Raw genomic sequence first — 113,473 nt, forward strand, 5'->3', positions numbered from 1 at the left:
CGTGGTGGTGGATGACCCTAAAACGCGCCTCGGCCTGCCCGAAGTGCGTCTCGGGTTGGTGCCGGCCTGGGGCGGCATGCGTCGGCTGCCGGCGCTGGTCGGCCCGACGGTGGCGCTTGATCTGATGCTTTCAGGGCGCGACGTGTCGGCCCATCGAGCCCGCGCGATGGGCTTGGCCGACGTGTGCGTACCGCCGCGCATCATGGAAAACGCCGGGCGCACGGTCGTGATGTCCGGCCGGCATTGCCGTCATCTGCCGTGGCGCGACGTGCTCAAGGCCACGCTGCTGCGCCGCTTCGTGGCGAAGCAGGCACGCAAGCGCTTGGTCGCGCGAGTGCGTCCGGAGCACTATCCCGCACCCTTCGCCCTGCTCGAGGTGTGGGCGCGCCACGGTGGCGACACCTTGGCCGAGCCGGACGCGTCGCCGGTTTCGGTTGCCGCCTTGCTGCGCTCCGACACGGCGCACGAATTGCTGCGGGTGTTCCGCCTGCGTGAGCGTCTGCGCCGCACGGCGAGTGATATCGCACACGAGATTCGTCATGTGCATGTGATCGGCGCAGGCACCATGGGCGGTGACATCGCGGCGCTGTGTGCTGCGCGAGGCTTCCATGTGACGCTGCAGGATCAACGGCCCGAGGCCATCGCCGCAGCCATCGGGCGTGCGGGGGCGATGGCGCGCGAACGCTATCGCCATGACCCCATTCGCCAGCGCGACCTGCTCGATCGCTTGGTGCCCGATGCCGCCGGGAACGGCGTGCGCCGTGCCGATCTGGTGATCGAGGCGGTGGCGGAAGACCTCGACATCAAACGCGCGCTGTTTGCCGAAATCGAAGCGCGCGCCCGGCCCGATGCCCTGCTGGCCACCAACACCTCGAGCCTTGCGCTGGAAGACATTGCCGCGCAGTTCGCGCAGCCGGCGCGGCTGATCGGCCTGCATTTCTTCAACCCGGTGCAACGCATGCCGCTGGTCGAGGTGGTCGCCAAGGACGACAACGAGCGCGGCGCGATTGCGCGCGCGGCTTCGTTCGTCGTGGCACTGGGCAAGCTGCCATTGACGGTGGCCAGCCAGCCGGGCTTTCTGGTCAATGCGGTGCTGGCGCCCTACCTGTTCGAGGCGCTGCGCTGTGTGGACGAGGGTATTCCGGCTGCCGCCATCGACAAGGCCATGCGCGATGCGGGCATGGCCGTTGGCCCCATCGAACTGGTGGATCGCATCGGGCTTGATGTGGCGCTGGCGGCCGGTCGCGGAATGGGCCTCGAGCCGGTGCCGGCATGCCTGAAAAACGCCGTCGAGCGCGGAGACCTCGGACGCAAGAGCGGGCGCGGGCTGTATGAATGGCGTGACGGCCGGGTGCAGCGCGATGAGCGCGCGAAAGCGCCGCACGGTCTTGCCGAGCGCCTGTTCGAGCCTTTGGATGCCGCAGCGCGCAGCGCACTCGAGCGCGGTGTGGTGGCCGATGCCGATCTGGTCGATGCCGGGCTGATCTTCGGCGCCGGATACCCACCGTTTCTCGGCGGCCCGCTGCGCCGCGCCACCCGCCAACATCACAAGGCTGCCGCATGACCCATCATCCGCCTCGCCCCACCCAGGACGCCCCCAGCGCCTTGCCCGAGCACCGCCAGCCCGAGCTGCGCATGATGACCATGCTCGCCGATACCAATCCGGCGGGCGACGTGTTCGGCGGTTGGATCATGGCGCAGGTGGACGTGGCCGGAGCCATTGCCGCGCATCGTCTGGCGCGCGGTCGGGTGGTCACCGTGGCAGTGAATGCCTTCGCGTTTCATCAACCGGTTTCGGTGGGTGACGTGGTGAGTTTCTATGCCGACATCCAGCGCGTCGGCAGCACGTCGATCACCGTGGATGTCGAAGTGTTTGCCGAGCGTGACCCCGTCCATCCCAAGGTGGTCAAAGTGACCGAAGCCACGCTGACCTACGTCGCGCTGGACGAGCACGGCAACAAGCGCCCGGTGTTTCCGGACGGTCCGCCGGGCTGAAATCGGAGGGCGTCATGAGCCGTCTCGTCGTGCGCAAGGTAGGCGTGTTGGGCGCCGGGGTCATGGGGGCGCAGATTGCCGCGCACTGTGCCAACGCCGGCTGTGACGTCGTGTTGTTCGATCTGCCGGGTGCGGCTGCCGCCGCACTGGAGCGATTGCCATCCCTTTCACCACCCGCGCTTGCCACCGCGCGCGAAGGCCTGCGCATCACCGCCGCGAGCTACGACACGGACCTTGCCCGCCTGCGCGAATGCGAACTGGTGATCGAGGCGATTGCCGAGCGCCTCGACCTCAAGACCACGCTGTTCGAGCGTGTGGCGCCGTTCATCCAAGAAGAGGCCTTGTTGGTCACCAACACCTCCGGGCTGTCGGTGCGTGCCTTGTCAGACGTGCTGCCGTCGCCCCTGCGTGCGCGCTTCTGCGGCGTACATTTCTTCAACCCGCCACGCTACATGGCGCTGGTCGAACTGATCGCCGGGCCGGAGACCGAGCCGGTGTTGCTGGACCGTCTGGAGAGCTGGCTCACCACCCGGCTTGGCAAAAGCGTGGTGCGGGCACACGACACGCCCAACTTCATAGCCAACCGCATCGGCATGTTCGCGCTGCTGGCGGTGATGCGCCACACCGAGCGCCTGGGGCTGCACTTCGACGAGGCCGATGCGCTCACCGGCCCGCTCATCGGCCGGCCGCGCAGCGCCACCTTCCGCACCGCCGATGTGGTGGGGCTCGACACAATGGCGCACGTGATCGGCACATTGCGTGATCGGCTGCCGGACGATCCGTGGCACCCGTGGTTTGGCGAGCCGCAATGGTTGTCGCGCCTGGTGGGGCGCGGTGCGCTCGGCGCCAAGAGCGGTGCCGGCGTGTACCGCAAGGACGGCAAGCGCATCCAGGTGCTGGACGGTGAGACGTATCGCGACAGCCGTGCCGAGGTGGCGCCCGAGGTGGCCGCCATCCTGGCTGAGCGCGACCCGGCGCTGCGGCTGCAGCGTTTGCGGGCCTCGTCTCACCCGCAGGCCGAAATGCTGTGGTCGAGTCTGCGCGATCTTTTTCATTACGCGGCCTTCCATCTATCGGAAGTGGCCGAGAGCGCGCGCGAAGTGGATCTGGCGATGCGCTGGGGTTTCGGCTGGGCGCAAGGGCCGTTCGAACTGTGGCAAGCCGCCGGTTGGCGCGCCGTGGCGCAGGCCATTCAGGCCGACATCGACGCCGGGCTGACGATGGCCGACGTGCCCTTGCCAAAGTGGGTGTTCGGGCGTGATGCCGTGCATGAAACGGATGGTTCGTGGAGCGTGGCCAGTGGCGGGCTTCAGTCACGCATCGCGCTGCAGGTGTATCTGCGCCAGCTCACGCCGGAGCGCGTCTTCGGAGAGGACGGCGCCGCGCCCGGCGAAGAGCTTTGGCACAACGCCGGCGTGCGACTGTGGCGCCGCAGTGACCAGGACCCGCGCATCGGCATCGTTTCGCTCACCACACGCATGCACGTCATCGACGATGCGGTGCTGGAGGGTTTGCTGGAAGTCGTGCAGCGTGCCGGGCGCGATCTGAACGGGCTGCTGATTCATCAGGCTGCGCCATTCAGTGCCGGCGCCGACTTGAAGCGCGTGCTGGCGGGCTGCGAGGCGGGTGAGTTCGCCGCACTGGAGCGCATGATCCACGGTTTTCAGCGCGTGGCGCAGGCCATTCAGGGCTCGGTGGTGCCGGTCGTGGCCGCCATCGAGGGCCAGGCACTGGGGGGCGGATGCGAGTTCGCGATGCGCGCGGCGCACCGCGTGCTGGCCTTCGAGTCGCGTGTTGGTTTGGTGGAAAGCGCCGTGGGCCTGATTCCGGCAGGCGGCGGTTCGGCGGCGCTGGCGGTGGAGGCCGCGCGGCTGGCGCGCCGCGTGGGCGGCGAGGATGTGCTGCCCTTCGTGCGACAGATGTTCCTGCACATCATGAGGGCCACCGTGTCGGACAACGCGCGGCACGCGCAGGGTCTGGGCTACGCGCGCCGCAGCGACGACGTGGTGATGCACCCCCGCGAGCTGCTGTATGTCGCCATCCAGCGCGCACGCGTCTTGCACGATGTGGCGTGGGCGCCGGGGTCGCTGGAGCGCCAGGTGGTGGTGGCCGGGCGTGAGGGCGCAGCGGCATGTGTGGCTGCCCTGGCCGCCCGTCGCGAGCTCGGCCGACACGAGTTGCGTGTGGCGCAGGCCACGGCTACGGCCTTGTGCGGTGGAGACGTGGCGGCCGGGACGCACGTGGACGAAGCCGATCTGCTGGAACTCGAGCGCGCACAGTGCATGGCGTTGCTGCGCACGCCCGAAACACAGGCCCGCATCCGTCACATGCTGGAAACGGGCCGCCCCTTGCTCAACTGAAACGCCACCGAAGGCTCAGCCGGCCGGTGGGATGGTGTCGGTGAAGCTCGCGCGTTCGAACAGGCGTTCGCCCAGCATTTCCAGCTCGGGCCGCCCTTTCTTCCAGTCGAGTTGCGGCAAGCGTAACTCCAGAAAGCCCAGCATCACGCCCACGCTGATGTCGCCCAGACTCATGCCGTCGCCCTGCAGCCAGTGGCGGCCGGTGGCGAGTTGATCCAGGCGGTCGAGGCCGCGTTCGATGGCCTGCATCTGACGTGCCACCACGCTTTCGCTTCGCTGCGCTTCGGGGCGGCGCCCCTCGCGCACGATGACCACGGCAGCGTCGGTGATGCCGTCGGCCAGCGCTTCGAGTTGTCGCACCCTTACCGCTTCGAGCGGGTCTGCCGGGATCAGACGAGGCGCGATCGACAGCGTTTCGAGCCAGCCGGCGATCACCGGCGAATCGAAGAAGGTCTCGCCATCGTCGGTGACGAGCACCGGCACCTTGCCCAGCGGATTGACCTCGGGGACGGTACTGGTCGGCTCCCAGGGCGAATCGACCACGAGTTCGAAGGGCTGATTCTTTTCGGCCAGCATGATGCGGATCTTGCGAGCGTACGGGCTGGTCAGCGATGCAACGAGTTTCATGATGCCTCCTTGGGTGCGAGGGTGATTACAGCGGTGCCCAACTCCCTTCGATGATCTTGCGCAGCACATGCAGCTTGCCGCCGAAGAAGTGATCGGCGCCGGGTACGACCGACACCGGCAGATCCTGTTCGCCGGCCCAGTCGAAGACATTCTGCATGGAGCAGGTGTTGTCTTTCTCGCCGTGGATCAACAGCGTGGGCACGTCTTCGGGCAGCGGGTCGAGATCGTAGAAGCGGTCGGAGCCGATCATCTCGCCGCTCGGCGTGCCGACCAGCACGATGCGGTGCGCGGGCGCCGGAGATTCAGCCAGGCGCTTGGCCACGCGGCTTGCCACGAAGGCGCCGAACGAGAAGCCCGCCACAGCCTGCGGCAACACGCCCCAGCGCGATTGCGCCCAGCTCAGCACCGACAGCATGTCTTCGGTTTCGCCCCAGCCCTCGTCGTGCTCGCCTTCACTGCCACCCACGCCGCGGAAGTTGGGGCGAATGGTGGCGTAGTTGAGGTCGCGCATCGAGCGCGCCAGGGTGTGGGCTACCTTGTTGGTGTTGGTGCCCGAGAACAGCGGGTGCGGGTGGCATACCAGCGCGATGCCGCGCACCTCGTGCGGGACGTCGATCAGCGCATCGATCTTTCCGGCCGGGCCGCGAAGCTCGATCTGTTCGGTCGGAAGGGGACGGTTCATCAGGAATCTCCAAGTTTGAGTCGGGACACCACGCGACCATGGACGAGGTGCTCGTCGATGATCTCGTCGATGTCCTCCTGGTCCACATAGGTGTACCAGACGTTGTCGGGATAGACCACCAGCACCGGGCCGTCGTCGCAGCGATCGAGGCAGCCGGCCTTGTTGATGCGGATGTGGCCGCGGCCCTTGAGGCCGAGATCGCTGACGCGCTTCTTGGCGTAGGCCTGCAGGTCGGACGCCTTGTAGTCGTTGCAGCAGTTTTCGCCGGGTGCGCGCTGGTTACAGCAGAAGAAGACGTGGTGGCGGAAGTAACTCATCGGGGTCTCCGTCCGGCGCCGTGCGCGGTGGCGCAAAGCCGCCGGAGCAAAAGGCAATTATACCGCCGACGCTAGGCCCGGGCGTCGAGGTGGTCGCCGCGCCATAAGCCCAGTGCCGACAGATACGCCAGCGCCAGAAACGGCCAGGTGCCCGAGAGCAGGCGGATCAGGCCGTGGAAATTCTCGAAGTTGCCCGACAGCAGGCGCGAGGTGTTGGCCAGATAGGGGTTTTCGGGAATCAGGTTGGCGAGCGTCGCTGCGCCCAGCAATGCCATGCCGGCCAGCGCGTGCTGCATCACGCGCGGCAGGAAGAGTGCCGCAAGCAGCAGGGCGGTGCCGGCGATCAGTCCGTCGCGCGTGCCGGGGGTGAGCCACAGCCAGGCGTCACCGGGTGCCACGAACACGGCGGTGGCTGCGCTCTTGATGGCGATGCCGCCGAGCAGCAGCGCCACCATCGGCCACACCCGCGTGGTTTGCATCATGCAGCGGGCGAGCAGGCCGACGGCGAGCAGGCTGGACGCCACCATGGCCGCTTCCAGCGTGAAGAAGGCGCCGGGCTGGAAGGGCATCGGCGTGGGGAGCTGCAACAGGCGGCGCAGGTCGCCGGCTTCGAACAACGCACTGTCGGGCATCCATTGCGCCAGCAGCCACAGCGCCAGCAGGATCAGGCCGAGATCGCCGGTGCGCCCGGCAACGATGTTCTCGGCCCGCCAGCGCTGAATGCCGCCACCGCGGTCGAACAGTCTTCGCCCGGCCAGCGCCCCCAGTGCGGCGCCGAGGAAGGCTCCCAGCGTGTTGCAGGCCAGATCGAGGTTGGATGAAACGCGCGTCGGCAGGAAGTTCTGGGTGGTCTCTATCGAGAAGCTGAACAGCGCGCCCATGCACGTGGCCACCACGACGGCTGTAGCGACGTGCCAGCGCCGCGGCAAGGCGGGCACCAGCGCGAAGCCGAGCGGCATGTAGCCGAGGATGTTGACGACGATGTCCTCGGTGCGCAGGTATTTGGGTTTGGGTGCCCACAGGTAGTCGAAGAGCGGCAGCCCGCTCCAAGTCCAGCCGCTGAACGGATACAGGCAGGCGTAGGCGATCAGTGCGAAGCAACTGGCCGCAAGGTAGCGGGGCAGTCGGGGCGTCGTGCCGTCAAAGATCATACGTACGACGCTCTCCGCTGCGCTTCAGTGTGACGTGTGGTGCGTGCCCGCGGCCGCGTGGTGATGGCCGGCGTGCGGACGGTGATGTGTCGGCTTGCCGACGTAACCCCCGATGATCATGCCCAGCGCACTGACGGCGAGCCCGAACAGTTGCGGTTCGATGTCGCCTTCAGGCACGAACAGCTCCAGCATCAGCCAGGTGCCGATCCCCAGCACGATGGCCAGTGTGGCGCCGAGGTTGTTGGCGCGTTTCCAGAACAGGCCGGCTGCCAACGGGACGAAGGCGCCCGCAAGCGTCACGCGGTAGGCGCTTTCAACCATGTGATGGATGGTGGCGTCGGTGGACACGGCATACACCGCCACCAGCACGGCGAAGGCGCACACCGCCCCGCGTGTGCAGGCGAGCAGCTGGCGGTCGCTCATGCTCGGCCAGAAGCCTCGCAGGATGTTCTCGGAGAAGGTCACCGACGGGGCCAGCAGGGTGCCCGATGCGGTACTCATGATGACCGACAGCAGTGCACCGAAGAACACCACCTGGGCGGCGAACGGCATGTAATTGACGATCAGGCTCGGCAGGATCAACTGCGAGTCGACCTCCATGAATTTCTCGACCATCTCCGCGTCGATCAGCGTCGCCGAGTAGGCCAGAAACAGCGGTACGGCGGCGAAGAAGAAATACGCGAAGCCGCCGATGGTGGTGCCCAATACCGCCACGCGCTCGTTCTTGGAAGCGTTCACGCGCTGGAACACGTCCTGCTGCGGGATCGAGCCCAGGGCCATGGTGACCAGCGCGGCAATCCACGCCAGCATGTCGAGCATGTCGAGCGTGGGCAGGAATTCGAATTTGCCTTCGGCCGCAGCCTTGGCAATCACCGTGTTGAAGCCGCCGGCCATGTCGCCCGCAAGATACGTCACGTACAGCAGGCCGAGGATGATCACGATCATCTGCACAAAGGTGGTCAGTGCCACGGACCACATGCCGCCGAACAGCGTGTACACCAGTACCACCGCGGCGCCGATGAAGACGCCCTGGTTGATCGAGATGGCGCCGTCCGACAGCACGTTGAAGACCAGACCCAGCGCGGCCATCTGCGCGCCGACCCAGCCCAGGTAGGAGACGATGATGGCCAGCGACAGCGCGACTTCGGTGTTGCGGTTGTAGCGCACGCGGAAGAAGTCGCCCAGTGTCAGCAGGTTCATGCGGTACAGCGGCCGCGCGAAAATCAGGCCGAACAGCACCAGACACAGCGAAGCGCCGAGCGGATCGGAGATCAGTCCGCGAAAGCCTTCGTCGATGAAGGTGGCCGAGATGCCGAGCACGGTTTCTGCGCCGAACCACGTCGCAAAAACCATGGCCAGCACGAACACGAAGGGCAGATTGCGGCCGGCCACGATGTAGTCGCGTGCGTTGTGCACACGGGTGGCGGCGTACAGACCGATGGCGACGGAAACGGCAAGGTAGGCAACGACAAGCCAGAGCAGCATGGTCAGTTCTTCCGGGAGGTGGTCGGGAAGGGCGATTTTTGTGCGCGCAAGTGTATCAACGAATGTTGCGCGCGCGTGGCCACCCGCTTCGGGTAGGCCGATGGTGCGTCCAAACCATCATGCGCACCCGCCACAAGCACGGAATGAGCCAGTTCGGGGTCAGCCGAAGCGGCCATATATTTCGAGTGCGATCAGCACGGCCAGCAGCACGCCGATCAAGCTCAGCATGCGGCTTTGGCGACGCTGAACCTTGAGGGTGCGCTCGCGCTCGACCAAGCGTGTGCGGCGCTCGTGTTCCTGCTCGGCAAGCGCGGTATGCACCAGTCGGGGGATTTGCGGGAGTGCCGTGGCCCAGTTCGGAGCTTCGGCCTGGATCGAACGGGCGAAGCCGCGCAGGCCGATCTGCTCGCCCATCCAGCGTTCGAGGAAGGGCTTGGCGGTTTTCCACAGATCAAGCTCGGGGTCGAGCTGGCGACCCAGACCTTCGATGTTGAGCAGCGTCTTCTGCAGCAATACGAGCTGCGGCTGCACTTCCATCTCGAAGCGGCGCGCGGTCTGGAACAGGCGCAGCAGCGTCTTGCCGAACGAGATGTCTTTCAGCGGACGGTCGAAAATCGGCTCGCATACGGTGCGGATGGCCGCCTCGAAATCCTCCACGCGCGTCTTGGCCGGCACCCAGCCGGCCTCGATGTGCGCCAGCGCCACGCGGCGGTAGTCGCGCTTGAAGAAGGCCAGGAAGTTCTGCGCGAGGTAGTTCTTGTCCTGCTCGTTGAGCGTGCCCATGATGCCGAAGTCGAGCGCGATGTAGCGCCCGTCGGCGTGCACCAGAATGTTGCCGGGGTGCATGTCGGCATGGAAGAAGCCGTCGCGGAAGACCTGCGTGAAGAATATCTCGACGCCCGCGCGCGACAGCGCCGACAGGTCGGTGCCCTGTGCTACGAGCACATCCGTCTGCGAGATCGGCACGCCGTACATGCGCTCCATCACCATCACGCCGCGACCGCACCAATCCCAGTACACCTCGGGCACGCGCAGCAGCGCTGAGTCGGCGAAGTTGCGCCGTAACTGCGAGCAGTTGGCGGCCTCGCGCATCAGGTCGAGCTCGTCGTTCAGGTGCTTGGAGAACTCCGCCACCACCTCGCGCGGCTTCAGCCGGCGGCCTTCCGGCCACAGCGTGTCGAGCAGCACTGCGGCGCTCTCGAGCAGGGCGATGTCGTGCGCGATGACGCGCTCGATACCTGGGCGCAGGATCTTGATGGCCACTTCCGTGCCATCCGGCAGCGCCGCGAAATGCACCTGCGCTACCGACGCCGAGGCGACCGGCTGACGCTCGAACAGGCGGAAGACCTCGTCCACCGGACGGCCGTAGAACTCTTCGAGCATGGCAACCGCCTGCTCGGTGGGGAAGGGCGGCACGCGGTCTTGCAGCAGCGCCAGTTCGTCGGCGACATCGGGCGGCAGCAGGTCGCGCCGGGTGGACAGCATCTGGCCGAACTTCACGAAGATCGGACCAAGCGATTCAAGGGCGCGACGCAGGCGCACCGCGCGCGGCTCGGAGAAGCTGCGCCAGAAGAAGAACACCTTCCACAGCTTCGCCAGCCTGCCGCTGGCGTCCACATCCAGCACGATGCGGTCAAGCCCGAAGCGGAGGCTTACGACAATGATCCTGGCGAGACGAAAGATGCGCACGGCGGCTCGATGCTGGCGGAAAGCTGCGACTTTAGCCGGAAAGCGGGCAGCGGGGGAAGAACGGAGAGCCGCCGGGCGCGATCAGGTGGCGCCGGCGAGCGTGGCGGTCTTTTTCTTGCGGGCGGGTTTGCCGCCCGGCGGAGGCGGCGTGCTGGCAGCCAGCTTGGCGCGTGCCTCGTGCAGCATGTGCAGCGTGATCTTCTGCACTTCGGCCTTGCTGGCTTCGATGTGTGCGCGCAGGGCAATGGCGGCTTCGGTGGTCTTGCGCTGACGGATCAGGTCGAGAATCTTCTGATGCTCGTCATAGGTAGTCTGGATGCGCCGCTCCGAGATGAAGTCGAGCCTGCGGATGATGCGGATCTTCTCGGTCACGTCCCAATGCACCTTGGCCATCTCGCGGTTGCGGGCGGTGGCGATGATGCTCTGATGGAAGGCTTCGTCGAGCATGTGCACCTGCGGGCCGTCGGTGAGCCGCTCAGTCGCAGGCACGCACCAGATGGCGCGCAGCGGCAACAGCTCATCGGGCTCGCCGGTCTGGCACAGTTGGGTCACTGCGGCCACTTCGAGAATGATGCGCAGGTCGTACAGCTCGCCGAAGCGCTGGAAGTCGAACTGGCGCACGTTCCAGCCGCTGCGGAAAGCCACCTGCAGGTAGCCCTCGCGCTCGAGGCGGTACAGCGCATCGCGCACCGGCGTGCGCGACACGTTGAAACGCGCGGCGATTTCCTGCTCGGTGAAGCGGTCGCCGGGGATGAACTCGAAGTTGAAGATGCTCTGCTTGATCGTCTGGTAGATCTGCTCGGCCAGTGCGTTGGTTTGCGTTTTCACCGTTCGACCTGCTGTGGGAAGTGGGTTTCGGGCTGTGCCTGCGGCGTGCTCAGGCTTGCGTCATGCCTGCGCATGCAACGGACATCGATCATGTCCGCAATGATGCAGCTTTTCAGCGTAGCGGGGGTGCCAGGCGCACGCATCGTGCAATCTATTCGAAGATCTGACGCGGCAGATAGAACGACACGGTCCAGTTCGGGCGGTCGACGATCTGGCTGATGCGCAGGTCACCGGCAACGCTGCACAGCATGTAGGCGTCCATCGGCCGCACGCCGTGCGCCGAGGCAAGCAAGTCAATCATGCCGCGTACCGCAGCGCGGCAGGCTTCCATCAGATCCGGCGCGATGCCGGTGGTGACTTCGTAGCCGCGCGCGTCGTGATGTGCAGACACGGCACCCGGCGTGGTGAAGCGCGGGTACGCCAGCGACGTGCGCTTGATCAGGTCGAACTTGAGCGCCACTCGCATCGGGCTCTCGATGGCGGTGCCGCACACCTCGCCGTCGCCTTGGGCTGCGTGGGTGTCGCCCACCGAGAACAGCGCCCCCGCGACTTCCACCGGCAGATGCACCTCGGTGCCGGCCGACAGGTCGCGGATGTCGAGATTGCCGCCGACGCGTCGCGGCGGGACGATGCTGTGCACGCCGGGCGCGGCCGGGGCCACGCCGAGGGTGCCTGTGAACGGCTTGAGCGGAATGCGTGCGAACGAGCCGAACATTGCCGGCTCGGACAGATCCGGCCGGTAATCCCACACATGCAATGCTGGCTCGGTGAACTCATCGGCCAGCAGGCCGAAGCCCGGAATATTGGCCGTCCACCCCCAGCCGCTGGGCGCGAATTCCAGAATCGACACCTTCAGCACATCGCCGGGTTCCGCGCCGTCGATGAAGATCGGTCCGGTCACCGGGTTGAGCTTGCCGAAGTCCATCGCCGCTACGTCGGCAGCCCTCGAGTGCGGTGTGAATTGCCCGCCGGAGGCTTCCTGCACGTCGAATTCGATGCTGCTGCCGGGCGCGACCCGGACAACCGGTTCAAAAGCATTCGACCAGCCGAAATGGCTCTGATGCTGATGAATGGTGTGCGAGCAATGCGAACAGGACATGGGCGAGGCTCCTTGATGTGGCGGATTACAGAAAGGGCGCCAGCAGCATGCGCAGGCCTACGCACAGCATGATCAGCGCGAACAGCCGGTTGAGCACGCGGGTGGGCGCGATGCGTGTCACGTGCGCACCCAGTTGGGCGAAGGGAATGCTTGCGAGGATGATCCCCAGCAGCGCCGGCCACATCACGTAGCCGGTGGCGCCCGGCGGCAGGGCGGGGTTGCCCCAGCCGACGGCAATGAAGGTTGCCGTGCCGATCAACGCCGTCGGAGCGCCGCAGGCGGCGGCCGTGCCGATGGCCGGCTTCAGCGCCTCGCCGCAGCGCGTCAGCCATGGGATGGTCAGCGTGCCGCAGCCGATGCCGAACAGCGCCGAGGCCGTGCCGATCACCCCGCCGGCGGCCACTGCGCCGGCCGGCGACGGTGGTGCGCCGCGCGCCAGGCGCGGCCAGCCCGACAGGCTGTGCAGCGACAGCAGCACCAGAAAGCTGCCGAAGGCCGCGCGCAGCGCGCTGCCGCTCAAGGCGCTGGCGACGAGCACCCCGACGATGGCCCCGCCCAGCAGGCCAGGCAGCAACTGCCGCAGCCGGTACAGCAACACGTTGCCATTGCGGTGATGGGTGCGTGCCGCGGCGGCGCCCGACACCACGATGGACGCCAGCGAGGTGCCCACCGCCAAGTGCATGGCCACTTCAGGCGACACGTTCTGCAAGCTGAAGATGATCAGCAGCGCCGGGATGATGACGATGCCGCCACCGATGCCGAAGGTGCCGGCCAGCAGCCCCGACAAGGCTCCGATGCCGGCGTAGCCGAGCCAGATCAACGGCAGGGTGGGCAGCATCGTGGCTTACTCCGGCACGCGCAGATGCCAGTCGGTGGCCGACTGGAAGTGGTAGCCGGCGTCGATCAGCCGTTGCTCTTCGCACATCGGCGCGATCAGTTGCAGCCCGGTGGGCAGGCCGTTGTCGGCGAAGCCATTGGGCATTGCCAGTGTCGGCACGCCAAGATTGCTGAAGGGCTGGTTGAACGCAGGCGAGCCGGTGGCGTGCAGGCCGTGCGGCGCCGTGGTGGGAGCCGCAGGCGTGGCGAGAATGTCGGCCTTGTCGAAGGCGCCGGCAAAGGCGCGGCGGTAGCGCAGGCGTACGGCTTGCGCTTCGATGTAGCGCTCGGCCGGAATGGCAAGCCCCTCGCGGATGTATTCGCGCAGGTAGTCGCTGTAGAGTGCGGCGCGCTCGCCGAAATACTGGCTGTGGTAGTGCGCCACTTCCGCCTGCATCACCACGGCGTGCGCGGCGATGCTCTCTTCGAAGCCGGGCGGCGTGGCGATCTCGATCACCTCGTAGCCCATCTCGACGAAGGTCTTCAGCGCGGCTTCGTAGTGCGCCAGTACTGCGGTGTCGGCATTGCGGAAATGTCGGGTGTCGAGCACGCCGATGGTTTTCGGGCCGCTGGCGCGAAGCTGCAGCGGTACCGGCGGCGTCGGCAGCGTGGCCGGGTCGAGCGGGTCGGGGCCGGCCACCGCATTGAAGAACAGCACGGTGTCGGCAATGTCGCGGGTGAAGGCGCCGATGTGGTCGAGCGCAATGCTGGCGGGGATCACGCCGTGCTTGCTGATGCGGCCATAGGTGGGCTTGAGCACGGTCACGCCGTTGAAGGCGGCCGGCCGGCTGAGCGAGCCGGACGTCTGCGTGCCCAGCGCGAAGGGCACCATGCCGCTGGCCACCGCAGCGGCCGAGCCGCTGCTCGAGCCGGCCGGCGTGTGTTCCGGGTTCCAGGCGTTGGTGGTGGGCGGCGGGCCGCCCCAGTTGGCGAATTCGGTGGTGGTGGTCTTGCCCAGCAGAATGGCCTGTTGCTCACGCAGCAGACGTACCACGGTGGCGTCTTCCTGTGAGACTTCCCCTGCGATCACTTTCGAGCCGGCCTCGGTGGGCCAGCCGGCGGCGTGGAAGATGTCCTTGGCGCCGTAGGGCACGCCGAACAGCGGCGGCAGTTCGGCCAAGCGGGTGATGGTGTGGTCGAGCTTGCGGGCGTGCTCGCGCGCCTCGTCGGCGTGCAACTGCGTCCAGGCCTTGACGACCGGCTCCTTGCGTTCGATGACGGCCAGCGATTCCGCGAGCGCTTCGGACGGGCTGATTTCGCGGCGGGTGTAGAGCGTGCGCAAGGCGCTGATGGTGCGGGGAAGCATCGTGCTGTGACTCCAGAGTGAAACGGGCATGTGTCGATCAAGTGCGGCGCACGGGGCGGGCCCGTGCGCCGCGCGGGCTTACTGGCCCATGGCGCTCTTGGCGAAGCTCGGGTCGACCAGGTCGGCGTAGTGCATCTCGCCCTTGATGTTGCCCACGAGCTGCTGCATGCCGATGGCGTTCTCGAAGGCCTTCTCGGTGATCATCACGCTCGGCGGATAGACGTTGCGGTCGATCATGCGCTGCACGGCGGCATTCACCGTGGCGGCGTCGAGGCTGTCGAACTCTTTGCGGGCAACGGCTTTGGCGGCTTCCGGGTTGGCGTGGATCAGCTTGAGCGAGTCGTTGATGGCCGCGACGAAGCGCTTCACCAGATCCGGGTTGGTGTCGATCGTCTTCTGCGCCGTGTTGATGGTGGAGAAGGCGTACTCCGGGTAGTCCTCGGTGAAGTCATGCACCAGCTTCAGCCCCTGCGCCAGGCCTTGTTCGACCAGCGGCTGGTAGGCCACCGCGATGTCGGCGCTGCCGGCCAGTACGGGGCCGAGTTCGAGCATGTTCTGCACCTCGGTCACGCGCACGTCCTTGCCCCATTCAAGCTTGTTGTCCTGCAGGATGCGCTTGAGCAGAGTGTTCGACGTGCCGGGGGCGAGGCCCACGGCGACGCGCTTGCCCTTGAAGTCGGCCGGGCCCTCGAACTTCACGTCCTGCTTGGCCAGCACCCACACCGGCGCGCTGTTGGCCACCGCGCTGATGGCGCGTGCCTGGCCGCCGCGCTCGCGGGCAAAGCCGACATGCTCCGGCCCATGCACCGAGAACTGCGCTTCGCCCGACAGCACCGAGGCCAGCGCCACCGGGCCGGATCCGGCCGAGCGCACCACCGGCACGTCGATGTCGTGCTTGGCGAAGAGCCCCTCGTGGCGCGCCACATACACCGGCAGGTACAGCAGCGAATGGAAGGCCTCGGCGATCAGCACCGTGTCCTTGGCGTGGGCGTTCTGTCCGCCAGCCAGCAGCGGGATGGAAACAAGTGCGGCGCTCAGCAGTTTCGAGAGTTGCTTCATGACACTTACTCCTTGGGAAAAAATCAGTGTTTGGACCAGGCGAAAAGGCGCTTTTCGATCTGGGTGATGAGGAAGTACAGGGTTGCTGCGACGGCCATCAGGGCGAATACGCCTACCCATACGGCATTGAGGTTGAAGAGGTTGCCATTGACGAAGATCAGGCGACCGAGGCCCCGGTCGGAGGCGATGAATTCGCCGCCGACTTCGGCGATGAGGGCGAAGCCGATATTCAGACGGAATGCCGAGATGATCCACGGCATGGTGGCGGGAATGACCAGCTTGGCGAAGATCTGCCGCTTGGTCGCGCCCAGCGAACGCATCATGTTCACCAAGCTTTGATCGATCTGGTGCGAGCCCTGGTAAGCGGTCAGCACGGCCACCACGAAGGTCGCGATGAAGGCCAGTGCGATCTTCGAGAACATGCCCGAGCCGAACCAGATGATGATCATCGGCGCCAGCGCGATCTTGGGCAGGCCGTTGAGCGCGATGAAGAACGGGTCGAGGATGCGCGCCAGGCGTTTGGCGTACCACAGCAGCAGCCCGCACAGCGAGCCCAGAATGCTGCCGCCGAGAAAGCCGGCCACCGTGGCCTGCACCGTGGCGACGGTGTCAGTGAAGAGCTGCCCGGTGCCGATCATGCGCCAGGCTTCAGCGCCGATGCCCAGCGGCGAGCCCATCAGGAACGGATCGATGATCTTGTGATTGACGCCGACCTGCCACAGGAACAGCACCACGGCGATGATCAACAGGCGGGCGAGGTTGTCCTGCAGGAAGACCTGGCGGGCCTTGCGTTTGCGCTCCGAAACGGTCTTGCGCTTGGTGGCGGCGTCGGTGAGGGTGGAAGCTGTGCTCATGGGTGCTTGGCTCCGAGCTGAATGTCGAGGTCGGCCCAGATGGTGTCGAACAGGGCCTGATAGCGGCTGTCGCTGCGCGCCTTGATGCACGAGCCGTGCTCGCGTGAAAGCCCGACGTCGTAGAGGTTCTTGACGGTGGTCGGGCGCTGCGTCATCACCGCGATGCGGTCGGACATGGCAATGGCCTCGCCGATGTCGTGGGTGATCAGCACCACCGTCTTGCCGAACTCGCGCAGGATCGAAACGATCTCGTCCTCCAGCACCAGCCGGGTCTGGTAGTCGAGCGCCGAGAAGGGCTCGTCGAGCAGGATGATGTCGGGGTCGGTGATCAGCGTGCGGATCAGCGCCGCGCGCTGGCGCATGCCTCCCGACAGCGAATGCGGATACGCATTGGCGAAGTCGCCCAGGCCGTAGCGCGACAGGTAGTCCAGCCCTTTGGCATGGCGCTCGGCCTTGCCGATGCCGGCCAACTCAAGGCCCAACGTCACGTTCTCCAGAATCGTGCGCCACGGAAACAGCAGGTCGCGCTGCAGCATGTAGCCGATCTGCGAGCCGCGCTTGCTCTTCGGCCGGCCCTTGCGCAACACGATGTCGCCCGAGGTCGGCTCGAGCAGCTTGGCGATGATGTTGAACATCGTCGTCTTGCCGCAGCCGCTCGGCCCCACGATGCTGATGAACTCCCGCTCCTTGATGTCGAGCGTGATGTCGCGGATGACTTCGACGATGTTGCCCTCGTCATCCTCGAAGGTCTTTTTGAGGCGCTTCAGTGAAATGGCCGTGTCGCCACCGCTTGTGACGGTGTCGCCGGCGTGTGTTGCTACCGCTGCTTGCATGTTGAGCTCCCGCTGGTTCGGTAAGCCCTTACAGCAGGATTGATGCCAATAAGCGCAGCGGTGGGTTGCGATCGATTGTACTTATCGCGGTCACCCATATGGCATTCATGTCGCAGGAATCTGCCCGTCATGGCATGAGTGCTGGACGGCTTGTAATTGCTGCGTGTTGTCTTGGAGGGTGTGAAGGCGAATGCGAAAGATCGTGGCGCCGCCGGTCAATTTCTGAGTGCGTGTGCCGCGGCTGCCCAGTTCGCAGCCACGCCCGTCTTTGGGTCTACTTTCTGGCGCCACGCCCATCTTGTGTGCAAGTTTGTCGGCAAACAAGTGCGCTTGATGCGGCGGGTTGGTGCCGTGTCGTGGGCGGCCTTCACTTGGGCGGGAAGGGCGCGTTCGACGCGGTTTTGCCGGAGAGAATGGGGCGACGCCGGGTCGAGCGGGTGGGTGGGCCCGCGCATGTTTGCCGCGACGCGTGCGCGTTCTCCGGGAGGCTTTGGCGCCGAGGTGAGGCCCCATCGAAATGGTTGCAAATTGCACGCGAGCTCCGGGTTGGGTGCCCCGATCCGCTATAATTGCGGCCTTTTCCATGCATCAGAGTGCCATGAGCGCCGAACCCAGGATTCATCTCGCCGAACTGCTGCGCGCCGCATTGGCGAGCGTTGCGCCCGATCAGGTTGATACGCCCGTACACCTCGAGCGCCCCAAGCAGGCCGGGCATGGCGATTTCGCCACCAATCTGGCCTTGCAGCTGGCCAAGCCTCTGCGCCGCAACCCGCGTGAGTTGGCGACGCTTTTGGTGAAGGAGCTGCCGTCGTCGGATCTGGTTTCGAAGGTCGAGATCGCCGGGGCCGGCTTCATCAACTTCACGCTGGCGTCGGACGCTAAGACCTCGGTGGTGCGCGAAGTGCTCACGCGCGGCGAGGCCTTCGGTCGCGGCGAGCGCAAGAACCAGAAAGTGCAGGTGGAGTTCGTGTCGGCCAACCCGACCGGGCCGTTGCATGTGGGCCACGGGCGCGGTGCGGCGTATGGCGCGTCACTGTCGTCGGTGCTCGATTTCGCCGGCTACGACGTCACCCGCGAGTACTACATCAACGACGCTGGCCGTCAGATGGACATTCTTGGTACTTCGACCTGGCTGCGTTATCTCGCGCTGTTCGATATCGAGGTGCCCTTTCCGCCGAACGGCTATCAGGGCGATTACGTGGTGGCGATGGCGCGCGAACTGCGCGACGCGCACCAGGATCGCTTCGCCAAGGTCACTGCTGACGACGTGCTCGCCGGCACGCCCGGCCTGCCGGACGCCGCCCGCAAGGACGACGAGGCCGGCCGCCAACGCGAGCAGCATCTGGACGCGCTGATCGCCAACGCCAAGCGTCTGCTGGGTGAAGACTACGCCGCCGTGCATGGCTTCGCGCTGAACGAACAGCTCAGCGACTGCCGCCAGGATCTGGGCGAGTTCGGTGTGGTTTTCGAGCAGTGGTTCTCGGAGAAGAGCCTGTTCGACACCGGCTTGGTGGCGCGTGCTGTCGGCGAGCTCGAGCAGCGCGGTCACATTTACGTGCAGAACGGCGCCAAGTGGTTCCGCTCGACCGATTTCGGCGACGAGAAAGACCGTGTCGTGCAGCGCGACAACGGGCAATACACCTACTTCGCCTCGGACATTGCCTACCACCTGAACAAGTACGAACGCGGTTTCGACCGGGTCATCGACATCTGGGGTGCCGACCACCACGGCTACATCGCGCGCGTGACCGGTGCCATCAAAGCGCTCGATCTGCCGCCCGAAAAACTCGACGTGGCACTGGTGCAGTTTGCCGTGCTGTATCGAAACGGCCAGAAGGCTTCGATGTCTACCCGTTCGGGCGACTTCGTGACCCTGCGCGAGCTGCGCCGCGAAGTCGGCAACGACGCCTGCCGTTTCTTCTATGTGCTGCGCAAGAGCGATCAGCATCTGGATTTCGACCTCGACCTCGCCAAGAGTCAGAGCAACGAAAACCCGGTGTATTACATCCAGTACGCTCACGCGCGCGTGTGCTCGGTGCTGGCCCAGTGGGACGGCACCGAATCGGCGCTGCTCGACGCTGATCTGGCGGCCTTGTCGGGTGAGCGCGAACTTGCCTTGTGCGCGCGCTTGGGGGCTTTCGCCGAGCTCGTGCAGAACGCCGCAAACGACTATGCACCGCACCAGATCGCTTTTTACCTCAAGGATCTGGCGGGTGATTTCCACGGCTGGTACAACGCCGAGCGCATGCTCGTCGATGACGAAGCCGTCAAACTCGCACGTCTGGCCTTGGCGAGTGCGGTACGCCGCGTCCTCGCCAACGGTTTGAACCTGCTCGGCGTGACTGCGCCGGAATCGATGTAAACCCACGGGAGGGCCCCATGCCTCGTGAAACCAAGCCCCGCCGCGCACCGCGACGGCTCGTCGCCAAAACGTCCGGCAAAAGCAGCGGCGTAATTGCCGGCCTGCTGGTCGGTCTGGCGCTGGGGGCGGTACTGGCGGCCGGTTCGGCGTGGTACCTGACGCGCACTTCTCCGTTCCAGACACCGGCGCAGGTGATTGCACCGATCAGCACCGAGCCTCTGTCGCTGCCGGGAAAGCCGGGTGACCGCCCTGTCCAGGTACGCGATTTCGATTTCTACACCGTGCTGCCGCGCGGCGATGCCGGCATCGCCGCGCCCACGCCGCCGACCACTCCCACCGGTGAAGCTCCGCCCAAGGCGGAGCGCCTGTATCTGCAGGTGGGCGCCTTCAATGACCCGGCCGAAGCCGACAACATGAAGGCCCGGCTTGCGCTCAACGGTATCGAGGCCGTGGCCCAGCGCGCGCAGCTCGACGATGGCCGCATCGTGCACCGCGTGCGGGTCGGGCCGTTCGCCCGGCCGGAAGACATGACTTCGGTGCGCTCGCGCCTTGCCGCAGCCGGTGTGTCCGGCAACGTGGTGCAGGCCACGCCGTAATTTTCATCACAGGTGGAACCCGTTCAGAGCACCTGCGTCTGAACCCCAGTCCCTGACCCGCTGAGGAAGTTGATCGCCATGAATCGCCGTCTCATGCTCAAGAGCACCGCCGCTTTTGCCGCCCTGTCCGTCACGCCGTCGCTGCTGCTGGCGGCCGACCCGTTCGAAGTACTGGCCACGCCGGTGCCGCAGGATTCCAGCGGCAAGATCGAAGTGCTGGAGTTCTTTCACTACGGCTGCCCGCATTGCCGCAATTTCTATCCCTTGATTCAGGAATGGAAGAAGTCGTTGCCGGACGACGTCCGTTTCAGCGCCGTGCCGGCCATCTGGGGGCGTGAGCAACTGCGCGCTTTGGCACGGCTGTACTACGCCGCCGAGGGCATGGGTGTGCTCGAAAAGGTCGAGCCGGCCGTCTTCGTTGCTATCCAGGACGAGAAGAAGCCGCTGTTCACCGAGGCTGAAGTGCGTGCGTGGATCGGCAGCACCGGGGTCAAGGCCGACGAGTTCATGGATATCTACAGCTCGTTCGCCGTACAGGGGCAAGTCCAGCGTGCCGACCAGCTCGCTCGCACCTATCGCGTACAAGGCGTGCCCACCGTTGCTGTCGGTGGCCGTTACCTCACCTCTGCCTCGCTCAGCGGCAGTCATGCCAACACCCTCAAGGTGGTGGACCAGCTCGTGGAGCGAATCCGCAAGGGTGCGTGATACGTCTGCTTGCACCGCAGGCACGTCGTTTTGCTACATTCCTGACACAGGAGCGCTGAAGATCCGGCGCCCTTTCTCATCATCCGGGCTGCGGCCACCCGCCTGCAACCAACAGGAGTGAACATGGCTGAAGGCGGCACCGAAAGCGCAGGCGAGCGACGCGGCAGGCAACGTTTCGTCGCCTTGCGTCGCGGTAGTGAGTGTTTCTGGGCCGTCTTCGACGAGCAGCGTGAGGCGCTTACCGATCTGTCGCTGGAGGGCTTCGGCATGCCCGGGGCCTTCGAAGTGGGACGCTGCTTCAACGTCGTGCTGCACCGTGCGGGAGTGCCCGATCAAATACGTGGTACGGTGCGAGTAGCCAACTGTTTCAAGGGCGCAGACGGTGTGCAGTCCGGTTGCGTGTTCGAATCCTTCGCTGGCGACGGCAAGGAGCGACTGCGAGACTGGTTGATTGCCCACGTGATCGCCAACGCCACCATCCCCATCACTGAAAAGGACGCCGAGCGCATCGTTTCGGGCCCTTCGCTGATTTGAGCGGTGAGCCCCGCGCCGGCCCAAACCCGGAGCGCGTATGACCCGACGCAGTGACATCCCCACGGCGGACCAGACCGCCGAGCTGTTCCTCAAGACCCTTCCCGAAGCTGAGCACGAATCCGCCGAGCGCTTGCTGCGCGCGTGGTTCGACGGCTTTTCAGACAACGATCTAAGCGGCCGCAGCGCGGCCGATCTGGCCGGCGCAGCGCTCGCGCTTTGGCGTGCGATCAAGCAACGCCCGCCCGGCAAGCTTTCCATTCACGTCGAAGAGCCGTCAGCCGACTCCCATGGCTGGTCTTCGCCCCATACCGTACTGCGCATCGTCAATGACGACATGCCCTTCCTGGTCGATTCGGTCGGCATGGAGCTGAGCCGCCGCGGCCTCAACGTGCACCTGTTCATTCACCCGGTGCTGCGCGTGCAGCGTGATGAGGAGGGCGATCTGCTGCGGTTGGGTGACGCCGCCGCTCCGCTCGAATCGATCATGCACATCGAGCTGGATCGCCTGGGTGACGCCGTGGCGTGCACCGAGCTTGCGCAAGGCATTGGCGCGGTACTCGACGACGTGCGCGCGGCGGTGAGCGACTGGCCGGCCATGCGCGCACGCGTAGCCGAGGTCGAAGCCGGCATTGATGACGCTTCGGACGAGGCAGAAGAGGCGCGCGCGCTGCTGAAGTGGTTGCAGGCGAACAACTTCGTGATTCTCGGTTGCCGCGATTACACGCTGGTCGGGGAGGGCGAGCGCCTCGACATCGTCCCCGGCTCCGGCCTTGGGGTGTTGCGCGAACGTAACGGACCGTCGGCCTCTGCCGCCTTTGCCGCGCTGTCGGACGAAGTGCGCGCGCGCGCCGCCGATGCGCCGCTGCTCGGCATCACCAAATCCACTTCGCGCTCCACGGTGCATCGCACGGGCTATCTCGATCACATTGCCGTGCGCACCTTCGACGCGCAGGGCAATGTCAGCGGCGAGCGGCGCATTCTGGGCTTGTTCGCTTCCACCGCGTACAGCGCCCATCCGTCGAGCATTCCGGTACTGCGCCGCAAGGTGGAGCATGTCATCGAGCGCGCCGGCCTGCTACCGGGCAGTCATGCGGACAAGGCTCTGAAGGTGATTCTCGAGCAGTACCCGCGCGACGAGTTGTTCCAGATCGAGCCGGAGAAACTCCTCGAGCACGCCATCGGCATCTTGCGACTCGGCGAGCGTCAGCGCACGCGGCTGTTTCTGCGTCCCGATCCTTTCGGGCGCTTCGTTTCATGCCTGGTGTATGTGCCCCGCGAGAATTACGACACGGCGCAGCGCAAGCGCCTGCAGGCGGTGCTGATGGAGGCCTTCGGCGGCGTCTCGGCCGAGTTCGACGTGGTGTTGTCCGATTCCCCGCTGGCGCGTATCCAGTTCACCGTGCGTACCGAGGGCAGCATTGCGCCGCACGATCCGGCAGAGGTCGAGCAGCGTGTCGTCGAGGCTTCGCGCCGCTGGCAGGACGCCTTGCGCGAAGCGCTGATCCTGCGTCACGGCAGCACGCGCGCGCTGACACTGTGCAAACGCTGGGGCGAGGCCTTCCCGGCGGGCTATCGCGAGCGCTCGAACGTTGCCGAAGCGCTGGTCGATCTCGACTTCCTGGATGGCCTTGAAGGCCCGGACGACCTCGCCCTGCAGTTGCTGCGCGTGCCGGGAGATGGCGATACGCGCCTGCGCTTCAAGCTGTACCGGGCGATCGCGCCCTTGTCGCTGTCACGCAGTCTGCGCATGCTCGAACGCATGGGCGTGACGGTGACCGACGAGCAGCCCACGCGCCTGACGCGCTCCGATGGCGAGCCGGCGTGGATTCACGATTTCGGTCTGGATGTGCCGGCCGACGCCGTGCGCAACGTGGACAGCCTGCGGCCGGTCTTCGAAGAAGCCTTCCGGCACATCTGGCGGGGCGATGCCGACAACGACGAATTCAATCGCCTGAGCCTGCTGGCCGGCTTGTCATGGCGCGAGGTGGCCGTGCTGCGCGCCTATGCGCGCTACATGCGGCAGGCCGCCTTTCCGTTCAGCCAGACCTACATCGAACAGGCGTTGGCCGCGCACCCAGGCATCGCCAAAACGCTGGTGGGATTATTCGTGCGGCGCTTCGATCCAGCCGCTGACGCCGGTCGTGAACAGGCCTGCAAGCAATTGCAAGGCGAGGTGGTGGAGGCGCTCGACAAGGTCGAGAACCTCGACGAAGACCGCATTCTTCGTCAGTTCCTGGCGCTGATCGGGGCCACGCTGCGCACCAACTGGTTTGCTCGTCGCGAAGACGGCCCGCCGCGGCCGGTGCTGTCGTTCAAGCTCGATCCGCATGCCGTGCCCGGCCTGCCCGAGCCACGCCCGATGTTCGAGATTTTCGTGTCGTCGCCGCGCGTCGAGGGCGTGCACCTGCGCGGCGGCAAGGTCGCACGCGGCGGGCTGCGCTGGTCCGACCGCATGGAAGATTTCCGCACCGAGGTGCTCGGGCTCGTGAAGGCCCAGATCGTGAAGAACTCGGTGATCGTGCCGGTCGGCTCCAAGGGCGGCTTCGTGGTGCGCAACCCGCCGACCGAAGGTGGGCGCGAGGCCTATGCCGCCGAAGGGCTGGCGTGCTATCGGCTGTTCCTGTCCGGCCTGCTTGATCTCACGGACAACCTGGTGGACGGTGCAGTGGTGCCGCCGTCGGATGTGGTGCGTCATGACGAGGACGATCCCTACCTGGTGGTGGCGGCAGACAAGGGCACGGCGAGCTTCTCCGACCACGCCAATGCGGTGGCCGCCGAGTATGGCTTCTGGCTGGGTGATGCCTTTGCTTCGGGCGGTTCGGCGGGTTACGACCACAAGAAGATGGCCATCACGGCGCGTGGCGCGTGGGAATCGGTCAAGCGTCATTTCCGCAGCATGGGGCGCGACATCCAGCGTGAGGATTTCACCGTGGTCGGCGTGGGCGACATGTCGGGTGACGTGTTCGGCAACGGCATGCTGCTATCAAAGCACATCCGTCTGGTGGCCGCCTTCGACCACCGCCACATCTTCATCGACCCGGAGCCGGACGCGGCACGCTCGTGGGACGAGCGTTCGCGCCTGTTCGATGTGCCGCGTTCGAGTTGGGACGACTACGACAAATCACTGATCTCCCAGGGCGGTGGCGTGTGGCCGCGCAGCGCGAAATCGATTGAGTTGTCGCCCGAGGTGCGCGCCGTGCTCGACGTGAATGACGAGCGTCTGACGCCGGCCGACCTGATCCGGGCCATCCTGCGTGCGCCCGTCGATCTGCTCTACAACGGCGGCATCGGCACCTACGTCAAGGCGGGGAATGAGACCGACCTCGACGTGGGCGATCGCAACAACGATGCCGTGCGCGTCAATGGCGGCGAACTGCGCTGCCAGGTGGTGGGCGAGGGCGGCAACCTCGGCTTCACGCAGCGCGGGCGCATCGAGTACGCGCTGCGCGGCGGGCGCATCTTCACCGACGCAATAGACAATTCCGGCGGCGTGGATTGCTCCGATCACGAGGTGAACATCAAGATCCTGCTCAGCGACGTGATGCGCTCGGGCGAGCTCAGCCGTGAGGATCGCGACGTCCTGCTCGAAGAAATGACCGACGAAGTGGCCGGTCTGGTGCTGCGCGACAACTACGGTCAAGGCCAGGTGCTTGAACTGATGCGCAGCGGCGCAGCGGATGTGCTCAACGAGCATGCCGGCACGCTGCGGCGCCTTGCCGGGTCAGGTCGCCTCAACCGAAAGCTGGAGTTCCTGCCCTCCGATGAAGATCTCACGGTGCGCAAGGCCGACGACCGCGGGTTGGTGACGCCCGAGCTGGCGGTGTTGCTGGCCTATTCGAAGATCGAGCTGTACGACGAGGTGCTGGCTTCGCAGGTGCCGGACGACGCATTCGTTGCCGGTGCATTGTGGCGCTACTTCCCGCAGCCGCTGCGCGAGCGCTATGCCCAAACCATCGGGCAGCATGCGCTGCGGCGCGAGATCGTGGCCACGCATGTCGTGAACACCATGATCAACCGCGTGGGTGCAAGCTTCGTTGACCGCATCTGCGACGAGACCGGCCATGCTGCGCACGAGGTGGTGCGAGCCTGGCTGATCGTGCGCGAGGTGTTCGCGCTGGTGCCCTACTGGCGCCAGATCGAGGCAGTCGACAACCTTGCGTCGGCAGAGCGCCAGAATGCGCTGCTGCTCGAAGCACTCAAGCTGTCGCGCAGCGCAACGCTGTGGTTGCTGCGTAACCCCGCGTGGTTGGAAGACATCGGCAGCACGGTGGAGGCTTTCGGACCGCGCGTGAGCGCACTGGCGGCTGCCTTGCCGGAGTTGCTGGCGCCCGCCGATCACGAGGCGCTCGAAGCTGTTGCCGGGGAGCATGCCGCGGACAGCGTGCCGACAGAGCTTGCGCAGCGTGCGGCGGCCATGCGCTGGATGCGTCCCGCGCTGGACATCGTCGAACTCGCCCAGAGTGGCCAGCGTGACGAATGCGCGGTGGGGCGTATCTATTTCGCCTTGGCCGCCGCGCTGGAGTTGCCGTGGATTGCAGCGCAGATCGATGCCTTGCCCAGCGACGCACGCTGGTCGGCCTTGGCGCGGGGCGCCTTGCGGGTGGATCTGGCCACCGAGGCGCGTCGCCTCGTGGCGCAAGCGCTCGAGCACGGCGACGATGCCGACACCTGCGTGGCCGCCTTTGTCGAGGCGGGTGGGGAGCGACTGGCGCGTTACCGCGCGCTGGTGAGCGAAGCGCGCGGCATCACGCCCGACGTGGCCAGCCTCTCTGTGCTGCTGCGTGAATTGCGCGGCCTGGGCTGAGCCTCAGGCCGCTGCGGCCCGTGTGCGCTCCCGGCGCATGCGGGCCAATTGCATCCACACCACCAGACCGAGCAGCAGCATCGCAGGAATGTAGATCCAGTCCTTGCTCGGGCGGTCTGCCGCGGGCACTTCGATGTGGGTGATGTTGAAGCCCTGTTCAAGCCCCAGTCGCTCGGCCGCGCTGCCGAAGCGCACCATCGAAACCTGCACGTTGCCGGCGAAATCCATCACGTTGACGCCGGCTGCGGCGAGCCGCTCTTGCGCGGTGGCTGCAGGGGCGCCCAGCGGCAGCAAGACGCCACGCGACACGTCGTTGCCTTCGATCGAGATGCCTTCTACCCACACACGCAGGTTGGCGTTGGGCGGTGCCTCTTCGACCATGCGCGTCAGCTCTGTGGCCGGGTATTCGTCATACGGCGGGTAAATCTGATCCATCCAGAAGCCGGGGCGGAACAGACTGAACGTGATGAGCACCAAGAGGGCGGCTTCGTACCAGCGGTTGCGGGTCATGAACCAGCCCTGGGTGCCGGCAGCGAAACACAGGCTGGCAATGGTGGCCATCGAGATGGTCAGCACGAGGTGCCAGATGCTGGTGATGCCGATCAGCAGCAACTCGGTGTTGAAGATGAACATGAACGGCAGGATGGCCGTGCGGATGCTGTAGCCGAAGGCCGTTACGCCGGTACGGATCGGATCGCTGTTGGCGATGCCGGCGGCGGCATACGATGCCAGACCGACAGGGGGTGTGACGTCCGCCATCAGGCCGAAATAGAACACGAACAGATGTACGGCGATGAGCGGCACCAGCAGCCCGTTCTGTGCCCCCAACGCGACGATGACCGGGGCCATCAGTGAAGACACCACGATGTAGTTTGCGGTGGTCGGCAGGCCCATGCCGAGCACCAGACAAAGCAGTGCCACCAGCACCAGCATCACCAGCAGGTTTCCGCCCGACAGCACCTCGACCAGTTCGGTCATCACCAGGCCGATGCCCGTGAGCGTGACGGTGCCGACGATGATGCCAGCGGCGGCCGTTGCAATGGCGATGGCCACCATGTTGCGGGCCCCGGTGACCAGCCCGTTGAACAGGTCGATGAAGCCTTGCTGCACGGTGCCGGCGATGTTGCCGCCGTGGCGGAACAGAGCGAACAGCGGGCGCTGGGTGACCAAGATGAAGATCAGGAACAGCGTGGCCCAGAACGCGGACAGCGCAGGTGAGAGCTGCTCCACCATCAGGTTCCAGATCAGCGCGGCAACCGGCAGCAGGAAGTGCAGACCTGATTTCAGCGTCGGACCGATTGCGGGCAGGTACTCGATCGGCTTTTTCGGATCGTCCATCTGCAGCTCGGGGAAGCGCGCCGAATAGCGCACGATGCCCACATAGCCGGCCAACAGCAGTGCCCCGATGATCAGCGCCGAGGCATCGCCGGCGACGGTTTTAATCCAGCCGAAGCCCCAGTAAACGATGGCCGCGAAGATGATCAGCCCCGAGATCGTCAGCGTGGTGGATACCAGCACGTTCTTCAGCAGCAGCTCTTCGCGCCGCGGTAACCCCTTGAGATCGGCCTTCATGGCTTCGAGGTGCACGATGTAGAACAACGCGATGTACGAGATCAGCGCCGGCACGATGGCGTGCTTGAGCACCTGCGTGTATGGAATGCCGACGTATTCGACCATCAGGAAGGCCGCCGCGCCCATCACGGGGGGCATCAACTGGCCGTTCACCGAGGATGCCACCTCTACGGCTGCGGCCTTGTCGGCGCGATACCCCACCTTCTTGATCAGCGGAATGGTGAAGGTGCCGGTGGTGACCACGTTGGCGATGGATGAGCCCGAGATCACGCCGGTGGCGGCCGAGGCCACCACCGCGGCCTTGGCCGGGCCGCCACGCAACTGCCCGAGCAGCGCAATGGCGGATTTGATGAAGTAGTTGCCGGCACCGGCGGTCTCGAGCAAGGCACCGAACAGCACGAACAAAAAGATGAAGCTTGCCGACACGCCGATGGCCACGCCGAATACGCCTTCGGTACCCAGCCACAGGTGTGTCATGCCCTTGTTCAGCGACGCGCCACGGTGGGCAATCATGTCCGGCATGTAGGGGCCGAAGAAGATGTAGACCATGAACACCACGGCCAGAATCACCATCGGCAGGCCGAGCGCGCGGCGGGCCGACTCCAGCAGCAGTATCAGGCCGGCGACGGCGACGAACAGATCCAGGTCGGTCGGCAGGCCGGGGCGACGCGACAGTTCGGCGTAGAACAGAAAGAGATAGCCCGCGCAGAAGGCCGCGGCGAGCGCCAGCAGCCAGTCCGTGACCGGCACGCGGTCACGTGGGGATCGTTTGCAGGCGGGATACACGGCGAAGGCCAGGAATGTGGCCAGCGCCAGGTGGATGGAGCGCACCTCGGTGTCGTTGAAAACCAGCACGCCCAGGCTGAAGGGCAGCGGTGAGGCCACCCAGAGCTGGAACAGCGACCACGTCAGCGCCACCGCAACGATCAGGCCGGCGGCAATGCCGGTGGGGCGCCTGCCCCCGGTGTCGGCCTCGGCGACCAGGTGTCGCAATTCTTCGTCGTTGAGGGGCTTTTCGGTGGCGGCGGTGTGCTGGTCGACCATGCTTGCGTTTCCGTGTGGGCGGGCGCGTTGGCGGGGTGGCCGACTCGCATCCGGGTTGCATCAACACAAACGGCGGTCGGGGTTGCCCCGCCGCCGTCTGTGAGAACGTGACGCGCCGCTGTGCCGGCGCGTCAGGCGGGGATTACATCAAGCCTTTTTCCTTGAAGTAGCGCGCAGCACCGTCGTGCAGCGGAGCCGACAGGCCGTTCTTGACCATGTCCTTGGCTTCGAGGTGAGCGAAGGCCGGGTGCAGCTTCTTGAACTCTTCGAGGTTGTCGAACACCGCCTTGACCATGGTGTAGACGACTTCGTCCGAAACCTTGGCGGAAGTCACGAAGGTGGCCAGCACGCCGTAGGTCGGGGTGGGGTTCGGGTTGTTGGCATACAGCCCGCCCGGAATGTCGACCTTGGCGTAGTACGGGTGATCGGCCACCAGCTTGTCGACGGCTGCGCCGGTCATCGGAACCAGCTTGGCGCCGCAGGTGGTGGTCGGATCCTGGATGTTGGCAGACGGGTGGCCCACGGCGTAGAAGAAACCGTCGATGCGGTTGTCGCACAGTGCGGCACCGTGCTCGTCCGGGCGCAGCTCGGAGGCCAGCGAGAAGGCCGAGGTGTTCCAGCCCAGCTCGTTCAAGTACTGGTCGAGCGAGGCCCGCGTGCCCGAGCCCGGGTTGCCGACGTTGAAGCGCTTGCCCTTGAGGTCTTCGAACTTGGTGACGTTGGCTTCCTTGCGGGTCAGCACGGTGAACGGCTCCGGGTGCAGCGAGAAGACTGCGCGCAGATCCTTGTCGGCGCCGGCGTCCTTGAAGCTGCTGCTGCCGTTGTAGGCGTGATACTGCCAGTCGGACTGGGCCACGCCGAAGTCGAGCTCGCCCGCGCGGATGGTGTTCAGGTTGTAGACCGAGCCGCCGGTGCTTTCCACCGAGCAGCGGATGCCGTGGTCACGACGGCCCATGTTGATCAAGCGACAGATGGCACCGCCGGCCGCGTAGTACACACCGGTGACACCGCCGGTGCCGATGGTGACGAAGTTCTGCTGGGCAGAAGCCGGGGCCGCGGATAGGCTTCCCACGACGGCCAGTGCAGCGGCCAGTGCAGTGAATTGCTTCATGTTCGTTCTCCTGTCGGGTCATAAAAGGCGATCGTCGCCGGGTTGAACGCAAAACGATATGCCAGAAGATAACTCCGTTTTTCGAGAGCCGCCAGTACGGCCGCATGCAAGCCTCAATGGAGAGGCTGAGCCGTCATGCCGAGTGCCTGCGCAACCTCTTCGTGCAGGATGGCTCCGTCATGTACGTTGAGCCCCGCGCCCAGGTGCTTGTTGCGTGCGCAGGCTTCGCGCCAGCCCTGATCGGCCAGCGTCAGAATGTGGGGCAGGGTGGCGGCGTTAAGGGCCTGGGTGGCTGTGCGCGCCACGGCGCCGGGCATGTTGGCCACGCAGTAATGCACCACGCCTTCCTCGATGTAGGTCGGCGCGTCGTGCGTCGTGGGGCGCGAGGTTTCGCAGCAACCGCCCTGATCGATGGCGACATCCACGATGACGCTGCCTGCGGCCATGCCGGCAACCATTGGCCGCGTCACCAGCTTCGGCGCCGAGCCGCCAGGAATCAGTACGCCGCCGATTACCAGATCGGCTGATTCGAGCGAGCGGGTGATCGCATCCTGGTTGGAATGCAGCGTGGCCGCGCGTCGCCCGAAACGCTCGCCAACGCGCCGTAGGGCATCCAGGCTGCGGTCGATCACGGTGACGCGCGCGCCCATGCCGAGGGCCACCTCGGTGGCATTCAGCCCGACCATGCCGGCGCCGAGCACCACCACATGCCCGGGCTCCACCCCCGCCGCGCCGCCAAGCAACACACCGCGCCCGCCGGCGGCCTTTTCCAGGCAGTGCGCACCGGCCTGAATGCTCATGCGCCCGGCAATCTCGGACATCGGCGCAAGCAGCGGCAGGCTGTTGCCCGGCCCGGTGACGGTTTCGTAGGCGATGGCGGTGACGCCGCTGGCAAGCAGGTCGTGGGCTTGCTCCGGGTCGGGGGCCAGATGCAGGTAGGTGAACAGCACCTGGCCGCGGCGCAGCCATTTGCGCTCGCCCGCCTGGGGCTCTTTAACCTTGATGATCAGCTCTGCCTGCTGAAAGACTTCCTCTGCGGAATCGACGAGGCGCGCGCCGGCTCGTTCGTAGTCGACGTCCTCGGCACCGATGCCGGCACCGGCGCCGCGTTCGACGAGCACTTCGTGGCCGCGTGCGGCCAGTTCCTGTACGCCAGCAGGCGCGAGCCCGACGCGGTATTCGTGGTTCTTGATTTCGCGGGGGATGCCGACGCGCATGTGGCGCTCCATGAGGCTAGAGGTAAAGCCAAGTATGGGTGAGTGGGGTGGAGGCGGCAATCCTGTGGTGGGGCTTTTCGTGCTCTGGTGGTGAGAGTGTGGCTCTCTAATCCTTCAACCCGGATGCAGATTGCTGCTGCCTCTGGATGCGCTGGGTGGGGTGATGTTTTTCGTTGTTTTGGGGTGAGTTCGTTGTGTTGGCCTTGACCGGCCGGGACTCGCCCCGGCGGGCGACCTTCTTTCTTGTTTCACGACAAGAAAGAAGGCAAAGAAACGTGCCCCGCATCCGCGGCCCTTCGGGGTTCCCTCGCTTCGGGGGATTTCGCCGGCCGGTCCTGAACTCGCTTCGCTCGGACAGCAGGACCGGACTGCCCCGGCGAAATCCCCCTGCGCTCGGCGCTTCTGAGGGGAGGATGGGTGCGCGCGGTGCTGCCCGTTTTTGGTTCGGATTGCTCGGGTGCTCGGAGTTGGAGTGCCGGGTGTGCTGCGGGCACACCGGTTCTACCGTCATTGCGAGGAGCGAAGCGACGCGGCAATCTCGCAGCCTTTCCAGATTGCACAGTCGCGAGATTGCCGCGCTGCGCTCGCAATGACGGGTAGAGGCGCAGCGCCAACTAAAGAAGCCGCGGCCTCAATGCACGCCGTGTGTCCAAACCCCTTCTGAGCCGCTGAGCGTAGAGTGCTCACGGCGGGGCCTTCCGGCCTTGCTGTTTGAGCGGAACGCGAGTTTGCAAGGCCGGCCGCCGGGAGTGCTCGTAGCGAAGGGACCCCGAAGGGGCGGTGAGGAGGGCGCGTTTCTTTGCCTACTTTCTTGCCGCGCAGCAAGAAAGAAGGTCGCCTGCCGGGGCGAAATCCCGGCCGTTCAAGGTCAATCAAACGAACTCGCGCCGCACATGCGCGAACGTCTAATAGCCGCCGCAATGCGACAGCTGTTTCTCCCCTCGACGGTCCAGCGCAACGGTTACGAAAACCCCCCACCGTTGCTTGTCCCAAATGGCGGTGGCGCTCGAGCAGCGCCGGAGCAAATCAGCCCATCAGCCCGCTGAGCACGCGGTCTGCACCGCCGCATCCACCACCGCTGCCGCCAGCTCCGCACTGACGGCCTCCGGCGTCCGCACCCGGAACAGGTGCCGCACTAGGCTGTGCCGGTCGGTGCGCAGCAGCGCCTTGTCACGGCTGATCAACAAGGTGGCCCCGGCGTCGCGCGCAAGCTCCAGAAACTTCTGATCATCCGCATCACGGCAACGTGGCAGCGGCGCGGGCTCGTCCGCCGACGCAGGGGCCGCCGTGCAGCGTTGCCGATACTCGGCAAGCAACGCCGCCTGACGCTCCGGCGGAATGGAGAACTGTCGGTAGGCCAGCACGTGGGTAAGCTCGTCCAGCGTATCGGCACGCGCAACCGGACGAAAATCGCCCGCTTCGAGGGCGCGGGCGAGGGGGGCGAGTTTCGGATCCTGCCACCACCACAGTGCCATCACCGTGTTGGTGTCGAGGACCACCAGCGTGGTGCCAGTGCTCACGCAGCGGCCTTGCCGGTGCTGTCGAGGCGCTGCTTCACGTAGCTGCCGGGGGCGTCTTCCAGCGCCTTGAGCGGCCCCGCGGCGGGGTCGCGTGCGGCAACCTGAGCCTTATCCTGGCCGGTGATCCAGGCCTGCCAGTCATTCCACCACGAGCCGGGTTGGGCGGCGGCTGCGCTCAGCCAGTCGTCAGGGCTTTCGGGCAGGGTTTCATCCTGGCCGAGCCAATAACTGTATTTGTTGGCCACCGGCGGATTGACGATGCCGGCGATGTGGCCCGAGCCGCCGAGCACGAAGCGCACCGGGCCGCCGAAGTGGCGTGCGCCGGTGTAGGTGCTCTTCCACGGCGCGATGTGGTCTTCGACGGTGGAGATGAAGTAGCTCGGGGTCTTGATCTTGGTCAGGTCGATCTTGACGCCGTCGATCTCGATGCCGCCGGGCTCGATCAGGCAGTTCTTCATGTACATGTTGCGCAGGTAGAAGCTGTGCATCTTGGCCGGCAGGCGGGTGGAGTCGGAGTTCCAGTACAGCAGATCGAACGGGAAGGGGTCTTTGCCGAGCAGGTAGTTGTTCACCACGAACGACCAGATGAGGTCGTTGGCGCGCAGCATGTTGAAGGTGGTGGCCATCTCCGAGCCTTCGAGGTAGCCGCGCTCGCTCATCTTCTTCTCGAGGTTTGAGACCTGCTGCTCGTCGATGAACACGCCCAGTTCGCCGGGCTCGGCGAAGTCGGTGAGGGTGGTCAGGAAGGTTGCGGCGGCGATGCGTTTCTGGCGCTTGGCGGTGAGCCACGCCAGTGCGGTGGCGAGCAGTGTGCCGCCCAGGCAGTAACCGACGGCGTTGACCTGCTTCTCGCCGGTTTGCTCTTCGATGGCGTCGATGGCGGCCAGCACGCCTTCGCTCAGGTAGGCGTCGAAGCCGAGCTGGGCGAGCTTGGCGTCGGGGTTCACCCACGAGATCACGAACACCGTGTGGCCCTGATCCACGCACCACTTGATGTAGGAATTCTTCTCGCGCAGGTCGAGGATGTAGAACTTGTTGATCCACGGCGGCACGATCAGCAGCGGGCGCTTGAGTACTTTGGAGGTGGACGGCGCGTACTGGATGAGCTGCATCAGCTGGTTCTGGAACACCACCTTGCCGGGGCTGGTGGCAACGTTCTTGCCGAGCTCGAAGGCCTCGGTATCGGTCATGCGGATGCGCAGTTCGCCGTTGCCGCGCTCGATGTCGCCGAGCAGGTTGTTGAGGCCGCGCACGAGGTTCTGACCGCGGCTGGCAACGGTTTCGCGCAGCACTTCGGGGTTGGTCATGGCGAAGTTCGACGGGCTCAATGCGTCCACGTACTGGCGCGTGAAGAATTCGACCTTCTTCTGCGTCTGCTCATCGAGCCCCTCGACGCTGGATACGGTGTCGTGGATGTTGCGGGCGGTGATCAGGTAGGACTGCTTGATGAAGTCGAACAGGAAATTGTCTTGCCACTCGTCGTCCTTGAAGCGCTTGTCGCCTTTGTCGGGGGTGACCACGGGTGAGGCGGGGGCGCCCATCATGCGCAGCATCGAGTTCTGCCACAGCGCCATGTAGTCGCTGGCGAGCTTCATCTGCGCCTGAACGAGGGCGTAGGGGTTGGCCATCATGTGCGTGAGCATGTCCGAGAAGGCCTGCGTCACGCCCAGCTCGTCACTGGCCGGTTGCACGCCATTCTTCAACTGGCGCTGCATGTAATCCTGCAAGAGCGCCGAGGCGCGCTGGGCGACTTCGGCGTAGTTCGCGGCGATTTCAGCCGGGTCAGGCTGGGTGACGGGATCCTGCGGGGTGGTCGTGGCCATCGGCGAAGCTCCTGTATGTCAGCGGGTGCGCGCGAATCGGATGCTGCCGTCGGCCTCCAGAATGCGGCGGAGGCTGCCCCGGTGGTGCAGGTGGTTGAGATGGGCGATTGCTTCACCCATCGCGAACATCACCTGATGGTTGTCGAGCTCGCGCAGAAACAGCGTAGGCAGCAGTTCGGCGGCGCTCATGGGGCGGTCGAGAGCAGCGATTAGTGCGCTGCAGCGATCCGCGTGGTGCGCTTCAAGTGCATTGATTCGTGAGCGAATTCCGCGGAAAGGCTTGCCATGTGATGGTAGCACGAGCGTGTCGTCGGGCAAGTTCGTGATGCGGTGCAGCGAAGACAGGAACTGACCCAGCGGGTCGTCGTCCGGGCTGGCCGCCTGCACGCTGACATTGGTCGAGATGCGGGGCAACAGCATGTCGCCGGAGATCAGCACGCCCAGCTCGGCGCAGTACAGGCTGGCGTGTTCGGGCGAATGACCGTGGCCGACGATGATCTCCCAGGCACGGCCGTCAATCGTCAGGTGGTCACCGTGCAGCATGCGTCGGTGCTGCTGCGGCAGCGCGATCACGCCGCGCTTGTAGGTGTTGCCGCGAGCATCCAGCGCGGCCAGCCGGGTCTCGTCCAGACCGTGCTGGCGGAAGAAGGCGGTCATGTCGGCCGAGGTGTGGCCGGGTACTGAATGCCACACCACTTTCGCTGCCAGATATTCCGCCTCGGTCATGAACACCGGGGCCCCGTCGCGCTCGGCCAGCCAGGCCGCCAGGCCGAGGTGATCGGGGTGAAAGTGGGTCACCACCATGCCCGAGATGCGCCGCCCGTCGGCCTGCAATATCTGCTCCCAGAAGGCCTGTGTCTCCGGCGTGCCGAAGCCGCTGTCGACGATGGCGATGTCGTCGCCGTCCTCGAGCAGCCACAGGTTGATGTGGTCGAGCGCGAAGGGCAGCGGCATGCGCACCCAGCTCACGCCAGGGGCGATTTCCAGTGCTTCGCCGGGGGCAGGGAGTTCGTCGAACGGGTAGTCGATGGTGTCGGGCTGCTTCACGCGCGGTGCTCCGCTGGTTTCAGACTGTCCGCATGGTAGCCGCGAAGCCCGGCAAGGTGTTTCCCCAAGGCGCACGCGATGGCTGTTCACGGGCCGAGATGGCAAACTGTCGTGTCTGCCAATCACCCCGCAAGGAGCCTGCGCAATGAGCGCTGCGATCGATTTCTGGTTCGATTTTTCTTCGCCGTATGCCTACATGATGTCCGAGCGCATTGATGCGCTTGCGGCCAAGCACGGGCGTGAGGTGAAGTGGCGCCCGTTCCTGCTCGGTGCGGTGTTCAAACATACCGGCAGCGTGCCGATGCCGTCACAGCCGCTGAAGGGCGAGTACAGCAAGAACGACCTGCTGCGCAGCGCGCGCTTCCTCGGCCTGCCGTGCCGCATGCCCGATGCCTTTCCGATTTCGACGCACCAGGCCTGCCGCGTCTATTACTGGCTGGAGTCGCGTAATCCGCAACTGGCGCATGATTTCGCGCAGGCAGTATTCCGCGCCTACTTCACCGAAAACCGCGACATCTCGCAGGTCGATGTGCTGCAGGATATCGGTGAGAAGCACGGTATCGAGCGTGATGCCGTGGTGGCCGCAACCGGCGACGATGCCGTGAAAAACCACCTGCGCGAAGTGTGCGAGGCGGCGATTGCCGGCGGCGTGTTCGGCGCGCCTTACGTGGTCATCGACGGCGAGCCGTTCTGGGGTGTCGACCGTTTGCCGCAGATCGAGCGCTGGCTCGAAACCGGCGGGTTCTGAGCGTCATGTACCCGCAGCGCGTGCGCATCGTCGAGGTCGGCCCGCGTGACGGCTTGCAGAACGAGTCGCAGCCGGTGTCGGCGGCCATCAAGGCGGAGCTGGTGGCGCGTCTGGCCGATGCCGGGCTGCGCAGCATCGAGACCACGGCCTTCGTGTCGCCCAAGTGGGTGCCGCAGATGGCCGACGCGGCCGAGGTCATGGGGCGTGTCAATGCCGCTCGCCGGGCTGGCGTTCGCCATGCCGCGCTGACGCCCAATCTGAAAGGCTTCGAGGCCGCGCTGGCCGCGGGGGTGGATGAAGTCGCGGTGTTTGCCGCCGCCTCGGAAGCCTTCAGTCAGCGCAACATCAATTGCAGCATTGCCGAATCGCTGGAGCGCTTCACGCCCTTGATGGCGGCCGCCCGCGAGGCCGGCATGCCGGTGCGCGGCTATATTTCCTGTGTTGTCGGCTGCCCGTACGAGGGGGCCGTGGAGCCGCAGGCGGTAGCAGACATTGCTGCGCGCTTGATGGACATGGGCTGCTACGAGGTTTCGCTGGGCGACACCATCGGCAGCGGCAATCCGGCCAGCGTGCGCGCCATGCTGGATGCCGTAATGCGCGCCGTGCAGACCGACAAATTGGCCGGCCATTATCACGACACTTGGGGTATGGCGATTGCCAACATCCTGGTGTCGCTCGAAGCGGGCATCGCTACCTACGATGCGTCCGTCGGCGGGTTGGGCGGTTGCCCGTATGCGCCGGGTGCCTCGGGTAACGTCGCCACCGAAGATGTGCTGTGGTTGTTGCAGGGGCTCGGCATCGAGACCGGCGTTGATCTGGCTCGCCTAGTCGATACCGCGACGTGGATAAGCCAGCAGTTGGGCCGCCCGCCGGCATCGCGCGTGGCCCCGGCATTAAAGGCACGTGAGGGCGCGAAATGCGCGAACTGAAGCAGCCTCCGGTTGCCCAAGTCTCCATGAACTCTTTACTGGACCAGTCAATCATCGAATCGCCCTGCGTGAGGCAATGCTGCATCGATGAAACTACCGGGCAGTGCGTAGGCTGCGCGCGCACTCTGGATGAAATCACTGCGTGGAGTCGGTTGGAGAATGCGGAAAAGCTGCGCGTGCTGGCCGCCGTGGAACAACGCAAAGCGGGCAGGGGAGCGAGTCGTGAGCGGCGCTGACTCGGGCTGTCTCGGTCTATGCGATATCGACTGGGATCAGGGGCTGTGCCTCGGTTGCGGGCGCAGCACGGATGAAATTTACGGCACTTCGGCGGACGAAAGCGCAGCGCCACCTGCCGATGAAGCCGCGCAGTGACATGGAGAGAGCCATGCAGGTCGTTTTGATCAGCGGATTGTCCGGGTCGGGCAAGAGCGTGGTGCTCAAAGCGCTGGAGGATTACGGCTATTTCGCGGTCGACAACCTGCCGGTCATGCTGCTGCCGCAGTTGGTCGAGCACTTGCGCGATGCCGGCCACAAGCATGTGGCGGTTGCCGTGGATGTGCGCTCGGGCTGGAACCTCGTTGATCTGCCGGCGCAGATCGGCGCCACGCGCAAGCTGGTGGGCGATCTGCGTCTGGTGTTCCTGAACGCGCGGGATGAAACGCTGATTGCGCGCTTTTCGGAAACGCGTCGCCGCCACCCGCTGGCGAACGACGACGTGACGCTGGCCGAAGCGATCCAGCGCGAGCGCGAGGCGCTGGGCGATATTGCCGAGATGGCGCACAACTTCGATACCAGCGATCTGCTGCCCAATACGCTGCGTGAGTGGATCCGCGATTTCGTCGGCATCGAGCCCACGCAAGGGCTGACGCTGCTGTTCCAGTCCTTCGGTTTCAAGTTCGGTATTCCGCTCGACGCCGATCTGGTGTTCGACGTGCGCAGCCTGCCCAACCCGCATTACGACCCTTTGCTGCGCCCTCTGACCGGGCGTGACCAGCCGGTTATCGACTATCTGTCGCGGGTGCCCGACGTCAATCGCATGGCGGACGACATCCAGCGCTTCGTTGCCGACTGGCTGCCGAGCTTCGTGCGCGACAACCGCAGTTATCTGACCGTGGCCATCGGCTGCACGGGTGGGCAGCACCGTTCGGTGTATCTCACCGAGCGCCTCGCGCGCGAGTTCCGGGACGAGGTGCAGGTGCTTGTGCGCCATCGTTCCATCAAGCAGAGCACGGCGGCCAACAAATGAAGTTCGCGCTCACCGCCGAATGGCGGGCGTTGATGCGCCCCGGCGATTACGCCACGCTGGGGCTGGCAGCGGCGGTGTGCGTGGTGTCGGTGTTGACCTTGTGGCGCGGCGGCGCGCCGGACAAGGTCGTGGTGCGCGCCGGTGGTCAGGTGTTCGCCGAGGCTTCGCTTGCACGCGCTTCGGTGATCGAAGTGCCGGGCCCGCTTGGCACGACGCTTATCGAAATCGAGCCGGGGCGCGCCCGCGTGGCCGAAGACCCCGGCCTGCGCCAGTACTGCGTGCGTCAAGGCTGGCTGACGCGCTCAGGGGCGACTGCCATCTGCGCACCCAATCAGGTCAGCCTGTCGCTGGCCGGCGGTTCGTCCGAATTCGATTCCCTCAATTACTGATGCGCAACCGCAGCGTGGCTCGCTCAGCGCGCCACGGCAATGCGGTTGCGTCCGCCCTGTTTGGCTTCGTACAGCATGGCGTCCGCCTGCTCGACCAGGATCAACTGCGATTCAGCTTGCTGCGGTTTGAGGGTGGCCACGCCGATGCTGACCGTCACGCTGGATGACGCTTCCGGTGCGATGTGCGGCAGTCGCAAGGCCTCGACGGCCAGTCGGACCTTCTCCGCGATCAACTGCGCGCCGCCGTTGCTGGTGTTGGGCAGGATCACCGCGAATTCCTCTCCGCCGTAGCGCGCAGGCAGATCCGACGGGCGGTTGCATACTTCGGCGATGCAGGTGGCGATCTCACGCAAGGTCTTGTCGCCCGCGACATGGCCGAAATGGTCGTTGAAGGCCTTGAAGTAATCCACGTCGATCATCAGCAGCGAAACCTGGTCGCGCGTGCGGATCGCTCGACTCCATTCAGCGCGCAGGCTCTCATCGAAGTGACGGCGGTTGGCTACGCCAGTGAGCGCGTCCGTGCGCATCATCTGCTGCAGCATCAAGTTGGTTTCGCTGAGTTGTCGCTGGCTCTCGCGCAGCGCGCGCAGTGCCTCGTCGCGCTCGGAAATCGCGCGGTAGGCTGCCGTGTGATAACGGATGCGGGCGATCAACTCGATGCTGTCGGGGAGTTTGACGAGGTAATCGTTGGCGCCGCGAGCGAATGCCTGACTCTTTACCGATGAATCCTCGCGCACCGACAGCACGATGACCGGTACATTCTCCAGTTGCGGGCAGCGGCGGTAATCGCTTAGCAGGTCCATGCCGTCGATGCCGGGCATCACCAGATCCTGCAGGATCAGCGAGGGTTGCAGCTGTCGTGCGGCGGCAAGTGCTTCGCGGCCCTCCGCGCAATAGTGGAAGTCGATGCCTTCTTCATCCTTGAGGGCCTGGCTGATGGCTTCGGCGATGATGGCTTGATCGTCGACGAGCATGACCATGACCGGAGTGGCCTCCGAAGGGTGCTCGGTCAGCGTGGTTTCGTCGTTCACGTCGTTCTCCATAAGGTGTCGGCTGATCGCTCAGCTGACGAGTTCCACAATGCGTTTCCCGATGCTGTCGAGGGGCAGTACTTCGACCGCGGCGTCGAGTGCCGCCGCCGCCTTGGGCATGCCGAATACGGCGCTGCTGGCCTGATCCTGGGCGATGGTGATGAACCCACGTGCGCGCATGCGCGCCAAGCCGACGGCGCCGTCGCGCCCCATGCCTGTCAGCAGCACACCAATGGCCCTGCCGCGCCAGTGCTGCACCACGCTGTCGAAGAAAAAGTCGATTGACGGGCGATACACGATGTTGCGGGGCGCCTCGGCATACTCCAGATTGCACTCGGGGGTGAGCCGCAAGTGGCTGGAGCCGGCGGCCATCAGCACGGCGCCGCGCTGCGGGCGGTCGCCTTCGACGGCCAGTCGCAACGGCAGGTTGGACACCGAGGCCAGCCAGTCGGCCATGCGTGCGGAAAACACATCGGAAATGTGTTGAACCAGAATGATCGAGCCGGGGAAGTCGGGGCGGAACTGCCCCAGCAGATTGCCCAGCGCCTGCGGCCCGCCCGCGGAGGCGCCGATTACCACCAGCGGTGGGCCATCGTCCCGTACGCCTTTCTCGTTGCGTGTAGCGTCCTGGCGCCGCGCTGCGCTGCTGCGCACGTTGCGCAGGCGCGCAGCGAGCACCGACGCATCGATGCGCAGGGTCTCGCCCTCGATGTTCGCCGGCACCACGTCGCGTGCACCGGCACCGGTGGCTTCGAAGACCCGCGCAATGTCCGACTCGGTCTCGGTCATGGGCATCAGCGCCAGCACGGGGCAGGCCATCTCGTGCACGATGCTGCGCACGAACTCCATCATGCTGCCCCAGCGGCGTGTGACCACCAGGTCGACCAACACCACGTCCGGGGTGTCATCGCGCGTGCGCCTCAGGGCAAAGCCGGCATCCGACTCGCACCAGATCACTTCGTGACCCGCGGTGCGCACCGCACGCCGCAGAACCGACTCGAACGTCGGATCGGACAAGGCTATTCCGACCCTCATGCATCCTCCTTGCCCAGCAGCATGCGCACTGCCTGCAACAAGCCGTCGTCCTGGAAGCTGGACTTGGCGAGATAGTAATCGGCACCGGCTTCGAGGCCGCGCAGGCGGTCCTCTTCACGGTCCTTGTACGAAAGAATCATCACCGGCAGGCTGGCAAAGCGCGCTTCGCGGCGCAGCAGGCGCACGAACTCGATACCGTCCATGCGCGGCATGTCGATGTCGGTGATGAGCAGATCGAACTCCCCCGCCCGCAGTGTGTTCCAGCCGTCCATGCCATCCACCGCCACTTCCACATCATAGCCATGGCTGGCCAGCAGCTTGCGCTGCAGTTCGCGCACGGTGAGTGAATCCTCCACCACCAGCACGCGTTGGGCGCGTTGCCCGCTGCCTGCGGCCACAGCCCGGCCGAGCGATTCCACATGGCCCTCGCTGAGCAGTTTTCCGATGGAGGCGTTGATGTCTTCGATGTCGAGGATCAGCACCGGTGAGCCATCGTCGAGCAGAGCGCCTGCGGCCACGTCCTGGATCTTGCCCAGCCGGGCGTCGAGCGGCACCACAGCCAGCATGTGCTCGCCGGCGAACGCTTCGACGACGATGCCGTGAAGGCCGTCGGCATCGCGCAGCACCACGACCGGAATGCTGTCGGTGGCCGGTGTGCCGGGCGGGCGTTGCAGCAGTTGGGCGGCCGATATCAGGCCCACATGTTGGTCGTCGTGCCAGAAGTGCTGGCGCCCCTCGAGCTCGACGATGCGCGAGGGATCGAGGCGCAGCATGTGTTCGATCTGTGCCAGAGGGAAGGCGTAAGGCTCACCGCCGATAGTGGTCACCAGACTGCGCACCATCGAAAGCGTCAGCGGCACTTCAAGGCGGAAGGTGCAGCCTGCGCCGGGGCGCGACTCAAGGCGCACGTTGCCGCGCACCTGACGCAGATCGTGCTGCACTGCATCCAGCCCCACGCCGCGCCCCGAGACCTCGGTGACGGTCGTGCGCATGCTGAAGCCGGGCAGGAACAGGAACGTCAGCAGCTCGGCTTCGCTCAGGTGCGCGGCCGTGGCGGCGCTGGCGAAGCGGCGCTGCACCACCTCGTGGCGCAGCGCCTCGAGATCGATGCCGGCGCCGTCGTCGGACAGGTCGAGCAGCAGCATGCCGGCACGCTGGCGGGCGCTCAGCGTGATCACGCCTTCCTCCGGTTTGCCGGCGGCGCTGCGGGCTGCGGGTGTTTCGATGCCGTGGTCGACGGCGTTGCGCAGCAGGTGGGTGAGCGGCGCATCGAGCTTGTCCAGCACCTCGCGGTCCACCGGTGTGTTGCTGCCTTCGATCACAAGACGCACCTTCTTGCCCAGTGTGCGGGCCAGGTCGCGCGCCATGCGTTCGCGCCCGCCGAGCAGATCGGAGAACGGACGCATGCGCGACTTCTGGGCGGCTGCGAGCACCGCCTGGGCGCGTTGCGTGTTGCTCCAGGATGCGGCCTCGAAGGTGTGCAGGTGGGCATCGATCTGGCGTTGGCTCTCGGCCACCTGCTCGCGCAGGTCGGTGAGCAGCGCACGCGAGCGCAGGTCGAGCGCCAGCGTCAGCAATTGCTCCTGCAGCACGTCGAGCGCCCGTCGCGTGCGCATCTTCTGGCGTTTGAGGCGTTGCAGGTCGCTCCCTAGATTGCGCAGGCGGTGCGCTCCGATCACTGCCTTGCCGGAGGCGTCGAGCAACTCGGTGATGCGCCCGGCGGAAATGCGGATCCAGTCGCTGCCGCTCCCCGTGCCGTCGGATTCGGGCAGCGCGGGCGGTGCAGAGGGCGGCACGTGGAGGTCGGTCTGCGCTGCGGCGCTTGAGTGCTCAGCGGTATGCGCGGGCTGGGTGTAGGGCAGCAGGGTTTCGAGCCGGCCGATCAGGGGGCTGATGTCTTCGCCGCTGAAACTCGTAGGCTGTGCGCCGAGACGGCGCATCTGGTCCGTAGCCTCGAACAGCGTGTCGATGCAGCGTCGGTCGAGCGTCAGTTCGCCGTTCTGGGCGGCCACGAACACGTCTTCCATGGCATGCGCGATGAGCACGCCGGACTCTACGCCAACCACGCGCGCTGCGCCCTTGAGCGAGTGTGCTGCGCGCATGCACGCCTCGAGCTGGGTGGCGTGTTGCGGCTCACGCTCGAGCACCAGCAAGCCGTCGTCCAGCGCGGTGGTCTGGGTCTCCGATTCCTGGCGGAACAGTTCGAGCAGCGTGGTGTTCATGGCTGCGGCTCCGTCATCCGAAACAGGCGTTGATACGCGCTGCGAGTTGCTCGGGGTCGATCAGCGTCACGCTGCGCGGGCCGCAGCGGGCGACCCCCAGGGCCACGGCTTGCAGGGGCTCGGCGGTGTCTTTGCCCGGCGCCTGGATGTCGTCGTCCGCGATGCGCGTGATTTCGGCCACTTCATCGACCGGTGCGGCCACCCGGCCGTGCTCTCCGCCGAGAATCAACACCTGCGCCACGGTTCGCCCGCGCGTGTCGTCTTGCACGGCGAGGGCGATCTCGAACAGCCGCTTGAGGTCGAAACACGGTGCCAATGTGCCATTCACGTTGGTGACACCCAGCAAGGCATTGGCGCGTGCGTGCGGCAATGCGTGCACTGGTGAGGGCTCGATGATGGCGTCGAGCGCGCGCGTGGGCAGTGCCAGCCATGCGTCGGCCAGGCGGAAGATAGTGTAGCTGCGGCCCGTTGCAAGTGCTGGAGTGGAGAGGTCGCTGACTTCCGCTTCGATTTCCACGCTCAGGCGGTCACGCTGGGCTGCCGCCGCGACCTCGAACACCGGACAGTTGCGGCAGTGCACGTATTCCGTCAGGCGTTCGCAACTGCGATCACCCCGTACGCCGATGCGATTCCAGCAATCGTCGATCGGGGCGTCCGCTGCGGCGTTGCGCATGCCGTCATGCCTCATGTGCAGGGCCTCCGCTGTTGGAAGCGTCGTTGGCTCTCAGGCGCAGGGCGCGGGCACCGGCGTGGTCGCCGCGTGCGGCCAGCAACAGCGCCAGATGGCCCATGGCCTCGACATGGCTCGGGTCGAGGTAGAGCGCCTTGCGGTAATAGTCCAGGGCCAGCGTGGCGCTGCCGTTCTGGTCGTGCAGCAACCCGAGCCAGAAATACACGGTGGCGGACGGGCCGAGCACCAGCAAGGTTTCGAAGGCTTCGCGCGCGCCGCGCGCATCGCCGGATTCGGCCAGTGCGATGGCTGCGGCCAGCCGCTCCTCGTCGTTGGGCGCTGCCTGCGGCATCGTCGGTGCTGCGGGCGGGCGCGCGCGCGCGGCAAGCGGCCGCACTTCACGCTTGGGCGCGGCCGGTGCCGTGGCGGGCTTGCGGATGGCCGCGGCGATGGGGGCCGGCTGCGGGCGCGCGTGGGTGAAGGTCACGGCCTGGCGCGGGCCGATGCTGTGCAGGCCGGCCTCGGTCAGCAAGCCAGCCTCTGCGGGTGCTGCAAACAGGATGCCGTCCGGGCGCAGCATGCGCTTGAGGGCGTCGATGGCCGCGCTGCGCGTGGGCGCGTCGAAATAGATCAGCAGGTTGCGGCAGAAGACGATGTCGAAGGTCGCACCCAGTGCCGCGGGCAGCGCAGGGTCCAGCACGTTGCCCAGGTGGAAGCTGACACAGTCGCGTGCCTGGGGGTTGAGTTCGTATTCGCCCGCACTGACCGAGAAGTGGTGAGCGCAGCGTGCGTCGTTGCCGCGAAACGCGCGTGCCGGATAACGCGCGGCCTCGGCGATGCGCAGTACGCGCGGGCTGATGTCGAGCGCGTCGATGCGGATGCGTGTGGCCGGCAGGCCGGCATCGAGCAAGGTCATGGCGATCGAGTAGGGTTCTTCGCCGGTGGCGCACGGCAGGCTCAGGATGCGCAGCGGCGCGGAGTCCCGGCGGCTGCTTGCATGCTCGGCCAGCGCCGTGAACGAGTCGGGGTAACGGAAGAAACTGGTCTCCGGCACCACCACGGCGTCGATCAGTGATTGCTGCTCCTCGGGCTCGGCGTTGAGGCGCCGCCAGTACGCCTGCTCGTCCGTCAGGCGCGTGTCGCGCATGCGCATACGCACCGCGCGAGTGACCGCCGAGCGGCCGATCGAGGGTACATGCAGGCCGATGCGCTCGGTCAGGAAGGCCTCGATGTGTTCGATCATCGGGTGGTCTCGTGACGATCGAACAGGCGCGCCCGCACGTCCGGCGGCAGCAGCGCGTCCACTTCGATGCGCTGGATGAGGGCCTCGCCCTGACGCGCGACTGCACCCAGATACTCGCCCGGGCGTGGAGGGATGGGCGGCTCGCGGAAGGCTTCGTCGTCGAGCACCATCGTGCCGCTGACGCGCTCGAGCAACAGCCCGAGCGGCCCGCCTTCGCTGTCGACCAGCACGATGCGCGTGGCCATGCGATTGGCCGCCGGCTGGCCGGTGGTGCGCTGCACCAGATCGACCACCGGAAGCACCTCTCCGCGCTGTTCGATCAGACCGGCCAGCCATGCGGGCTCTTCGGGCAAGGCCTTGATCTTGCGCAGCGCAAGCACCTCGCGTACCTGGGCAGCGCGAATCGCATAGCGGTCATCGCCGAGCTTGAATACGAGGTGGAGCAGGCCGCGTCGGGCAGACGCGGTGCCCGGTTCAGGCTTGCTCATCGGTGTTGATCTTGAAACGCCCGACGCCCGCGCGCAGGCTGCCGGCGACTTCGCTCAGATCATCGATGGCCAGGCCGCTCTGGCGCAGCGATTCGACGGTCTGCTCGGTGGCCTCGCCAAGCTGTTCGAGTGCCAGATTGATCTGGCCGGCACCGGCCGCCTGGGTGTGCATGCCGCCACGCACCGATTCCATCTGCGGAGCCAGATCCTGCACGTCATGCAGGATGCGGGCGAGCTGATCGCCGAGTTGCGTCATCTCGCGGTTGCCGCGCCCGACGTCGTCGGAGAATTTCTCCATGCCCATGACGCCGGCGGAAATGGCGGACTGCACCTCGCGGATCATCTGTTCGATGTCGTAGGTGGCTACGGCGGTCTGATCGGCCAGACGGCGTACTTCGGCCGCCACCACGGCAAAGCCGCGCCCGTGCTCGCCGGCCTTCTCGGCTTCGATGGCGGCGTTGAGCGACAGCAGGTTGGTCTGGTCAGCCACCTTCACGATGGTGGTGACCACCTGGTTGATGTTGATGGCTTTCTCGTTGAGCAAGGCGAGTTTGGCGTTGACCACCTCGGCGGCGTCGGTGACGCGGCGCATCACGTCGTTCATGCGCTCGAGCCCGGCCTGGCCGGTCTCGGCGAGCGAGGCCGTGTCGTCGACGACCTTGGAAACCTCGTCCAGCGTGTGCGCCAGTGCCTGGGCGGTGTTGGAGATGTCGCGCGAGGTCTCGCCGATGGTCTGCGCGGTGGAGGCGGTTTCGGTGGCGGTGGCCTGCTGTTCGGTGGAGGCGGCGGCCATCTGCGCCACCGACGAGGTCATGCGCACGGCCGAGCGTTGCGACTGCGCCACCAGCCGCTTCAGATCCGCTACCGTCGAGTTGAAGCCTTGTTCGATGGAGGCGAATTCGTCGTTGCGGCCGAGGTCGATGCGGGCGGACAGGTCGCCGGTGGCGAGCACGCGCAGCTTGCCGACGATCTGTTCGATGGGGGCGGTCATGCTGTGCAGCAACGAGCGGCCGCTCAGCAGCGCAATGAGCACTACCAGCACGACGGTGACGACCAGCATCACTTCGACCCAGATGACTTCGTTGTCGATGTCGAGAATGGCGACATCCACGGCGGCATTGTTGTCCGCCACCAGACGGCCGAGAATTTCACGCCCGGCCTGCCAGGCGGGCAACAGGTCGCGCCGCCCGAGCGTCAGCGCTTCGGCAAGCTGACCGCGACTGGTCAGGTCGAGTACGCGGTCGAACACCACGAAATACGATTCGTAGGCCACCTCGAAGGCGTTGGCGTCGAGCTTGACAGTGGTTGCGTTGGCGGCCAGATAGTCACGCCAGGTGTCATCCATCTGGCGGGTGATGGAGCGCAGACGCAAGGTACGCTCTTCAAGCTCCTGCGCGGGGATGGCGGCTTCGTCGCGGAGCAGGAAGAGGCGCTGGGTCTCGAGCAGGTGGTCGGCCCAAAGCACGCGCATGCGGGCGGCGCTGAGCATGCCCGGCGTGGCCGATTCGCGCACTTCGGTGACCTGGCGATCGATGGTGAACATCATCGCGAATACGGATGTGGCGAGGATCAGGAGGATCGCGATGATTGCTGCAAAGCTCGCCAGAAGGCGCTTTCTGACGGTCCAGTGTTTCATGCCATTCTCCCGATGGGTATGCCGCGCGATTCAGTTTGCTACAAAGTGTGGCCGACTTTAACCACACGCAGCGAGGCGAGCAAGCACAGTCCGGCGGGCGTCGGGCGGAGGTTTCGTTTCAGTGGCGCGGAAGCTGCCGGTTGTGGCGCCGAGCGGCGGGCCGGGTGTGCTCAGCTCGACGTACGGTCGTCGCTCGGGTCAGGCAAGCTGGTATGTGTGGTGATGGTGTTGCGGCCCTTGCGCTTGGCCGTGTAACACGCGAGATCCGCGGCCACCAATGCGTCTCCCGACGAGGCCAGGTGGCCGTCGAGTGCGACCAGTCCGATGCTCACGCCGACCGTGAAGGTCTGGTCGCCCCATTCGAAGCGGTCGTTCGCCACGGCGTGGATCAACCCTTCGGCCACATGATGCGCTTCATCCAGCTCACAGCCACGCAGGATCAGGCCGAATTCGTCTCCGCCGATGCGGCACAGCAGGTCGCCGCTGCGCACGCGGTGGCGGATCAGCTCGGCGATGCGCGCCAGCAAGGCATCGCCGGCGGCATGGCCGGCGGTGTCGTTGACGATCTTGAAGCGGTCCAGGTCGAGGAAGCACAGCACCGATGCGTCGCTGGCCCGGCGGGAGGCCGACACCGCATCTTCGAGCGCCTGCTCGAAGGCGCGGCGGTTGGGCAACTTGGTGAGTGGGTCGTGGGTGGCCTGATAGGCCAGTTGTTGGGTGGCTTCGTCGATGCGTTGCTGCATGGTGTGCTGCGAGTCGGCAATAGCCGAAGCCATGGTGTTGAAGCCGTTCTGCAGGGTGCGCAGTTCGACCAGGTCGGCGTTCGGTGAAACCCGCGTGTCGAGCCGGCCTTCCGACATGTCGCGTACGGCTTCGGCCAGACGGCTCAGCGGGCGCGACACGGCGCCCGACAGGCCCAGCGTCAGCAGCAAGGTCAGGAAGATCACCGTGGACGTGATGGCCAGCGTGGTGTTGAGCATGGCTTGCTTGTGCGCGGCGAGCGTTGCCGTGTCGAGTTCGACATGCACCCAGCCGACGATAAGCGACTGCTCGACGAATGAAGGCGGGCTGCTTTCATCGAAGCGGGCAGGAGCCAGCGACACCGGGGCGACAGCGGCCACCCGCCCGTTGTCGAGGCTGAGCACCTGTGCTTGCGTGTGGCGGTCATCCCGCGTCAAGGCCTCGGTGTCGAAGCCGCGCCGTCCGCTGCTGGCCAACACGAAGCCGTCGGAGTCGATGATGCTGGCCGCAGCCACGTCACGTTGCTCCAGAACCGCTTCGAGCAGGCTCTGCAGTGCAAACACGTTGCCCGAGATGACGCCGTATTCGGCAGCCGGGGCGAGGAAACTGACGATGGCCTGGGCGCGCTCGCGCAGTGCTGCATCCGCCTGTGCGTTGCTGTGTCGTAGCAGGAAGCTGCTCAGGCCAGCCGCTAGCAGCACGGCCGGTACGAGCACCATCAGCACCAGGCGTTGGCGCAGGGAGAGTCGGTGCATCACGGCTGCCTCCCGGCGGCAACGGCCGCGCGCAAGGTGTCCTCATCGGGCACGGTCAGGTTGAGTGCACGCGCAACGCGCGTATTGACGGCAATATCGAAATGGCGCGCGTTGCGCGGCGCCGGCAGGCGCTGGGTGTCGGTCAGCCCTTCCAGCCACTCGATCAGGTCGCGCGTGGCGGTGGCCGGTGTGGAGAACACGGCAGCCAGCGCTCCCGCCTCGACCCACGCGCGCGAGTAAGCAAACAGCGGGCGCTGCATGCGGTAGCTGGTGAGCAGCAGTGCTCGCGCCACGGTGGGGTTGGAGACCACCGCGTCCGGCAAGGTCAGCACGGCATTGCAGCGGCCAAGCATGCGCTCGATGACTGGCAGCACGTCGCGCGCACTGGCGGCGAAGTCCGTGCGCAACGCAATCTCCAGGCGGCTGGCAGTGGCCTCGAAGCTGGCCTGCGCGCCTTGGCTTTCCGGCCCGAACAGCACACCAAGGCATGTCGTGCGTGGCATCACGGCGCTCAGCAGGGCAAGGTGACGTTCCGGGGGTTGATCCAGATACAGCGCGGTGATCGGGGCTTGAGGCCCGGCCGCGCGAATGCGCGCGAATTCGTTCTCCGTGACCAGGGCTGCCAGCACTGGTGTGCTGCCATGCATGACCGTCTGCGCGGCATTCGCGCCCAGGGCGATGATCAGGCTGCTCGTCTTGAGTGCCGCGCTGTCGATGCCGTGCTCCGCGTCTCCTGCCAGGAACAGTCGGTGGCGTGTGTTGGCCGCAAGGATGGAGTCAGCCACTTCACGCTCCAGCCCCTGGGCGCGCGAGGTGATGACGGCGATGTCGTGGGCCAAGGCGCTCGAGGCGGACAGCCAGATGAGCAAAATCAATACAAGCGGCTTCCACAGCCGTGACGAGATGAACTTCAACGCGAGAAGGCGTCGAGTCACCATGAAGTGCGCACACTGGCGAAGAGGCGGGGTTCGTGGCGGAACTTCCCGCCGTCGAACTCCGGATAGCGCCCGCCCAAGCCCTGGAAAGTCAGGGCGAATTCGTTGTCGCTGCCCGGCGGGCCGAAGCTGCGCGCCAGCTTCAGGTCGAAGCGATCACGCTTCTTCATGGCGCCGCCATCGTTCAGCCAGTGCACTGCATGTTGATGGTAGTAGCCCAGACTAGCCCGCCAGCGCTGGGGGAGATCCTTGATGAGTAGCAGTGAGGTGGAAGAGTAAGGCGCACTGTTTTGAAGGTTTTCTTCCTCTTCGACGTTAGTGCGTATATCGGTAAAAGCCTGCGAGAGGATTACGCGACCCCAGCCCGGCCGCTTCCAGTCGACGGTGACTTCGCCTCCACGCACGGTCGTGCTACCAAGGTTGAGGAAGTAATACATTGAGCGCGACAAACGCTGATTCGCAAGCACCGTGTCCGGTGGCACGACAAAGTTAGTGCTGCCGCAGAAGTCGCTGTTGGTGCCGTTGCGTGGGTAACGGCAGGCTTCGTCGTCGAGGTAGCCATCGTACCGATCATGGAAAACACGTGCATCAATTGACAGGCCGTGATTCGGGAGCCGAGCGATGTAGCCGATTTCAATGTGCCTGACTTCCTCGGGATCAACATCTTGAGCAGCGGTATAGAGCATGCGCACGATCTGCCCTTGATACCGAATGGTTTCCTTCGCGTAAGACTCCATTAATGAAGGGGCCCGGTAGGACTTACCCATCGAAAGGCGAAGCGCTGAGTTGGAGTCAATCGCGTAATTGAGCGCCAAGCGCGGCGAGAACAGTTTGCCGCTGTAGTCGTGTTGTTCGTATGTGCCGCCGATATTGATGGAGAGCGGTTCGAGCGGGCGCCAAGTCAAGCTGCCAAAGGTGTGCCAATAGTTGGCTCGCAGCGTTTTGTCGGTATCGAAATAGCGTTGTGACTGCGCGGTGTCTTGTCGGGCGCCAGCGCCAGCCAGGAAGCCCAGGCTCTGACCAAGCATGCCGGAGTACTGCATTTCAATGCTGTGACGGCCGGTGTCTGTATCAACATCCGTGTGAATCGGTCGAGCGTCCTCGGTGATCACCCAGCCAGCGCGTCGGCGATGGGCCTGATGGTGGTACTGCACGGTGAATTCGCTATCAGGGGTGAGCGTGCGCGTCCAAGCCGCATGGATCGAGTAAGAGCGAATTTTTTCGTCGCGGATTGGCCATTCGGCGGACTCATCCGACGTGGTGGGATAGCCGCGATCATCGATGCCCTGCACTAAGCCGACTTGAAGGCGCAGTTCATCCTGCACGGACACCTGCGTCGCGGCTTTAAGGTTTACGACCGTACGGCTGATTGACTCTTGGGAGTAGACATCGATGTCGCCTCCGTCGATGGCGGTGTACGGTTTGAAGTTGCGTGCTTCGCGTTTCGATGCGCTCAAGCGCCAATCGATGGGCGAGCCCAAAACACTGTTAAGGCGCACGCCGTGGTCGTAAAAGCCATCCTTCCCAAGGCGGGAAATTACCGTCATGCCGTCTTCAGTGGCCGGAGTGCGAGTAATGATGTTGATGACGCCTTGAAAAGCGTTGGCGCCATAGGCCGCACCGTGGGGGCCTCGCACGACCTCAATGCGGTCAATATCATCGACGCGCAAAGGTAGGTCTTGCCAGAGTGTGTTGCCCCACAAGGGGTCGTTCACCGTGCGACCATCCACGAGGACCTTGATGCGCCGATCAAATGCGTCCCCCATGCCGTGGTTGGCCACGGTGGGTGAGCCGTTGGGCCAGTCGGCGACCAGAAAGCCGGGCACCAGCCGCATCAGGTCGTGGACTTCGGTGAAGCCTGAGGCGTTGATCATTTCGCGGTCGATGATGGTCACCGGTGCCGGTGCGTCGAGCGGCGACTGGGCCAGGCGCGAGGCGGTGAGCACGACCGGCAGCGGGTCGAAGAAGCTTTCCTGGGCCCATGCATCCAGTGTTGCCAGCGTGGCGCATGACAACAACAGTGCTTGGTGTGGAGCAAGACGCATCTTCGGGACCTGACAGTGATTGCTCGCGATTATGCCTGTGTCACTGATTTTCTCGGGATGGGTATGTGCGCAAGCGAGAAGGATTTCTCAGCCGTGTTGCACAAAGCTGACGAGGGCGGTGCAGGGGTTACACTGGCGCCTCTTTGAACACCTTCCGTGCGTCCGCATGAGCGCAAGCGCTTTTCACATTCAGCCCACTGCCGACGACGGCCGCATCGCCCGCCTGGCGGCTGCGGCCATCGTGCTGTCGGTGGCCGAGGCCGCCATTCCCTTACCTTTGCCGGGGGTCAAGCCGGGGCTGGCGAACATCGTCATTCTCATCGTGTTGCTGCAATGGGGCTGGCGAGATGCGGTGTGGGTGGCTTTGTTGCGCGTGTTTGCTGGCAGCCTGCTGATCGGGCAGTTTCTGGCGCCGGGCTTTTTTCTGAGCTTTGCCGGGTCGATTACCAGCCTGGTGACGCTGGGCTTGGCCGTGCATCTGCCGCGCCGCTGGTTCGGCCCGGTAACGCTGTCGGTGCTGGCGGCGTTTGCGCACATTGGCGGGCAACTGGTGCTGGCGCGCGTGTGGCTCGTGCCGCACGACGGCATCTTCTATCTCTTTCCCGTATTTGCCCTGGCGGCCATGGTGTTCGGGCTGGTGAACGGGCTGGTGGCCGCACGCTTGCTGCGCGACATGCCGCCCGCACGGTCCGTCTCGTAAGGCAGTGCCTCGCTTTGCGCGAGGCGCCGTTCAATGCATGCCGTGCTTGCCCATCCAGTCGCGGAACGCGTCGATGCCGTCATCGCCCTCGCGCAGCCGCTTCATGTGCAGGATGAGGTTCTCGACCATGGTGTGAGCGGCGATGGCTGCCATCATTTCCAGTCGCTCTTCGGGTTCCAGCCCGTGTGCGACGAGGCGGCGGTCAAGTTCGCAGAAGTGGCTGGCCATGAGCTCACGGGCGTTGGCTTCGTCGATGGCCAGATCACCAAGGTCCACCGGGTCCTCTGCTTCGAGATCGGCGATCAGCTCTGCAAGCGATTGCGGATTCATGCCTTGTCCTCCTGTGGGGCGTGACGAAAACTTCGACCGTGAAAACGCGGGAAGGTGCTGCCTTGTCTGCCCTTAGCGACGACCTCCGAATAGCGATCCGAGCACGCCGCGGACAATCTGCCGCCCCAGCGCGCTGCCGATGGTGCGCGTGACCGTCTTGGCAGCGATCTGCACCAGCCCGTCGCGCTTGCCACCGCGTGGGCCGGTGGAGCCGAAGATGACGTCAGACATGCCGCCGCCAGCCCCCGCCGGGGATGTTTTCGGCGCCTCGGCCAGGCGCGCCTCGGCCTGCGCGCGCAGCAGCTCGTACGCGGATTCGCGATCCACCGCCTTCTCGTAGTGACCGTGCAGCAACGAGCCCTTGATGAGGGCGTCGCGCTCGGCGGCCGTGAGCGGCCCGAGGCGCGAGTTGGGGGCGATCACCGATGCGCGTTCGGTGATGCCGGGTCGGCCTTTTTCGTCCAGGAATGAAATCAGGGCTTCGCCCACGCCGAGTTCGGTGATGACCTCGGCCGCCTTGAAGGCCGGGTTGGGGCGCATGGTGTCGGCGGCGCTCTTGACGGCTTTCTGGTCGCGCGGGGTGAAGGCGCGCAGGGCATGCTGCACGCGGTTACCCAGTTGGCCGAGCACGGTGTCCGGCACGTCGAGCGGGCTTTGAGTGACGAAGTAGACGCCGACGCCCTTGGAGCGAATCAGGCGCACCACGTGCTCGACCTTTTCGATCAGCGCCTTGGGCGCGTCATTGAACAGCAGGTGGGCTTCGTCGAAGAAGAACACCAGTTTGGGCTTGTCCGGGTCACCGACTTCGGGGAGCTGTTCGAACAGTTCGGACAGCATCCACAGCAGGAAGGTGGAATACAGCTGCGGCGAGTGATAGAGCTTCTCGGCGGCCAGCACGTTGATCACGCCCCGCCCGGAGGCGTCGGTCTGGATCAGGTCGGCAAGGTCGAGCATCGGCTCGCCGAAAAAGCGGTCACCGCCCTGCGCTTCGAGGTTCAGCAGGCCGCGCTGGATGGCGCCAACCGAGGCGGCGGAGATGTTGCCGTACTCGGTGGTGAATTGCTTCGCGTTGTCGCCCACGTGCTGCAGCATGGCGCGCAAGTCTTTGAGGTCGAGCAGCAACAGGCCGTTGTCGTCGGCAATGCGGAACACGATTTGCAGCACGCCGGCCTGGGTTTCGTTGAGGTTGAGCAGGCGCGCCAGCAGCAGCGGGCCCATGTCGGAGATGGTGGCGCGCACCGGGTGGCCGAGCTCGCCGAAGACGTCCCAGAACACCACCGGGTTGGCGCGCGGCGTGAATTCGGTGATGCCGATGGCGGCCAGCCGCTCGAGCAGTTTGGGCGATGCCGTGCCCTCTGCCGCAACGCCCGACAGGTCGCCCTTCACGTCGGCCATGAACACCGGCACGCCGATGGCGGCGAAGGACTCGGCCATTTTCTGCAGCGTCACCGTCTTGCCGGTGCCGGTGGCGCCGGTAATCAGCCCGTGGCGGTTGGCAAGGCGCGGCAGCAAGGCCACATCGACGGTGCCCGCGCGGGCAATCAGCATGGGTTCGGGCATGGGTTTCCTCAGCGTTCGGTAGTGCCACACGCCGCCACGCAGCGTTCGTTGGCGGGCATGCAGGCCGGGCAGTCAAGACTGTTGCAGGTGCGGCGCTGGCACTGCAGCAGCGCGTCGCCGCAGCGATGCACGCACATGTTCCAGCCATCGCGGGCGGGGGAGGGCCGTGCGGGAATGCGCATGTTGCGGTCGGCTCCGCCGCGCAGGCACGAGGGCAGGTCGATGTCGCGCCTTGGGCCGGGCAGTGCGGCCCATTCTGCATCGCCGGGGCGGAGCTCGTCTTGCAGTTGCGCGATGGTGTCGCGAGTGACCAGGCCGGAGCCGAGCAGTGTGTCGAGCGCACGACAGTCGGCTCGCCAGGCATCACCCACAGAGCGCATGGAGCCGGCTTCCCGGCTCAGTCCCAGACGGGCGCACTCATGAGCGTAGAAAAAAGTGCGAGCCCGGTCGGAGAGCGTGGTCGGCACGGCGGCGTTGTAGAGAATGACGGGCGCGCCATGCTCGATGCGGGTTTCGAAGGCCACGGCCAGTGCCGGGTCGGCTACCGCGCGCACATTGTTGCCGTGCGCGTCGGTGCAGCCCTGGAATACGAGCTGCGTCTGCGCGGACACTGCGCCTGCACACAGCAACACCATGCACAGCAGCGTGCAGATTTTCCGGATCATGCTATCCCCCGCAGGCGCCTTCGCCCGTTTCGCATGAATTTATCAGACCGCACGCCTGACGGTGCAGCCGCCGATGAATCCGTTGCGCGAAGAACGCCATTTGCTCATCGACCCACTTAGGAACGCGGCGGCTTCGAGGTAAAATCGCGTCTTTTCACGAATCACTAATCAGAGAGCAGCCATGGCCGGACACTCAAAATGGGCCAACATCCAGCACCGTAAAGGCCGTCAGGACGAGAAGCGGGGCCGCGTCTTCAGCAAGCTGATCAAGGAAGTCACGGTGGCCGCGCGCATGGGCGGCGGTGACCCCAACTTCAACCCGCGCCTGCGTCTGGCGGTCGACAAGGCCAAGGGCGAGAACATGCCCAGCGACAACATCGACCGCGCCATCAAGCGCGGCACCGGTGAGCTCGAAGGCGTGAGCTACGAAGAAGTGCGCTATGAGGGCTACGGCATCGGCGGCGCGGCCGTGATGGTCGATTGCCTCACCGACAACAAGACACGCACTGTCGCCGACGTGCGCCATGCCTTCTCCAAGCATGGCGGCAACATGGGTACCGACGGCTGCGTGGCCTTCCAGTTCAAGCACTGCGGCCAGCTCATGTTTGCCCCCGGCACCAGCGAGGATGCGCTGATGGAAGCGGCGCTCGAAGCCGGCGCGGAAGACGTGCTGACGCATGACGATGGCTCGATCGAAGTCATCACGGCGCCGTACGAATACACCGGCGTCAAGGAAACGCTCGAAAAGTCCGGCTTCAAGGCGGAATTCGGTGAAGTCTCGATGAAGCCCGAGAACGAGACCGAACTGGCTGGCGACGATGCGGTGAAGATGCAGAAGCTGCTCGACGCGCTGGATGCGCTGGACGACGTGCAGGAGGTCTACACCTCCGCGGTGTTCGACGAATAAGCTCACTTTCGCTGGTGGCATCAAACCGCTGGCGGATCTCGCCGGCGGTGTCCGCGCCGACCCCTTGAGGAGTTTCCGCCATGCCCAGCGCCATGCTCACTGCCGCGATGCCCTTCCTGTTCGTGGTGCTGTGGAGCACGGGTTTCATCGGCGGCAAGCTCGGTCTGCCGTATGCCGAGCCGCTGACCTTTCTTTCGGTGCGCTATGCACTGGTGCTGGCACTGATGTTGCCGCTGGTGTGGCTCACGCGTGCGCCGTGGCCCACCGATCGCCGGCAGATTCTGCACATCGGCGTGTCCGGCCTGCTGGTGCACGGGCTCTATCTTGGCGGCGTGTTCTCGGCCATCGGGGCTGGCCTGCCGGCTGGCATCGCGGCGCTCATCGTCGGCATGCAGCCCTTGCTCACCGCCTTGGGGGCGGGGTGGCTACTGGGCGAGCGCGTCGTCGGGCGGCAATGGGTTGGCCTCGCGCTGGGCTTCATCGGCGTGGCCATGGTGGTGGCCAGCAAGGGCACGGATGCGGCCTTTGCCGATCATCTCGGCGCCATGCTCATCCCGGCGCTGCTGGCGTTGGCCGGCATCACCGCCGGCACGCTGTACCAGAAGCGCTACTGCCCCAGCTTCGATCTGCGCACCGGCTCGGTCATCCAGTTCATTCCGGCGTTGGTGGTCACGGCGCTGGCCGCCTGTGCCACCGAAACCATGCACATCGAGTGGACCGGCGAATTCATCTTCGCGCTGCTGTGGCTGGTGGTGGTGCTGTCGCTGGGGGCGATCTCGCTGCTCAACGTTTTGATCCGCATCGGCGGGGCGGTGAATGTGGCCAGCCTGTTCTATCTCACGCCGCCCACGACGGCGGTGATGGCGTGGTTGCTGTTCGACGAGCGTCTGGCCGCGTTGGCGTTGGCCGGCATGGCCGTGGCCGTGGCCGGCGTATGGCTGGCGCGGGCGCGCTGAACACAGCACAATCCGCCCCATGACATCGGCCACCCAAATCACCGCCACGCGCATCCTGGGCCTCGATCCGGGGCTGCGCATCACGGGCTTCGGCATCATCGACCAGCTTGGCAACCAGTTGCGCTATGTCGCGAGCGGCACCATCCGCACCAAGGATGGCGAGTTGCCCGGCCGCCTCAAGACGCTGCTCGATGGCGTGCGTGAGGTGGTGGCCACCTATTCGCCCGATCAGGTCGCGGTCGAGAAGGTCTTCGTCAACGTGAACCCGCAATCCACGCTGCTGCTGGGGCAGGCGCGCGGCGCGGTGATCTGCGGCGCGGTGTCGTGCGATCTGCCTGTGGCCGAATACACGGCCTTGCAGGTCAAACAGGCGGTGGTCGGCTACGGCAAGGCCGACAAGCTGCAGGTGCAGCACATGGTGCAGCGTTTGCTGTCACTGGATGGCGACCCCAGCGCCGACGCCGCCGATGCGCTGGCCTGCGCCATCTGCCACGCCAACGGGTCGTCCGGCGCGCTCGGCGCATTGGTCGGTGGCCGGCGTGCCGGCCGGTTGCACGCGCTGCGCTGAGGCTCGACATGTCTCGCATGCTGGCGCTCGCGCTACTGTGCCTGCTGCTGGGCTACGGCTTCTGGGTCAGCCCGGATTTCAAGGAGATTGCCGCCGGGGTAGCCATCTTCCTGTTCGGCATGCTGGCGCTGGAGCAGGGCTTCAAGACCTTCACCGGCGGCACGCTGGAACGCATTCTGCAGTTCTCCACCAACCGGCTCTGGAAGAGCGTGCTGTTCGGCATGGCCGCCACCACGCTGATGCAGTCGAGCACGCTGGTGTCGGTGATCTCCATCTCCTTCCTGTCAGCCGGCCTGCTCGGGCTGGCGCAAGGCATCGGCATCATCTTCGGTGCCAACCTCGGTTCCACCACTGGAGCGTGGCTGGTGGCCGGCTTCGGCCTGAAGGTGGATATCGCCGCCTACGCCATGCCGATGCTGGCCTTCGGCGTGATGTTCATGTTCACCAAGTCGAACACGCTCAAGGGCCTCGGTCAGATTCTCGCGGGCGTGGGTTTTCTGTTTCTCGGCATCCACTACATGAAAGAGGCCTTTGAGGCCTTCGGCCAGTCGCTGCAGTTGTCCGACTACGCCGTGCCGGGCATTCGCGGCCTGCTGCTGTTTACGCTGTTCGGCATTGTCGCCACGGTGGTCATGCAGTCGAGCCACGCCACGCTGGTGCTCATCATCACTGCGCTGGCGGCACAGCAGATCACCTACGAGAACGCGCTGGCGCTGGCCATCGGCGCCAACGTCGGCACCACGCTGACGGCCATCGTCAGTTCGCTCGGCGCCAACGTGCAGGGGCGCCGCCTGGCCGGTGCACATCTGGTCTTCAACGTCGTCACGGGCTTGATCGCGCTGCTCTTCATCCGTTTTTTCATGGAGGCGGTGGAAGTGGGCGCCGGGTGGCTCGGTATCGCTGAGGACGACTGGACGCTGAAGCTGGCCTTGTTCCACACGCTGTTCAATCTGGCCGGGTTGGCGCTGATGCTGCCGTTCACAAAGCACCTCGTGACATGGCTGGAGAAGGCCTTGCCGCAAAAGCCGGTCAGCGTGGTCACGCCGAAATTCATCAGCCCGACGCTGCTCGAAATGCCCGACGCAGCGGTGGAGGCTGCGCGCAAGGAATTGCAGCACCTCTACGCCAACGTTTTCGACGTGATGGCGCTGGCCTTGCACACCGACCCGGCGCGTTTGCGCCGTGGTGAAGATCTGGCACTGCTGGAGCAGGCGCCGGAGCGCGTACGCCCCATCGACATCGACGATTACTATCAGCGCCGCATCAAGCCGCTGTACGGCGAGATTCTCGATTTTCTCGCGCAGATCCGAACGCAGGACGGGCAGGCCGCGCAGGCGTTCGCGCTGCGCAATGCCGGACAGCAGATGATCGAAGCGCTCAAAGACCTCAAGCACATGCAGAAGAACCTGCAGCGCTACCTTGGCGCCAACACGCTGCACCCGCGCGCCGAGTATGTGGCGCTGCGGCGCGATCTGGCGCTGCTGCTGCATGCCGTGCATCGCATCGGCAGCGAGCCAGAGGGTGATGTCGATGCGGCGCTCGCTCGCCTCAAGGCGCATGCCGCCAGCAGTGATCTGGCGGCCAGCGGCGCCATCGACACCTTGATGCGCGAACGCCGCATCGCACCTGAGCAGGCCAGCTCGCTGATGAACGACAACGCCTATGCGGTGGATATCGCAGACTGCCTGATCACCGCCGCACACCTGCTCTTTGCGCCGTCGCTGGCGCCGCACCCGCTTGAGCATGCTCTGCAGCCTATGGTGCCGTCGGCTTCGGGTGAGGCGCTGAACGCCGCCAAGTGAACAGGTGCGGGAACATCCAGTGGCATATCATTGTCTGCTAACGCTGCATGCCCGCTCGGGCATCGTATAACAATGGCTCGGGACACACCCGTAGCACTCAGGAGACGCCAACAATGAAAACCTGCTCCCAATTCGACAGCCTGATGCCGTCGGCCAAACTGAACCGACGCAGCTTCGTCACCACCATCGCGGCCGCCGGCTTTGCGCTTGCCGTTCAGCCGATTCACGCGCAGACCGTGATCACCACGGACGCCAACGGCCTGGATACGGGCGATGCCTCGATCGACGTCGAGGGCGGCAAGCTCCCGGTGTATTACGCCCGCCCGGAAGGCGGCAAAAACCTTCCCACCGTGCTGGTGGTGCAGGAGATATTCGGCGTGCATGAGCACATCAAGGATGTCTGCCGTCGCCTGGCCAAGCAGGGCTATCTGGCGATTGCCCCGGAACTGTACTTCCGCCAGGGCGACCCGCGCACCATCGACAACGTGGCCGAACTGCTGCAGGCCATCGTGAACAAGGTGCCCGACGCCCAGGTGCTGGCCGACCTCGACGCCTGCGCCGCGTGGGCCGCCAAGAATCATGGCGACGCCGACAAGCTCGCCATCACGGGTTTTTGCTGGGGTGGCCGCATCACCTGGTTGTACGCCGCACACAATCCAAAGCTCAAGGCCGGCGTGGCCTGGTATGGCCGCCTGGACAGCCCGCCGAGCGATCTGCAGCCCAAGCACCCGGTCGATCTCGCCGGCGAACTCAAGGCGCCGGTGCTGGGCCTGTACGGCGGTGCCGACCAAGGCATTCCGTTGCACGACGTCGAGTTCATGCTCGAAGAGATCGAGCGCGCCGGCGCGAATAGCGAGATTCACGTCTATCCCGACGCTCCGCACGCCTTCAACGCCGACTACCGCCCGACTTACCGCAAGGACGAGGCCGAAGACGGCTGGAAGCGCATGCTGGCCTGGTTCGAGCGCAACGGCGTGTGAGCTTCGCGCAATGAAAAAGGGCGGCTTAGGCCGCCCTTTTTCGTTTAGGGGCGCCAGCGCCCGATGATTTCCAGCCCGTCCCCGCGCGCCCGCGCCACCACCGCCTCACCCATCGATGGCACTTCGCCGGTCAGTGCGGTGATGTTGACCTGATGCGTCACCCACACCCAGGTCTGATCGGCCGGAACGTGTTGGAGCGCTGCCAGTGCATCGCGCGTCTGTTGTTCGCTGCTGCCTTGCCCGGCGAAGAAAGAGTCCAGCGGCTGCCAGTGCTCCACGCCCAGTTGCTCGCCGAAAGCCAGTTCGGCCGTATCGACGCAGCGGCACCATCGGCTGGTGCGTACCTGGGTCACCGGAATCTGCAGCTCGCGCAGGCGTTGCCCGAAGCGGCGCGCCTCGTCGCGGCCGGCGGCCGACAAGTTGCGCTGCGAAGCGCAGTCGGCCAGCGTGAAGCCGGGCGGGTCGCCAATGCCGGGGTCGGTGCGCGCATGCCGCAGGAGAATCACCACGCCGCCAGCGCGCATGCGCTCTTCAATACTTGTGGAATCAGCGGGCGCTTGTGCCACCGCCGGTGGTGCGGCCAGCAGCGCTGTGAGAAGCCATGTCCTGAGTGTTGTGATGTTCATGCTATGGGCCTCGTGGGGATGAGGCATAGAGGTGTGTCGCGGGAAGGGGTTCCCGTGTTTTGGGGTGAGTTCGTTGTGTATGCCTTGACTGGCCGGGACTCGCCCCGGCGGGCGACCTTCTTTCTTGTTTCACGACAAGAAAGAAGGCAAAGAAACGTGCCCCGCATCCGCGCCCCTTCGGGGTTCCCTCGCTCCGTGGGATTTCGCCGGCCGGTCCTGAACTCGCTGTCGCTCGGACAGCAGGACCGGAGTGCCCCGTCGAAATCCCCCTGCGCTCGGCGCTTCTGAGGGGAGGATGGGTGCGCGCGGAGCGGCACGTTTTCTTCGAGTAGGTAGGTTGGGCTTTGGGTTCGTTCTCAGTGCCATTCGGAAGCGTCGAGGTGCCTTGGGCACAACCGCTCTACCGTCATTGCGAGGAGCGCAGCGACGCGGCAATCTCGCAGCCTTTCCATATTGCACAGTCACTGGATTGCCGCGCTTCGCTCGCAATGACGGGTAGAGGCGCAGCGCCAACTGAAGAGGCTCCAGCCCCAACGCACGTCGTGATTACCCATCCCTTCTGAGCCGCTGAGCGTAGAGCGCTCACGGCGGGGATGTCCGGCCTTGCTGTTTGAGCCCGACCGTAGGGCGCAATAAGCGAAGCGCATTGCGCCGTATTGGCCGAACATCCGGCGGATTACGCTGCGCTAATCCGCCCTACGGGAATGGCTCTGCCATTCTGGAGGGCACCCCTTTCTGAGCCGCTGAGCGCAGAGTGCTCACGGCGGGGTCTTCCGGCCTTGCTGTTTGAGCGGAACGCGAGTTTGCAAGGCCGGCCGCCGGGAGTGCTCGAAGCGAAGGAACCCCGAAGGGGCGGCGAGGAGGGCGCGTTTCTTTGCCTACTTTCTTGCCGCGCAGCAAGAAAGAAGGTCGCCCGCCGGGGCGAAATCCCGGCCGGTCAAGGTCAATCAAATGAACTCGCGTCACACAACCGCAAACATCCAATCGCTGCCTAACGAACTGCACGCGCACAGGCAGCAGCCCGACAGACGTCGGGCGCACGGGAGGTGCTGAAGCCTCAGCCCTTCGCCAACCCCAGTCGGCGGCAGATTTCGATCGCCGGGCCGTCCTGGTTCATCGAGTAAAAGTGCAGGCCAGGAGCGCCATCGGCGATCAGGTCTTCGCACAGTTCGGTGACCACATCCAGCCCGAACGCGCGAACGGAGGCGGCGTCGTCGCCGAACGACTCGAATTTGCGACGCATCCAGCGCGGGATTTCGGCGCCGCACATGTCCGAGAAGCGCGCCAGCTTGGAGAAGCTGCTGATCGGCATGATGCCCGGCACGATGGGGATGTTCACGCCCAGTGCCTGCGCTTCGTCGACGAAATGGGAGTACGCGTCGAGGTTGTAGAAATACTGCGTGATGGCCGAGTTGGCGCCGGCGTCGACCTTGCGCTTGAAGGCCAGCAAGTCGTCGCGCGGGCTCTTGGCCTGAGGGTGCCACTCGGGGTAGGCGGCGACTTCGATCAGGAAGCGGTCGCCGGTTTCCGCGCGGATGAATTCCACCAGTTCGTTGGCGTAGCGGAATTCGCCGCTGGCTCCGGCGCCCGAGGGCAGGTCGCCACGCAGGGCGACGATGCGGCGGATGCCGCTTTCGGCGTATTCGTCGAGGATGGCGCGCAGCTCATTGCGGGTGGAGCCGATGCACGACAGGTGCGGCGCGGCCTCGCTGCCGCTGGCAGCGATTTCGCGCACGGTGTTGAAGGTGCGCTCGCGCGTCGAGCCGCCGGCGCCGTAGGTCACGGAGAAGAATTGCGGGCTCAGCGTATCGGCCAGGCGCTGGCGCACGCCGCGCAGCTTTTCGGCGCCCTCGGGGGTTTGCGGCGGGAAGAATTCGATTGAAAGTTCAGTGGTTTGCATGGTGCATCCAGTGGAAAAGGGGCGCTCTTTCGCGCGCCAGCGTGCCGCCGTCAAAAATCTTCAGGAGTGAGTGCAAGCCGCGTGTCTTTGGCCAGACGTTGAGAGGCTTTGGTGAGCGCTTCCGTGCCGCAGCGCACGCGGCCGGCAGCAAGGGCCGCCTGTGCCTGGGTGCGCGAAGCCACGAGCCCTTGCTGCACCAGTAGTGCGTCCACACGCATCAAGCCGTCGTCGGTCGCAGCGGCCGGCACGCGGCGGGGTGCTACGGCCGGGCGCTGGTTGCGGTTGTGGAAGGAATTCATCGACATGGCGCGTCAGCTGACTTCGATGATCTCGACCGGGTTGTCGTACACGTCGTGGCGCTTGTCGTAGAGCGGGATGGTGGTGCCGTTCACGCGGTTGTGCGTGAGGTTGTCGATGCTCACGTCGGCGATCACGATCTGCTCCAGGTTGGCCGTGCCTTCGGCGGCAATGCCATCCCGCGCAAACGGAAAGTCGGACGGCGTGATGATGCTGGCCTGGCCGTAATGCACGCCCAGCCCCTGCACCGGCAGGTTGCCGACGGTGCTGGTCATGGCGACGTACACCTGGTTTTCGATGGCGCGTGCGTGGCAGCAGTAGCGCACACGCAGAAAGCCCTGGCGGTCGTCGGTGCACGACGGCACGAAGAGGATGTCGGCGCCGGCTTCACAAACCATGCGTGCAAGCTCGGGGAACTCGATGTCGTAGCAGATCAGGATGGCGATCTTGCCGTAGGGCGTGTTGAACAGGCGCAGTTGGTCACCTGCTGCGGTGTCCCACATCTCGCGCTCCCAGCGCGTGCGGTGGATCTTGTCCTGCTCGAAGATCTCGCCTTCGGGGCTGAACAGATAGGCCGTGTTGTAGAGCTGCCCGTCGCGCATCGTCGGGTGGCTGCCGCCGATGAGGTACACGCGGTGCTCCTGCGCCAGCTCGCGCATCAGGTCGAGGTAGCGCGGCGTGTAGTCGTGCATGTTGCGCACGGCTTCCGGCATGTCGCGCGTGTCCATGAACGACAGCAACTGCGTGGTGAAAATCTCCGGCAGCAGCACGAAATGCGGGCGGTAATCCCCCGCAGCCTGCATGACGAAACGGCACTGGTTCTCGAAACCCGACCAGTCGTGGATCTGGCGCAGCAGATACTGCACCGCGGCGATGCGTACGATCACAGGGCAATCTCCTCGGTTGTCCGGGTGGGGGCGCCCGGGTCGTAGTCAGGGTTGAGCCACACGATGAGCGATGCGTTCCCCAGCGACTCGCTGTCGTCGGGCAGGTAACCATGCACGATGCCACAGTAGCTGAAGCCCTCGTGCAGCTGGAAGCCCAGCACCGGGTCGCTCAGATCGCCCCAGATCACGCGCTTGGCGTATTCCTCGGCGGTCATGCGGTCGGCGAAGCGGTGGTAGCCCGGCATGCGCCCGCAGGCGATGATGCGCTTGAGGTTCATCTGCCGGCACAGGCTGCGGCGCCCCTCGTACAGAGCGTGGCCCACGCCGCTCCCGCGCAACTCGGGGTTCACGAACACCTCGGCGCCGTACAGCGTGCGGCCCATCGGGTTGTGGCTGCCGAAGTGGCCGCCGTCGGTGATGTCATCCCAGGTGTGGTGCTCGCCCCAGTCGTCCCACAGCACGATCAGCGAACTTGCGCAGCCGGCAAATTCGCCATCGACTTCGGCAATCAGCTGCCCTTGCGGAAAGACCTCAAGCTGATGACGCATCTGCTCGGCGGACCACGACGGAATGTCGGGGTACACGCGCTGCTGCAGCGCGATCAGCGGTTCGATGTCTTCCGGGCGGGTGTGTCGTACCGTGGCCAGACTCATGTTCATCCTCGTGAAACCGCGCCCGACGGTGGCCGGGCGCGGGGGCTCATCAGTAGCGGTAGTGCTCGGGCTTGTACGGGCCTTCCTTCGGCACGCCGATGTAGGCCGCTTGCTCGCTGGTGAGCTCGGTCAGTTGGGCGTTGAGCTTCTTCAGTTGCAGGCGCGCGACTTTCTCGTCGAGGTGCTTGGGCAGCGTGTACACGCCCACCGGATAACGCTCGGGGTGCAGGAACAGCTCGATCTGCGCAATCGTCTGGTTGGCGAAGGAAGAGCTCATCACGTAGCTCGGGTGGCCGGTGGCGCAGCCCAGGTTCACCAGGCGGCCCTTGGCCAGCAGGATGATGCGCTTGCCATCCGGGAAGATCACGTGATCCACCTGCGGCTTGATCTCTTCCCACTCGTACTGCTCCAGCGCGGCGACTTCGATCTCGTTGTCGAAGTGGCCGATGTTGCACACGATGGCCTGATCCTTCATGCGCTTCATGTGGTCATGCGTGATGACGTGGAAGTTGCCGGTGGTGGTCACGAAGATGTCGCCGTGTTCCGCGGCGTACTCCATGGTCACTACGCGGTAGCCTTCCATGGCGGCCTGCAGTGCGCAGATCGGGTCGATCTCGGTCACCCATACCTGTGCCGACAGGGCGCGCAGCGCTTGCGCCGAGCCCTTGCCGACGTCGCCGTAACCGCACACCACCGCGACCTTGCCGGCGATCATCACGTCGGTGGCGCGCTTGATGCCGTCGACCAGCGATTCACGGCAGCCGTAGAGGTTGTCGAACTTGCTCTTGGTCACCGAATCATTGACGTTGATGGCCGGGAAGCGCAGCTCGCCGCGCTGATGCATCTGGTACAGGCGATGCACGCCGGTGGTGGTTTCTTCCGTCACGCCCTGGATCTTGTCGAGGCGTGTGGAGTACCACTTCGGATCGGCCGACAGGCGGCCCTTGATCGAGGCGAACAGCTCGCGCTCTTCTTCCGAGCCGGGTTTGGAAAGCACCGAGGCGTCCTTCTCGGCGCGCGCGCCCAGGTGCAGCAGCAGCGTAGCGTCGCCGCCGTCGTCGAGGATCATGTTCGAGTAGCCACCGTCGGACCACTCGAAGATGCGGTGGGTGTAATCCCAGTAATCGGCCAGCGACTCACCCTTGACGGCGAACACCGGCACGCCGGTGGCGGCGATGGCCGCTGCGGCGTGATCCTGCGTCGAGAAGATGTTGCACGAGGCCCAGCGCACTTCGGCGCCCAGCGCGGTCAGGGTTTCGATCAGCACCGCCGTCTGTATGGTCATGTGCAGCGAGCCGGTGATGCGCGCGCCCTTGAGGGGTTGCGATGCCGCGAACTCTTCGCGGATGGCCATCAGGCCCGGCATTTCGGTTTCCGCGATGCGGATTTCCTTGCGTCCCCAGTCAGCCAGCGACAGGTCGGCGACGACGCAATCTTTCAGATCGGCCACAACAGTCATTTGAAGCTCCATGCTTGGAGCCAGGCGGGGAGGGGTGATGCGATGCGTGCTCACCCGTGCAGCCCCAACCCGGCGGGTTGGACAGGTGAGCGCGGTTGTGGCGATGCCGTATCAAGCGGCTTCCGAGCCTGGGGCCGGGCGGAAACCCGACGCCTTGCAGCGCTCCTCGGAACGTCGCGAAGTATACCGCAGAGCGGGGCGGTGGTCAGCCGCCGGCTGAGTCGCGCCCGGTGCGCCCCTGATGGCGCATCAAACTGACGATCAGCGCGATCACGGTGATCGGCATGACGTAGCCCAGCATCGCCGTCGAGAAGGCCGGCACGATGGGGTGGCTCTGCGCCGACAGCACCAGCCAGGCGGTGTAGGCCGCGTAGTAGCCGATGAACACGCCGCCTTCCCAGCGCGAGATTTCGCTGTTGGTGAGCATGATGGGCACGCACGCCAGAGCCACGGCCAGCATCACCCACAAGTCGAAGCTGCGTGCCGCTTCCGACACTGGAATGCCGCCGGCGTTGACCAGCCCCGTGGCGCCGATCACCGCGAAGATGTTGAATATGTTCGAGCCCACCACGTTGCCCACGGCAATATCGCGCTCGCCGCGCAGGGCAGCGACGATGGAGGTGGCCACTTCAGGCATCGACGTACCAACCGCCACCACCGTCAGGCCGATCACCAGATCACTGACGCCGAAGGCTTGGGCAAAAACAATGGCCGAATCGACCAGCCAGTTCGAGCCCACGACCAGACCCACCAGCCCGACCACGATCAGCCCGAGCTGCACGCTCCAGTGGCGATCCCAATTCGAGTCAGCCGGCATCTCGGCGGCGAATTCGTCGGCCAGTTCGCGCGATGCCTGACGCGACTGACGGATCAGGAACACCGTGTAGCCGACGACCAGCGCGAACAGCGCTCCGGCTTCAATCCGCGTGATGGTGCCGTCGAGCGCCATCACCACCATCAGCACCGAGGCGCCGATCATGATGGGGATTTCCTGCCGGATGATCTGCTGATTCACCAGCAAAGGCGTGATCAGCGCCGAGATGCCCAGAATCAGCAGAATGTTGGCGATGTTGCTGCCCACCACGTTGCCGATGGCCAGATCCGGGGTGCCGCCAAGCGAGGCGCCCACCGACACCGCCAGTTCAGGGGTACTGGTGCCGAATGCCACCACGGTCAGGCCCACCACCAGCGGCGATACGCCGAACGACAGCGCCAGTTTGGAGGCGCCGCGAACCATCAGTTCGGCACCGACCACCAGTGTGGCCAGGCCAAGAAGGAAAAACAGAGCGTGCGTGAGCATGATGGAACCGGAGGTGTGGATGGTGTGCGGGCCGCACGAGGCAATCGCCCGTACGGCCCGTTTCGGTGTTGCCGATTATAGCCAGCGAGGCGCTTTTTACAGACCCGCATCCGCACGCAGCGCGGCGGCTTTGGTGGTGGCCTCCCAGGTGAACTCCGGCTCGTCGCGTCCGAAGTGGCCGTAGGCAGCCGTCTTCGAGTAGATCGGGCGCAGCAGGTCGAGGTCCTGAATGATCGCCTTGGGTCGCAGATCGAAGTGGCGACTCACCAGCTCGGCAATTTTCTCGTCGCTGATGCGGCCGGTGCCGAAAGTGTTCACCAGCAGGCTCACCGGTTTGGCCACGCCGATGGCGTAGGCCACCTGGATCTCCGCGCGCGAAGCCAGGCCGGCAGCAACGATGTTCTTCGCCACCCAACGGCCGGCATACGCAGCCGAACGGTCGACCTTGGACGGATCCTTGCCCGAGAACGCGCCGCCGCCGTGGTGTGCCGCACCGCCGTAGGTGTCGACGATGATCTTGCGGCCGGTCAGGCCGGCGTCGCCGTGCGGGCCGCCGATGACGAAGCGGCCGGTGGGGTTGATCAGGTAGCGCACCTTGTCGTGCAGCAGCTCTTTGGGCAGCACCGGCTTGATGATTTCCTCGATGACCGCCTCGGTGATCTGTGCGTGCGTCACGTCTTCGGTGTGCTGCGTCGACAGCACCACCGTGTCGATGCCCACCGGCTTGCCGTTCACGTATTTCACCGTCAGCTGGCTCTTGGCGTCCGGGCGCAGCCACGGCAGGCGGCCGTCCTTGCGCAGCTCGGACTGGCGCTGGACGATGCGGTGTGCGTAGTAGATCGGCAGCGGCATCAGCGCTGGCGTTTCGTCGCAGGCGTAGCCGAACATCAAGCCCTGGTCACCCGCACCCTGGTCAAGGTCGAGGCCCTGGCCTTCATTCACGCCCTGCGCGATGTCGGCGGACTGCGTGTTGATGGCCGTGAGGATGGCGCACGATTTGTAGTCGAAGCCGGCTGCGGAGTCGTCGTAGCCGATGCGGCGGATCACGTCTTGCGCCACTTCACGGTAATTCACGTGGGCCGACGTGGTGATTTCGCCCGAGATGACCACCAGCCCGGTCGATACCAGGGTTTCGCACGCCACACGGCCGCGCGGGTCGCTTGCAAGAATGGCGTCGAGCACGCCATCGGAAATCTGGTCCGCTACTTTGTCGGGGTGGCCTTCGGATACCGATTCCGAGGTGAAAAGAAACTCAGTGCTCATTCAAAGACTCCCAAAAACAAAAATCCCCGGTTGCTCCGGCGAGGCCGGCTCCGGGGATTCGAGCGGCGACGCTTTAGCAGAATTTGGTGCCGCGCGCGTTGCGCTGCGGCGTTCGCCCTGCAAGTTGTCGTGTTAACTCGGCGATGCGCAATAATATCGCGGTTTCGGTTGCGGTCAAATCGGGATATCTTCGAGCCTGAAGTTGCCGCCAAACTATTCGAGCCCATGCCTCTCTCCCTGCCTGTTCCTGATTTCCCCTGCCGAATTGCAACCCCCGTGCCCGAGGCCGGCGCATGAAGGGAAAGCTGCTGATTGCCTTGCTGTGGCTGCTGCACTGGTTGCCGTTGCCGATTCTGGCCTTCGTCGGCAGGGCGTTCGGCTCTGTGCTGTATCACACCGTGCGTGGGCGGCGGCGCGTGGTGCAGGTAAACTTGGCGATGTGCTTTCCCGAGCTCAATGCGGCCGAGCGGCGGCGTTTGGCCAAAGACCATTTCAAGGCACTCGGGCGCAGCCTGCTGGAGCGCGGCCTGCTGTGGTGGGCCAAGCGAGAGCGCCTCGAGCGCATCGTGCGGGTGGAAAACGCAGAGGTGATCTCGCGCCTGCTGGCCGAGGGGCGGCCGGTGCTGCTGCTGGTGCCGCACTTCGTCGGGCTGGACGCCGGCGGCGCGGCGGTGGCCATGCAGTTCGATTCGGTGTCGATTTACGCCCGGCAGAGCGACCCCACGGTGGACCACTGGCTGCACCACGGGCGCAGCCGCTTCGGTGATCAGATACTGCTGGCGCGTGATGCCGGCCCGCGCGCAACCGTGCGTGCCATGAAGAGCGGCCGCCCGTTCTATTACCTGCCGGACATGAACTTCCGCACCAAGGATTTCGTGTTCGTGCCGTTCTTCGGCGTGCCCACGGCCACCATCACCGGCCTGTCACGCCTGTCCAAGCTGGCGGGCGCCGCTGTGGTGCCGTGCCCCACGCGCATGCTGCCCGGCGGCAAAGGGTATGTGGTCGAGATCGGCGAGGCGTGGGACAACTTCCCCACCGATGACCCGCTCGCCGACACCGCCCGCATGAACGCGTGGATCGAATCCACCGTACGCACCATGCCCGAGCAGTATTACTGGGTGCACCGCCGCTTCAAGACACGCCCGCCGGGTGAGAAAAAGCCGTACTGAAGAGGTCTCTCAGGTCACGTCAGAGCGTGCTTTTCGGCTGCCCGTAGTCCGCGAAGCGCTCAATCACATCGGCCATCTCCGCATCGCCCAGCAACACCGGAGCGCCCAATTGCAGCACGCGCCAGTACTGTTCGCACAGCGTTTCAAGCTCTATCGCGATGTCCAGCGCATGCGTCGGGTCGCGCCCGAAGGCCAGCATGCCGTGGTTGGCCAGCAGGCATGCGGTGCGCCCCTGCAGCGCCGTCTGCACGGCGTCGGAGAGTGCTTGCGTGCCGAAGGTGGCGTAAGCGGCGCAGCGCACGCTGCTGCCGCCAAAACGCGCAATCATGTAATGGAAGGGCGGGATTTCCAGCCGCTGACAGGCCAGTGCCGTGGCAAACGGCGAGTGCGCGTGCAGTACCGCACCGGCCTCGGGGCGGTGGGCATAGACGTCCAGATGCATGGGCCACTCCGACGACGGCGCCCGCGCGCCGTGCGCTGCGCCCTGCTCATCGACGAAAACCATGTCTTCGGGCGTGCATTGCTCGGCCTTGAGCCCGGTCGGGGTGATCAGCATGCCGCCCGGGCAACGCACGCTGGCGTTGCCCGAGGTGCCGACGTTCAGCCCGGCCGCGGTCATGCCGCGCGCGGCCTCAAGCAGGTGGGCGCGCAGTGCATCCGGCGGCGCGGTGTTCTCAAGCATGAGCGCCTCCGGGGCGGTTGGCGGCAAGTTCGCTCGGGCGCCATACGCCGGTTTCGGTGATGAGCGCGTCGATCAGGCGAGCCGGGGTCACGTCGAAAGCCAGATTGGCGGCGGCAACCTCAAGCGGGGCCAGGCGCACCTGCACAGCCTTTCCCTCTGCATCCACGCCCGAAATGCAGCGCACCTCCTCCACGCTGCGCTCTTCGATGGGAATCGCGGCCCCGTCCCCAGCGGCGAATTCCACGGTGGAGTACGGCGCAGCGATCCAGAACGGCACCCGGTTGTCGCGCGCGGCCAAGGCCTTGAGATAGGTGCCCACTTTGTTGGCCGCGTCGCCGTTGGCCGCCACGCGGTCGGCGCCGGTGATCACCACGTCCACCTCGCCGCGCGCCAGCAAGATACCCGCCGCGTTGTCGACCACCAGCGTGTGCGGCACGCCGGCCTGGCGAAGCTCCCACTCTGTGAGCAGGCCTTGGTTGCGTGGCCGGGTCTCGCTGACCCATACATGCATGTCCACGCCTTGGGCATGGGCTTCGAAAACCGGTGCCAGTGCCGTGCCCGCGCCACAGGTGGCCAGCCAGCCGGCGTTGCAGTGGGTCATCACGCGCACCGGGCCGCTGCGCTGCGCCGCAATGCGCGCGAGCAGCGCAGCGCCGTGTCGGCCAATCGCCGCGCAGGTGTCATGGTCGTGCTGCTGAATGGCCTCGGCCGCTTGCCATGCCGCCGCCAGCCGCTGTGCCGGGGCTATTGGCTGCAGATGCGCGCGCATGCGCTCGATGGCCCAGTGCAGGTTCACTGCCGTGGGCCGGGCGGCGCCCAGAACCCCGCAGGCGTATTCGAGGTGCGCATCGTCGGTGCGCTGGCGCAGGGCAAGGGCGATGCCGTAGGCCGCCGTAACACCGATCAGCGGTGCACCGCGCACCTGCATGTGGGCGATGGCGTGCGCGGCTTCTTCGAGTGTCTCGATGCGCACGCGCGAAACGGCGTGAGGCAAGCGCGTCTGATCGAGGGCGATCACGGCGTCGCCGTCGCGCTCCAGGGTGGGTATGGGCTGGCTGAATGGCATGGGCGAGATTCTAACGCCGCGCCACGCGCGCATCGCATGCGGGCCGGGTGTCGTCAGCGCCGCGCAAAACACGCTGCAGGCTGCGTGCTAAACTCGATTCCGCCTTCATTTCGGGTAATTCAGTCGTGCGCCTGTTGCTGATTCTGATTCTTGTGCTGGTGATTGGCTGGTGGGCCAGTCGTGCTCTCGAGCGCCGCTCCCGGCGGCCGAAGCCGGCCCGCAAAAAGGCCGCCCCCGAACGCATGCTGGCCTGCGATCACTGTGGCGTGCATATCCCCGAGGGAGAGGGTGTGCGCAGCGAGGCAGGCTTTTTCTGCTGCGACGAGCACCGGCGGCTCGGCAACAGCCGGCAATGACCGCTCCCGCGTCTGCGGCCAATAACGACGCGCTGCGCGCCGCGCCGCGCCGCATCTTCAACGTCTTCCGTCTGATTGTTGCCGGCTTGCTGGTGGTGGCCGGCAATCAGCTTGGCCTGGGCGGCGAACACCCCGACATCTTCGTGCTGACGGCCTCGGCGTATGCCGTCTTCGCCTTTTTGTCCGGCTTTCCGCTGGCTGCCCGCTTGCTGGGCGTCGGCGCCTTGCTGCGACTCCAGTTCGTGGTGGATATCGCCGCACTCACTGTCGTGCTCGGTGTCAGCGGTGGTCAGGTCAGCGGCGTGGCGGTGCTGATGATGGTGTATCTGGCGGCCGTCGGCGTGCTGGTCGAAGGGCGTTTGCCCATGTTCTATGCCGCGCTCGCCACCCTAGCGGTATTGGGTGAAAACGGCTGGCGCTATCTGACCACTGCCAACGCCTTCGACTGGGTGCGCATCGGCGTGGTGTGCATGGCCTTCTTTGCCATCGCCGTCACCGCACGCTGGCTTGCGCTGCGCGCACGTACGCAGGAAACCTTGGCCGAAGAACGCGGTGAGGCACTCGACCGTCAGCAAGCCATCAACGAGCGCATCATCGAAGACATGCCCGACGGCGTGCTGGTGTTCGATGGCGATGGGCGCGTGCGGCAGCTCAACCCCACCGCCGCCGCGCTGCTTGGTGACGACGCGCGGCCCGGAGGCTACATGCCCGAGTTGGCGATGCTGGTTTCGGCCTGCCGCATGGGAGGTGGGGCCGACAGCTTTCAAGTGCGTCTGGAGCGCTCCGGCAAGTACGTGCGCTGTCGTGCCGTGCGCGCCAACCTTGCCGAGGGGGCGGCCGGTGACGTGGTGGTGTACCTCACCGACCTCGACGAGGTGCAAAAGCAGATCCAGCAGCAAAAGCTCGCCGCGCTGGGCCGGCTCACCGCCAGCATGGCGCACGAGATCCGCAACCCGCTCACCGCGGTGACGCAGGCCGCCGACCTCATTGGCGAAGAAAAGCGCGCCGAAGTGCAGGCGCGCCTGGTGCGCATCATCCGCGACAACTCCCGCCGTATCGATCGCATGGTGCGCGACGTGCTGGCGCTGGGGCGGCGTGATGAGGTCGTGCGCGAGGCGCTGGTATTGGCGCCGGCGCTCGCCGGCATCGTCGAAGAGCTGGCGCTGGCGGGCGGGGCCGAGCACGCGATCTACGCACTGGAGGTGCCGGCCGGCGTCACGCTGTACATCGACCGCGCGCATTTCCATCAGATCGTCGTCAACCTGCTGACCAACGCCCGGCGTTACTGCTCGGCCGCGCCGGGGGCCATTCGGGTGCAGGCCGTGGCCCAGCCGTCGGGGCAGGTGGCGTTGCATGTGCGCGACGATGGGCCTGGCGTCGAGCCCTCGCGTCACAGCGGCGTCTTCGAGCCGTTTTACACTACCGACCCGAAAGGCACCGGCTTGGGGCTGTACATCGCCCGTGAGCTGGCCGAAGCCAACGGCGCGAGTCTGGAAATCGCCCCTGACGGCCCCGGTGCCCATTTTGTGCTGAGTGGAAGGAGTCACCCATGAGCACCGCTGCGTGCCGTGCCGATGTTCTCGTCGTCGATGACGAGGACGACATTCGCGAGCTGATCGAGCTGTCGTTGCTGCGCATGGGCCTGAGTTGCGACACCGCCGCCAATGTCGGCGAAGCCATGCAGCGCCTCGAGGCTGGCCGCTACCGCCTGTGCCTAACCGACATGCGTTTGCCCGACGGTGACGGGCTCGACGTCGTCGCGCGCATCCAGCAGCATCACGCCGGCCTGCCGGTGGCCGTCATCTCGGCATTCGGCAGCGTCGATACTGCCATCCGCGCGCTCAAGCTCGGCGCCTTCGATTTCGTCACCAAGCCGGTCGAGCTGCAAGACCTGCGTGCGCTGGTGCAGCACGCCTTGCGCCTCGACGAAGCGCCGGCCCCCCTCGACAACGAGCGCCGCCTGATCGGCCGTTCGCCCGCCATCGAGCATCTGCGTGGCCAGGTGGAGCGTCTTGCGCGCAGTCAGGCGCCGGTGTTCATCCGCGGCGAATCCGGCACCGGCAAGGAGGTCATCGCGCGCATGATCCACGGCCAGGGGCCGCGTGCCAAAGGGCCGTTTGTGCCCGTCAACTGCGGCGCGATTCCTCCTGAACTGATGGAGAGCGAATTTTTCGGGCATGTGCGTGGCAGCTTCAGCGGCGCCACGTCCGACAAGCCGGGCCTGTTCCGCGCTGCGCAGGGCGGCACGCTGTTTCTAGATGAAGTGGCCGAGCTGCCGCTGGCCATGCAGGTCAAGCTGCTGCGTGCCATTCAAGAGCGCGCCGTGCGCCCGGTGGGCGCGCATGCCGAAGAGGCGGTGGATGTACGCATCCTCTCCGCCTCGCACCGCGACCTTGCCGCGCTGGTGGCCGAAGGCCGCTTCCGGCAAGACCTTTTTTACCGCATCGATGTCATCGCGCTGCACGTGCCGCCGCTGCGCGAACGCCCGGAAGACATCGAAGCACTCACATCCCACATCCTGCAGCGCCTTGCCGCGCGTGATGGCGGCCCGGTACGTGCTCTGGCCCCCGAGGCGCTGACCTTCCTCAAAAGTTACGCCTTCCCCGGTAACGTGCGCGAACTCGAAAACCTGCTCGAACGCGCCTGCGCCCTGTGTGACGGCGAGCACATCCTGCCCGAGGACCTCACTCCGGACGCTCCGCCCAGCTTTCTTCCGACAGCAGATCCCTCCGCCCCGTGCGACGACCCGCTCGAGCGCGAGCGCATCCTCCGCACCCTCGACGAAACACGGTGGAACCGCAGCGAGGCTGCACGCCGCCTGGGCATGACCTTGCGCCAACTGCGCTACCGCCTGCAGAAGTGGGGGCTGGAGTAAGGCCGGATATTCAAGGGGCAAAGTGCGTGGAGCAACGCGGAATGTCACCGCTGCAGGCCCCAGCCGCCGCAGGCCGTAATTCGCCTTCGGCCCCACACGACATGCGGTCGGGCTAGGCCTGCAGCGGTGACGGTGAAGTAGGTCGTGTTGAGCGCAGCGAAATGCGACGCCAGCGTCATCGCAGGCACGCTCCTCACGTCTCGCGGCAAGCCCGTTCGTGCACTGCCGTGGCGGGGTCGTTGCGCAGTGAGCGACCCGCACGAGGGAGGCGCCTGAAACGCCATGTCGTCTCCGGCGAGTCTCCGCAGCCGGCAAGCGCTGCCAGATTGCCGCGTCGCTACGCTCCTCGCAATGACAGTAATGACGGCACGTCCTCACGTCCCTCCGCGGCTCCCTTGCCTGTCATTGCAAGCGAAGCGCGGCAATCTGCGGCCTTTACAATCTGAGCTGGCTGTGAAGTGCCCCAGCGGCCGCGGCCCTCGCAACGGCAGGCGAGGGGTAAGACCTGTGACGGTGCTGTTTCCGGTCAGGCGATTCAGGTCTGGCGTTTGAGCGCCAGCCTACAGCCGCAAATCCGATTCGCCTCGCGCGAGGATGTACTTCAGGTCATACAGCACGTGCTCCGGCTTGCCCAGCGCACGAATCTGCTTCGCCCCCAGCGCGCGAAAGGCGTCGTGCGCCACGGCCAGCACAATCCCGTCGTAGCTGCCCGCGGCAGGCTCGGTCACCAGTTCCAATCCATACTCGCGTCGCGCATCGTCCGGTGCAGCGAGTGGGTCGTGCACATCGGCACAAATGCCGTAGTCCGCCAGCTCACGCACGATGTCCACCACTCGCGTGTTACGCAGGTCGGGGCAGTTCTCTTTGAAGGTGAGGCCCATCACCAGCACGCGAGCCCCATCCACCTCGATGCGGCGGCGGATCATCGCCTTGACCAGTTGCGAAGCCACATAGGCCCCCATGCCGTCGTTCAGGCGCCGCCCGGCCAGGATGATCTCCGGGTGATAGCCAATCGCTTGCGCCTTATGGGTGAGGTAGTACGGGTCGACGCCAATGCAGTGACCACCCACCAACCCAGGCCGGAAAGGCAGAAAATTCCACTTGGTGCCCGCCGCTTCAAGCACCGCCTGGGTGTCGATGCCCATGCGGTTGAAGATGATGGCCAGCTCGTTGATCAGCGCAATGTTCAAGTCGCGCTGTGTATTCTCGATGACCTTTGCCGCCTCAGCCACGCGAATGCTCTCGGCCTTGTAGGTGCCCGCGGTGATGATGCGCGCGTACAGCGCGTCCACCCGCTCCGCAGCAGCGTCCGACGAGCCGGACGTCACTTTGCGAATGCCCGATATGCGGTGCGCCCGATCACCGGGGTTCACCCGCTCGGGGCTGTAACCCACATCGAAGTCGGCATTCATGTGCAAGCCCGAGCGCGCCTCCAGAATGGGCACGCAGGCCTCCTCGGTGGCGCCGGGATACACCGTCGATTCAAATACCACCAAATCGCCACGCTTCAATACACCGCCCACCGTCTCGCATGCCGCAAGCAGCGGGCCCAGGTCCGGCCGCTTGTGCGCGTCGATGGGGGTGGGGACGGTAACGATGAAGGTGGTGCACGCAGCCAGGGCCGCCGCGTCGTGCGAGAACTGCAGGCGGTCAGCGGCGTGCAAATCTACATCCGAAACTTCGCACGTGTCGTCCCGGCCGCCTTGCAGCCGCTCAATGCGCTGCCGTGAAATGTCGAAGCCAACCACATTGGCGTGGCGCGCAAACTCCACGGCCAGCGGCAGCCCGACGTAGCCGAGGCCAATGACGGCAATGCAAGGGGGAGTTGGTGTGGGCATGCAGAGTAACGTCAGAGGCGGTGGGTTGGGCGAGCACGCAGTATAGAGGCACTTTCAACGTACATGACGCTGGCAATGTGGTGCGCATAGGTGCTGTGAAATGTACTGATGTGACAATTTACGGCTGTAAAATTGTCAGTAGTTGACATGCCGCTGTAAGCGGCCTGTTGCATGCGGAAGACATTTCCCGGAAATATTTGGCAATGACTTGTGTTTGCGTGACTTGCGACGGATGATGCTCTCGCACTGCAGGCGGGCTTTCAATGGCATAAGTATTGCTTGAGAACGTTCAGCCGGGTCATCCGCGACTGATTCACAAGGAGTGTTCTCATGAAGAAGGCTGTTCAAAAAGGTTTTACCCTGATCGAACTGATGATCGTCGTTGCGATCATCGGCATCCTCGCTGCCGTTGCGCTGCCGGCATATCAGGACTACACAATCCGTGCCCAGGTTTCGGAAGGTATGTCCCTGGCCTCTGGTGCGCGCACTGCGATGGCCGAGTACTACAATGATCGTGGCCAATTCGCGAGCGACAATGCTTCTTATGGCCTCGAGGCTCCGGCAGCAATCACCGGCTCCTATGTGTCTGGCGTCGATGCTGGAACTGAGCCCGGTGTCATCAGCGTTGCTTTCAATACTACCCGTGCAAACGCCAATATTCGCTCTGCCACGCTGGAGTTTTCGGCTATCACCTCGGCTGGTTCGATGGCTTGGACCTGCAAGGCCGGCGACCCGTCGACGATGCCGAATAAGTATTTGCCGAGCAGCTGCCGTACGAACTGATTCAAGTTGTTGGCTTGTTGCAAAACACCCCGCATTGCGGGGTGTTTTTTATTGAGATGCAGCATGCGAGAGGGGCTCGCCTCTGGTGGCTGATGGTGCCTGTGCTACGTTGCTGTAAGCTTCTTTGCCCTCTTTATTCGTCTACGGAGAGCGGGAGCCGCCGCACATCATCTGCAGTTTGATTGCGTTTGTCGGTTATCTTGCGCGCTGACATGGCTGCTCCTCGTTTCCTGTATCTTCTCGGCCTGCTGGCCGTCTTGACGATCCTGTTGTACTGGCGAGGGTTGTCAGGCGGCTATGTGTTCGATGATTTCCCCAACATCGTTCACAACGATGGGCTGCAAATCCAGCATTTTGCTTTTGGTGAATTGCTCCAGGCTGCCTTTGCTAGCGGCTCCGGCCCGCTCTCTCGTCCGTTGAGCATGCTCAGCTTTGCCGTTGAGCGGTATCTTTTTGGCCTTGACCCCTTTTTCATGAAATTGACGAATGTGTTGATTCACATCGTCAACGTAGCGTTGCTGTTCGCCTTGCTGCGGGTGGTGCTGATGCTTTTCCAGCAGCGGCGCCCGACAGTTGCGCAGTGGATTGTGCCGCCGCAAACGCTGGCGCTGCTGGTGGTTGCGGCTTGGGCTTTTGCGCCCGTCAACCTCACCTCCGTGTTGTACGTGGTGCAGCGCATGGAGAGCTTTGCCACTTTATTCATGCTGGCGGGCTTGTTGGGGTATGTGCATGGCCGGCGGCACATTGAGGCTGGGCGTGAGGCTCGCGGGTGGGGCTGGCTGCTCGGTGGCCTGCTTGGTGGGCTGTTGTGCGGTGGGCTGGCCAAAGAGACGGCGGTCATGCTGCCCGTGCACGCCTTGCTCATCGAGTGGCTGGTGTTTGGTTTCGGGGCGCAGCGTGCGACGCGCCATCAATTACTCGGTTTATACGCGCTGATACTGGCTCTGCCCGCTGTAGTGGGGGCAGTGCTTTATATGCCCGGAATTTTGTCAGGCGCGGCATATGCCAGCCGGCCGTTCGGGCTTGAAGAGCGGTTGTGGACGCAGGCGCACGCGCTGTGGCACTACCTAGGGTGGATTGTGCTGCCAATGCCTGGCGGGCTGTCGTTCTATCACGATGCGTTTCCCGTAGCCAAAGGTTTGCTCTCACCATGGACTACCTTGCCGGCCGTGCTCGGGCTGGTTGGGCTGGTGACCGGTGCCGTATGGCTGCGCCATCGTGCGCCGGTGGTGAGTTTTGGCGTGCTGTGGTTCTTCATCATGCATTTGCTGGTTTCGTCGGTTTTCCCGCTCGAGCTGGTATTCGAACATCGCAACTATCTTCCCTCTGCTGGCATTCTTCTAGCCGTATTCGCGCTTGTGCTCAGAGGCCGACCCGATGGCGAACTGGCCGGCGTGCGCGTGCTTGGCGTGGTGGTGCTGATCGCCTTTTATGCCTTTGTTTGTTTTCTGCGTGTGGGAGAGTGGTCTGATCCACTGCGACAAGCGTATTTCGAGGCGACGCGTCAGAGCGAATCCCCGAGGGCCCAGCACTCGTTGGGGCTGATGCTTGCAGTCATCTCTCCTGGCCCCGATTCGCCGCAGTTTCAGGAGGCCATGCAGCGCTTTGAGTACGCCGCAAACCTTCCATGCAGCACCCTGACGCCTTGGCAGGCACTGTTGTTCGAACACGGCCGCCATGGCCTGCCCGTGCCCGCGGAGGGGTGGGCTCGCATGCGGGAGCATGTTCGCACCCAGCCACTGGTCGCCCAAGATCTAAGTGCTTTGCGGCGCTTGCTTGAGGCTCACCTCACAGGCGTGATTCGCCTTGATCCGGCAGAGTTGGGCGCTCTGTTGAGAGAGGCGCAAGAGCACCATCCCAGGCGGTCACAACTCATGGCGCTCTATGGGCGCTATCTGTTCAATGTTGCAGGCGACGCAGAGCAGGCCGGGGTGTGGCTGCAGCGCTCTGTGACCTTGTCTCCTGGGGCGGCTATTCGTTGGAACGAGCTGATTCACTATCAGCTTGCAGTCGGGCAGTACGCTGAGGCGGAGCAAAGCCTTGAGCGTCTGCGTGAGCTCAACAGCTTCGGCCGGTGGAGTGGCGCCATTGCCGAGATTGAGCAGCGCTTGGCGCGTACCGCTACGCAGCAACAGCGGAGGGGGCTGTGACTATACGCGCTTGCCTGAGCGGGCAGCCGCGGGGCACGGCTGGCGCTTCGCTGTGCCTCTTGCTGGTAGTGGCATATGTGGCGTACTGGCCTGGCCTTTCCGGCGCATTCCTGTTTGATGATTTCAGCAATCTGGAAGTGCTCGGCTATTACGGCCGCATCGATAACCTGGAAGCACTCTGGCTGTATCTGTTGTCGGGCTTCTCCGGCCCCACGGGGCGGCCCCTTGCGACGCTGTCTTTTCTGATAGACGCTCGAGATTGGCCGGCAGACCCGTGGTCGTTCAAGCACACCAATGTGATCGTGCATCTCCTGGTGGGGCTGGCACTGTATCTACTGACTCGGCAAATTGCACGCGCGCTCGATTTCGAGTCGTCCCGGGCGGTACGCTTTGTGTTGCTTGCTACGGCGTTGTGGCTGTTGCACCCGTTCTGGGTGTCTACCACGCTATATGCCGTGCAGCGGATGGCGCAGCTCTCTACGCTGTTCGTGTTGCTCGGGTTGTGGTTGTATTTGCGGAGCCGCCTAAATCATCCCCGCGCCTTGAGTGTCTCGGCAGTGTTGCAGAGCGCGGTGGGCATCGGCCTGTGTGGTTTGCTGGCAGTATTGTCCAAAGAGAACGGCGCTTTGTTGCCTTTGCTCGCCCTCGCGCTTGAGGCCACTGTGCTGGCCGCACGCCAAGCGCATAGCGGCATCGCCCCGGCTCGGGCGTGGTGGTGGTGGCGCGTGCTATTGCTCGGTGTGCCTACGGTGCTGCTGTTGCTATACATGGCGCAGACCCTGCCGGCCCTGTTTGCCGGTAACCCTGGTGCACGTAGTTTCACACCCGGCGAGCGTCTGCTTGGTCAGAGCCTGATTCTTTGGGATTACCTGGGGCATTTGCTGTTGCCACGCCCGGCGCCGGGCAACCTCTTCAACGACCACCTGCATACGCCGTCGTCCTCCGGCGAGATCATTCTCGCAGGTCTTGCATGGGCTGTGCTTGTGGGCGGGGGAGTGTTGGCTTGGGTGTTTCGGGCTCGTGCGCCACTTGCCGCTCTGGCGTGGCTGTTTTTTCTTGCAGGGCATGTGCTCGAGTCGACGTTCATGAACCTTGAGCTGTATTTCGAGCATCGCAATTACTTGCCTGCAGCACTGCTCTTCCTTCCCGTTGCCGATCTGCAGACCCGGCCAGGTCGCGCCATGACGCCGCGGGCTGGTGTTGCCATAGGCTTGCTGATCGCTTTGGCGGCCCTGACCTGCATGCGCGCAGACCTGTGGGGCAAGCCTTTTCAGCAGGCGTTGGCGTGGGCGCGAAGCGTGCCTGACTCGCCCCGGGCCCAACATTATCTGGCTTCACGTTGGGGCGAGACCGGCAACCTTGCAGAGGCCGACCGCCTCAATCAGCGGGCCATTGCCTTGGCTCCGAATGAGCTGCCATGGCTGATGACGCAAGTTTCGCTGGATTGTCGGCAAGTGCGCGACCCCGCAGCCTCGATTGCCCGCGTAGAGCAGCGCGTGGTCTCGCTGCCGGCTGTGAATGCCGTCAGCCGGGAGCACATCACGCGTTTTCTTGATCTGATGCTTCAGCTTCCGTGTGACGGGCACACCGGGCCCAAGCCCACGCTGGCGTTGATCGAGCGAATCGAGCGCAGTGCGACCGCCCCCGGTGCGCTGCATGTTCTGCTTAACCAGCGCGCAGGCATCGCGCACCTCATGCAGGGTCAGGTAGGGCCGGCTTCTCAACGTTTTGCGCAGGGCTTGCGCGGCAATACGGATGAAGGTGTGCGCTTGCGCAATGCGGCGCTGCTGGCAAGTCATGGGGGTTACGAAGAGGCGCTGGCACTGCTCGACGATCATGTCGATATGCAGCCGCGGGGCGGTGGATGGTCAGTGACCAGCGCCCGGCGTCACTATGTCAAACAGGCAGAGTACTATCAGCGCGAGCGCGAGCACCTGCGTGCCCGGATTATTGAAAGCATGAGCAGCCCGGCTGCGGACGGAGAGCATGAGCGTACATCCCCAAGTCAATGAGTCGATCAGCGTGGTGCTGCCCGCCAAGAATGAAGCGGCCAGCATCGGTGCTGTGGTCGCAGGTATTCGTGAACAGTTGCCGGATGCGGAGATCATCGTAGTGGATGACGGCTCGACCGACTCCACTGCCGCAGTGGCCCGAGGTGGCGGTGCGAGCGTGGTTTCTCACCCCTATTCAATGGGCAACGGCGCGGCCATCAAGACGGGTGCCCGGCAGGCTTCGGGCAGTGTGCTGGTGTTCATGGATGCAGACGGCCAGCACGACCCGGCCGATATCTCGCGAATGCTGGCGCGTTTGGCTGGCGGCTTCGACATGGTGGTCGGGGCGCGGCAGAGGGGCTCGCAGGCCAGCTTGAGTCGAGGGCTGGGGAATGGTTTCTACAATCATCTGGCGAGTTACATGACCAACCAGCGAGTCGAAGACCTGACCTCGGGTTTCCGTGCGGTGCGAGCGGACAAGTTTCGAGAGTTTCTTTATCTGCTTCCAAACGGTTTCTCATACCCGACCACCTGCACCATGGCGTTCTTTCGTGCTGGGTACGCGGTGGCCTATGAGCCCATCCACGCCGCTCGTCGTATCGGGCAGAGCCATTTGCGTATCGTGAAAGATGGAATCCGCTTTCTGCTGATCATCTTTAAGGTGGGTACTTTGTATTCTCCGCTCAAGCTGTTTGCTCCCGCCGCAATGGGCTTCTTTGCTTTGGGGTTACTTTGGTACGCCGTCACGCTCGTGGCTCAAGGCCGTTTTACCAACATGAGCGCGTTGATGTTCACGACCAGCGTGATTGTCTTCATGATCGGTTTGGTGTCAGAGCAGATTACGGCGTTGATGTACAAAGATTCCGGTGACAAGCGCGGCTAATGATCCACATTGTCATTGGGACGAAAGCTCAACTCATAAAGATGGCTCCGGTCATGGCGGCACTTGAGCAGAACAGCGTGCCATATCGTTTCATTTGGACCGGCCAGCACCGTGACACTACGCAGGACATTCTCGATAACTTCGTTTTGCGGAGGCCGGATCATGTCTTATACGACGGCCCCGACATCACATCGATTGCCGCAATGGCGCGATGGAGCATACGCATACTTTGGCAATGCCTGAAAGATCAAAGCACGGTATTTGATCGTAACGGGCCGGGCTTGGTGCTTGTTCACGGAGATACGTTCTCGACCTTCCTCGGTGCTTTGATGGCGCGTTTAGCCGGCCTTCAGGTGGGGCATGTGGAATCTGGCTTGCGCTCGTTCAGACTATTTCATCCGTTCCCGGAAGAACTGACTCGCTTGCTCACATTCCAGCTGACGAATGTGTATTTCTGCCCGGACAAGATCGCTCTGCAAAACGTATCCCGATATCGTGGCGACAAGGTGGAGACGGGGGGGAATACCCTCTTGGACGCCTTGCGGTGTGCCCTCGCTGTGTCACCGCCGCTTGATCTCGATGTCCCGCAGTCAGCCTATGCAATCGTGACCTTGCATCGATTCGAGAACTTCAGCACCCATAAAGCGACGCTGCGCATTGTTGAAATAGTCGAGCGGATCGCAGGGGCGATGCCCTTGTTGTTCATTCTTCACAAGCCGACCGAGAAGGCCCTGCGGCGCTTCGGACTCTTCTCACGTCTCGCAGACAATCAGCGTATTCAGTTGCGCCAGCGCTACGACTATTTCCGGTTCGTCCGGTTGCTTCAGCCAGCGGAGTTCGTTGTCAGTGACGGCGGAAGCAACCAGGAAGAGTGTAGTTATTTGGGGAAGCCAATTTTGCTGCTGCGTAAAGCCACTGAGCGAGCGGAAGGGGTGGGGCGCAATTGTGTGTTGAGTGAATATCGTGGTGATCTGATTGATGGATTTGTCCGTGGTTATGCCGGCCTGCGCGCGGACTCAGAGTTGGCTGGCCGTCACCCATCGCAGGTGATTGCGAACTACTGCAAAACTCACTCCGCCAACGTAGTGCAATGAAAGTTAACCGCAGCAACCCCGTTCATTGGCTTTACCTTGCCGCGTTTTCACTGAATGTGCTCTGCGCGCTACTGCTGCGACGTCTGCCTACAAAGCGCAGCCACGACATCGTGCTTTACGGCCACAAGTTCAGTGGCAACCTGAAAGCGCTTTACTCTCAGCTAAATAGCTCGCAGGGCTTGAACGGGCGTGTCACGTATCTGTCGCTAGACCCCGCACATGTGGCGCAGTTGAGAAGGCGGGGCGTCAATGTGGTGAGCGCGGTGGGGCCGGCTGCGTCGCTGTTACTTGCTCGTTCGGCCGCGATAATCACCGACCACGGTCTGCACGTGATGGAGCCTTTGCTGCGTTTCACGGATATCCGGTTTTTTGATGTCTGGCACGGCATCCCTTTCAAGGGCTTTGATGCGGAGGATTTCAGAGTCCAGCGGCAGTACGAAGAGGTCTGGGTGGCTTCGCCTCTGCTGGCGGACTTGTATGCAAGCAAGTTCGGCTTCGAACCCGCCCGCGTAGCCGTCACTGGGTACGCACGCACGGACCGCTTGGCTTGCCCTGCCGAGAGTGTCATCGATATCCGCCGGAAGATCGGCGCCCCCTCAACTGGCCCACTCGTCTTGTTTGCCCCCACATGGGTGCAAGACGATCAAGGGCGTAGCCTGTATCCGTTCGGATGTTCAGAAGCAGGGTTTTTGCAGGCCATCTCAGAGGTTGCAGCACGCCATGGTGGCACTGTGCTCATGCGTGCGCACCTCAACAGTGGCGTTGTGGGGGATGGTTGGCCGAATGTCTTGTCCGTGCCCCAGTCGCTTTTCCCGGATACCGAAGCTGTGCTGTTGGCGGCCGATGTGCTGGTGTGCGACTGGTCGTCAATTGCGTTCGATTATCTTGTGCTCGAGCGGCCCACCATATTCCTCGATGTGCCTGCTCCTTTCGTCAAGGGGTTCTCTCTCGGGCCCGAGTACAGGTTCGGGCCCGTCGTGCCGTCACTGGCTGAGCTTGTTGTTCACCTCGACCGTGTGCTGGGCTCGCCAGAGCACGTTCACGCCGAGCTTTTGCCTCAGTTGAAAGCCGCAAAAGAGGCCGTTTATGAAGGCTATGCCGACGGGCTTTCTGCGCAGCGGTGCGCTGAGCGGCTGATCAAGAAGCTGCCTACAGCCTGATCTTTTCAATCACCGCTGTTGTTGATACTGCGGGTGTACGTTCGAAGTACACCACTTGGCAGATATCCGAGAACTCATCGAAGCGCCCCTTCCAGTCGTCGCCCATGGCAAGAACGTCCGCTTTGTAGTGCTTCAGGTACTCGCGTTTCCGCTCAAGTGACTCTTCGTAAAACGCTTCGCTCACGCACCTTAGCGATTGCACGATGCACAACCGCTCCTCTTGCGGAAAGACGGGTGCCCGGCCCTTCTTGGAAAAATTCAGAGCATCGGTAGAGACTCCGACGATCAGGGTGCTTCCAAGCGAAGCGGCCCGTTCGAGCAAATTCAGATGCCCGACATGAAAAACGTCAAAGGTTAAAACGATCTTATGCATAGAGGGGAGGAGGGCCTCTGGTTAGAAGGTATCCAGATCAATCGTGCCATGCGCTGTGACACCGGCGGCGATGAGCGTGTCTTGCATCTGCTTTAAGCTGGTTACGAGACCTTTGGTGGTAAGAAGGTGATTCCGAATACGGTTGCTCGTTCCGAGATTCAACTGGGCGGAACTGCAAAATCCGTATAAGTCGATGCTCTTGTACTTGCTGCACAAGTCGACTACGACCTCTTCAGCAATCATGTCGGTATCGATCATCTTCACCCCGAATTCTTCCCGCACTCGTGCGCGTGGGTGCGGCAGAAAGAAGACCTCTCCTTGAAGTTGCTGAGCGAATCTATTGATGCTTGTCAGTACTTCTGAAGCAGGTCTCGATGGCACTGAGCTTTCAAATACGGTCCCAAGAATGAGGGAGCAAGAGCGGTCTGTGCTCGGATCTAACACCGGGCTGATGATCGATATGGGCGTGGTTCTCTGCGATATGTTGTTTTTGGCGTCAGGGTAGAGAGTGTAGTGAAGCCGGGATTCCTTGCGTATTCTTTTAAGGCTGTATCTATTTCCAAATAGCGCTAATCCAAGCGCTTTTTTTATGCTTAATCCGTAAGTTGACGCGTAGAGGCTGGTTGAAGAAATATTTGCGGTTCCGTCATCAAAAGTTGTTATTTTTACACCGCCTTTTTTGCTGAGGGCTATAAATACAAAATTGCTGATTGCGGAGGCAAAGTAGACTTCTTGATAGTCGACGCCTGAAAATATTTTCTTTGCTTGGATTGCAAGTTTTGGAAAGGTGTTGTCGCAGCAATGGTAGTGAGTTCCTTCGAAAAGGTGTGATATTTTTCTAAAAGCCCTTTCGTATTTAGGGTTGCTGTTGTACGTGTAGAAAAAAAGGTGGCAATCTTTTTTTTCTATGCCCTCTGTTTCTATGATTCGCTGTATCAATAAAGACTGGAGCGGGGTTCCGCAGATGAAGAGCTTTCGCGAACGGCTGGGTGCGGTTTGGTGTTCGTTAAGTTCACCTCTCTCTCTATCTTCTTTCATTTTTTTATAGAAAGGTTAACGGCTTTGAATGGAGGTGGTGGGGAGGGGCGGTGCGTAATCAGCACGATCGTCCTTACTTTATCAAGCAGCCTAAGCGCATCCAGGGTGATGGTCTCTGTTGCCGAATCGAGAGCGTTTGTTGCTTCATCCATGAATATAATGGATGGACCGTTGTATAGGGCTCGCGCTATGCCAACTCTCTGGCGCTGTCCGCCTGACAGACGTATGCCTCGATCCCCGATTTTGGTGTTGTATCTGGAATCCAGTTCGTTGTTTATAAACTCATGGATTTGCGCTGCTTTTGCGGCATGCTCAACAGCATCCATGTCGATATCTTTTTTTGGAATGCCGAAAGCAATGTTTTCCGCTATAGATGCGTCTGCAAGATAAACGGTTTGCGGAACATAGCCGATGCTCCGCTGCCACGAGTTTACGTTTTCTGACGTGATCTTGACCCCGTCAATGCTTAGCGTGCCGGTTTGAGGTGTCAGTAGCCCCAGAAGGATGTCCATCAGCGTGCTTTTCCCCGCCCCACTTTCGCCGTGGATCGACATGAAAGTGCCTGGGGGTATGACTAAATCGAAATTGTCGAAGACCGGCTTGTGGGGCGACGACGGATATGCATAACGGACCCCTGATAAGCGGATTTCTTTTTTGAACGGGATTGAGTTCGTGGCGGGGTTTGTGAGGTGTTGGGGGAGAGTCAAGTCACGATGTAATGAATTGAGCGCGGTCGTGGATGAGCGCATTTGGGCGAAACCGCGGTACATGATCTGAGCAGCCGGTAGCATCCGGTAGGCGGCAAAGCCGTAAAGCCCTAGCGCCGGCAATACCTGCGCAATGTCGTTGCCGCGTGTCAGCAGCGCGAGCGCAATCAGGATGAGGCCGGAATAACCAACAGCCTCGACCAGATACAGCGGGGATTGGCTTAGCGTTTCGCTGGTTGCGAGGTGTCTGGAGAAGTCGCGCGAAGGCTTCGCAAACCTCTCTAAGTAGGCGTCGTGAGAGTGTGTGACCTTCACCTCTTTGATTCCGCCCAGTGCCTCATTGCACGCCTGATAGCGCATGGCGTTGGCGGTTTGACGCTCATGCCCGATGCGCAGCAGATGTTTGCGCACTGCGCCATAGATGACGCCGTACATCAGTGCCAGAACCGCGACGATGCAAAGGGCTGTGATTGGGTCGTAGATGAAGATGAGTAGCGCCATGGCCACGACAATCATGCCGTAAGCGATCAAGCGCGAGAGCGGTTGCAGCAAGCCGAGCACAAGTTGATCTGTCTCCGACAATACGTTTTTTGCGAGTACGGAGGGATTGTGGTGCAGGAAGAATTCGTAGGGCTGATTCAGATAGCTCTTGAGCAGTCGGGTGCTGAGTGAGTGCCGCGTCAGGTTGGTGAAGCGGTTCAGCGTGTGCAGGGTGATGGTCTTGAAGGCTGAAGCGGTGATGACGGTGGTGATCGACGCTACGCCCAGGCCAACGATGAAGTCGCGAGTGCTGCTGAAGCCAAAGTATTCATATGCGGCTTGCAGCCATTGATTCTCGTGGATGAATTCCGGGCGGGCGAGGGCGGACAGGAAGGGCATGATCGAGAGTACGCCCAGGGTCTCCACGGCGGTCATCATGACCACGAGCAACAGCATCCATGGCAGCTTGCGGCGCTCTGCGGGGGATAATGCGCCCCACAGTTTTGTCAGCGATTCAGTCATCCGACATCCGGGTTCGTTGCGGGTGGCGGCGGACGTTGCAGTGAGTCCGCGGCGCCAATTTTCTGGATTGTAGTCTCGGTCGTGGTGTGAAAGTGGCTTGATTGGGTGGATTGCGCCATCAGTTTGGCTGGCGCGGAATGTGCGGGCGGATTGCCAAGATTCGAGTGAGGAGAGTGCGGTGGTGAGAGTGAGTGCGGCTGGGTGGCTGGTGGAGGCCGGGCGTTGCTGTGCCTCTGCTAACTTCGATGCGCGTCAGTCGGGGGCTGAGGTCGAGTTGATCGTCATCCACAACATCAGCCTCCCTCCCGACGAGTTTGGCGGGCCAGGGGTGGAGCAGTTGTTCACCAACTGCCTGAATCCCGACGAGCACCCGTACTATGCGCAAATTGCTGGCTTGCGGGTGTCGGCGCATTTCTTCATCCGGCGGGATGGCGAGTTGATCCAGTTTGTGTCGACTGAAGATCGAGCTTGGCACGCGGGTGTTTCCTCGTGGCGCGGGCGGGAACGTTGTAACGATTTCTCAGTCGGAATCGAGCTCGAGGGGTGTGACACACAGCCCTTCGAAGCCGCGCAGTACGAGCGCTTGAATGAGCTGATTTTGGCGCTGAAAGCGCGGTATCCGATCCGTGACGTGGTGGGGCATTCCGACATTGCGCCGGGGCGTAAAACCGACCCTGGGCCTTGCTTTGATTGGGGGCAAATCGGGCTTGTGCGTGACTAGGGCTGGTCCCCTAAATTGACAAGTTGCGGATTCGTTGGAATAATTCTCGAAATTTTGTGCGCGCAGCCTCGGTTGCGTGTGTTTTTATACAGGTGCGGCGCTGGTCTGAATGACCGGCGCAGTCAATTGGCCGCGCGCACCGCGGGACTCGCTGTCTGGTTGCGGCGGCGAGTTTGACAACCTCTGTAATCAGCGTTGGTGAGCCCGGTTTTTCGGGCGCACGGTTGGCTCGGTAGTTCGGGCTGGCTCCAGGCGGGAAGTTGCAGGCAGGAGGAACCATGAATCACGCAACTCGCGCTCAGGCGCTGGCAAAGAATGTTTTCCAGCGAGTGGCGCAGGCAACGCACGGATTACTGTTTGTCTCGGCTTTTGCTGCAATTCTGCTGCTGGGCGGTCACTACGCGCGCGGTCAGGCTGCTGTTGAGCAGCCTTCGGCTGAGATGCTTGTGGCTTCCGAAGTAGGGCAGGTTGCGCTTGAAGAGCCGCAACTGTCTGACGAGATGCAGAAGGTGCGCGACTGGGTGGCGCGCCGTTATCGCGTGTCTTCCGAGGCGCTTGAGCTTGCATTTGTCGAGGCCGAGCTGAGCGCCCGCGAGGCCGAGCTGGATCCGCTTTTGATCGTCGCCATGATGGCGGTGGAGTCCAGCTTCAATCCCGCAGCCAAGAGCCACGCCGGTGCGTTGGGCTTGATGCAGGTGATCCCGCGCTGGCACATGGACAAGATCGGCCCCGATAACGACTACACCGCCTTGTTTGACCCACGCATCAATGTGCAGGTGGGCACGCTGGTGCTGGTCGAGGGCATGCAGCGTTATGGCTCGCTGGAAGCGGCCTTGCAGTATTACAACGGTGCGCGGCACGACCCCGAAATGCGTTACACGAAGCGCGTGATGTCGGTGAAACGCCAGTTGCAGGATGTGCTGGCGAAGTCGTCCGGCGCTTGAGTTTTTTCGCGCGTTGCAATCAAACGGCCCTTCGAGGGCCGTTTTGTTTTTGTGGGCGACGGTCTTAGGGGAGATCGCGCGGGTAGGGGGTGAGGGCTCGTTTGGCGTCCTTGCGGGGTGTGGCCGTGGGGCTGTCGTTGCGAGCGCAGCGCGGCAATCTGCTGAGGTGCTGTCTGCAGGCGCTGCGAGATTGCCGCGTCGCTGCGCTCCTCGTAATGACGGGTTACGTGGTTGGGTTTGGGTTGGTCGTGTTGAGCCGCAGGCGAAATTCGACAGGGGGGGCTTGTCATGGGAGTGGGTTGTCGGAATTCGCTGCGCTCATCCCGACCTGTGGGTAAGCGCCTGAGCTTTCGAAGATCCCGCCCTGCTGCTCAGCGCAGCAGAGCGTGCATGCGTTCTGCGGCTTCGAGCAGGCGTTCGCTGCGGGTGGTGTAGGCCAGGCGCAGGTGTCGGGCGGGGTGGTGGTTGCCGAAGTCGATGCCGGGTGTGGTGGCGACGCCGGCTTCTTCGATGAGGCGGCGGGCCAGAGCTTGGCTGTCTTCGGCCACGGCGGATATGTCGGCGTAGATGTAGAAGGCGCCGGTCGGGGTGGTGTCGATGCGCAGGCCGAGTTGGCGCAGGGCGGGCAGCAGAGTGTTGCGACGCAGGGCGAATTCGCCGCGTCGGGCTTCAAGAATTTCGCGGGTGTCGGGGCTGAATGCTGCGAGTGCGGCGTGCTGCGCGGTGGTTGGCGCGGAGATGAAGAAGTGCTGCGCGAGCTTTTCGATTTCACCCGCCCAGTGGCGCGGCGCAACCAGCCAGCCCAAGCGCCAGCCCGTCATGCCGAAATACTTCGAGAAGCTGTTCACCACGAACAGCCGGTCGCACGCCGCGCATGCGGCATCTTGCAGCACCGAGCAGGCTTCACCGCTGTAGTTGAGTCCCTGATAGATCTCGTCGACCACCAGCAGGCCATCGCGTCGGGCGGTGGCGGCGCGCAGTGCAGCCAGCTCGGCCACACCGAGTTCGGTGCCGGTGGGGTTGGATGGGCTGGCGACGATCAGCCCCAGCGTGTTGGCTTGCCAGTGCTCGGCCAGCAGTGCCGGCGTGGGCTGAAAGCGGGTGCTCGCATCCACTGGCAGTGCTTGCGGTGTGCCTTCGAAGCTGCGCACCAGGTGGCGGTTGCACGGATAGCCGGGATCGGGCAGCAGCCAGCCATCACCGGGATTTGTGGAGGCGGCAAGAATCAGCGTAAGCGCGCCCGAGGCGCCAAGTGTGACGATGATACGCTCGGGCTCGACATCCGCACCGAAGCGGTCGTGGTAATGGCGGGCGATGGCCTCGCGCAGCGCGGGCAGCCCAGCCGCCGGGGTGTACTGAACCTGCCCGCCGGCAATGAAGCGCTGGGCCGCTTCGACAATGGTCGGCGGGGTGGGGAAGTCCGGCTCGCCCACCTCCATGTGGATGATGTCGCGCCCTTGTGCCTCCAGCGCGCGGGCGCGGGCAAGCAATTCCATGACGCGAAACGGCGCAATGTCGGCCATGCGGTGAGCGAAGCGGGGTGGTGTGGCGGACATGGCGGGCGGCTGCATGCTGTGTGGAAAATACGACTGAAGACCACCGTGTGGGCTGTCTATGATTGTGCCATGGCGCCGCACGTCGGGCGCCCCGAGCGTGCCTGCGGGCGTGTTCTCATTTGTGTTGCTGGTGTGACTTCGCGGGTGCTTTCCGCGGCGTCGGGCCGTGCGGGCCCGAGTTGATGTGCCGGCGCCGCAAATGAGTGCGTGTCGCGCGGGCTTCGCGAGGGGCGCTTGTCGTGTGGCATCATCTTTTGATGGCCGGAGCGCCTGCTCCGGGGTCCGCACGTACGGAGGTTTCATGGACAAGCAGCTGCGCGAAGCCGCGCTCGAATATCACCGCCATCCCCGTCCGGGGAAAATCTCGGTGACGCCCACCAAGGTATTGTCGAACCAGCGCGATCTTTCTCTGGCCTATTCCCCCGGCGTTGCAGCGGCGTGTCTCGAAATTGCCGAGCACCCGCACGAGGCCGCCACGCTCACCGGCCGCGCCAACCTGTTGGCCGTCATCACCAACGGCACGGCCGTGCTGGGTCTGGGCAACATCGGCCCGCTGGCGTCCAAGCCGGTGATGGAAGGCAAGGCCGTGCTGTTCAAGAAGTTCGCCGGCATCGACGTGTTCGACCTTGAGGTCGATGCGCTCGACCCCGATCGCTTCATTGAGGTGGTGGCTGCGCTGGAGCCGACCTTCGGCGGCATCAACCTCGAAGACATCAAGGCGCCCGAGTGCTTCTACATCGAAGAGAAGCTGCGCGAGCGCATGAAGATTCCGGTCTTCCATGACGACCAGCACGGTACGGCCATCGTGGTGGCAGCAGCGATCACCAACGGCCTGCATCTGGTCGGCAAGGAGTTCAAAGACGTCAAAGTGGTTACGTCGGGCGCTGGTGCGGCCGCGCTGGCGTGCCTGTCGCTGCTCGAAAAGCTCGGCGTGCAGCGAGAGAACATCTGGGTGACGGATATCGAAGGCGTGGTCTACGAGGGCCGCACCACGCTGATGGACCCGCTCAAGCAGCGCTACGCGCAGAAGACCGACGCGCGCCGTCTGGCCGAGGTGATCGAAGGCTGCGACGTGTTCATGGGTCTGTCGGCCGGCGGCGTGCTCAAGCCCGAGATGGTAGAGCGCATGGCCGCCAAGCCGCTGATTCTGGCGCTCGCCAACCCCGAGCCCGAAATCACCCCCGATGCCGTGCGCGCGGTGCGCCACGACGCCATCATGGCTACGGGCCGGTCGGACTTCCCGAACCAGGTCAACAACGTGCTGTGCTTCCCGTTCATCTTCCGCGGTGCGCTGGACGTGGGCGCCACGGCCATCACCGACGAAATGAAGCTCGCCGCGGTGCAGGCGCTGGCCGAACTGGCGCGCGCCGAGCAGAGCGACGTGGTGGCTACGGCGTATGCGGAGCAGGTGGGTGGCTTCGGCCCGGAATACATCATTCCGCGCCCCTTCGACCCGCGCCTGCTGGTGATGATTGCCCCGGCGGTAGCCAAAGCGGCAATGGATTCGGGCGTGGCAACCCGCCCGATCACCGATTGGCACGCTTACCGCGGCCAGCTCAACAACGTGGTGTGGCATTCCGGTCTGCTGATGAAGCCGGTGTTTGCCGAGGCACGCAAGGCACCCAGCCGCATCATCTTTGCCGAGGGCGAGTCCGAGCGCGTGCTGCGCGCGGCGCAGACCGTCATCGACGAAGGCCTGGCGTGGCCGATCCTGGTCGGCCGCCCGGCGGTGATCATGCAGCGCATCGAGCGCTTCGGCCTGCGCATGCGGCCGGAGGCCGATTTCGAGCTGGTTAACCAGGATTCCGACCCGCGTTTCAAGGAGCTGTGGTCCGATTACCACCGCCTGATGGAGCGCCGCGGTGTGTCGGTGGAGTACGCCAAGAAGGAGGTGCGCCGCCGCACCACGCTGATTGGTTCGCTGATGCTCAAGTTGGGCTACGGTGACGGGCTGATCTGCGGCACGTACGGCATGTTCCCGGTGCACCTGGGGTTCATCGAAACGGTGCTGGGGCGCGAAGAGGGCGTGAATCACTTCTATGCGCTCAACGTGCTGGCGCTGCCCGGCCGCACGCTGTTCCTCGCCGACACCTACGTGAACGACAATCCGACGGCAGAACAGATCGTCGAGATGACGGCGCTGGCGGCCGAGCAAGTGCGCCGCTTCGGCATCGAGCCCAAGGTGGCGTTGCTGTCGCACTCGTCGTTCGGCAGCGGTGATTCAGCCAGTGCCGCCAAGATGCGCGAAGCGCTCGAAATGCTGCACCGCGACCACCCCGAGCTCGAAGTCGAAGGGGAAATGGGCGGCGATCTGGCGCTGGACGTGCAGGCGCGGCTCGATCTGTTCCCCAATGCGCACATGCGTGAAGAAGCCAACCTGCTTATCTTCCCGAACCTCGATGCGGCCAACATTGCCTACGGTTTGCTCAAGAACGGCGCAGGTCAGGGCGTGACGGTGGGGCCCATTCTGTTGGGTGCGTCCAAGCCGGTGCACATCCTCACGCCGGAGTCGACGGTGCGCCGCATCGTCAACATGACGGCCCTTGCCTCGGTGGAGGCCGCACTCAAAAACGGCTGAGGCAAAATCGCAAGGTGAGTGTGTAACAGGCTGTTCACCTCTCGCAAAACTTGCGTTAGTCTCATCACATCGGAGCCGCCTTCGGGCGGCTCCGCCTATTTCTGAACGAGAAAATTGCGTGATAAATCACGGGCTTTGCGTGTTTTTTTGGCAACATCCTTAAAATAAGCTTGCTATCCGCCTGGTTTGATTACGAAAATAGACCCTGACGAAGCCGTGGGGTTTCTCGCAGCATGAGCCGGGCACGATGATGCGTACAGCCATAGTTTTCCTTTCCCTCTGCACCATGTGGTCGGCCGCCGTTGCCGCCCCGCCTGCAGTTGATCTCAACCCCGCCGGCCTGCCGCAACTTCGATCTGCGGCGTACATCATCGTCAGCGAGCGCACTGGTGAGGTGCTGTTCGAGCAGCACAGCGAAAAGGCCGCCCCCATCGCTTCCATCACCAAGCTGATGACGGCCATGGTGATCCTCGATGCCCGCCAGCGTCTGACGGACCAGCTCACCGTCACCTCCGAAGACATCGATCAGTTGAAAGGCACTGGCTCGCGTCTGAGCGTCGGCACCCGCCTGTCGCGCGAAGAGATGCTCAACCTGATGCTGATGTCGTCCGAAAACCGCGCCGCTTCGGCGCTGGCGCGTCATTACCCCGGCGGCCGCAAGGCCTTCATTGAGGCCATGAACATCAAGGCCCGCATGCTGGGTCTCAAGCACACCCGCTTTGCCGACAGCAGCGGCCTCGATCCGCGCAACATCTCCAGCCCGCGCGACCTCGTGCGCATGGTTTCGGCCTCGGCCTCGTATCCGCTGATTCGCGAGTTCTCCACGCAGTCCGAGCGCTTCGTGCGCCTTGGCGGCCGCATGGAACGCTTCGGCAATTCCAATCCGCTGGTGCGTGACTCCGAATGGAAAGTCGGCCTTTCGAAAACCGGCTTCATCCGCGAGGCCGGCCGTTGCCTGGTGATGCAGACCTGGGTGCGTGGCGAGCCTGTGGTAATGGTGCTGCTCAATTCCGAAGGTACCTGGACGCGTACGGCCGACGCCAAGCGCGTGCGCACTTGGCTTGAAACCACCGGCTCCGACCGCCTCATCGCGCTGGCCTCCGGCCGCGGCGGCTAAGCCGCACCTCTCATTCCCCTGTTTCACCCGGCCCGAGTCGCCGTCCCCCGCTGGACGGTGACGGCGCTGTGGGCGAGAATCGCGCCAACGCCCTTCAGGCCCGACTCCCGGAAATTCCCATGCAGTTGCGTTTCACCAAAATGCACGGCCTCGGTAACGACTTCGTCGTGATCGACGCCACGCGTGCGCCCGTGCTCCTCACGCCCGAGCGGGTCCGCGCCATTGCCGACCGGCATTTCGGCGTGGGCTGCGATCAGCTTTTGGTGGTCGAGCCGGCCACGCAAGCCGATGTGGATTTCCGTTACCGCATCTTCAACGCCGATGGCGGCGAGGTGGAGCAGTGTGGCAATGGCGCACGCTGCTTCGTGCGCTTCGTGCACGAGAAGGGCCTGACCACCAAGCGCAGCATCCGCGTGGAAACGCGCTGCGGCATCATTGCGCCGCGACTCGAAGACGACGGGCTGGTGACGGTCGACATGGGAGTGCCCGTGCTCGAGTCGGCTCGTGTGCCGTTCGTCTCCGATTCCGACGAGGTGCTGCAACCGCTTGAGCTTGAAGATGGCTCGCGTGTCGAGATCACCGCGGTTTCCATGGGGAACCCGCATGCGGTGCAGATCGTGGCGGATGTGGATGCCGCGCCGGTGACCACCTCCGGGCCGCTGATCGAACACCACGCACGCTTCCCCGCGCGGGTGAACGCCGGCTTCATGCAGGTGATGGACGCCAGCCACGTGCGCCTGCGCGTATTCGAGCGCGGCGCAGGCGAGACGCTGGCCTGCGGCACCGGCGCTTGTGCCGCGGTGGTGGCCGGAATCCTGCGTGGGGTGCTCACCTCGCCCGTACGGGTGGCCACGCGCGGCGGCGAACTTTCGATTGCATGGGGCGGCCGTGGGCAGCCCGTGTTGATGACGGGCCCGGCCGTGACCGTGTTCGAAGGTGAAATCACGCTGGCCGACGACTGAGCGTCGCGTCTGCACACAGGAGTGACTTGATGGATGCTGAACAGGTCGCGCAGTACCTGCGCGAACACCCGGATTTCTTCGTCAAGCACGGCGATATCTTCGTCGAAGTGACGGTGCCGCACCCGCACGGTGGGCAGGCCATCACTCTGGCCGAACGCCAGTTGCATGCATTGCGCGACAAGATCCGTCTGCTAGAAGTGAAACTCACCGAACTGATTCGTTTCGGTGAGGAGAACGACGATATCGGTACCAAGCTGCAGCGCCTGATGCTTGCCATGCTGGCGGCCGAGGACTTCACCACGCTGCATCAATCCCTGCTGCAGAGTCTGCGCGATGATTTTCGCGTGCCGCACACGGCCTTGAGGCTGTGGAATGTTTCCGCCGCTTCCGACGAAGGGGTGTTCGAAGCCGTGAGCGAGGAGCTGCGCTTTCAGGTGGCCGAAATGCGCCACCCGTACTGCGGTGCGCCGGCCAACCTCGAAGCACTTGCGTGGTTCGGCGAGCCTTCGTCGCACATCCGCTCGGTGGCGCAGATTCCGCTGCGCTGCGATGGGCAGGTGGTTGGCCTGCTGGTGCTGGCCAGCGAAGAGGCAGAGCGCTTCTACCCTGATATGGGCACGCTCTTTCTCGCACGCCTGGGTGATGCGCTGGCCGTAGCCGCGCGACGCGTGCTGGGCTGACGTGAGCTCGCCCGACGTCTCTGCCTTGCCGGAAGACGTCGAGGCCTGGCTGGGCTGGCTGACCAGCCAGCGCCGGGCCGCACCCCTGACCGTCGAGGCCTACCGTCGCGATCTTGCCCGTTTGGTGGAGCTTGCCGCGCCGCGCAGTTTGGCGGAGTTGGCGGTGCACGACATCCGCCGCATGGCTGGCCGTCTGCATGCGGCGGGGCAGGGTAGCCGTTCCATCGCACGTGCCTTGTCGTCGTGGCGCGGCTTTTATCGCTGGATGACGCGTTACCGCGGCCTGGCCACCAACCCCGCCGAAAGCGTTCGTCCCCCGAAGGCGCCCACACGTTTGCCCAAGGCCCTGTCGCCCGACCAGACGGCGGCTTTGCTCGACGGCGCGCCGGAGGACCCGCTCGAAGTGCGCGATCGCGCGATGTTCGAGTTGTTCTATTCGTCCGGTTTGCGTTTGTCCGAGTTGACCTCGCTCGACGTCGAGGCCGGCCTCGATCAGGCCGACGCCATGGTCACCGTGTTGGGCAAACGCGGCAAGACGCGCATGGTGCCGGTCGGCTCGTTGGCGTTGTCCGCCATTCAGGCCTGGCTTGCCGAGCGTCCCAATTGGGCTTCTGCGGATGAGCCGGCGCTGTTCGTTACCCGCAGCGGCACCCGCATGACCCCCAGTGCCGTGCGCACGCGTCTGGCCCGCTGGGCGCGGCAGCGCGGGCTGGGCGTGCACGTGCATCCGCACATGCTGCGGCACAGTTTTGCCAGCCACGTGCTGCAGTCGAGCGGTGATCTGCGTGCCGTGCAGGAGCTGCTCGGCCACGCCAGCATCCGCAGCACGCAGGTGTATACCCATCTGGATTTCCAGCATCTCGCCAAGGTGTATGACGTGGCGCATCCGCGGGCGAAGCGGAAGTAGCCTTGTCGGCCGAGACGCCGAGACGCCGAGATCGGTTTGCCTGCTTGAGCCGTGCTGCGACGCGGCGCTGAATCCGTGGGACGTGTGTGGGTGGCTGAGTTCTCATTTCCGGCTTCCGGCTTCCGGCTTCCGGCTGAGGGCTTCTGTGCTCTGTTTCTTTGGTGTTATCGCTGTGCGTTGTTTCGAGGGGAGTTCGTAGGGTGGCCTTGACCGGCCGGGACTCGCCCCGGCGGGCGACTTCCTTTCTTGCTGCGCGGCAAGAAAGGAAGCAAAGAAACGCGCCCCGCATCCGCGCCCCTTCGGGGTTTCCTCGCTTCGGGGGATTTCGCCGGCCGGTCCTGAACTCGCTTCGCTCGGACAGCAGGACCGGACTTCCCCGTCGAAATCTCCCTGCGCTCGGCGCTTCTGAGGGGAGGATGGGTGCGCGCGGTGGGGCCCGTTTTTTAACTTGGTGGGTTGGGCTTTGGGCTCATTCGCAGTGCCATTCGGAAGTCCAGAGGTATCGAGGGCACAACCGCTCTACCGTCATTGCGAGGAGCGCAGCGACGCATCAATCTCGCAGCGCTTGCTGGCGGCACCCCGGTGGATTGCCGCGCTGCGCTCGCAATGACGGGACGAAAGGCTGTGCCCACCTCTGAGGTCGATACTTCCACGTACGTGTGTACTGTCTGTCATCTGGTCGGTGGGTCGGCTAGTGCGGTAGTGCTGGATCAGAGGGTGACGATGCCTGCCGAGCCGCGTAGCAACGGCCATGATTGTTCCCGCTTCAGCAACGCAACCACCACCCCGCGCCTGCGGTAGACTCGCGCCCTCGAATACAGCTGGAATCCACCATGGCACGTCTGATCCTCAACCCCGGCAAGGAACGCTCCGTGATGCGGCGTCATCCGTGGATTTTCGCGGGTTCGGTCGATCGGCTGGACGGGCGGGCGCGGCCGGGGGATACGGTGGAGGTCGTCAATGCCGAGGGCAAGTTCTTCGGGCGGGCGGCGTGGTCACCTGAATCGCAGATCCGTGCGCGGATGTGGACGTTCAGCGCTGACGTGACGATCGATCACGCCTTCTTCAAGCGTGCCGTGGCGGCTTCGGTGGCGCGTCGCAAGGCACATCCCTTGCTCAAAGGTGAGGAGGGCGTGCGGCTGATTCACGGCGAGTCCGACGGATTGCCGGGTGTGATTGCGGATCAGTACGGTGACGTGGTGGTGCTGCAACTCACCAGCGCCGGTGCGGACAAGTGGCGCGAGGCGATTGTGGCCGGGCTGGTGCAGGCCACGGGCTGCCGCGCGGTGTATGAGCGGTCGGATTCCGACGTGCGTGCACTCGAAGGCCTGGGGCCGGTGACCGGCTGTGTGCATGGCGAGTTGCCCGAGCAACTCGGCATCGTCGAGAACGGCGTGCGCATGGGTGTGGACGTGGTCGGTGGCCACAAGACCGGCTTCTACCTTGATCAGCGTGACAACCGCCTGCTGACCGGACGGCTGGCCGCTGGCCGGCGTGTGCTCAACTGCTTCTGCTACACCGGCGGCTTTTCGCTGCAGGCGCTGGCGGGGGGCGCTACCTCGGTTCTGTCGATCGATTCCTCCGGCCCGGCGCTGGAGGCGGGGCGTGTCAATTTGGCGCAAAACCCCCAGCTGGACGCCGACAAGGCGCAATGGCGACAGGCCGACGTGTTCGAAGCCTTGCGCGAGTTGAAGGCGGCCGGTGAGCGCTTCGACCTGATCGTGCTTGACCCGCCCAAGTTCGCACCGTCGGCCGCGCACGCTGACCGTGCCGCGCGCGCCTACAAGGACATCAACCTGTTCGGTTTCCGCCTGCTCGCACCGGGTGGAATCCTGATGACGTATTCGTGCTCCGGTGGCATCGGACACGAGCTGTTCCAGAAGATTGTCGCCGGCGCAGCGGTGGATGCGGGCGTCGATGCGCGCATTCTTCACCGCCTGTCTGCGGGTGCGGACCACCCGGTCGGGCTGGCTGTGCCGGAAGGCGAGTACCTCAAAGGCTTGGCTGTGCAGATCGATTGAAGGGAGCAGGGCGCAAGCTTCCGTGCGGGCCGCTGACGCTGCGAGATTGCCGCGTCGCTGCGCTCCTCGCAATGACGGTAGAGCGGGTGTGCGTTCGTTCGGGGGGTGTCACTGCTTGCTGCGGGTAGCCCGTTTGTCGTCACCGGCCTCTCTGGCAACTTTCGTGTTGAGTGCTCCGGCTTGTCGCCGCGCCTATACCCGTCATTGCGAGCGTATCGCGGCAATCTACTGAGCATGTTCCTGCACGTGCCAAGAGATTGCCGCGTTGCCGTGCTTCTCGCCATGGCCGCGTGCTGAGCGCCGCGACTTACGTAGTGGGTGCTCAGCGTTGCTGTGCTGCGCTCGATTCCGGGTTCTGCACGATTTCGCCCTGCCAGATGGCGGCGGCGATCAATCCGACGGCAATCATGGCCAGCGCGAAATAGGCGTACTGCCATTGCTGGCTGGCAATGCCGCCGCGGCGAGCCTGTAGCACGGCCATGATGCCGAGGCCGGCGGTGGCGAACAGGCCGGCGCCAAGCAGGCGTGCAGTGGTGCCGGTGAGGTGCAGCGCCAGAGTGGGGTCGCCGCGTGCCGGCCAGTAGAAATCAGCCCCTTGCCACAACCACGCCCCGCCAGCGACGCAGGCCACGATCGCAAAGGCGAGGAAGAAGCGCATTTCAGCTGGCGGTGAACAGGTCGTCGTCGCGCCCGGGGCGGGCGAGGCCGAAGTGGCGCCAGATCGCGGCAGTGGCGACGCGCCCGCGCGGCGTGCGCTGCAGATAGCCTTGCTGGATCAGGTAGGGCTCGAGCACGTCTTCGATGGTGTCGCCGGCTTCGCCGATGGCGGCGGCGAGGTTGTCGAGCCCCACCGGGCCGCCGTCGAACTTCTCCAGCATGGCGCTGAGCAGCTTGCGGTCCATCATGTCGAGGCCGAGTTGGTCGACTTCGAGCATCTGCAAGGCCGCATCGGCCACCGGCGCAGTGATGTTGCCGCCGGCTTTCACTTCGGCGTAGTCACGCACGCGGCGCAGCAGGCGGTTGGCGATACGCGGCGTGCCACGCGAGCGGCGGGCGATCTCGAATGCACCGGCGTCGTCGATCTCGACATTGAGGAGGCGGGCCGAGCGCCCCACGATGTAGCTCAGCTCTTCGGGCGTGTAGAACTCGAGCCGCGAGACGATGCCGAAGCGGTCGCGCAGCGGGTTGGTGAGCATGCCGGCGCGCGTGGTGGCGCCGACCAGCGTGAACGGCGGCAGGTCGAGTTTGACCGAGCGGGCGGCAGGGCCTTCGCCGATCATGATGTCGATCTGGTAATCCTCCAGTGCGGGGTAGAGGATCTCTTCCACCACCGGCGAGAGGCGGTGAATCTCGTCGATGAACAGCACGTCGTGTGGTTCGAGATTGGTCAGCAGCGCCGCCAGATCACCGGCGCGCTCCAGCACCGGGCCGGAGGTCTGACGCAGGTTCACGCCCATCTCTGCGGCGACGATGTGCGCCAGGGTGGTCTTGCCCAGGCCCGGGGGGCCGAACAGCAACACGTGGTCGAGCGCTTCGTTGCGGTTGCGTGCGGCGGCGATGAATATCTCGAGCTGCTCGCGAATGCGCGCCTGCCCGACGTACTCGGCCAGCCGTTTCGGGCGCAGGGCGCGCTCGATGGCGTCTTCCTGGCGGTCGGATGGCGCGGCGGATACGAGGCGCGGTGCCGCGCCGAGTTTGTCGGTTTCGATCATGGGTGGAGTTTAGCGGGTTCGGCGCGCATGCGCCGCCACTCGTGGGGCGCGGCGGGGTGTCGGCGCAGTGCCGCAGGAGGAGGTTTTAGAGGGCGCAGCGTCGCAATTCGCTGCGCTCATCGCGGCCTACGGGGGCTGAGTTTGGAGAGGGCGTAGGTCGTGTTGAGCCGTAGGCGAAATGCGACGAGCGGAGCTTCAGCAAGCGCAGCGTCGCAATTCGCTACGCTCATCGCGACCTGCTGGCGAATCAGGCCTTTCCGAGCAGCTTCAAGGCCTGACGTATGCCGTCGGATACGGAAATGTCTTCAGCCAGGCCCTTGGTGGCGGACAGCGCTTCGCGCTCGTTGTAGCCGAGGGCGAGCAGGGCGTTGAGGATGTCGCTGCGGTCGTTGCCGGGCGCGGCGGTCGGGCTGCCGATGGTGGCGGCGAGCGAGGGCAGGGCCTTGCCGAGCTTGTCGCGCAGCTCGAGTACCAGGCGTTCGGCGGTTTTCTTGCCGATGCCGGGAATCTTCACCAGCCGGCCGACTTCCTGCATGGCGATGGCCTGCGCCAGATCATTCACTGACATGCCCGACAACACGGCCAGCGCCATGCGTGCGCCAATGCCGGAGACCTTGAGCAGTTGGCGGAAGGCTTCGCGTTCGTCCGAGGTGGCGAAGCCGAACAGCAGGTGGGCGTCTTCACGCACCACGAACTGGGTGAATAGCGTCACTTTCTGCCCGGTGGCGGGCAGGCCGTAGAAGGTGCTCATGGGTACGTCGATCTCGTAGCCCAGGCCGCCCACGTCCACCACGATCTGCGGCGGGGTTTTTTCGAGCAGGGTTCCGGTGATGCGTCCGATCATGGCGATGTCCGTTCAGAAAATGGGCCAGCGATGAGCCAACAGGAATGCGCCGACAAGCAGCGCACCGTGGGCGACCGCGGCGAATAGGGTGAGGCGTGTAGCGCGCGCGAGTTCGTCCGCGTCGTCGAAGTCTTCGTGCAGGATGCGCACGGCGCGCAGCGAGAAGATCAGCGACACCGCTGCCGCGCCGCAGGCCTGTGGGAGTGAATCACGCCCGACCTGCAGCACCAGCCACAGGTAGGCCGGCAGCGACAGGCCGAACAGCCACAGCTTGGCGTTCATCGGACCGATGGCCGTGGCCAGCGTGTTGCGGCCTGCTGCCAGATCGGCTTCGCGTGCCTGCAAGGCGCGCATCAGCGGCACGCCACCGGCCAGCAAGGCAAACGGCAATCCGGTGGCGAAGGATGACCAGCTCCAGGTGCCGCGCACGAAATGGTCGGTGCCGCTCGTCAGCACCAGCAGAAACAGCATCGGCAGCACGATGGCGAAGATCAGTTCGGTGACGGCGTTGCCGGCGTCACCGGCCACGCGTGCGGTGGTGCGCTGAAAGCCCATGAAGGCGGGCGCAGCCAGCAGCAATGCGGCCACGGCCTTGAGCGGGTCGAGTGCAACGCCATCGGCGTGCGCGGCGGCCAAGCCGATGGCGGCGGCCAGCACGGCCAACAGCGGATCGGCCCACGGCAGGGTGCGTGCGGCCGTGCTCATAGCAGCACGATGTCGAACTGTTCCTGCGTGTAGCTCGCCTCGGGGTGCAGCGAGATGTTCTTGCCGATGAAGTCGGACAGCATGGCCAGCGCCTGCGACTCTTCATCGAGGAACAGATCGACCACGTTGGGCGCGGCCAGCAGGCGGAACTCGCGGGCGTTGAACTGGCGCGACTCGCGCAGCAGTTCGCGCAGGATCTCGTAGCACATGGTGCGTGCCGTCTTGACCTCGCCGCGCCCCTCGCAGGTGGGGCAGGGCTCGCACAGCAGGTGGGTGAGCGATTCGCGCGTGCGTTTGCGCGTCATCTCGACCAGGCCGAGGCCGGTGAAGCCGTTGACGCTCATCTTGGTGTGGTCGCGCTGCAGCGCCTTCTGCAACTCGTCGAGCACCTGGTTGCGGTGCTCGAGGTTTTCCATGTCGATGAAGTCGATGATGATGATGCCGCCCAGGTTGCGCAGGCGCAGCTGGCGGGCGATGGTCTGCGCGGCTTCGAGGTTGGTCTTGAAGATGGTGTCGTCGAAATTGCGCGCGCCGACAAAGCCGCCGGTGTTCACGTCGATGGTGGTCATCGCCTCGGTCTGATCGAAGATCAGGTAGCCGCCGGACTTCAGGTCCACGCGCCGTGCCAGCGCCTTCTCGATTTCGACTTCGACGTTGTGCAGGTCGAACAGCGGGCGCTCGCCACTGTAGTGCGCCAGCAGCGGCAGCACCTTCGGGCTGTACTCCTGCGCAAAGGCCAGCAGGCGCTGATAGTTCTCGCGCGAGTCCACCAGGATGCGCCCGACCTGGTCGGTGACCAGGTCACGCAGCACGCGGTGCGCGAGGTCGAGATCCTGGTACAGCACGGCGGGCGGGCGCGAAGCCGTGGCGCGGTTGCGTATCTCGGCCCACAGCTTGCGCAGGTAGTTGATGTCGGCGGCCAACTCTTCATCGGTGGCCGCTTCGGCCACGGTGCGCACGATGTAGCCACCCGTTTCGTCTTCGGGGATCAGCGCGGTGAGCCGTTCGCGCAGGCGCTCGCGCTCGGCTTCATCCTCGATGCGCTGTGAAATGCCGATGTGCTTTTCTTGCGGCAGATACACCAGCATGCGGCCGGCCAGACTGATCTGCGTCGACAGCCGCGCGCCCTTGGTGCCGAGCGGGTCTTTGAGCGCCTGCACGGTGATGTTCTGGCCCTCGGCGAGCAGGCGTTCGATGCTGCGCACCGGCTCGCCGTTGCTGCGTTCGTTCCAGATGTCGGCGACGTGCAGAAAGGCGGTGCGCTCGAGGCCGATGTCGATGAACGCCGACTGCATGCCCGGCAGCACGCGCACTACGCGCCCCAGATAGACGTTGCCGACGATGCCGCGGTTGGCGGTGCGCTCAACGTGCAGTTCTTGCACCACTCCTTGCTCGGAGACAGCCACGCGCGTTTCCTGCGGCGTGCAGTTGATGAGGAATTCGATGCTCATGGACAACGCTCAATGGGGGATTCGAAATGCCGGCGCGCCGTGCATTGCGGATGACCCATCGGGGGCGCAAATTCGGAGAGGCGGGCGTGTTTCGGGCGGCCCGCCGGCAGCGCGTGTTGGGCGGCATGCCGTGCCGAGCCGGCACAGCTGACATGGTAAATGAGAAAGCGCCCTGCGGCTTAGAGTACGGGCAAGCCGAAGCGGGTTAGCAACTGCGCCGTTTCGAACAGCGGCAAGCCCATGATGCCCGAGTGGCTGCCGCGGATTTCAGCCACGAAGGTCGCTGCGCGCCCCTGGATGCCGTAGGCGCCGGCCTTGTCCATAGGTTCGCCGGTGGCCACGTAATGCTTGATCTCGTCGCGCGAGAGTTTGCGAAAGCGCACGTCGCTGATGCTGGTGAGGCACTCGCTGCGGTAGTCATCAGCCAGTGCGACGGCGGTGAGTACCCGATGGCTGCGGTCGGACAGGCGTTCGAGCGTGGCTTGGGCCTCGTCGCGCGAGGCCGGCTTGCCGATGATCTCGCCATCCACTTCGAGCGTGGTGTCGGCGCCGAGAACGGGGCGGCGCAGCAGGCGGCGCATGCTGATGCGCCGGGCACCGGCTTGCGCCTTCATCAACGCCAGCCGCCGCACGTAATCCTCGACCGGCTCACCCGGGTGGGGCGTTTCATCCACGTCGGTGTCGCTGCGTTCGTTGTCGCGGAACAGCAGCATGTCGAAATCGACATCGATCTGACGCAGCAACTCGCGGCGGCGAGGGCTTCGGGAGGCAAGGTAGATGCGGGGTCGGTTCATAAGGCATGTGCCGCTGCACGCACGGCTTTCTTTAGGAAGGTTTACGTCATTCTCGATGATACGGGTGATTGCGGGTTACGCTCCAGGCTCTGTACAGCGCTTCGGCCAGCAAAGGGCGCACCAAAGCGTGAGGCAAGGTCAGGCTGGACAGCCTCATGGTCTCGTGGGCGGATCGTTTGATCGATTCGGCCAGGCCATCCGGCCCGCCTATGATCAGGGCGATGTCTTCGCCCGATTCGCGCCAGCCCTCGAGGCGAGTGGCCAGTGCGGTGGTGGTCAGGTCGCGGCCGTGCTCGTCGAGAATCACGCGGCGGCAGCGTGCCGGCAGTGCAGCCTCGATGCGGCTGGCCTCGGCGGCCTGCATGGCCTCGACGGTCTTTCCGGTGGTGCGCGGCTCGGCCTTGATCTCGATCAGCTCAAGCGGCATCTCGCGCGGCATGCGCTTGGCGAATTCGTTGAAGCCGGCGTCCACCCAGCCGGGCATGCGAGTGCCGACGGCCACCAGCAGCAGCTTCATCGCGTCACCCCGCGCGGGCGCATCAGCCCCGGCTGGCGGGTCGGCGCGGTGCGGACGGCGTGGCCGACCACAATTCCTCGATGTTGTAGTAGCTGCGAATAGCCGGCTGCATGATGTGCACGACGATGTCGGCCAGATCGACCAGCACCCATTCGCCGCTTTCTTCGCCTTCGACGCTGATGACGTCGCCGCCGGCCTCTTTCACCTTCTCCTGCACGTTGCGTGCGAGGGCGCGGGTCTGGCGGTTGGAGTCGGCGCTGGCGACGATGACGCGGTCGAACAGTGGCGTGAAGCGGGAGGTATCGATGACCTCGATGTCGCGCGCCTTGATGTCTTCGAGGGCGTCGACGACGGTTTTCTGAAGTTCTGTGAGGTCCATTAGGGGGTCAGCGATACAAAGAGTGGGCGGCAATATAGTCGACAACGGAATCCGGGAGCAAATAGCGCGGGCTGCGGTCTTCCCGCACCAACGTACGGATTTCCGTCGCAGAAATGGCCAGTGGCGTCATGTGGAACCGTACCACTTCGCCGGCCGGGCTGGAAAGAAGGCGGCTGCGGTCGGTGCTGATACGGTGTGCCAGCGCGGCGCCGAGTGCCTCGGGCAGTTCGTCGGCCGCATGGCCCGGCCGGTCTGCCACGGCAATGTGGGCAAAGCCCAGGATTTCTTCCCAGCGGTGCCAGCTTGCCAGCCCTAGAAAGGCGTCGGCGCCGAGCATCAGCACCAGCGGGCGGGCGCCATGCTCGGCGCGCAGGCGTTCGAGCGTGAGCACCGTGTAGCTGCGGCCGGCGCTGCGCACTTCCGAGTCGTCGCAGCAGAAGGCCGGATTGCCGGCGATGGCGTGTTGCACCATGGCTAGCCTGTGTTCGGCGGCAGTGCGCGGCGTGTCGCGATGCGGCGGGTTGCCAGCCGGGATGAAGCACACCGCGGCAAGGCCCAGCGCCTCGCGCGCTTCTTCAGCCAGGCGCAGGTGCCCGGTGTGGATCGGATCAAACGTGCCGCCAAAGAGCCCGAGCGGGGCGGCCTCAGCCTGCGGGCGGGACATCTCGGTTCCAGCCGAACACGTCGCGCGCGTTGGCATAGAAGCTGGCGAAGGTGATCGGCAGCAGCACCAGCGGCAGCAGCATGGTCAGGATGCTCGCAAACAGCGGCGAGATCAGGCCGGCGAAACTGATCAGGATGCGCGGCACCAGCCCGAGCATGAGCAGTAGCACGATGCCGAACAGCACGTGGGCACGCCAGTTCTGCAGGCAGGCGTAAAAGCTGAAGAACATGGCCTTGGCTGCCGGCACGCGCCACCAGCCGGCCAGAATGGGCGCAAACCAGTAGGTGGCCAGCACCGGCAGCGACAGCACGAAGGCCACGGCCAGCGCCGTGCCCAGGTTGGGCAGGTCGTCGGCGGGGTCGAAGGGCTCGCTGCCGGTGAGGATGCGCATCAGGCTGCCGTCGTCGAAGAACGAGGTGACGAACAGCACGATCATGCTGCCGATCAGATACATGCCGCCGATCGCCATCAGGTTGGGCACATTGCTGCGGAAGCCCGAGAACAGGATGTCGGGCCCGGCCTTGCGCCCTTCATCCACCGTGCGGCAGGTGTTGAGCACACCGAGCGACATCACCGGCATCAACAGATAGGCCACGGCCTGCCCGATGAACGGAATCGCACCCAGCAGCAAAAGCAGCAGCATGTAGGTGAACGAGGCAAAAATCAGAATGGCCGGGCTGCGGCGATACAGGCGGGCGCCTTCGGTGACCCAGTGCCAGCCTTGTTTCATGGGAAAGCGTCGTGCTTGCATGTTCCGGTGTGTGCTTCCTGTCGGAGAGTGGTCGCGCCGTCTCAGGCGTTGGCGGGAAGTGCATGCGCGCTGGTGATGCGCCAGCGCAGGATGTTGCGGAATTCATCGGGGTTCTTGACCTGCACCATCTCGCCGCCGCGCGGCAAGTGCAGGTCTTCGAGCCGTGACAGCCAGAAGCGCAGCGCCGCGGCGCGCAGTGCCGCCGGCCACAGCTCACGCTCGGCTGGCGTGAAAGGGCGCTCGGCCGCGTAGGCCTGCAGCAGGGCGTCGGCGCGTTCGGCGTCGAGCCGGCCGTCGGCCATGGTACACCAGTCGTTTACCGTCACTGCCACGTCGAACAGCAGGGCGTCGTTGCCGGCGAAATAGAAGTCGATGACGCCGCCGATCAGATCACCATCCCACAGCACATTGTCGCGAAACAGGTCTGCGTGAATCACGCCTTGAGGCAGCGCAGTGAAGTCCTGCCCGGCTTGCCAGTCAAGCTCGGAGCGGAGCAGCTCGGCTTCGTCAGGCGGCACATGGCTGACCACCCGCTTGCCGGCTTCGGCACGCCACGCGGCGCCGCGGGCGTTGGGCTGGCGGCGCCCGTACGACAGCCCCGCGCGGTGCAGGCCGGCCAGCATCGCGCCCACGCGGCGGCAGTGTTGCGCCGTGGCTTCGGTGATTGAACGCCCGGACAGGCGCCGCACCAGCGCGGCGGGGCGGCCGGACAGCGTGCCCAGATACTCGTTGTGCCGATTGGCCACCGGCGCAGGCACCGGCAGGCCGTGGTGCGCCAGATGCGCCGTGAGGTACAGGTAATAAGGCAGGTCCGAGCGCGGAATCGACTCGAACAGGGTCAGCACGTAACGCCCCAGCGTGGTCGTTACGAAGAAGTTGCTGTTTTGCACCCCCGCCGCGATGCCCTCGAACTCAACGAGGCGGCCGACGGCAAAGCTGTCGAGCCAGCGGGCGAGGTCGTCATGACTGACGGCCGTGAATACCGACATGTACGGGCGTTTCCCTTCGACTTACCAGGACTTGATGACCCACATCGGCACGGACAGCTCGGGGCGCTGGTCGTGGCGGATCATCACGCCGTCCCCCTTCTGGTCGATCAGGTAATACGGCACGCCGTGCGCAGGCGTGACCTTGACCATGTACAGGCGGCCGTTGGAGCGATACTCCTCAACCTGATCGCCATCGCGCTGCATGATGGTGACTTCGGGCTCGGCCGGGTCGTCGGTCATGCCTTCGGGCGGCGGCGGGGGCGGCGGAAGCGGCTCGAGAATCTGGGCGGCGACCGGCATCGAGACGGCCAGCAGCAGGATCATGAGAAAGCGGGGCATGTTCGATCTCCGTTGGATACGTGCATTCTAGCGTCTTACGGTCAGGCCGTCCGGGGTGGCGTGGCGGAATGCAGCGTCAGCGCGGTTACAAGCTCAGCCACCGCGCGTTGCCTTTGGTTTGGTCGGTCGTCTACGGAGGCCCCGGCGCTTCCCCGTAGGTCGGGATGAGCGCAGCGAATTCCGACAACCCACGCCCATGACAACCCCGCCGTCGCATTTCGCCTGCGGCTCAACACGACCTACGCACACCCGACACCCCCCAAACCCGTCATTGCGAGCGCACCGCAGCAGATTGCCGCGCTGCGCTCGCAATGACAAAAGCCTCGACTGCCCCCCCGCCTTCCGCCTTGGCTGGCTAATACCGCACGCGTGCCGACGATTTACAGGTTGAGCATCAATTCGTGCTCTTCCGGCAGCGGCTCGAAACCACGTGTCTCGTAGTGCTTGAAGATGGCCGCCACGATTTCCGCCGGGTCGTCGATGATCTGCACCAGGTTCATGTCGTCGGGGTTGATCATGCCCTCGTCGATGAGGCGGTCGCGGAACCAGTCGAGCAGGCCGCGCCAGAACGGCTCATGCACCAGAATCACCGGAATGCGGCGGCTCTTGCGCGTCTGTATCAACGTCAGCACTTCGAGCAGTTCGTCCAGCGTGCCGAAGCCGCCGGGCAGCACCACGTAGGCCGCGGCGAACTTCACGAAGCAGTACTTGCGCGCGAAGAAGTGCTGGAAGGTCTGCGAGATGTCCTGATACGGGTTGCCGTGCTGCTCCATCGGCAGGCGGATGTTCAGCCCTACCGACGGGCTCTTGCCGTGGTAGGCGCCCTTGTTGGCCGCTTCCATGATGCCGGGGCCGCCGCCGGAGATCACCGAGAAGCCTGCGTTGGAGCACTGCTTGGCGATTTCCTCGGCCAGAACAGAGTAGGGGTGGTCGGCGCGCGTGCGGGCGCTGCCGAAGATCGACACCGCCGGGCGGATGGCGTTGAGCCGCTCCGTGGCCTCCACGAACTCTGACATAATCCCGAAAATCCGCCAGGATTCGCGGGCGTTGAAGTTATGCGCGTCGCTGCCCGGCACGCTGCGGGGAAGTTTCTCTTTCGCCGTCATGCGGTTCTCTTTTTGTGTCCGTCGTCAGGTGTCGGCGCGGGGTCAGCCCGTGTCGCCGTCGGCGGTTTCACCGCCAGGAAGTCCAGAATGCCCACGCTGCTGCTCGTAGACGGTTCCAGTTATCTCTATCGTGCTTTTCATGCCTTGCCCGATCTGCGCAACTCGGCGGGCGAGCCGACCGGCGCCGTGCGTGGCGTGCTCTCGATGCTGCGCCGTCTTGAGAGCCAGTACGCGGCAGAGTATCGCGCCTGCGTATTCGACGCCAAGGGAAAGACCTTTCGTGATGACTGGTATCCCGACTACAAATCGCACCGCCCGCCCATGCCCGACGACCTGCGCGCGCAGATTGCGCCGCTGCACGAAGGCGTTGAGGCCGAGGGCTGGCCGCTGTTGATGGTGGACGGCGTTGAGGCCGACGACGTCATCGGCACGCTGACGCGCCAGGCTGTCGAGGCCGGCTGGGAGGTGGTGATTTCCACCGGCGACAAGGACCTGACCCAACTCGTGCAGCCGGGCGTGCGCTGGGTCAATACCATGACCGAAGAGGTACTCGATGAAGCCGGTGTGACCGCCAAGTTCGGCGTGCCGCCCGAGCGCATCATCGATTACCTGACGCTGGTGGGCGACACCGTCGACAACGTGCCGGGCGTGGAGAAATGCGGCCCCAAGACGGCCGTGAAATGGCTCACCCAATACGGCACGCTCGACAACATCGTCGCTAACGCCGATCAGGTGAGTGGCAAGGTGGGCGAGAACCTGCGCAAGCACCTCGACTTCCTGCCGCTCGGGCGCAAGCTCGTCACCGTGGCGCTCGACCTTGATCTGCCATTCAAGCCAGCCGACCTGCCTGCGCGTGATGACGACAAGGTACGCCTGCGAGCCCTGTACGAGCGCATGGATTTCAAGAGCTGGCTGCGCGATCTTGACCGCGACGGCAAATCCGATGCCGTGGTGCCAGCCACCGAGGAGGCCGCGAGCGAAGAGGTGGTCGAGCGCGAGTACGAAACCATTCTGACCTGGGCCGCCTTTGACGCCTGGCTGGCCAGGATCGAAGCAGCCGAACTGACCGCTTTCGACACCGAAACCACCAGCCTCGATCCGCTGCAGGCGCGCCTGGTCGGCATGTCGTTCTCGGTCGAGCCGGGCAAGGCGGTGTATCTGCCGCTCACCCATCGCGGCGCGGACACGCCCGAGCAATTGCCGCTGGACGAAGTACTCATCCGCCTCAAGCCGTGGCTGGAATCGAACAAGCACGCCAAGCTCGGCCAGAACCTCAAATACGACGCCCACGTGCTGGCCAACCACGACATCGCCTTGCGCGGCATCGTCGAGGACACCCTGCTCGAATCCTACGTGCTCGAAAGCGACAAGTCGCACGACATGGATTCGCTCGCCATGCGGCATCTGGGCGTCAAGACCATTCCCTACACCGACGTGTGCGGCAAAGGCGCCAAGCAGATCGGCTTTGACGAAGTCGCCATCGACCGCGCCACCGAATACGCCGCGGAAGACGCCGACATCACGCTGCGCCTGCACCGCCGCTTTGCCGGCCAGCTTGAGCGCGAGCCGCAGCTTGCTGCGCTGTACCGCGACATCGAACTGCCCACCTTGCAGGTGCTGTTCGAGATGGAGCGCACTGGCGTGCTGATCGACCCCTTCCTGCTGTCCCAGCATTCCGAGCAGCTCGGCCGGCGTCTGCACGAGCTGGAGCTGGAAGCGCAGTCGCTGGCGGGCCAGCCCTTCAACCTCGGCTCGCCCAAGCAGTTGGGCGAAATCCTCTTCGGCAAGCTCGGTCTCCCGGTGGTCAAGAAGACCGCCACCGGTCAGCCCTCCACCGACGAAGACGTGCTGACGCAGCTGGCGGAGGACTACCCGTTGCCCAAACTGCTGCTGGAGCACCGCGGGTTGTCCAAACTCAAGAGCACCTACGCCGACAAGCTGCCGCGCATGGTCAACCCCAAAACGGGGCGTGTGCACACCAGCTTCTCGCAGGCCACGGCCGTCACCGGCCGGCTCTCAAGCTCCGAGCCCAACCTGCAGAACATCCCCATCCGCACGCCCGAAGGCCGCCGCATCCGAGCCGCCTTCATCGCGCCACGTGATCACGTCATCGTGTCGGCCGACTACTCGCAAATCGAACTGCGCATCATGGCGCACCTGTCGAGCGACGCCCGCCTGCTCGAAGCCTTCGCGCAAGGCGAAGACGTGCACCGCGCCACCGCGTCCGAGGTGTTCGGTGCCGCGCCCGCGGAAGTGACTAACGAACAGCGGCGCTACGCCAAGGTGATCAACTTCGGCCTGATCTACGGCATGAGCGCCCATGGTCTGGCAAAAAACCTCGGCATCGAGCGCGGCGCCGCTCAAGGCTGGATCGACCGCTATTTCGCGCGCTACCCCGGCGTCGCCGACTACATGGAGCGCATCAAGGCCGAGGCCAAAGACAAAGGCTACGTCGAAACCGTCTTCGGCCGCCGCTTGTACCTGCCCGACATTCGCGCCCAGCAAGTCGGCCGCCGCCAAGGCGCCGAACGCGCCGCCATCAACGCACCCATGCAAGGCACCGCCGCCGACCTCATCAAGAAAGCCATGATCGCGGTCAGTCACTGGCTGTCCGAGCAGAAGCTGCAGTCACGCCTGGTGCTGCAAGTGCACGATGAGCTGGTGCTGGAGGTGCCGAACACCGAGCTCGATCTGATCCGCCGCGAGCTCCCCAATCTGATGGCCGGCGTGGCCGAGTTGTCGGTGCCGCTGCTGGTCGAGGTGGGGGCGGGGGATAACTGGGACGAGGCGCATTAAGTGCCCGATACATTGCCGCCTGTATAATTCCGCCCAATTTCGATGCATTTTGTCGTTGTCGCTCTTCCGTGGCGCGATAAAGAAAAGGATTGCCCTTGTCTCTGACCATTCTCGGCCTTTCCGGCGCACTTACCCACGACCCTTCCGCGGCGCTGTATATCGACGGCAAGCTGATTGCGGCAGCTGAAGAAGAGCGCTTCGTGCGCGACAAGCACGCCAAGGGTCGCATGCCCTACGAGTCGGCCAAGTTCTGTCTGGAGTTCGCCGGCATCAAGCCGTCGGATGTCGACGTCGTAGCGATTCCGTTTGCGCCGATCAGCCTGTTCGGGCCGGCGCGCTGGCACTACGCCAAGCGTTACTGGTATGCGCCCGATCGCGCGCTCGACGCGATCCTCATGGGTAACCGCCGTTTTCATCGCTACCGTCGCCGCATCGAATGGTGCTTGCTGCAACTTGGTTTTGATCTGAAGAAGGTCGAACTTGTGCCGGTAGAGCATCACCTCGCGCACGCATCCAGCGCCTACCACTGCTCCGGCTTCACGCAGAAGACGGCCATCATGGGTATCGACGGCAAGGGCGAATACGCCACCACCTTCTTTGGCTGGGGCGAAAACGGCAAGATTCACAAGATCAAGGAGTTCTTCGACCCGGATTCGCTTGGCGGCCTGTACGGCGCCATCACCGAGTATCTGGGCTTCGAGATGCTCGATGGCGAGTACAAGGTGATGGGCATGGCGCCTTATGGCGACGCGGCCCGCCACGACTTCTCGCGCCTGGCGAAGTTCGAGAACGGTGAGCTGATCATCAACACCGACTTCGCCAACGTGATCGGCTTCCGCCGTTACAAGGAGAACGGTAAGGGCTATTACTTCTCGCCCAAGCTGATCGAGTGGCTCGGCCCGATGCGCAAGGGCGACATCGCCGACGACCCGTACATCCATTACGCCGCGAGCATGCAAAAGCTCTTCGAAGAGCTCGCGCTGCAGATGATGGACTACTACCTGGGCGACATCCTTCGCGAGACCGGTCGTATCGCCTTCGCCGGCGGCGGGGCGCTCAACGTCAAGCTCAACCAGAAGATCATCGCCCGCCCTGAGGTGAAAGAGCTCTTCGTGCAACCGGCCTCGGGCGACTCCGGTACGGCTGTGGGTGCGGCGTCTTACGTTTCCGTGGCGCGCGGCGTGCCGGTCGAAAAGATGGAGCACGTTTATCTGGGCCCGGCCTACAGCAACGAAGACGTCATCGCCGCCTGCGCCAGGCATCCGGCGAACCCGCAGTGGAAGCTCATCGACAAGGTGCCGGAGCGCATCG

Annotated in this window: 100 protein-coding genes and 1 riboswitch (2 of these 101 running past the window's edge); of the genes, 40 read left to right on the top strand and 60 right to left on the bottom strand. The window is 64.5% G+C overall.

Annotation, left to right across the window (positions count from 1 at the left end):
- The 3 genes in view from AC6H0W_RS05140 to AC6H0W_RS05150 are tightly spaced (at most 14 nt apart) and all read left to right on the top strand, a layout consistent with a single transcriptional unit that may run on beyond the window.
- Positions 1-1,564, top strand: partial view of a 3-hydroxyacyl-CoA dehydrogenase NAD-binding domain-containing protein gene (locus AC6H0W_RS05140; protein WP_497576058.1) — the 3' portion only. Its footprint begins 377 nt before the window's first position; only the last 1,564 of its 1,941 coding nucleotides appear in the window; the start codon falls outside the window, past its left edge; it ends in the stop codon at positions 1,562-1,564.
- A complete protein-coding gene (locus tag AC6H0W_RS05145) occupies positions 1,561-1,995 on the top strand; it encodes an acyl-CoA thioesterase (RefSeq protein ID WP_497576059.1) in 435 nt (144 codons plus the stop codon). The genes AC6H0W_RS05140 and AC6H0W_RS05145 overlap by 4 nt, the downstream gene beginning before the upstream one ends.
- A 14-nt stretch (positions 1,996-2,009) precedes the next feature.
- On the top strand, positions 2,010-4,355 hold the full coding sequence (locus tag AC6H0W_RS05150; protein WP_497576060.1) for a 3-hydroxyacyl-CoA dehydrogenase/enoyl-CoA hydratase family protein: 2,346 nt from the start codon (positions 2,010-2,012) through the stop codon (positions 4,353-4,355).
- Positions 4,356-4,370: 15 nt separating this feature from the next.
- Here AC6H0W_RS05150 and AC6H0W_RS05155 read toward each other — a convergent pair whose 3' ends face one another.
- The 13 genes from AC6H0W_RS05155 to AC6H0W_RS05215 form a co-directional block, all read right to left on the bottom strand.
- Entirely contained in the window at positions 4,371-4,982 is a 612-nt protein-coding gene (locus tag AC6H0W_RS05155; RefSeq protein WP_497576061.1) for a glutathione S-transferase, read from the bottom strand.
- A gap of 25 nt (positions 4,983-5,007) precedes the next feature.
- Positions 5,008-5,664, bottom strand: a complete 657-nt coding sequence (locus tag AC6H0W_RS05160) for an alpha/beta hydrolase (RefSeq protein WP_497576062.1) — start codon at positions 5,662-5,664, stop codon at positions 5,008-5,010.
- Complete coding sequence (locus AC6H0W_RS05165) at positions 5,664-5,981, bottom strand: (2Fe-2S) ferredoxin domain-containing protein (protein ID WP_497576063.1); 318 nt, start codon at positions 5,979-5,981, stop codon at positions 5,664-5,666. Before AC6H0W_RS05165 ends, AC6H0W_RS05160 begins: the two co-directional genes overlap by 1 nt.
- Positions 5,982-6,052: 71 nt before the next feature.
- A complete protein-coding gene (locus AC6H0W_RS05170; RefSeq protein WP_497576064.1) occupies positions 6,053-7,132 on the bottom strand; it encodes a VanZ family protein in 1,080 nt (359 codons plus the stop codon).
- Positions 7,133-7,156: 24 nt separating this feature from the next.
- On the bottom strand, positions 7,157-8,617 hold the full coding sequence (locus AC6H0W_RS05175) for a high affinity choline transporter 1 (protein ID WP_497576065.1): 1,461 nt from the start codon (positions 8,615-8,617) through the stop codon (positions 7,157-7,159).
- 159 nt (positions 8,618-8,776) lie between these two features.
- On the bottom strand, positions 8,777-10,306 hold the full coding sequence (gene ubiB / locus AC6H0W_RS05180) for a ubiquinone biosynthesis regulatory protein kinase UbiB (protein WP_497576066.1): 1,530 nt from the start codon (positions 10,304-10,306) through the stop codon (positions 8,777-8,779).
- Positions 10,307-10,387: 81 nt separating this feature from the next.
- The gene (locus AC6H0W_RS05185) at positions 10,388-11,134 is read right to left on the bottom strand and encodes a GntR family transcriptional regulator (RefSeq protein WP_497576067.1); all 747 of its coding nucleotides are present in this window, start codon (positions 11,132-11,134) and stop codon (positions 10,388-10,390) included.
- A 151-nt stretch (positions 11,135-11,285) separates the two neighbouring features.
- Positions 11,286-12,233: an acetamidase/formamidase family protein gene (locus AC6H0W_RS05190; RefSeq protein WP_497576068.1), complete on the bottom strand. Its 948-nt coding sequence runs from the start codon at positions 12,231-12,233 to the stop codon at positions 11,286-11,288.
- Positions 12,234-12,258: 25 nt separating this feature from the next.
- Complete coding sequence (locus AC6H0W_RS05195) at positions 12,259-13,071, bottom strand: sulfite exporter TauE/SafE family protein (RefSeq protein WP_497576069.1); 813 nt, start codon at positions 13,069-13,071, stop codon at positions 12,259-12,261.
- Between the two features lie 6 nt (positions 13,072-13,077).
- A complete protein-coding gene (locus AC6H0W_RS05200) occupies positions 13,078-14,415 on the bottom strand; it encodes an amidase (protein ID WP_497576070.1) in 1,338 nt (445 codons plus the stop codon).
- Positions 14,416-14,493: 78 nt separating this feature from the next.
- Complete coding sequence (locus AC6H0W_RS05205; RefSeq protein WP_497576071.1) at positions 14,494-15,474, bottom strand: ABC transporter substrate-binding protein; 981 nt, start codon at positions 15,472-15,474, stop codon at positions 14,494-14,496.
- A 23-nt stretch (positions 15,475-15,497) separates the two neighbouring features.
- The gene (locus tag AC6H0W_RS05210; RefSeq protein ID WP_497576072.1) at positions 15,498-16,328 is read right to left on the bottom strand and encodes an ABC transporter permease; all 831 of its coding nucleotides are present in this window, start codon (positions 16,326-16,328) and stop codon (positions 15,498-15,500) included.
- Positions 16,325-17,161 carry an ABC transporter ATP-binding protein gene (locus AC6H0W_RS05215; RefSeq protein WP_497576073.1) on the bottom strand — a complete coding sequence of 279 codons (837 nt, stop codon included), beginning with the start codon at positions 17,159-17,161 and terminating at the stop codon, positions 16,325-16,327. The genes AC6H0W_RS05210 and AC6H0W_RS05215 overlap by 4 nt, the downstream gene beginning before the upstream one ends.
- 598 nt (positions 17,162-17,759) lie before the next feature.
- Between AC6H0W_RS05215 and argS the strand changes: the two genes are divergently transcribed.
- The 5 genes from argS to AC6H0W_RS05240 all read left to right on the top strand — a co-directional run bounded on the left by argS (position 17,760) and on the right by AC6H0W_RS05240 (position 26,162).
- Positions 17,760-19,523 carry an arginine--tRNA ligase gene (gene argS, locus AC6H0W_RS05220; RefSeq protein ID WP_497576074.1) on the top strand — a complete coding sequence of 588 codons (1,764 nt, stop codon included), beginning with the start codon at positions 17,760-17,762 and terminating at the stop codon, positions 19,521-19,523.
- Positions 19,524-19,540: 17 nt separating this feature from the next.
- The gene (locus tag AC6H0W_RS05225; protein ID WP_497576075.1) at positions 19,541-20,119 is read left to right on the top strand and encodes an SPOR domain-containing protein; all 579 of its coding nucleotides are present in this window, start codon (positions 19,541-19,543) and stop codon (positions 20,117-20,119) included.
- A 78-nt stretch (positions 20,120-20,197) separates the two neighbouring features.
- The gene (locus tag AC6H0W_RS05230; protein ID WP_497576076.1) at positions 20,198-20,824 is read left to right on the top strand and encodes a thiol:disulfide interchange protein DsbA/DsbL; all 627 of its coding nucleotides are present in this window, start codon (positions 20,198-20,200) and stop codon (positions 20,822-20,824) included.
- Positions 20,825-20,947: 123 nt separating this feature from the next.
- The gene (locus AC6H0W_RS05235; protein ID WP_497576077.1) at positions 20,948-21,358 is read left to right on the top strand and encodes a PilZ domain-containing protein; all 411 of its coding nucleotides are present in this window, start codon (positions 20,948-20,950) and stop codon (positions 21,356-21,358) included.
- Between the two features lie 37 nt (positions 21,359-21,395).
- A complete protein-coding gene (locus AC6H0W_RS05240; RefSeq protein ID WP_497576078.1) occupies positions 21,396-26,162 on the top strand; it encodes an NAD-glutamate dehydrogenase in 4,767 nt (1,588 codons plus the stop codon).
- A gap of 3 nt (positions 26,163-26,165) precedes the next feature.
- Here AC6H0W_RS05240 and AC6H0W_RS05245 read toward each other — a convergent pair whose 3' ends face one another.
- The 6 genes from AC6H0W_RS05245 to AC6H0W_RS05270 all read right to left on the bottom strand — a co-directional run bounded on the left by AC6H0W_RS05245 (position 26,166) and on the right by AC6H0W_RS05270 (position 35,496).
- A complete protein-coding gene (locus tag AC6H0W_RS05245) occupies positions 26,166-28,778 on the bottom strand; it encodes a TRAP transporter permease (RefSeq protein WP_497576079.1) in 2,613 nt (870 codons plus the stop codon).
- 142 nt (positions 28,779-28,920) lie between these two features.
- Positions 28,921-29,889 (bottom strand): TAXI family TRAP transporter solute-binding subunit, encoded by a 969-nt coding sequence (locus AC6H0W_RS05250; protein ID WP_497576080.1) that lies wholly within the window; start codon positions 29,887-29,889, stop codon positions 28,921-28,923.
- A gap of 113 nt (positions 29,890-30,002) precedes the next feature.
- Positions 30,003-31,106 (bottom strand): alanine dehydrogenase, encoded by a 1,104-nt coding sequence (gene ald, locus AC6H0W_RS05255; protein ID WP_497576081.1) that lies wholly within the window; start codon positions 31,104-31,106, stop codon positions 30,003-30,005.
- 1,034 nt (positions 31,107-32,140) lie between these two features.
- Positions 32,141-32,626, bottom strand: a complete 486-nt coding sequence (locus tag AC6H0W_RS05260; protein WP_497576082.1) for a PIN domain-containing protein — start codon at positions 32,624-32,626, stop codon at positions 32,141-32,143.
- Complete coding sequence (locus AC6H0W_RS05265; RefSeq protein WP_497576083.1) at positions 32,623-34,449, bottom strand: PHA/PHB synthase family protein; 1,827 nt, start codon at positions 34,447-34,449, stop codon at positions 32,623-32,625. The genes AC6H0W_RS05260 and AC6H0W_RS05265 overlap by 4 nt, the downstream gene beginning before the upstream one ends.
- An 18-nt stretch (positions 34,450-34,467) precedes the next feature.
- A complete protein-coding gene (locus AC6H0W_RS05270) occupies positions 34,468-35,496 on the bottom strand; it encodes an MBL fold metallo-hydrolase (RefSeq protein WP_497576084.1) in 1,029 nt (342 codons plus the stop codon).
- Between the two features lie 145 nt (positions 35,497-35,641).
- Here AC6H0W_RS05270 and AC6H0W_RS05275 point away from each other — a divergent pair, with 145 nt between their 5' ends.
- From AC6H0W_RS05275 to AC6H0W_RS05300, 6 genes are read left to right on the top strand one after another with little or no spacing between them, the layout of a single operon-like run.
- Positions 35,642-36,244, top strand: a complete 603-nt coding sequence (locus AC6H0W_RS05275) for a 2-hydroxychromene-2-carboxylate isomerase (RefSeq protein WP_497576085.1) — start codon at positions 35,642-35,644, stop codon at positions 36,242-36,244.
- Between the two features lie 5 nt (positions 36,245-36,249).
- Positions 36,250-37,173 carry a hydroxymethylglutaryl-CoA lyase gene (locus AC6H0W_RS05280; RefSeq protein ID WP_497576086.1) on the top strand — a complete coding sequence of 308 codons (924 nt, stop codon included), beginning with the start codon at positions 36,250-36,252 and terminating at the stop codon, positions 37,171-37,173.
- Positions 37,174-37,199: 26 nt separating this feature from the next.
- Positions 37,200-37,409: a DUF1289 domain-containing protein gene (locus AC6H0W_RS05285; protein WP_497576190.1), complete on the top strand. Its 210-nt coding sequence runs from the start codon at positions 37,200-37,202 to the stop codon at positions 37,407-37,409.
- Positions 37,396-37,545, top strand: coding sequence for a DUF1289 domain-containing protein (locus tag AC6H0W_RS05290; RefSeq protein ID WP_497576087.1), 150 nt, complete (start codon positions 37,396-37,398; stop codon positions 37,543-37,545). The genes AC6H0W_RS05285 and AC6H0W_RS05290 overlap by 14 nt, the downstream gene beginning before the upstream one ends.
- A 13-nt stretch (positions 37,546-37,558) precedes the next feature.
- Positions 37,559-38,419, top strand: coding sequence for an RNase adapter RapZ (rapZ, locus tag AC6H0W_RS05295; RefSeq protein ID WP_497576088.1), 861 nt, complete (start codon positions 37,559-37,561; stop codon positions 38,417-38,419).
- Positions 38,416-38,808 (top strand): NusG domain II-containing protein, encoded by a 393-nt coding sequence (locus tag AC6H0W_RS05300; protein ID WP_497576089.1) that lies wholly within the window; start codon positions 38,416-38,418, stop codon positions 38,806-38,808. The genes rapZ and AC6H0W_RS05300 overlap by 4 nt, the downstream gene beginning before the upstream one ends.
- A 23-nt stretch (positions 38,809-38,831) precedes the next feature.
- Here AC6H0W_RS05300 and AC6H0W_RS05305 read toward each other — a convergent pair whose 3' ends face one another.
- The 10 genes from AC6H0W_RS05305 to AC6H0W_RS05350 form a co-directional block, all read right to left on the bottom strand.
- Positions 38,832-39,839 (bottom strand): diguanylate cyclase, encoded by a 1,008-nt coding sequence (locus AC6H0W_RS05305; RefSeq protein ID WP_497576090.1) that lies wholly within the window; start codon positions 39,837-39,839, stop codon positions 38,832-38,834.
- A gap of 30 nt (positions 39,840-39,869) precedes the next feature.
- Complete coding sequence (locus AC6H0W_RS05310; protein WP_497576091.1) at positions 39,870-40,874, bottom strand: chemotaxis protein CheB; 1,005 nt, start codon at positions 40,872-40,874, stop codon at positions 39,870-39,872.
- Positions 40,871-43,096: a hybrid sensor histidine kinase/response regulator gene (locus AC6H0W_RS05315; RefSeq protein WP_497576092.1), complete on the bottom strand. Its 2,226-nt coding sequence runs from the start codon at positions 43,094-43,096 to the stop codon at positions 40,871-40,873. Before AC6H0W_RS05315 ends, AC6H0W_RS05310 begins: the two co-directional genes overlap by 4 nt.
- 13 nt (positions 43,097-43,109) lie before the next feature.
- Positions 43,110-43,784 (bottom strand): chemotaxis protein CheW, encoded by a 675-nt coding sequence (locus tag AC6H0W_RS05320; RefSeq protein ID WP_497576093.1) that lies wholly within the window; start codon positions 43,782-43,784, stop codon positions 43,110-43,112.
- Positions 43,774-45,009, bottom strand: a complete 1,236-nt coding sequence (locus AC6H0W_RS05325) for a CheR family methyltransferase (RefSeq protein ID WP_497576094.1) — start codon at positions 45,007-45,009, stop codon at positions 43,774-43,776. The genes AC6H0W_RS05320 and AC6H0W_RS05325 overlap by 11 nt, the downstream gene beginning before the upstream one ends.
- Positions 45,006-45,497, bottom strand: coding sequence for a chemotaxis protein CheW (locus AC6H0W_RS05330; RefSeq protein ID WP_497576095.1), 492 nt, complete (start codon positions 45,495-45,497; stop codon positions 45,006-45,008). Before AC6H0W_RS05330 ends, AC6H0W_RS05325 begins: the two co-directional genes overlap by 4 nt.
- Positions 45,484-47,133, bottom strand: coding sequence for a methyl-accepting chemotaxis protein (locus AC6H0W_RS05335; protein ID WP_497576096.1), 1,650 nt, complete (start codon positions 47,131-47,133; stop codon positions 45,484-45,486). The genes AC6H0W_RS05330 and AC6H0W_RS05335 overlap by 14 nt, the downstream gene beginning before the upstream one ends.
- A gap of 170 nt (positions 47,134-47,303) precedes the next feature.
- Positions 47,304-48,629 carry a GGDEF domain-containing protein gene (locus AC6H0W_RS05340; RefSeq protein ID WP_497576097.1) on the bottom strand — a complete coding sequence of 442 codons (1,326 nt, stop codon included), beginning with the start codon at positions 48,627-48,629 and terminating at the stop codon, positions 47,304-47,306.
- Positions 48,629-49,567 carry an ABC transporter substrate-binding protein gene (locus tag AC6H0W_RS05345; protein ID WP_497576098.1) on the bottom strand — a complete coding sequence of 313 codons (939 nt, stop codon included), beginning with the start codon at positions 49,565-49,567 and terminating at the stop codon, positions 48,629-48,631. Before AC6H0W_RS05345 ends, AC6H0W_RS05340 begins: the two co-directional genes overlap by 1 nt.
- Positions 49,561-51,609 carry a TonB-dependent receptor plug domain-containing protein gene (locus AC6H0W_RS05350; RefSeq protein ID WP_497576099.1) on the bottom strand — a complete coding sequence of 683 codons (2,049 nt, stop codon included), beginning with the start codon at positions 51,607-51,609 and terminating at the stop codon, positions 49,561-49,563. The genes AC6H0W_RS05345 and AC6H0W_RS05350 overlap by 7 nt, the downstream gene beginning before the upstream one ends.
- Positions 51,610-51,775: 166 nt before the next feature.
- Between AC6H0W_RS05350 and AC6H0W_RS05355 the strand changes: the two genes are divergently transcribed.
- Positions 51,776-52,309 carry a Gx transporter family protein gene (locus AC6H0W_RS05355; protein ID WP_497576100.1) on the top strand — a complete coding sequence of 178 codons (534 nt, stop codon included), beginning with the start codon at positions 51,776-51,778 and terminating at the stop codon, positions 52,307-52,309.
- 30 nt (positions 52,310-52,339) lie between these two features.
- On the opposite strand, the gene AC6H0W_RS05360 is transcribed toward AC6H0W_RS05355, so the two are convergent.
- The 3 genes from AC6H0W_RS05360 to AC6H0W_RS05370 all read right to left on the bottom strand — a co-directional run bounded on the left by AC6H0W_RS05360 (position 52,340) and on the right by AC6H0W_RS05370 (position 54,864).
- Positions 52,340-52,639, bottom strand: coding sequence for a hypothetical protein (locus tag AC6H0W_RS05360; protein ID WP_497576101.1), 300 nt, complete (start codon positions 52,637-52,639; stop codon positions 52,340-52,342).
- Between the two features lie 72 nt (positions 52,640-52,711).
- Positions 52,712-54,199 (bottom strand): helicase HerA-like domain-containing protein, encoded by a 1,488-nt coding sequence (locus AC6H0W_RS05365; RefSeq protein ID WP_497576102.1) that lies wholly within the window; start codon positions 54,197-54,199, stop codon positions 52,712-52,714.
- Positions 54,200-54,207: 8 nt separating this feature from the next.
- Positions 54,208-54,864 carry a hypothetical protein gene (locus AC6H0W_RS05370; protein WP_497576103.1) on the bottom strand — a complete coding sequence of 219 codons (657 nt, stop codon included), beginning with the start codon at positions 54,862-54,864 and terminating at the stop codon, positions 54,208-54,210.
- Positions 54,865-55,045: 181 nt separating this feature from the next.
- Here AC6H0W_RS05370 and AC6H0W_RS05375 point away from each other — a divergent pair, with 181 nt between their 5' ends.
- The 5 genes from AC6H0W_RS05375 to AC6H0W_RS05395 all read left to right on the top strand — a co-directional run bounded on the left by AC6H0W_RS05375 (position 55,046) and on the right by AC6H0W_RS05395 (position 60,077).
- Positions 55,046-55,771 carry a YebC/PmpR family DNA-binding transcriptional regulator gene (locus AC6H0W_RS05375; RefSeq protein ID WP_497576104.1) on the top strand — a complete coding sequence of 242 codons (726 nt, stop codon included), beginning with the start codon at positions 55,046-55,048 and terminating at the stop codon, positions 55,769-55,771.
- Between the two features lie 80 nt (positions 55,772-55,851).
- Entirely contained in the window at positions 55,852-56,727 is an 876-nt protein-coding gene (locus tag AC6H0W_RS05380; protein WP_497576105.1) for a DMT family transporter, read from the top strand.
- 19 nt (positions 56,728-56,746) lie between these two features.
- Positions 56,747-57,295 carry a crossover junction endodeoxyribonuclease RuvC gene (ruvC, locus tag AC6H0W_RS05385; RefSeq protein WP_497576106.1) on the top strand — a complete coding sequence of 183 codons (549 nt, stop codon included), beginning with the start codon at positions 56,747-56,749 and terminating at the stop codon, positions 57,293-57,295.
- Positions 57,296-57,303: 8 nt separating this feature from the next.
- On the top strand, positions 57,304-59,097 hold the full coding sequence (locus tag AC6H0W_RS05390) for a Na/Pi cotransporter family protein (RefSeq protein WP_497576107.1): 1,794 nt from the start codon (positions 57,304-57,306) through the stop codon (positions 59,095-59,097).
- 113 nt (positions 59,098-59,210) lie between these two features.
- Positions 59,211-60,077 carry a dienelactone hydrolase family protein gene (locus AC6H0W_RS05395; protein ID WP_497576108.1) on the top strand — a complete coding sequence of 289 codons (867 nt, stop codon included), beginning with the start codon at positions 59,211-59,213 and terminating at the stop codon, positions 60,075-60,077.
- Positions 60,078-60,121: 44 nt separating this feature from the next.
- On the opposite strand, the gene AC6H0W_RS05400 is transcribed toward AC6H0W_RS05395, so the two are convergent.
- The 8 genes from AC6H0W_RS05400 to metK form a co-directional block, all read right to left on the bottom strand.
- Positions 60,122-60,703 (bottom strand): histidine phosphatase family protein, encoded by a 582-nt coding sequence (locus AC6H0W_RS05400; protein ID WP_497576109.1) that lies wholly within the window; start codon positions 60,701-60,703, stop codon positions 60,122-60,124.
- A 1,057-nt stretch (positions 60,704-61,760) separates the two neighbouring features.
- A complete protein-coding gene (metF, locus tag AC6H0W_RS05405; protein ID WP_497576110.1) occupies positions 61,761-62,603 on the bottom strand; it encodes a methylenetetrahydrofolate reductase [NAD(P)H] in 843 nt (280 codons plus the stop codon).
- A gap of 50 nt (positions 62,604-62,653) precedes the next feature.
- Entirely contained in the window at positions 62,654-62,908 is a 255-nt protein-coding gene (locus tag AC6H0W_RS05410) for a S4 domain-containing protein (protein WP_497576111.1), read from the bottom strand.
- Between the two features lie 6 nt (positions 62,909-62,914).
- The gene (locus AC6H0W_RS05415) at positions 62,915-63,787 is read right to left on the bottom strand and encodes a carbon-nitrogen hydrolase family protein (RefSeq protein ID WP_497576112.1); all 873 of its coding nucleotides are present in this window, start codon (positions 63,785-63,787) and stop codon (positions 62,915-62,917) included.
- Positions 63,784-64,440 (bottom strand): GNAT family N-acetyltransferase, encoded by a 657-nt coding sequence (locus AC6H0W_RS05420; protein WP_497576113.1) that lies wholly within the window; start codon positions 64,438-64,440, stop codon positions 63,784-63,786. The genes AC6H0W_RS05415 and AC6H0W_RS05420 overlap by 4 nt, the downstream gene beginning before the upstream one ends.
- 49 nt (positions 64,441-64,489) lie before the next feature.
- Positions 64,490-65,899: an adenosylhomocysteinase gene (ahcY, locus tag AC6H0W_RS05425; protein ID WP_497576114.1), complete on the bottom strand. Its 1,410-nt coding sequence runs from the start codon at positions 65,897-65,899 to the stop codon at positions 64,490-64,492.
- An 80-nt stretch (positions 65,900-65,979) separates the two neighbouring features.
- Positions 65,980-66,073, bottom strand: a riboswitch (S-adenosyl-L-homocysteine riboswitch).
- Between the two features lie 31 nt (positions 66,074-66,104).
- On the bottom strand, positions 66,105-67,199 hold the full coding sequence (locus AC6H0W_RS05430) for a calcium/sodium antiporter (RefSeq protein ID WP_497576115.1): 1,095 nt from the start codon (positions 67,197-67,199) through the stop codon (positions 66,105-66,107).
- Between the two features lie 96 nt (positions 67,200-67,295).
- Complete coding sequence (gene metK, locus AC6H0W_RS05435; protein ID WP_497576116.1) at positions 67,296-68,462, bottom strand: methionine adenosyltransferase; 1,167 nt, start codon at positions 68,460-68,462, stop codon at positions 67,296-67,298.
- Positions 68,463-68,755: 293 nt separating this feature from the next.
- Between metK and AC6H0W_RS05440 the strand changes: the two genes are divergently transcribed.
- Complete coding sequence (locus tag AC6H0W_RS05440) at positions 68,756-69,631, top strand: lysophospholipid acyltransferase family protein (RefSeq protein ID WP_497576117.1); 876 nt, start codon at positions 68,756-68,758, stop codon at positions 69,629-69,631.
- Between the two features lie 19 nt (positions 69,632-69,650).
- Here AC6H0W_RS05440 and AC6H0W_RS05445 read toward each other — a convergent pair whose 3' ends face one another.
- Both AC6H0W_RS05445 and mtnA read right to left on the bottom strand, forming a co-directional pair.
- On the bottom strand, positions 69,651-70,313 hold the full coding sequence (locus AC6H0W_RS05445) for a class II aldolase/adducin family protein (RefSeq protein WP_497576118.1): 663 nt from the start codon (positions 70,311-70,313) through the stop codon (positions 69,651-69,653).
- Positions 70,306-71,379 (bottom strand): S-methyl-5-thioribose-1-phosphate isomerase, encoded by a 1,074-nt coding sequence (gene mtnA, locus AC6H0W_RS05450; protein WP_497576119.1) that lies wholly within the window; start codon positions 71,377-71,379, stop codon positions 70,306-70,308. Before mtnA ends, AC6H0W_RS05445 begins: the two co-directional genes overlap by 8 nt.
- A gap of 125 nt (positions 71,380-71,504) precedes the next feature.
- Here mtnA and AC6H0W_RS05455 point away from each other — a divergent pair, with 125 nt between their 5' ends.
- Genes AC6H0W_RS05455 through AC6H0W_RS05465 form a run of 3 tightly spaced genes read left to right on the top strand, consistent with a single transcriptional unit; the run spans position 71,505 to position 74,610 of the window.
- Complete coding sequence (locus AC6H0W_RS05455; RefSeq protein ID WP_497576120.1) at positions 71,505-71,735, top strand: PP0621 family protein; 231 nt, start codon at positions 71,505-71,507, stop codon at positions 71,733-71,735.
- On the top strand, positions 71,732-73,288 hold the full coding sequence (locus AC6H0W_RS05460; RefSeq protein WP_497576121.1) for a sensor histidine kinase: 1,557 nt from the start codon (positions 71,732-71,734) through the stop codon (positions 73,286-73,288). Before AC6H0W_RS05455 ends, AC6H0W_RS05460 begins: the two co-directional genes overlap by 4 nt.
- Entirely contained in the window at positions 73,285-74,610 is a 1,326-nt protein-coding gene (locus tag AC6H0W_RS05465) for a sigma-54-dependent transcriptional regulator (protein WP_497576122.1), read from the top strand. The genes AC6H0W_RS05460 and AC6H0W_RS05465 overlap by 4 nt, the downstream gene beginning before the upstream one ends.
- A 560-nt stretch (positions 74,611-75,170) precedes the next feature.
- On the opposite strand, the gene tviB is transcribed toward AC6H0W_RS05465, so the two are convergent.
- Positions 75,171-76,448, bottom strand: coding sequence for a Vi polysaccharide biosynthesis UDP-N-acetylglucosamine C-6 dehydrogenase TviB (gene tviB / locus AC6H0W_RS05470; RefSeq protein ID WP_497576123.1), 1,278 nt, complete (start codon positions 76,446-76,448; stop codon positions 75,171-75,173).
- Positions 76,449-76,778: 330 nt separating this feature from the next.
- Here tviB and AC6H0W_RS05475 point away from each other — a divergent pair, with 330 nt between their 5' ends.
- The 6 genes from AC6H0W_RS05475 to AC6H0W_RS05500 all read left to right on the top strand — a co-directional run bounded on the left by AC6H0W_RS05475 (position 76,779) and on the right by AC6H0W_RS05500 (position 84,509).
- Entirely contained in the window at positions 76,779-77,231 is a 453-nt protein-coding gene (locus AC6H0W_RS05475) for a pilin (RefSeq protein WP_497576124.1), read from the top strand.
- 212 nt (positions 77,232-77,443) lie between these two features.
- Positions 77,444-79,381: a tetratricopeptide repeat protein gene (locus tag AC6H0W_RS05480; protein WP_497576125.1), complete on the top strand. Its 1,938-nt coding sequence runs from the start codon at positions 77,444-77,446 to the stop codon at positions 79,379-79,381.
- A complete protein-coding gene (locus tag AC6H0W_RS05485) occupies positions 79,378-81,393 on the top strand; it encodes a hypothetical protein (RefSeq protein ID WP_497576126.1) in 2,016 nt (671 codons plus the stop codon). Before AC6H0W_RS05480 ends, AC6H0W_RS05485 begins: the two co-directional genes overlap by 4 nt.
- The gene (locus tag AC6H0W_RS05490) at positions 81,368-82,255 is read left to right on the top strand and encodes a glycosyltransferase family 2 protein (RefSeq protein ID WP_497576127.1); all 888 of its coding nucleotides are present in this window, start codon (positions 81,368-81,370) and stop codon (positions 82,253-82,255) included. Before AC6H0W_RS05485 ends, AC6H0W_RS05490 begins: the two co-directional genes overlap by 26 nt.
- Positions 82,255-83,349: a UDP-N-acetylglucosamine 2-epimerase gene (locus tag AC6H0W_RS05495; protein ID WP_497576128.1), complete on the top strand. Its 1,095-nt coding sequence runs from the start codon at positions 82,255-82,257 to the stop codon at positions 83,347-83,349. The genes AC6H0W_RS05490 and AC6H0W_RS05495 overlap by 1 nt, the downstream gene beginning before the upstream one ends.
- Positions 83,346-84,509 (top strand): CDP-glycerol glycerophosphotransferase family protein, encoded by a 1,164-nt coding sequence (locus tag AC6H0W_RS05500; protein ID WP_497576129.1) that lies wholly within the window; start codon positions 83,346-83,348, stop codon positions 84,507-84,509. Before AC6H0W_RS05495 ends, AC6H0W_RS05500 begins: the two co-directional genes overlap by 4 nt.
- Here the strand turns inward: AC6H0W_RS05500 and AC6H0W_RS05505 are convergent.
- The 3 genes from AC6H0W_RS05505 to AC6H0W_RS05515 are packed head-to-tail and all read right to left on the bottom strand — an operon-like array spanning position 84,499 to position 87,629.
- Positions 84,499-84,882, bottom strand: a complete 384-nt coding sequence (locus AC6H0W_RS05505) for an FAD synthase family protein (protein WP_497576130.1) — start codon at positions 84,880-84,882, stop codon at positions 84,499-84,501. The genes AC6H0W_RS05500 and AC6H0W_RS05505 overlap by 11 nt on opposite strands.
- 21 nt (positions 84,883-84,903) lie before the next feature.
- Positions 84,904-85,920, bottom strand: coding sequence for a glycosyltransferase family 52 (locus AC6H0W_RS05510; RefSeq protein WP_497576131.1), 1,017 nt, complete (start codon positions 85,918-85,920; stop codon positions 84,904-84,906).
- Positions 85,917-87,629 carry an ABC transporter ATP-binding protein gene (locus AC6H0W_RS05515; protein WP_497576132.1) on the bottom strand — a complete coding sequence of 571 codons (1,713 nt, stop codon included), beginning with the start codon at positions 87,627-87,629 and terminating at the stop codon, positions 85,917-85,919. The genes AC6H0W_RS05510 and AC6H0W_RS05515 overlap by 4 nt, the downstream gene beginning before the upstream one ends.
- A 187-nt stretch (positions 87,630-87,816) precedes the next feature.
- Here AC6H0W_RS05515 and ampD point away from each other — a divergent pair, with 187 nt between their 5' ends.
- Positions 87,817-88,350 carry a 1,6-anhydro-N-acetylmuramyl-L-alanine amidase AmpD gene (gene ampD, locus AC6H0W_RS05520; RefSeq protein WP_497576191.1) on the top strand — a complete coding sequence of 178 codons (534 nt, stop codon included), beginning with the start codon at positions 87,817-87,819 and terminating at the stop codon, positions 88,348-88,350.
- Positions 88,351-88,628: 278 nt separating this feature from the next.
- A complete protein-coding gene (locus tag AC6H0W_RS05525) occupies positions 88,629-89,294 on the top strand; it encodes a lytic transglycosylase domain-containing protein (RefSeq protein ID WP_497576133.1) in 666 nt (221 codons plus the stop codon).
- A gap of 371 nt (positions 89,295-89,665) precedes the next feature.
- Here the strand turns inward: AC6H0W_RS05525 and AC6H0W_RS05530 are convergent, their stop codons facing one another.
- Positions 89,666-90,850, bottom strand: coding sequence for a pyridoxal phosphate-dependent aminotransferase (locus tag AC6H0W_RS05530; RefSeq protein WP_497576134.1), 1,185 nt, complete (start codon positions 90,848-90,850; stop codon positions 89,666-89,668).
- A 301-nt stretch (positions 90,851-91,151) separates the two neighbouring features.
- Between AC6H0W_RS05530 and AC6H0W_RS05535 the strand changes: the two genes are divergently transcribed.
- The 6 genes from AC6H0W_RS05535 (at position 91,152) to AC6H0W_RS05560 (ending at position 99,115) form a co-directional block, all read left to right on the top strand.
- Positions 91,152-93,428 carry an NADP-dependent malic enzyme gene (locus tag AC6H0W_RS05535; RefSeq protein WP_497576135.1) on the top strand — a complete coding sequence of 759 codons (2,277 nt, stop codon included), beginning with the start codon at positions 91,152-91,154 and terminating at the stop codon, positions 93,426-93,428.
- A 250-nt stretch (positions 93,429-93,678) separates the two neighbouring features.
- Positions 93,679-94,545, top strand: a complete 867-nt coding sequence (locus AC6H0W_RS05540; RefSeq protein ID WP_497576136.1) for a serine hydrolase — start codon at positions 93,679-93,681, stop codon at positions 94,543-94,545.
- 119 nt (positions 94,546-94,664) lie between these two features.
- A complete protein-coding gene (dapF, locus tag AC6H0W_RS05545) occupies positions 94,665-95,507 on the top strand; it encodes a diaminopimelate epimerase (RefSeq protein WP_497576137.1) in 843 nt (280 codons plus the stop codon).
- 29 nt (positions 95,508-95,536) lie between these two features.
- On the top strand, positions 95,537-96,187 hold the full coding sequence (locus AC6H0W_RS05550) for a DUF484 family protein (RefSeq protein ID WP_497576138.1): 651 nt from the start codon (positions 95,537-95,539) through the stop codon (positions 96,185-96,187).
- 1 nt (position 96,188) lies between these two features.
- The gene (gene xerC / locus AC6H0W_RS05555) at positions 96,189-97,094 is read left to right on the top strand and encodes a tyrosine recombinase XerC (protein WP_497576139.1); all 906 of its coding nucleotides are present in this window, start codon (positions 96,189-96,191) and stop codon (positions 97,092-97,094) included.
- A gap of 833 nt (positions 97,095-97,927) precedes the next feature.
- Positions 97,928-99,115, top strand: coding sequence for a class I SAM-dependent rRNA methyltransferase (locus AC6H0W_RS05560; protein ID WP_497576140.1), 1,188 nt, complete (start codon positions 97,928-97,930; stop codon positions 99,113-99,115).
- 322 nt (positions 99,116-99,437) lie between these two features.
- Here AC6H0W_RS05560 and AC6H0W_RS05565 read toward each other — a convergent pair whose 3' ends face one another.
- The 13 genes from AC6H0W_RS05565 to AC6H0W_RS05625 form a co-directional block, all read right to left on the bottom strand.
- Positions 99,438-99,773, bottom strand: a complete 336-nt coding sequence (locus tag AC6H0W_RS05565) for a hypothetical protein (protein WP_497576141.1) — start codon at positions 99,771-99,773, stop codon at positions 99,438-99,440.
- Position 99,774: 1 nt separating this feature from the next.
- Positions 99,775-100,827, bottom strand: a complete 1,053-nt coding sequence (gene ruvB / locus AC6H0W_RS05570) for a Holliday junction branch migration DNA helicase RuvB (RefSeq protein ID WP_497576142.1) — start codon at positions 100,825-100,827, stop codon at positions 99,775-99,777.
- A gap of 247 nt (positions 100,828-101,074) precedes the next feature.
- A complete protein-coding gene (ruvA, locus tag AC6H0W_RS05575; RefSeq protein ID WP_497576143.1) occupies positions 101,075-101,671 on the bottom strand; it encodes a Holliday junction branch migration protein RuvA in 597 nt (198 codons plus the stop codon).
- A gap of 12 nt (positions 101,672-101,683) precedes the next feature.
- Complete coding sequence (locus AC6H0W_RS05580; protein ID WP_497576144.1) at positions 101,684-102,376, bottom strand: hypothetical protein; 693 nt, start codon at positions 102,374-102,376, stop codon at positions 101,684-101,686.
- Complete coding sequence (gene rng, locus AC6H0W_RS05585; protein WP_497576145.1) at positions 102,373-103,827, bottom strand: ribonuclease G; 1,455 nt, start codon at positions 103,825-103,827, stop codon at positions 102,373-102,375. Before rng ends, AC6H0W_RS05580 begins: the two co-directional genes overlap by 4 nt.
- A 179-nt stretch (positions 103,828-104,006) precedes the next feature.
- On the bottom strand, positions 104,007-104,621 hold the full coding sequence (locus AC6H0W_RS05590) for a Maf family protein (RefSeq protein ID WP_497576146.1): 615 nt from the start codon (positions 104,619-104,621) through the stop codon (positions 104,007-104,009).
- Positions 104,622-104,667: 46 nt separating this feature from the next.
- Complete coding sequence (gene rlmH, locus AC6H0W_RS05595) at positions 104,668-105,138, bottom strand: 23S rRNA (pseudouridine(1915)-N(3))-methyltransferase RlmH (RefSeq protein ID WP_497576147.1); 471 nt, start codon at positions 105,136-105,138, stop codon at positions 104,668-104,670.
- A gap of 22 nt (positions 105,139-105,160) precedes the next feature.
- The gene (rsfS, locus tag AC6H0W_RS05600) at positions 105,161-105,517 is read right to left on the bottom strand and encodes a ribosome silencing factor (protein WP_497576148.1); all 357 of its coding nucleotides are present in this window, start codon (positions 105,515-105,517) and stop codon (positions 105,161-105,163) included.
- 7 nt (positions 105,518-105,524) lie between these two features.
- The gene (gene nadD / locus AC6H0W_RS05605; RefSeq protein ID WP_497576149.1) at positions 105,525-106,181 is read right to left on the bottom strand and encodes a nicotinate-nucleotide adenylyltransferase; all 657 of its coding nucleotides are present in this window, start codon (positions 106,179-106,181) and stop codon (positions 105,525-105,527) included.
- Positions 106,162-106,911 (bottom strand): BPSS1780 family membrane protein, encoded by a 750-nt coding sequence (locus AC6H0W_RS05610; protein WP_497576150.1) that lies wholly within the window; start codon positions 106,909-106,911, stop codon positions 106,162-106,164. Before AC6H0W_RS05610 ends, nadD begins: the two co-directional genes overlap by 20 nt.
- Before the next feature lie 62 nt (positions 106,912-106,973).
- Positions 106,974-107,921, bottom strand: coding sequence for a homoserine kinase (locus AC6H0W_RS05615; RefSeq protein ID WP_497576151.1), 948 nt, complete (start codon positions 107,919-107,921; stop codon positions 106,974-106,976).
- A gap of 21 nt (positions 107,922-107,942) precedes the next feature.
- Entirely contained in the window at positions 107,943-108,260 is a 318-nt protein-coding gene (locus tag AC6H0W_RS05620; RefSeq protein WP_497576152.1) for a DUF2782 domain-containing protein, read from the bottom strand.
- Between the two features lie 380 nt (positions 108,261-108,640).
- Positions 108,641-109,366, bottom strand: a complete 726-nt coding sequence (locus AC6H0W_RS05625) for an LOG family protein (RefSeq protein WP_497576153.1) — start codon at positions 109,364-109,366, stop codon at positions 108,641-108,643.
- A gap of 87 nt (positions 109,367-109,453) precedes the next feature.
- On the opposite strand from AC6H0W_RS05625, the gene polA reads away from it, so the two are divergent.
- Positions 109,454-112,162, top strand: coding sequence for a DNA polymerase I (gene polA, locus AC6H0W_RS05630; RefSeq protein ID WP_497576154.1), 2,709 nt, complete (start codon positions 109,454-109,456; stop codon positions 112,160-112,162).
- 95 nt (positions 112,163-112,257) lie between these two features.
- Positions 112,258-113,473: the 5' portion of a carbamoyltransferase family protein gene (locus tag AC6H0W_RS05635; RefSeq protein ID WP_497576155.1), read on the top strand. Its footprint extends 521 nt past the window's final position; only the first 1,216 of its 1,737 coding nucleotides appear in the window; the start codon lies at positions 112,258-112,260; its stop codon lies off the right edge, out of view.

The sequence above is a fragment of the Pseudazoarcus sp. NS20 genome (genome assembly GCF_059703745.1).

Excerpts from the sequence above, each read along its gene's own strand:
- AC6H0W_RS05145 (WP_497576059.1), top strand. The coding sequence starts at position 1,561 with ATGACCCATCATCCGCCTCGCCCCACCCAGGACGCCCCCAGCGCCTTG.
- AC6H0W_RS05150 (WP_497576060.1), top strand. The coding sequence starts at position 2,010 with ATGAGCCGTCTCGTCGTGCGCAAGGTAGGCGTGTTGGGCGCCGGGGTC.
- AC6H0W_RS05155 (WP_497576061.1), bottom strand. The coding sequence starts at position 4,982 with ATGAAACTCGTTGCATCGCTGACCAGCCCGTACGCTCGCAAGATCCGC.
- AC6H0W_RS05160 (WP_497576062.1), bottom strand. The coding sequence starts at position 5,664 with ATGAACCGTCCCCTTCCGACCGAACAGATCGAGCTTCGCGGCCCGGCC.
- AC6H0W_RS05165 (WP_497576063.1), bottom strand. The coding sequence starts at position 5,981 with ATGAGTTACTTCCGCCACCACGTCTTCTTCTGCTGTAACCAGCGCGCA.
- AC6H0W_RS05170 (WP_497576064.1), bottom strand. The coding sequence starts at position 7,132 with ATGATCTTTGACGGCACGACGCCCCGACTGCCCCGCTACCTTGCGGCC.
- AC6H0W_RS05175 (WP_497576065.1), bottom strand. The coding sequence starts at position 8,617 with ATGCTGCTCTGGCTTGTCGTTGCCTACCTTGCCGTTTCCGTCGCCATC.
- AC6H0W_RS05190 (WP_497576068.1), bottom strand. The coding sequence starts at position 12,233 with ATGTCCTGTTCGCATTGCTCGCACACCATTCATCAGCATCAGAGCCAT.
- AC6H0W_RS05195 (WP_497576069.1), bottom strand. The coding sequence starts at position 13,071 with ATGCTGCCCACCCTGCCGTTGATCTGGCTCGGCTACGCCGGCATCGGA.
- AC6H0W_RS05200 (WP_497576070.1), bottom strand. The coding sequence starts at position 14,415 with ATGCTTCCCCGCACCATCAGCGCCTTGCGCACGCTCTACACCCGCCGC.
- AC6H0W_RS05205 (WP_497576071.1), bottom strand. The coding sequence starts at position 15,474 with ATGAAGCAACTCTCGAAACTGCTGAGCGCCGCACTTGTTTCCATCCCG.
- AC6H0W_RS05210 (WP_497576072.1), bottom strand. The coding sequence starts at position 16,328 with ATGAGCACAGCTTCCACCCTCACCGACGCCGCCACCAAGCGCAAGACC.
- AC6H0W_RS05215 (WP_497576073.1), bottom strand. The coding sequence starts at position 17,161 with ATGCAAGCAGCGGTAGCAACACACGCCGGCGACACCGTCACAAGCGGT.
- argS (WP_497576074.1), top strand. The coding sequence starts at position 17,760 with ATGAGCGCCGAACCCAGGATTCATCTCGCCGAACTGCTGCGCGCCGCA.
- AC6H0W_RS05225 (WP_497576075.1), top strand. The coding sequence starts at position 19,541 with ATGCCTCGTGAAACCAAGCCCCGCCGCGCACCGCGACGGCTCGTCGCC.
- AC6H0W_RS05230 (WP_497576076.1), top strand. The coding sequence starts at position 20,198 with ATGAATCGCCGTCTCATGCTCAAGAGCACCGCCGCTTTTGCCGCCCTG.
- AC6H0W_RS05235 (WP_497576077.1), top strand. The coding sequence starts at position 20,948 with ATGGCTGAAGGCGGCACCGAAAGCGCAGGCGAGCGACGCGGCAGGCAA.
- AC6H0W_RS05240 (WP_497576078.1), top strand. The coding sequence starts at position 21,396 with ATGACCCGACGCAGTGACATCCCCACGGCGGACCAGACCGCCGAGCTG.
- AC6H0W_RS05245 (WP_497576079.1), bottom strand. The coding sequence starts at position 28,778 with ATGGTCGACCAGCACACCGCCGCCACCGAAAAGCCCCTCAACGACGAA.
- AC6H0W_RS05250 (WP_497576080.1), bottom strand. The coding sequence starts at position 29,889 with ATGAAGCAATTCACTGCACTGGCCGCTGCACTGGCCGTCGTGGGAAGC.
- ald (WP_497576081.1), bottom strand. The coding sequence starts at position 31,106 with ATGCGCGTCGGCATCCCCCGCGAAATCAAGAACCACGAATACCGCGTC.
- AC6H0W_RS05265 (WP_497576083.1), bottom strand. The coding sequence starts at position 34,449 with ATGGCCACGACCACCCCGCAGGATCCCGTCACCCAGCCTGACCCGGCT.
- AC6H0W_RS05275 (WP_497576085.1), top strand. The coding sequence starts at position 35,642 with ATGAGCGCTGCGATCGATTTCTGGTTCGATTTTTCTTCGCCGTATGCC.
- AC6H0W_RS05280 (WP_497576086.1), top strand. The coding sequence starts at position 36,250 with ATGTACCCGCAGCGCGTGCGCATCGTCGAGGTCGGCCCGCGTGACGGC.
- AC6H0W_RS05285 (WP_497576190.1), top strand. The coding sequence starts at position 37,200 with ATGAACTCTTTACTGGACCAGTCAATCATCGAATCGCCCTGCGTGAGG.
- rapZ (WP_497576088.1), top strand. The coding sequence starts at position 37,559 with ATGCAGGTCGTTTTGATCAGCGGATTGTCCGGGTCGGGCAAGAGCGTG.
- AC6H0W_RS05300 (WP_497576089.1), top strand. The coding sequence starts at position 38,416 with ATGAAGTTCGCGCTCACCGCCGAATGGCGGGCGTTGATGCGCCCCGGC.
- AC6H0W_RS05310 (WP_497576091.1), bottom strand. The coding sequence starts at position 40,874 with ATGAGGGTCGGAATAGCCTTGTCCGATCCGACGTTCGAGTCGGTTCTG.
- AC6H0W_RS05315 (WP_497576092.1), bottom strand. The coding sequence starts at position 43,096 with ATGAACACCACGCTGCTCGAACTGTTCCGCCAGGAATCGGAGACCCAG.
- AC6H0W_RS05320 (WP_497576093.1), bottom strand. The coding sequence starts at position 43,784 with ATGAGGCATGACGGCATGCGCAACGCCGCAGCGGACGCCCCGATCGAC.
- AC6H0W_RS05325 (WP_497576094.1), bottom strand. The coding sequence starts at position 45,009 with ATGATCGAACACATCGAGGCCTTCCTGACCGAGCGCATCGGCCTGCAT.
- AC6H0W_RS05330 (WP_497576095.1), bottom strand. The coding sequence starts at position 45,497 with ATGAGCAAGCCTGAACCGGGCACCGCGTCTGCCCGACGCGGCCTGCTC.
- AC6H0W_RS05335 (WP_497576096.1), bottom strand. The coding sequence starts at position 47,133 with ATGAAACACTGGACCGTCAGAAAGCGCCTTCTGGCGAGCTTTGCAGCA.
- AC6H0W_RS05340 (WP_497576097.1), bottom strand. The coding sequence starts at position 48,629 with ATGCACCGACTCTCCCTGCGCCAACGCCTGGTGCTGATGGTGCTCGTA.
- AC6H0W_RS05345 (WP_497576098.1), bottom strand. The coding sequence starts at position 49,567 with ATGGTGACTCGACGCCTTCTCGCGTTGAAGTTCATCTCGTCACGGCTG.
- AC6H0W_RS05350 (WP_497576099.1), bottom strand. The coding sequence starts at position 51,609 with ATGCGTCTTGCTCCACACCAAGCACTGTTGTTGTCATGCGCCACGCTG.
- AC6H0W_RS05355 (WP_497576100.1), top strand. The coding sequence starts at position 51,776 with ATGAGCGCAAGCGCTTTTCACATTCAGCCCACTGCCGACGACGGCCGC.
- AC6H0W_RS05360 (WP_497576101.1), bottom strand. The coding sequence starts at position 52,639 with ATGAATCCGCAATCGCTTGCAGAGCTGATCGCCGATCTCGAAGCAGAG.
- AC6H0W_RS05365 (WP_497576102.1), bottom strand. The coding sequence starts at position 54,199 with ATGCCCGAACCCATGCTGATTGCCCGCGCGGGCACCGTCGATGTGGCC.
- AC6H0W_RS05370 (WP_497576103.1), bottom strand. The coding sequence starts at position 54,864 with ATGATCCGGAAAATCTGCACGCTGCTGTGCATGGTGTTGCTGTGTGCA.
- AC6H0W_RS05375 (WP_497576104.1), top strand. The coding sequence starts at position 55,046 with ATGGCCGGACACTCAAAATGGGCCAACATCCAGCACCGTAAAGGCCGT.
- AC6H0W_RS05380 (WP_497576105.1), top strand. The coding sequence starts at position 55,852 with ATGCCCAGCGCCATGCTCACTGCCGCGATGCCCTTCCTGTTCGTGGTG.
- ruvC (WP_497576106.1), top strand. The coding sequence starts at position 56,747 with ATGACATCGGCCACCCAAATCACCGCCACGCGCATCCTGGGCCTCGAT.
- AC6H0W_RS05390 (WP_497576107.1), top strand. The coding sequence starts at position 57,304 with ATGTCTCGCATGCTGGCGCTCGCGCTACTGTGCCTGCTGCTGGGCTAC.
- AC6H0W_RS05395 (WP_497576108.1), top strand. The coding sequence starts at position 59,211 with ATGAAAACCTGCTCCCAATTCGACAGCCTGATGCCGTCGGCCAAACTG.
- AC6H0W_RS05400 (WP_497576109.1), bottom strand. The coding sequence starts at position 60,703 with ATGAACATCACAACACTCAGGACATGGCTTCTCACAGCGCTGCTGGCC.
- metF (WP_497576110.1), bottom strand. The coding sequence starts at position 62,603 with ATGCAAACCACTGAACTTTCAATCGAATTCTTCCCGCCGCAAACCCCC.
- AC6H0W_RS05410 (WP_497576111.1), bottom strand. The coding sequence starts at position 62,908 with ATGTCGATGAATTCCTTCCACAACCGCAACCAGCGCCCGGCCGTAGCA.
- AC6H0W_RS05420 (WP_497576113.1), bottom strand. The coding sequence starts at position 64,440 with ATGAGTCTGGCCACGGTACGACACACCCGCCCGGAAGACATCGAACCG.
- ahcY (WP_497576114.1), bottom strand. The coding sequence starts at position 65,899 with ATGACTGTTGTGGCCGATCTGAAAGATTGCGTCGTCGCCGACCTGTCG.
- AC6H0W_RS05430 (WP_497576115.1), bottom strand. The coding sequence starts at position 67,199 with ATGCTCACGCACGCTCTGTTTTTCCTTCTTGGCCTGGCCACACTGGTG.
- metK (WP_497576116.1), bottom strand. The coding sequence starts at position 68,462 with ATGAGCACTGAGTTTCTTTTCACCTCGGAATCGGTATCCGAAGGCCAC.
- AC6H0W_RS05440 (WP_497576117.1), top strand. The coding sequence starts at position 68,756 with ATGAAGGGAAAGCTGCTGATTGCCTTGCTGTGGCTGCTGCACTGGTTG.
- AC6H0W_RS05445 (WP_497576118.1), bottom strand. The coding sequence starts at position 70,313 with ATGCTTGAGAACACCGCGCCGCCGGATGCACTGCGCGCCCACCTGCTT.
- mtnA (WP_497576119.1), bottom strand. The coding sequence starts at position 71,379 with ATGCCATTCAGCCAGCCCATACCCACCCTGGAGCGCGACGGCGACGCC.
- AC6H0W_RS05460 (WP_497576121.1), top strand. The coding sequence starts at position 71,732 with ATGACCGCTCCCGCGTCTGCGGCCAATAACGACGCGCTGCGCGCCGCG.
- AC6H0W_RS05465 (WP_497576122.1), top strand. The coding sequence starts at position 73,285 with ATGAGCACCGCTGCGTGCCGTGCCGATGTTCTCGTCGTCGATGACGAG.
- tviB (WP_497576123.1), bottom strand. The coding sequence starts at position 76,448 with ATGCCCACACCAACTCCCCCTTGCATTGCCGTCATTGGCCTCGGCTAC.
- AC6H0W_RS05475 (WP_497576124.1), top strand. The coding sequence starts at position 76,779 with ATGAAGAAGGCTGTTCAAAAAGGTTTTACCCTGATCGAACTGATGATC.
- AC6H0W_RS05480 (WP_497576125.1), top strand. The coding sequence starts at position 77,444 with ATGGCTGCTCCTCGTTTCCTGTATCTTCTCGGCCTGCTGGCCGTCTTG.
- AC6H0W_RS05490 (WP_497576127.1), top strand. The coding sequence starts at position 81,368 with ATGAGCGTACATCCCCAAGTCAATGAGTCGATCAGCGTGGTGCTGCCC.
- AC6H0W_RS05495 (WP_497576128.1), top strand. The coding sequence starts at position 82,255 with ATGATCCACATTGTCATTGGGACGAAAGCTCAACTCATAAAGATGGCT.
- AC6H0W_RS05500 (WP_497576129.1), top strand. The coding sequence starts at position 83,346 with ATGAAAGTTAACCGCAGCAACCCCGTTCATTGGCTTTACCTTGCCGCG.
- AC6H0W_RS05505 (WP_497576130.1), bottom strand. The coding sequence starts at position 84,882 with ATGCATAAGATCGTTTTAACCTTTGACGTTTTTCATGTCGGGCATCTG.
- AC6H0W_RS05510 (WP_497576131.1), bottom strand. The coding sequence starts at position 85,920 with ATGAAAGAAGATAGAGAGAGAGGTGAACTTAACGAACACCAAACCGCA.
- AC6H0W_RS05515 (WP_497576132.1), bottom strand. The coding sequence starts at position 87,629 with ATGACTGAATCGCTGACAAAACTGTGGGGCGCATTATCCCCCGCAGAG.
- AC6H0W_RS05525 (WP_497576133.1), top strand. The coding sequence starts at position 88,629 with ATGAATCACGCAACTCGCGCTCAGGCGCTGGCAAAGAATGTTTTCCAG.
- AC6H0W_RS05530 (WP_497576134.1), bottom strand. The coding sequence starts at position 90,850 with ATGTCCGCCACACCACCCCGCTTCGCTCACCGCATGGCCGACATTGCG.
- AC6H0W_RS05535 (WP_497576135.1), top strand. The coding sequence starts at position 91,152 with ATGGACAAGCAGCTGCGCGAAGCCGCGCTCGAATATCACCGCCATCCC.
- AC6H0W_RS05540 (WP_497576136.1), top strand. The coding sequence starts at position 93,679 with ATGCGTACAGCCATAGTTTTCCTTTCCCTCTGCACCATGTGGTCGGCC.
- dapF (WP_497576137.1), top strand. The coding sequence starts at position 94,665 with ATGCAGTTGCGTTTCACCAAAATGCACGGCCTCGGTAACGACTTCGTC.
- AC6H0W_RS05550 (WP_497576138.1), top strand. The coding sequence starts at position 95,537 with ATGGATGCTGAACAGGTCGCGCAGTACCTGCGCGAACACCCGGATTTC.
- AC6H0W_RS05560 (WP_497576140.1), top strand. The coding sequence starts at position 97,928 with ATGGCACGTCTGATCCTCAACCCCGGCAAGGAACGCTCCGTGATGCGG.
- AC6H0W_RS05565 (WP_497576141.1), bottom strand. The coding sequence starts at position 99,773 with ATGCGCTTCTTCCTCGCCTTTGCGATCGTGGCCTGCGTCGCTGGCGGG.
- ruvB (WP_497576142.1), bottom strand. The coding sequence starts at position 100,827 with ATGATCGAAACCGACAAACTCGGCGCGGCACCGCGCCTCGTATCCGCC.
- ruvA (WP_497576143.1), bottom strand. The coding sequence starts at position 101,671 with ATGATCGGACGCATCACCGGAACCCTGCTCGAAAAAACCCCGCCGCAG.
- AC6H0W_RS05580 (WP_497576144.1), bottom strand. The coding sequence starts at position 102,376 with ATGAGCACGGCCGCACGCACCCTGCCGTGGGCCGATCCGCTGTTGGCC.
- rng (WP_497576145.1), bottom strand. The coding sequence starts at position 103,827 with ATGAGCATCGAATTCCTCATCAACTGCACGCCGCAGGAAACGCGCGTG.
- AC6H0W_RS05590 (WP_497576146.1), bottom strand. The coding sequence starts at position 104,621 with ATGAACCGACCCCGCATCTACCTTGCCTCCCGAAGCCCTCGCCGCCGC.
- rlmH (WP_497576147.1), bottom strand. The coding sequence starts at position 105,138 with ATGAAGCTGCTGCTGGTGGCCGTCGGCACTCGCATGCCCGGCTGGGTG.
- rsfS (WP_497576148.1), bottom strand. The coding sequence starts at position 105,517 with ATGGACCTCACAGAACTTCAGAAAACCGTCGTCGACGCCCTCGAAGAC.
- nadD (WP_497576149.1), bottom strand. The coding sequence starts at position 106,181 with ATGTCCCGCCCGCAGGCTGAGGCCGCCCCGCTCGGGCTCTTTGGCGGC.
- AC6H0W_RS05610 (WP_497576150.1), bottom strand. The coding sequence starts at position 106,911 with ATGAAACAAGGCTGGCACTGGGTCACCGAAGGCGCCCGCCTGTATCGC.
- AC6H0W_RS05615 (WP_497576151.1), bottom strand. The coding sequence starts at position 107,921 with ATGTCGGTATTCACGGCCGTCAGTCATGACGACCTCGCCCGCTGGCTC.
- AC6H0W_RS05620 (WP_497576152.1), bottom strand. The coding sequence starts at position 108,260 with ATGCCCCGCTTTCTCATGATCCTGCTGCTGGCCGTCTCGATGCCGGTC.
- AC6H0W_RS05625 (WP_497576153.1), bottom strand. The coding sequence starts at position 109,366 with ATGACGGCGAAAGAGAAACTTCCCCGCAGCGTGCCGGGCAGCGACGCG.
- polA (WP_497576154.1), top strand. The coding sequence starts at position 109,454 with ATGCCCACGCTGCTGCTCGTAGACGGTTCCAGTTATCTCTATCGTGCT.